Source organism: Blastococcus carthaginiensis (assembly GCF_030731085.1).
Lineage (GTDB): Bacteria > Actinomycetota > Actinomycetes > Mycobacteriales > Geodermatophilaceae > Blastococcus > Blastococcus carthaginiensis.
In genome coordinates this window covers 1-113799 of sequence record NZ_JASNFN010000023.1, presented here as the reverse complement: position 1 = coordinate 113799, position 113799 = coordinate 1, and the positions used below count along the sequence as shown (strand labels likewise).

General features: G+C 74.3%; 107 protein-coding genes, 1 tRNA gene and 1 pseudogene (1 of these 109 only partly in view). 54 read left to right on the top strand and 55 right to left on the bottom strand.

Annotated features, from left to right (window positions below; genetic code table 11):
- From QOZ88_RS17265 to QOZ88_RS17165, 21 genes and pseudogenes are all read left to right on the top strand, one after another.
- Positions 1 to 64: pseudogene (locus tag QOZ88_RS17265) on the top strand (hypothetical protein) (its annotated part extends 365 nt beyond the left edge of the window); the annotation flags it as partial.
- Between the two features lie 182 nt (positions 65 to 246).
- Positions 247 to 1125 carry an O-fucosyltransferase family protein gene (locus QOZ88_RS17260; RefSeq protein WP_306000949.1) on the top strand — a complete coding sequence of 293 codons (879 nt, stop codon included), beginning with the start codon at positions 247 to 249 and terminating at the stop codon, positions 1123 to 1125.
- Positions 1122 to 3203 (top strand): glycosyltransferase, encoded by a 2082-nt coding sequence (locus QOZ88_RS17255; RefSeq protein WP_306000948.1) that lies wholly within the window; start codon positions 1122 to 1124, stop codon positions 3201 to 3203. The genes QOZ88_RS17260 and QOZ88_RS17255 overlap by 4 nt, the downstream gene beginning before the upstream one ends.
- The gene (locus QOZ88_RS17250; RefSeq protein ID WP_306000947.1) at positions 3200 to 4228 is read left to right on the top strand and encodes a glycosyltransferase family 2 protein; all 1029 of its coding nucleotides are present in this window, start codon (positions 3200 to 3202) and stop codon (positions 4226 to 4228) included. The genes QOZ88_RS17255 and QOZ88_RS17250 overlap by 4 nt, the downstream gene beginning before the upstream one ends.
- Positions 4225 to 5481: an acyltransferase family protein gene (locus QOZ88_RS17245; RefSeq protein WP_306000946.1), complete on the top strand. Its 1257-nt coding sequence runs from the start codon at positions 4225 to 4227 to the stop codon at positions 5479 to 5481. Before QOZ88_RS17250 ends, QOZ88_RS17245 begins: the two co-directional genes overlap by 4 nt.
- 1135 nt (positions 5482 to 6616) lie before the next feature.
- Entirely contained in the window at positions 6617 to 7696 is a 1080-nt protein-coding gene (locus QOZ88_RS17240) for a polysaccharide pyruvyl transferase family protein (RefSeq protein ID WP_306000945.1), read from the top strand.
- A 107-nt stretch (positions 7697 to 7803) separates the two neighbouring features.
- Positions 7804 to 9231: a lipopolysaccharide biosynthesis protein gene (locus QOZ88_RS17235; protein ID WP_306000944.1), complete on the top strand. Its 1428-nt coding sequence runs from the start codon at positions 7804 to 7806 to the stop codon at positions 9229 to 9231.
- A complete protein-coding gene (locus QOZ88_RS17230; protein WP_306000943.1) occupies positions 9228 to 10610 on the top strand; it encodes a hypothetical protein in 1383 nt (460 codons plus the stop codon). The genes QOZ88_RS17235 and QOZ88_RS17230 overlap by 4 nt, the downstream gene beginning before the upstream one ends.
- Complete coding sequence (locus QOZ88_RS17225; protein WP_306000942.1) at positions 10607 to 12118, top strand: polysaccharide biosynthesis tyrosine autokinase; 1512 nt, start codon at positions 10607 to 10609, stop codon at positions 12116 to 12118. The genes QOZ88_RS17230 and QOZ88_RS17225 overlap by 4 nt, the downstream gene beginning before the upstream one ends.
- A gap of 49 nt (positions 12119 to 12167) precedes the next feature.
- Positions 12168 to 12782 carry an arsenate reductase/protein-tyrosine-phosphatase family protein gene (locus QOZ88_RS17220; RefSeq protein ID WP_306000941.1) on the top strand — a complete coding sequence of 205 codons (615 nt, stop codon included), beginning with the start codon at positions 12168 to 12170 and terminating at the stop codon, positions 12780 to 12782.
- Positions 12783 to 12916: 134 nt separating this feature from the next.
- On the top strand, positions 12917 to 13375 hold the full coding sequence (locus tag QOZ88_RS17215) for an adenylyltransferase/cytidyltransferase family protein (RefSeq protein ID WP_306000940.1): 459 nt from the start codon (positions 12917 to 12919) through the stop codon (positions 13373 to 13375).
- Positions 13376 to 13479: 104 nt separating this feature from the next.
- The gene (gene mfd / locus QOZ88_RS17210) at positions 13480 to 17013 is read left to right on the top strand and encodes a transcription-repair coupling factor (protein WP_306000939.1); all 3534 of its coding nucleotides are present in this window, start codon (positions 13480 to 13482) and stop codon (positions 17011 to 17013) included.
- Positions 17014 to 17070: 57 nt separating this feature from the next.
- Positions 17071 to 18045, top strand: coding sequence for a SurA N-terminal domain-containing protein (locus tag QOZ88_RS17205; protein ID WP_306000951.1), 975 nt, complete (start codon positions 17071 to 17073; stop codon positions 18043 to 18045).
- Between the two features lie 31 nt (positions 18046 to 18076).
- On the top strand, positions 18077 to 19012 hold the full coding sequence (locus QOZ88_RS17200; RefSeq protein WP_306000938.1) for a MazG family protein: 936 nt from the start codon (positions 18077 to 18079) through the stop codon (positions 19010 to 19012).
- Positions 19013 to 19243: 231 nt separating this feature from the next.
- Entirely contained in the window at positions 19244 to 20434 is a 1191-nt protein-coding gene (locus QOZ88_RS17195; RefSeq protein ID WP_306000937.1) for a mechanosensitive ion channel family protein, read from the top strand.
- A 61-nt stretch (positions 20435 to 20495) separates the two neighbouring features.
- Positions 20496 to 21773 carry a phosphopyruvate hydratase gene (gene eno / locus QOZ88_RS17190; protein WP_091930755.1) on the top strand — a complete coding sequence of 426 codons (1278 nt, stop codon included), beginning with the start codon at positions 20496 to 20498 and terminating at the stop codon, positions 21771 to 21773.
- A gap of 9 nt (positions 21774 to 21782) precedes the next feature.
- Positions 21783 to 22385, top strand: a complete 603-nt coding sequence (locus QOZ88_RS17185; RefSeq protein ID WP_306000936.1) for a septum formation initiator family protein — start codon at positions 21783 to 21785, stop codon at positions 22383 to 22385.
- Between the two features lies 1 nt (position 22386).
- Positions 22387 to 22947 (top strand): DUF501 domain-containing protein, encoded by a 561-nt coding sequence (locus QOZ88_RS17180; protein WP_306000935.1) that lies wholly within the window; start codon positions 22387 to 22389, stop codon positions 22945 to 22947.
- A complete protein-coding gene (locus tag QOZ88_RS17175) occupies positions 22944 to 23894 on the top strand; it encodes a Ppx/GppA phosphatase family protein (RefSeq protein ID WP_306000934.1) in 951 nt (316 codons plus the stop codon). The genes QOZ88_RS17180 and QOZ88_RS17175 overlap by 4 nt, the downstream gene beginning before the upstream one ends.
- Before the next feature lie 104 nt (positions 23895 to 23998).
- The gene (locus QOZ88_RS17170; RefSeq protein ID WP_306000933.1) at positions 23999 to 24712 is read left to right on the top strand and encodes a uracil-DNA glycosylase; all 714 of its coding nucleotides are present in this window, start codon (positions 23999 to 24001) and stop codon (positions 24710 to 24712) included.
- Positions 24713 to 24754: 42 nt separating this feature from the next.
- Positions 24755 to 24828: transfer RNA gene (locus QOZ88_RS17165), tRNA-Leu, on the top strand.
- A gap of 10 nt (positions 24829 to 24838) precedes the next feature.
- Here QOZ88_RS17165 and QOZ88_RS17160 read toward each other — a convergent pair.
- Positions 24839 to 26074, bottom strand: coding sequence for a MalY/PatB family protein (locus tag QOZ88_RS17160; protein ID WP_306000932.1), 1236 nt, complete (start codon positions 26072 to 26074; stop codon positions 24839 to 24841).
- A 290-nt stretch (positions 26075 to 26364) separates the two neighbouring features.
- On the opposite strand from QOZ88_RS17160, the gene QOZ88_RS17155 reads away from it, so the two are divergent.
- Complete coding sequence (locus QOZ88_RS17155) at positions 26365 to 27201, top strand: Bax inhibitor-1/YccA family protein (protein WP_091930751.1); 837 nt, start codon at positions 26365 to 26367, stop codon at positions 27199 to 27201.
- A 141-nt stretch (positions 27202 to 27342) separates the two neighbouring features.
- Here the strand turns inward: QOZ88_RS17155 and QOZ88_RS17150 are convergent, their stop codons facing one another.
- Both QOZ88_RS17150 and QOZ88_RS17145 read right to left on the bottom strand, forming a co-directional pair.
- Positions 27343 to 28563 (bottom strand): acetyl-CoA C-acetyltransferase, encoded by a 1221-nt coding sequence (locus tag QOZ88_RS17150; RefSeq protein WP_306000931.1) that lies wholly within the window; start codon positions 28561 to 28563, stop codon positions 27343 to 27345.
- Positions 28564 to 28685: 122 nt separating this feature from the next.
- A complete protein-coding gene (locus tag QOZ88_RS17145; protein WP_306000930.1) occupies positions 28686 to 29726 on the bottom strand; it encodes an SGNH/GDSL hydrolase family protein in 1041 nt (346 codons plus the stop codon).
- Positions 29727 to 29821: 95 nt separating this feature from the next.
- Here QOZ88_RS17145 and QOZ88_RS17140 point away from each other — a divergent pair, with 95 nt between their 5' ends.
- Positions 29822 to 31147 carry a DUF2252 domain-containing protein gene (locus tag QOZ88_RS17140; protein WP_306000929.1) on the top strand — a complete coding sequence of 442 codons (1326 nt, stop codon included), beginning with the start codon at positions 29822 to 29824 and terminating at the stop codon, positions 31145 to 31147.
- Positions 31148 to 31263: 116 nt separating this feature from the next.
- Here the strand turns inward: QOZ88_RS17140 and QOZ88_RS17135 are convergent, their stop codons facing one another.
- Complete coding sequence (locus QOZ88_RS17135) at positions 31264 to 33249, bottom strand: VWA domain-containing protein (protein ID WP_306000928.1); 1986 nt, start codon at positions 33247 to 33249, stop codon at positions 31264 to 31266.
- Between the two features lies 1 nt (position 33250).
- A complete protein-coding gene (locus tag QOZ88_RS17130; RefSeq protein ID WP_306000927.1) occupies positions 33251 to 34717 on the bottom strand; it encodes a sigma 54-interacting transcriptional regulator in 1467 nt (488 codons plus the stop codon).
- A gap of 248 nt (positions 34718 to 34965) precedes the next feature.
- On the opposite strand from QOZ88_RS17130, the gene ilvA reads away from it, so the two are divergent.
- From ilvA to QOZ88_RS17110, 4 genes are all read left to right on the top strand, one after another.
- Complete coding sequence (gene ilvA, locus QOZ88_RS17125; protein ID WP_306000926.1) at positions 34966 to 36180, top strand: threonine ammonia-lyase; 1215 nt, start codon at positions 34966 to 34968, stop codon at positions 36178 to 36180.
- 147 nt (positions 36181 to 36327) lie between these two features.
- A complete protein-coding gene (locus QOZ88_RS17120) occupies positions 36328 to 37326 on the top strand; it encodes an ATP-binding cassette domain-containing protein (RefSeq protein ID WP_091930745.1) in 999 nt (332 codons plus the stop codon).
- Positions 37323 to 38129, top strand: a complete 807-nt coding sequence (locus QOZ88_RS17115; protein WP_091930744.1) for an ABC transporter permease — start codon at positions 37323 to 37325, stop codon at positions 38127 to 38129. Before QOZ88_RS17120 ends, QOZ88_RS17115 begins: the two co-directional genes overlap by 4 nt.
- 212 nt (positions 38130 to 38341) lie before the next feature.
- Positions 38342 to 40396 carry a M3 family metallopeptidase gene (locus tag QOZ88_RS17110; protein ID WP_306000925.1) on the top strand — a complete coding sequence of 685 codons (2055 nt, stop codon included), beginning with the start codon at positions 38342 to 38344 and terminating at the stop codon, positions 40394 to 40396.
- A 123-nt stretch (positions 40397 to 40519) separates the two neighbouring features.
- On the opposite strand, the gene QOZ88_RS17105 is transcribed toward QOZ88_RS17110, so the two are convergent.
- Both QOZ88_RS17105 and greA read right to left on the bottom strand, forming a co-directional pair.
- Positions 40520 to 40852 carry an RNHCP domain-containing protein gene (locus QOZ88_RS17105; protein WP_170852315.1) on the bottom strand — a complete coding sequence of 111 codons (333 nt, stop codon included), beginning with the start codon at positions 40850 to 40852 and terminating at the stop codon, positions 40520 to 40522.
- An 8-nt stretch (positions 40853 to 40860) separates the two neighbouring features.
- Positions 40861 to 41364, bottom strand: coding sequence for a transcription elongation factor GreA (gene greA / locus QOZ88_RS17100; protein WP_091930742.1), 504 nt, complete (start codon positions 41362 to 41364; stop codon positions 40861 to 40863).
- Between the two features lie 246 nt (positions 41365 to 41610).
- On the opposite strand from greA, the gene mca reads away from it, so the two are divergent.
- Genes mca through QOZ88_RS17085 form a run of 3 tightly spaced genes read left to right on the top strand, consistent with a single transcriptional unit; the run spans position 41611 to position 43681 of the window.
- Positions 41611 to 42498, top strand: a complete 888-nt coding sequence (mca, locus tag QOZ88_RS17095) for a mycothiol conjugate amidase Mca (RefSeq protein ID WP_306000924.1) — start codon at positions 41611 to 41613, stop codon at positions 42496 to 42498.
- Complete coding sequence (locus QOZ88_RS17090) at positions 42495 to 42815, top strand: hypothetical protein (RefSeq protein WP_306000923.1); 321 nt, start codon at positions 42495 to 42497, stop codon at positions 42813 to 42815. The genes mca and QOZ88_RS17090 overlap by 4 nt, the downstream gene beginning before the upstream one ends.
- A 53-nt stretch (positions 42816 to 42868) precedes the next feature.
- A complete protein-coding gene (locus QOZ88_RS17085; protein ID WP_306000922.1) occupies positions 42869 to 43681 on the top strand; it encodes a discoidin domain-containing protein in 813 nt (270 codons plus the stop codon).
- Between the two features lie 64 nt (positions 43682 to 43745).
- Here QOZ88_RS17085 and katG read toward each other — a convergent pair whose 3' ends face one another.
- Together katG and QOZ88_RS17075 are read right to left on the bottom strand one after the other, a co-directional pair.
- Positions 43746 to 45965 (bottom strand): catalase/peroxidase HPI, encoded by a 2220-nt coding sequence (gene katG, locus QOZ88_RS17080; RefSeq protein ID WP_306000921.1) that lies wholly within the window; start codon positions 45963 to 45965, stop codon positions 43746 to 43748.
- A gap of 39 nt (positions 45966 to 46004) precedes the next feature.
- Positions 46005 to 46427: a Fur family transcriptional regulator gene (locus QOZ88_RS17075; RefSeq protein WP_091930738.1), complete on the bottom strand. Its 423-nt coding sequence runs from the start codon at positions 46425 to 46427 to the stop codon at positions 46005 to 46007.
- A gap of 273 nt (positions 46428 to 46700) precedes the next feature.
- Here QOZ88_RS17075 and QOZ88_RS17070 point away from each other — a divergent pair, with 273 nt between their 5' ends.
- Together QOZ88_RS17070 and QOZ88_RS17065 are read left to right on the top strand one after the other, a co-directional pair.
- Complete coding sequence (locus QOZ88_RS17070) at positions 46701 to 47195, top strand: hypothetical protein (RefSeq protein WP_306000920.1); 495 nt, start codon at positions 46701 to 46703, stop codon at positions 47193 to 47195.
- A gap of 79 nt (positions 47196 to 47274) precedes the next feature.
- A complete protein-coding gene (locus tag QOZ88_RS17065) occupies positions 47275 to 48528 on the top strand; it encodes a geranylgeranyl reductase family protein (protein ID WP_306000919.1) in 1254 nt (417 codons plus the stop codon).
- Positions 48529 to 48726: 198 nt separating this feature from the next.
- Here the strand turns inward: QOZ88_RS17065 and trhA are convergent, their stop codons facing one another.
- The gene (gene trhA, locus QOZ88_RS17060; protein ID WP_306000918.1) at positions 48727 to 49539 is read right to left on the bottom strand and encodes a PAQR family membrane homeostasis protein TrhA; all 813 of its coding nucleotides are present in this window, start codon (positions 49537 to 49539) and stop codon (positions 48727 to 48729) included.
- A gap of 128 nt (positions 49540 to 49667) precedes the next feature.
- On the opposite strand from trhA, the gene QOZ88_RS17055 reads away from it, so the two are divergent.
- The 6 genes from QOZ88_RS17055 to QOZ88_RS17030 all read left to right on the top strand — a co-directional run bounded on the left by QOZ88_RS17055 (position 49668) and on the right by QOZ88_RS17030 (position 55565).
- Entirely contained in the window at positions 49668 to 50447 is a 780-nt protein-coding gene (locus QOZ88_RS17055; RefSeq protein WP_306000917.1) for an isoprenyl transferase, read from the top strand.
- A gap of 23 nt (positions 50448 to 50470) precedes the next feature.
- Positions 50471 to 51688, top strand: coding sequence for a DUF885 domain-containing protein (locus tag QOZ88_RS17050; protein WP_306000916.1), 1218 nt, complete (start codon positions 50471 to 50473; stop codon positions 51686 to 51688).
- 3 nt (positions 51689 to 51691) lie between these two features.
- Complete coding sequence (locus QOZ88_RS17045) at positions 51692 to 52135, top strand: hypothetical protein (protein WP_306000915.1); 444 nt, start codon at positions 51692 to 51694, stop codon at positions 52133 to 52135.
- A gap of 68 nt (positions 52136 to 52203) precedes the next feature.
- On the top strand, positions 52204 to 53193 hold the full coding sequence (locus QOZ88_RS17040) for an ATP-binding cassette domain-containing protein (protein ID WP_306000914.1): 990 nt from the start codon (positions 52204 to 52206) through the stop codon (positions 53191 to 53193).
- Entirely contained in the window at positions 53190 to 53948 is a 759-nt protein-coding gene (locus QOZ88_RS17035; protein WP_306000913.1) for an ABC transporter permease, read from the top strand. Before QOZ88_RS17040 ends, QOZ88_RS17035 begins: the two co-directional genes overlap by 4 nt.
- Before the next feature lie 321 nt (positions 53949 to 54269).
- Positions 54270 to 55565, top strand: a complete 1296-nt coding sequence (locus QOZ88_RS17030; protein WP_306000912.1) for a PhoH family protein — start codon at positions 54270 to 54272, stop codon at positions 55563 to 55565.
- Between the two features lie 86 nt (positions 55566 to 55651).
- Here QOZ88_RS17030 and QOZ88_RS17025 read toward each other — a convergent pair whose 3' ends face one another.
- From QOZ88_RS17025 to QOZ88_RS16865, 33 genes are all read right to left on the bottom strand, one after another.
- The gene (locus QOZ88_RS17025) at positions 55652 to 55897 is read right to left on the bottom strand and encodes a hypothetical protein (protein WP_091930730.1); all 246 of its coding nucleotides are present in this window, start codon (positions 55895 to 55897) and stop codon (positions 55652 to 55654) included.
- Positions 55894 to 59034: a hypothetical protein gene (locus QOZ88_RS17020; protein WP_306000911.1), complete on the bottom strand. Its 3141-nt coding sequence runs from the start codon at positions 59032 to 59034 to the stop codon at positions 55894 to 55896. The genes QOZ88_RS17025 and QOZ88_RS17020 overlap by 4 nt, the downstream gene beginning before the upstream one ends.
- On the bottom strand, positions 59015 to 61060 hold the full coding sequence (gene flhA / locus QOZ88_RS17015; protein ID WP_306000910.1) for a flagellar biosynthesis protein FlhA: 2046 nt from the start codon (positions 61058 to 61060) through the stop codon (positions 59015 to 59017). Before flhA ends, QOZ88_RS17020 begins: the two co-directional genes overlap by 20 nt.
- A 285-nt stretch (positions 61061 to 61345) precedes the next feature.
- Positions 61346 to 62494: an EscU/YscU/HrcU family type III secretion system export apparatus switch protein gene (locus QOZ88_RS17010; protein WP_306000909.1), complete on the bottom strand. Its 1149-nt coding sequence runs from the start codon at positions 62492 to 62494 to the stop codon at positions 61346 to 61348.
- Between the two features lie 11 nt (positions 62495 to 62505).
- Complete coding sequence (gene fliR / locus QOZ88_RS17005) at positions 62506 to 63270, bottom strand: flagellar biosynthetic protein FliR (protein ID WP_306000908.1); 765 nt, start codon at positions 63268 to 63270, stop codon at positions 62506 to 62508.
- A gap of 4 nt (positions 63271 to 63274) precedes the next feature.
- Positions 63275 to 63550 (bottom strand): flagellar biosynthesis protein FliQ, encoded by a 276-nt coding sequence (fliQ, locus tag QOZ88_RS17000; RefSeq protein WP_306000907.1) that lies wholly within the window; start codon positions 63548 to 63550, stop codon positions 63275 to 63277.
- A gap of 70 nt (positions 63551 to 63620) precedes the next feature.
- Complete coding sequence (gene fliP, locus QOZ88_RS16995; RefSeq protein ID WP_306000906.1) at positions 63621 to 64454, bottom strand: flagellar type III secretion system pore protein FliP; 834 nt, start codon at positions 64452 to 64454, stop codon at positions 63621 to 63623.
- A complete protein-coding gene (locus QOZ88_RS16990) occupies positions 64451 to 64891 on the bottom strand; it encodes a FliO/MopB family protein (RefSeq protein ID WP_306000905.1) in 441 nt (146 codons plus the stop codon). Before QOZ88_RS16990 ends, fliP begins: the two co-directional genes overlap by 4 nt.
- Positions 64888 to 65628, bottom strand: coding sequence for a flagellar motor switch protein FliN (fliN, locus tag QOZ88_RS16985; protein ID WP_091930723.1), 741 nt, complete (start codon positions 65626 to 65628; stop codon positions 64888 to 64890). The genes QOZ88_RS16990 and fliN overlap by 4 nt, the downstream gene beginning before the upstream one ends.
- Positions 65625 to 66647 (bottom strand): flagellar motor switch protein FliM, encoded by a 1023-nt coding sequence (locus QOZ88_RS16980; protein WP_306000904.1) that lies wholly within the window; start codon positions 66645 to 66647, stop codon positions 65625 to 65627. The genes fliN and QOZ88_RS16980 overlap by 4 nt, the downstream gene beginning before the upstream one ends.
- A gap of 275 nt (positions 66648 to 66922) precedes the next feature.
- Positions 66923 to 67393 (bottom strand): flagellar basal body-associated FliL family protein, encoded by a 471-nt coding sequence (locus tag QOZ88_RS16975; RefSeq protein WP_306000903.1) that lies wholly within the window; start codon positions 67391 to 67393, stop codon positions 66923 to 66925.
- Positions 67390 to 68295 carry a flagellar motor protein MotB gene (locus tag QOZ88_RS16970; RefSeq protein WP_306000902.1) on the bottom strand — a complete coding sequence of 302 codons (906 nt, stop codon included), beginning with the start codon at positions 68293 to 68295 and terminating at the stop codon, positions 67390 to 67392. The genes QOZ88_RS16975 and QOZ88_RS16970 overlap by 4 nt, the downstream gene beginning before the upstream one ends.
- Positions 68292 to 69062 (bottom strand): motility protein A, encoded by a 771-nt coding sequence (locus tag QOZ88_RS16965; RefSeq protein ID WP_306000901.1) that lies wholly within the window; start codon positions 69060 to 69062, stop codon positions 68292 to 68294. Before QOZ88_RS16965 ends, QOZ88_RS16970 begins: the two co-directional genes overlap by 4 nt.
- A gap of 3 nt (positions 69063 to 69065) precedes the next feature.
- Complete coding sequence (locus QOZ88_RS16960; protein ID WP_091930718.1) at positions 69066 to 69347, bottom strand: flagellar FlbD family protein; 282 nt, start codon at positions 69345 to 69347, stop codon at positions 69066 to 69068.
- 334 nt (positions 69348 to 69681) lie between these two features.
- On the bottom strand, positions 69682 to 70911 hold the full coding sequence (locus QOZ88_RS16955; RefSeq protein ID WP_306000900.1) for a flagellar hook protein FlgE: 1230 nt from the start codon (positions 70909 to 70911) through the stop codon (positions 69682 to 69684).
- 67 nt (positions 70912 to 70978) lie between these two features.
- Positions 70979 to 71401, bottom strand: a complete 423-nt coding sequence (locus tag QOZ88_RS16950) for a flagellar hook assembly protein FlgD (protein WP_306000899.1) — start codon at positions 71399 to 71401, stop codon at positions 70979 to 70981.
- A 15-nt stretch (positions 71402 to 71416) separates the two neighbouring features.
- Positions 71417 to 72823 (bottom strand): flagellar hook-length control protein FliK, encoded by a 1407-nt coding sequence (locus tag QOZ88_RS16945; protein ID WP_306000898.1) that lies wholly within the window; start codon positions 72821 to 72823, stop codon positions 71417 to 71419.
- A 73-nt stretch (positions 72824 to 72896) separates the two neighbouring features.
- Positions 72897 to 73850, bottom strand: a complete 954-nt coding sequence (locus QOZ88_RS16940) for a transglycosylase SLT domain-containing protein (RefSeq protein ID WP_306000897.1) — start codon at positions 73848 to 73850, stop codon at positions 72897 to 72899.
- Positions 73838 to 74296 carry a flagellar FliJ family protein gene (locus QOZ88_RS16935; protein ID WP_306000896.1) on the bottom strand — a complete coding sequence of 153 codons (459 nt, stop codon included), beginning with the start codon at positions 74294 to 74296 and terminating at the stop codon, positions 73838 to 73840. The genes QOZ88_RS16940 and QOZ88_RS16935 overlap by 13 nt, the downstream gene beginning before the upstream one ends.
- Entirely contained in the window at positions 74293 to 75603 is a 1311-nt protein-coding gene (locus QOZ88_RS16930) for a FliI/YscN family ATPase (RefSeq protein WP_306000895.1), read from the bottom strand. Before QOZ88_RS16930 ends, QOZ88_RS16935 begins: the two co-directional genes overlap by 4 nt.
- Positions 75600 to 76475, bottom strand: a complete 876-nt coding sequence (locus QOZ88_RS16925; protein ID WP_306000894.1) for a FliH/SctL family protein — start codon at positions 76473 to 76475, stop codon at positions 75600 to 75602. Before QOZ88_RS16925 ends, QOZ88_RS16930 begins: the two co-directional genes overlap by 4 nt.
- A complete protein-coding gene (fliG, locus tag QOZ88_RS16920; RefSeq protein ID WP_306000893.1) occupies positions 76459 to 77508 on the bottom strand; it encodes a flagellar motor switch protein FliG in 1050 nt (349 codons plus the stop codon). Before fliG ends, QOZ88_RS16925 begins: the two co-directional genes overlap by 17 nt.
- Entirely contained in the window at positions 77505 to 79097 is a 1593-nt protein-coding gene (fliF, locus tag QOZ88_RS16915) for a flagellar basal-body MS-ring/collar protein FliF (protein ID WP_306000892.1), read from the bottom strand. Before fliF ends, fliG begins: the two co-directional genes overlap by 4 nt.
- Complete coding sequence (locus QOZ88_RS16910; protein WP_306000891.1) at positions 79097 to 79411, bottom strand: flagellar hook-basal body complex protein FliE; 315 nt, start codon at positions 79409 to 79411, stop codon at positions 79097 to 79099. The genes fliF and QOZ88_RS16910 overlap by 1 nt, the downstream gene beginning before the upstream one ends.
- On the bottom strand, positions 79411 to 79815 hold the full coding sequence (gene flgC, locus QOZ88_RS16905; protein ID WP_306000890.1) for a flagellar basal body rod protein FlgC: 405 nt from the start codon (positions 79813 to 79815) through the stop codon (positions 79411 to 79413). The genes QOZ88_RS16910 and flgC overlap by 1 nt, the downstream gene beginning before the upstream one ends.
- 3 nt (positions 79816 to 79818) lie before the next feature.
- The gene (locus QOZ88_RS16900) at positions 79819 to 80166 is read right to left on the bottom strand and encodes a flagellar basal body rod protein FlgB (RefSeq protein WP_306000889.1); all 348 of its coding nucleotides are present in this window, start codon (positions 80164 to 80166) and stop codon (positions 79819 to 79821) included.
- Positions 80167 to 80517: 351 nt separating this feature from the next.
- A complete protein-coding gene (locus tag QOZ88_RS16895) occupies positions 80518 to 80844 on the bottom strand; it encodes a hypothetical protein (protein WP_306000888.1) in 327 nt (108 codons plus the stop codon).
- Complete coding sequence (gene fliS, locus QOZ88_RS16890; protein ID WP_306000887.1) at positions 80841 to 81227, bottom strand: flagellar export chaperone FliS; 387 nt, start codon at positions 81225 to 81227, stop codon at positions 80841 to 80843. The genes QOZ88_RS16895 and fliS overlap by 4 nt, the downstream gene beginning before the upstream one ends.
- Before the next feature lie 91 nt (positions 81228 to 81318).
- Positions 81319 to 82650 (bottom strand): flagellar filament capping protein FliD, encoded by a 1332-nt coding sequence (gene fliD, locus QOZ88_RS16885; RefSeq protein WP_306000886.1) that lies wholly within the window; start codon positions 82648 to 82650, stop codon positions 81319 to 81321.
- Positions 82651 to 82767: 117 nt separating this feature from the next.
- On the bottom strand, positions 82768 to 84045 hold the full coding sequence (locus QOZ88_RS16880; RefSeq protein ID WP_306000885.1) for a flagellin N-terminal helical domain-containing protein: 1278 nt from the start codon (positions 84043 to 84045) through the stop codon (positions 82768 to 82770).
- 158 nt (positions 84046 to 84203) lie between these two features.
- Positions 84204 to 85277 (bottom strand): glycosyltransferase family protein, encoded by a 1074-nt coding sequence (locus QOZ88_RS16875; RefSeq protein ID WP_306000884.1) that lies wholly within the window; start codon positions 85275 to 85277, stop codon positions 84204 to 84206.
- 65 nt (positions 85278 to 85342) lie between these two features.
- Entirely contained in the window at positions 85343 to 86134 is a 792-nt protein-coding gene (locus QOZ88_RS16870; RefSeq protein ID WP_306000883.1) for a class I SAM-dependent methyltransferase, read from the bottom strand.
- A 91-nt stretch (positions 86135 to 86225) separates the two neighbouring features.
- A complete protein-coding gene (locus QOZ88_RS16865; protein WP_306000882.1) occupies positions 86226 to 87122 on the bottom strand; it encodes a sigma-70 family RNA polymerase sigma factor in 897 nt (298 codons plus the stop codon).
- Positions 87123 to 87382: 260 nt separating this feature from the next.
- On the opposite strand from QOZ88_RS16865, the gene QOZ88_RS16860 reads away from it, so the two are divergent.
- The 9 genes from QOZ88_RS16860 (at position 87383) to QOZ88_RS16820 (ending at position 94396) form a co-directional block, all read left to right on the top strand.
- The gene (locus QOZ88_RS16860; protein ID WP_306000881.1) at positions 87383 to 87868 is read left to right on the top strand and encodes a flagellar protein FlgN; all 486 of its coding nucleotides are present in this window, start codon (positions 87383 to 87385) and stop codon (positions 87866 to 87868) included.
- Complete coding sequence (gene flgK / locus QOZ88_RS16855; RefSeq protein WP_306000880.1) at positions 87865 to 89262, top strand: flagellar hook-associated protein FlgK; 1398 nt, start codon at positions 87865 to 87867, stop codon at positions 89260 to 89262. Before QOZ88_RS16860 ends, flgK begins: the two co-directional genes overlap by 4 nt.
- A gap of 5 nt (positions 89263 to 89267) precedes the next feature.
- Positions 89268 to 90158, top strand: a complete 891-nt coding sequence (gene flgL / locus QOZ88_RS16850; RefSeq protein WP_306000879.1) for a flagellar hook-associated protein FlgL — start codon at positions 89268 to 89270, stop codon at positions 90156 to 90158.
- Positions 90158 to 90598 carry a flagellar assembly protein FliW gene (gene fliW / locus QOZ88_RS16845; RefSeq protein ID WP_306000878.1) on the top strand — a complete coding sequence of 147 codons (441 nt, stop codon included), beginning with the start codon at positions 90158 to 90160 and terminating at the stop codon, positions 90596 to 90598. Before flgL ends, fliW begins: the two co-directional genes overlap by 1 nt.
- A 92-nt stretch (positions 90599 to 90690) precedes the next feature.
- A complete protein-coding gene (gene csrA / locus QOZ88_RS16840) occupies positions 90691 to 90990 on the top strand; it encodes a carbon storage regulator CsrA (RefSeq protein WP_091930697.1) in 300 nt (99 codons plus the stop codon).
- 205 nt (positions 90991 to 91195) lie between these two features.
- Complete coding sequence (locus QOZ88_RS16835; RefSeq protein WP_306000877.1) at positions 91196 to 91702, top strand: hypothetical protein; 507 nt, start codon at positions 91196 to 91198, stop codon at positions 91700 to 91702.
- A gap of 71 nt (positions 91703 to 91773) precedes the next feature.
- On the top strand, positions 91774 to 92877 hold the full coding sequence (locus tag QOZ88_RS16830) for a sigma-70 family RNA polymerase sigma factor (RefSeq protein ID WP_091930695.1): 1104 nt from the start codon (positions 91774 to 91776) through the stop codon (positions 92875 to 92877).
- Positions 92878 to 93281: 404 nt separating this feature from the next.
- Positions 93282 to 93629, top strand: coding sequence for a hypothetical protein (locus QOZ88_RS16825; protein ID WP_091930798.1), 348 nt, complete (start codon positions 93282 to 93284; stop codon positions 93627 to 93629).
- Entirely contained in the window at positions 93626 to 94396 is a 771-nt protein-coding gene (locus QOZ88_RS16820; protein ID WP_306000876.1) for a hypothetical protein, read from the top strand. The genes QOZ88_RS16825 and QOZ88_RS16820 overlap by 4 nt, the downstream gene beginning before the upstream one ends.
- 22 nt (positions 94397 to 94418) lie before the next feature.
- Here QOZ88_RS16820 and QOZ88_RS16815 read toward each other — a convergent pair whose 3' ends face one another.
- The 4 genes from QOZ88_RS16815 to QOZ88_RS16800 all read right to left on the bottom strand — a co-directional run bounded on the left by QOZ88_RS16815 (position 94419) and on the right by QOZ88_RS16800 (position 99855).
- Positions 94419 to 96548, bottom strand: a complete 2130-nt coding sequence (locus QOZ88_RS16815; RefSeq protein ID WP_306000875.1) for a D-alanyl-D-alanine carboxypeptidase family protein — start codon at positions 96546 to 96548, stop codon at positions 94419 to 94421.
- Between the two features lie 185 nt (positions 96549 to 96733).
- Positions 96734 to 96925 carry a hypothetical protein gene (locus tag QOZ88_RS16810; protein WP_091930692.1) on the bottom strand — a complete coding sequence of 64 codons (192 nt, stop codon included), beginning with the start codon at positions 96923 to 96925 and terminating at the stop codon, positions 96734 to 96736.
- A gap of 124 nt (positions 96926 to 97049) precedes the next feature.
- On the bottom strand, positions 97050 to 98339 hold the full coding sequence (locus QOZ88_RS16805; protein WP_306000874.1) for a citrate synthase: 1290 nt from the start codon (positions 98337 to 98339) through the stop codon (positions 97050 to 97052).
- A gap of 100 nt (positions 98340 to 98439) precedes the next feature.
- Positions 98440 to 99855, bottom strand: a complete 1416-nt coding sequence (locus tag QOZ88_RS16800; RefSeq protein WP_306000873.1) for a class II fumarate hydratase — start codon at positions 99853 to 99855, stop codon at positions 98440 to 98442.
- A gap of 172 nt (positions 99856 to 100027) precedes the next feature.
- Between QOZ88_RS16800 and QOZ88_RS16795 the strand changes: the two genes are divergently transcribed.
- On the top strand, positions 100028 to 100684 hold the full coding sequence (locus QOZ88_RS16795) for a hypothetical protein (protein WP_306000872.1): 657 nt from the start codon (positions 100028 to 100030) through the stop codon (positions 100682 to 100684).
- A gap of 57 nt (positions 100685 to 100741) precedes the next feature.
- Positions 100742 to 101365: a DUF1707 SHOCT-like domain-containing protein gene (locus QOZ88_RS16790; RefSeq protein WP_306000871.1), complete on the top strand. Its 624-nt coding sequence runs from the start codon at positions 100742 to 100744 to the stop codon at positions 101363 to 101365.
- Positions 101366 to 101535: 170 nt separating this feature from the next.
- On the opposite strand, the gene glpX is transcribed toward QOZ88_RS16790, so the two are convergent.
- Positions 101536 to 102585, bottom strand: coding sequence for a class II fructose-bisphosphatase (gene glpX, locus QOZ88_RS16785; protein ID WP_306000870.1), 1050 nt, complete (start codon positions 102583 to 102585; stop codon positions 101536 to 101538).
- Positions 102586 to 102685: 100 nt separating this feature from the next.
- Here glpX and QOZ88_RS16780 point away from each other — a divergent pair, with 100 nt between their 5' ends.
- Together QOZ88_RS16780 and QOZ88_RS16775 are read left to right on the top strand one after the other, a co-directional pair.
- A complete protein-coding gene (locus QOZ88_RS16780) occupies positions 102686 to 103309 on the top strand; it encodes a DUF4245 domain-containing protein (protein ID WP_306000869.1) in 624 nt (207 codons plus the stop codon).
- A 115-nt stretch (positions 103310 to 103424) separates the two neighbouring features.
- A complete protein-coding gene (locus QOZ88_RS16775; protein WP_306000868.1) occupies positions 103425 to 103712 on the top strand; it encodes a hypothetical protein in 288 nt (95 codons plus the stop codon).
- 29 nt (positions 103713 to 103741) lie between these two features.
- On the opposite strand, the gene QOZ88_RS16770 is transcribed toward QOZ88_RS16775, so the two are convergent.
- From QOZ88_RS16770 to QOZ88_RS16760, 3 genes are all read right to left on the bottom strand, one after another.
- Entirely contained in the window at positions 103742 to 103960 is a 219-nt protein-coding gene (locus QOZ88_RS16770) for an exodeoxyribonuclease VII small subunit (RefSeq protein ID WP_236827932.1), read from the bottom strand.
- Positions 103957 to 105219: an exodeoxyribonuclease VII large subunit gene (xseA, locus tag QOZ88_RS16765; protein ID WP_306000867.1), complete on the bottom strand. Its 1263-nt coding sequence runs from the start codon at positions 105217 to 105219 to the stop codon at positions 103957 to 103959. The genes QOZ88_RS16770 and xseA overlap by 4 nt, the downstream gene beginning before the upstream one ends.
- Before the next feature lie 62 nt (positions 105220 to 105281).
- Entirely contained in the window at positions 105282 to 106532 is a 1251-nt protein-coding gene (locus QOZ88_RS16760) for a lipid droplet-associated protein (protein WP_306000866.1), read from the bottom strand.
- Between the two features lie 146 nt (positions 106533 to 106678).
- Between QOZ88_RS16760 and QOZ88_RS16755 the strand changes: the two genes are divergently transcribed.
- Entirely contained in the window at positions 106679 to 107650 is a 972-nt protein-coding gene (locus tag QOZ88_RS16755) for a 4-hydroxy-3-methylbut-2-enyl diphosphate reductase (protein WP_306000865.1), read from the top strand.
- 84 nt (positions 107651 to 107734) lie between these two features.
- On the opposite strand, the gene QOZ88_RS16750 is transcribed toward QOZ88_RS16755, so the two are convergent.
- From QOZ88_RS16750 to QOZ88_RS16735, 4 genes are all read right to left on the bottom strand, one after another.
- Positions 107735 to 108409, bottom strand: coding sequence for a DUF6542 domain-containing protein (locus QOZ88_RS16750; RefSeq protein WP_306000864.1), 675 nt, complete (start codon positions 108407 to 108409; stop codon positions 107735 to 107737).
- Positions 108410 to 108597: 188 nt separating this feature from the next.
- Complete coding sequence (locus QOZ88_RS16745; protein ID WP_306000863.1) at positions 108598 to 109680, bottom strand: DNA recombination protein RmuC; 1083 nt, start codon at positions 109678 to 109680, stop codon at positions 108598 to 108600.
- Between the two features lie 109 nt (positions 109681 to 109789).
- The gene (locus tag QOZ88_RS16740) at positions 109790 to 110323 is read right to left on the bottom strand and encodes a methylated-DNA--[protein]-cysteine S-methyltransferase (protein ID WP_306000862.1); all 534 of its coding nucleotides are present in this window, start codon (positions 110321 to 110323) and stop codon (positions 109790 to 109792) included.
- On the bottom strand, positions 110323 to 111804 hold the full coding sequence (locus QOZ88_RS16735; protein ID WP_306000861.1) for a DNA-3-methyladenine glycosylase 2 family protein: 1482 nt from the start codon (positions 111802 to 111804) through the stop codon (positions 110323 to 110325). The genes QOZ88_RS16740 and QOZ88_RS16735 overlap by 1 nt, the downstream gene beginning before the upstream one ends.
- A 141-nt stretch (positions 111805 to 111945) precedes the next feature.
- Between QOZ88_RS16735 and QOZ88_RS16730 the strand changes: the two genes are divergently transcribed.
- Complete coding sequence (locus tag QOZ88_RS16730) at positions 111946 to 112860, top strand: ABC transporter ATP-binding protein (RefSeq protein ID WP_306000860.1); 915 nt, start codon at positions 111946 to 111948, stop codon at positions 112858 to 112860.
- Entirely contained in the window at positions 112857 to 113690 is an 834-nt protein-coding gene (locus QOZ88_RS16725; RefSeq protein ID WP_306000859.1) for an ABC transporter permease, read from the top strand. The genes QOZ88_RS16730 and QOZ88_RS16725 overlap by 4 nt, the downstream gene beginning before the upstream one ends.
- Positions 113691 to 113799: the final 109 nt, after the last annotated feature.

Sequence of the window (113799 nt, the reverse complement as noted above, 5' to 3'; positions counted from 1 at the left end):
CCAGGTCATCGTCGCCGACGAGCTGCACGTGACCCCGGCCATCGCACGCGTCCCGGCGGGCTGACCCGAGGGCCAGGGGTGGGCCACCAGCGCCGACCCCTGGCCGGACACCTCTCTCCCGCATCCTCCGTAGTCACCCACTCCGGGGGATGTGCGGCGTCCTGAGCCGGGCTGAGATGACAGGACACGCTCGGCGCGCGTGCCTTCCGGCTCCGCGTGCCGCCGCACGACGATCGAGAGAGTGGCATGTCCTCCACAGCCAGTCGCGGTGCCGTCATCGCCTACAACGGGTACGACTCCGGCCTCGGCAACCGGGTGAGGGTCGTGCTCGGCGCGCAGAGCCTCGCAGAGCTGGAGGGGCGGTCGTTCGCCTACGTCTGGCCGACCGGGAAGCTGTTCGGCCCGCGCTTCTCCGACCTCTGGGACTTCCCGGGGCGAACCGTGCCCCGCGCCGTGTCGCGCTTGCTGGCGCATCGCTACCCCTACGTCGACGCCTCGCTGGACTGGTTGGACGACGGCAAGCGCCGGGAGCGCCTCTGGCAGATCCGGACGGGCTCGGAGATCCAGCTCCCGCCGCAGGCCCGGCCGTGGGCGGAGGCCTACCGCGACCTGGTCCCGGTCGACGCGATCGCCGAGGCGGTGACCCGCTTCTCCGCCGACGAGCTCGGTGGTGAGCCCTACGTCGGGGTGATGATCCGGGCCCACGCGGTGTCGCACGCGGCGACCAGGGCCACCTCGCCGGTGGAGTGGTTCGAGGGCCGGATGCGCCGGATGGTCGAGCAGCGGCCGGGCACCCGCTTCTTCGTCTCCTGTGACGTCCCCGAGGTGCAGGAGCGGATCTGCCGCACGATCCCGGGCTGCACCGGCCAGCTGGACAAGGGTGCCTACAACTCCGTCGAGGGGGTGCGGTCGGCAGTGGCCGACGTCTACCTGCTGGCGGGGGCCGGGTATCTCCTCGGCCCGCACTTCTCCAGCTTCCTGCACCTCGCCCAGCACCTGGCCGACGACCGGATCCCGGTCGAGACCGCGGTCAAGGACGAGCCTCCGGTGGTCGACCCGGCCGCTCTGGGCGTGGTCGAGGACCCGTTGCGGCCGTCCGTCCGGCGAGCGGTCCCGATCCCGTGAGCCGGCCGGGGGCGTCGGAGGGGGCCATCGGTGTCGTCGTGGTCAACTTCGGCTCCCACCGGCTCCTCGCGCAGAACCTGCCCGGCGCCACGGGGCTCGGCCCGGACGTCCGCGTCGTGGTGGTCGACAACCACTCCACCGACCAGGAACGCGAGGCGGTCCGAACCCTCGCGGCCGCGCGTGGCTGGGAGCTGGTCGGCCTGCCGGACAACCGCGGCTTCGGTGCGGCGACCAACGTGGGGATCGCGCGCGCCCAGGAGCTGGGCTGCGTCACCTACCTCTGCCTCAACCCCGATGCCCGCGCCACCCCGGCGGTGATCGCCGAGTTGCGGGCGCACAGTCTGCGCCAGCCGCTGACCGTGATCAGCCCGCTGATCACCTCCTCGACCGGCGAGGTGGTCTTCAGCGGGTCGACGCTGTCGCTGCGGGACGGCCGCGTCCGCGGGGCCCGTTCGCCGCGCCCGCCGCTGCCGGATCCCGAGCCGTGGCTGACCGGGGCCTGCCTGGTGATCCACGCCCAACTGTGGGCCCGGCTGGGCGGCTTCGACGAGACGTACTTCCTCTACTGGGAGGACGTCGACCTCAGCCACCGGGCGCTGGCGGCCGGCGGCCACCTGGAGGTCCGCGAGGACCTGCAGGTCGTGCACGACGAGGGTGGCACGCACGGCGCGGAGCGGGCCCACGGGAAATCCGCCCTCTACTACCGCTACAACTGCCGCAACCGGCTGACCTTCGCCGCCCGGAACCTGTCCCGCCCCGACCTGCTGCGGTGGCTCGTGGCGACGCCCCGGGTCAGCTGGGAGATCCTGCTGCGCGGCGGTCGCCGGCAGCTGGTCGAGTCCCCACGGCCTGCGTGGGCCGCGCTGCGCGGCTCGATCGAGGGCGCGCTGCTCGGGCTCGCCGCCCTGGTCCGGCCGGTTCGTCGCCGGCCGGCCGGCGAGCCCCGGCGGGTGCTGCTCGCCCACCCGGGGTCGGAGCTCTACGGCTCCGACCGGGTGTTCCTGGAGTCGGTGGCGGCGCTCGTCGCGGACGACCAGGTGGTCGTGGCGCTGCCCGGGCCCGGTCCGTTGGCCGACGCGTTGCAGAAGGTCGGTGCCCAGGTCGTCACCTGCCGCATGCCCGTGATCCGCAAGAGCGCGCTGCGCCCGGTCGGCGCCCTCCGGCTGCTCGTCGATGCGGTCGCCGGCCTGCTCCCGGCGGTGCGGCTGCTGCGCACCGCGGGCCGCGACGGCGTCTACGTCAGCACCCTGACCATCCCGTTGTGGATCGTGCTGGCCTGGCTGTCCGGACGGCGGGTGGTCTGCCACGTGCACGAGGCGGAGCGCGGCGCGCCCGCGCTGGTCCGCCGACTGCTCGCCCTGCCGGTCTCCTGGGCCTCGGCCGTGGTGGTCAACAGCCGGTTCAGCCTGGAGGTGCTCGCCGAATCGGCGCCGGGGATCGAGAGCCGGGCCACCGTGGTCCACAACGGGATCCCCTCCCCGGCGACGGTGCCGCCGCCCCGGACGGAGCTGACCGGTGGCGTGCGGCTGTTGTTCATCGGGCGGTTGTCGGCGCGGAAGGGCCCGCAGGTGGCCGTCGCCGCGCTGGCCGAGCTCCGGTCGCGCGGGGTGCCGGCCTGCCTGGACCTGCTGGGCGGGGTGTTCCCGGGCTATGAGTGGTTCGAGGCCGAGCTGCGCGAGGCGGTGGCCGCCGCCGGGCTGGACGGACAGGTCGCATTCCGGGGTTTCGAGGCCGACGTCTGGCCCGTCCTCGCCGCGGCCGACGTCGTCCTGGTCCCGTCGGTGGTGGACGAGCCGTTCGGCAACACCGCGGTCGAGGCGGTCCTGGCCGCCAGGCCCCTCGTGGTCAGCGACAGCAGTGGGCTCCGGGAGGCGGCCGCGGGGTACGCCTCGGCCCGCGCGGTGCCACCCGGCCACGCGACCGCCTGGGCCGACGCGGTCGCGGGGCTGGTGGCCGACTGGCCGACCGTGGGCAGGCTGGCGGTCGAGGACGCGCAGCGCGCCCGGGCCCGGCACGCACCGGAGACCTACCGGGCGGAGATGGCCGGTCTGCTGCGTCGCACCTGGGAGTCCCGGTGACTCCGGCTGGGACGACGATGCCGGCCGTCACCGTCACCGTCGCCGTCCTGACGTTCCGGCGGCCGGAGACCCTCGCGGCGCTGCTCCCCGTGCTGGTGGCGCAGGCGGCCGAGGTCGTCGGATACGGGGGTGCCCGCGTGCTCGTGGTGGACAACGACCCGACGGGCACCGGGCGCACCACCGTCGAGGACGCCACCCGAGCGTCCGCACCGGGCGTCCACGTCACCTACGTCCACGAGCCGACACCGGGGATCGCCGCAGGCCGGAACCGGGCGCTGGCGGAGTCCCACGGCAGTGAGTTCCTGGTCTTCATCGACGACGACGAGGTGCCGCACCCCGGCTGGCTGCGGCACCTGCTGGCCACCCAGCGCGATTCCGGGGCGGCAGCGGTGGCCGGCACGGTCACCTCCACCTTCCCGGCCCCCCTGCCGACCTGGATCGCCGCGGGCGGCTTCTTCGACCGACGCCGGCTGCCCACCGGCACTCCGATCGACGTCGCGGCGACCAACAACCTGCTGCTGCACCTGCCCCGTGTCCGGGCGGCCAGGCTCCGGTTCGACCCTGCGTTCGGGCTCAGTGGCGGAGAGGACACCCTGTTCACCCGGCAACTCGCAGCGGCGCAGGGCGCACTGGTGTGGTGTGCGGAGGCCGTTGTCACCGACGTCGTGCCGCCGGAGCGGGCTCGCCCGGCGTGGGTGCTGCGGCGGGCCTTCAGTTCGGGCAACTCGGTCAGCCGGGTCGACCTGAGACTGGCCGGCGGCCGCCGCGACCGGCTCCTCGCCCGTGGGCGGGGGTGGGCCGCGGGCGGCGCTCGGGTGCTCGGTGGCGCGGCGCGCTGGCTGCTCGGGGTGCTCACCGCCGACGTCCGGCACCGCGCCCGCGGTGCGCGCAGCGCCGCCCGTGGTGCCGGCATGCTGGCCGGGACGGTCGGCCTGGTCTACCAGGAGTACGGCGCGCCCCCTCGCCGGGGCGGCGCAGGGAGTCCAGGGCGCCGTCGCCGGCGCGGAGGGGCGCGCGCCGCATGAGCATCGACCGACGCGCACCTCTCCTGCTGGACCTCCTCCGCCGACGGAACAGCCTGAACGCCCTGCGGCTGTTGCTGGCGGTCACGGTGATCATCGCGCACGCCTGGCCGATCGGCGGCTTCGGCGACGTACCCCGGCTGGGACAGGTGCCGCTGGGCACGCTGGCGGTCGCCGGCTTCTTCGCCCTGTCCGGCTGGCTCATCACGCAGAGCCGTCTCTCGTCCGAGCTGCCCGGCTTCGCCTGGCGGCGATTCCTGCGGATCTACCCCGGCTACCTGGGGTCGCTGCTCGTCGTCGCGTTCGTGGCAGCGCCGATCGGCAGCGCGCTGGGTGCCGGTCCCTACCGCCTCGGCGACGGGATGCACCACGTGCTGGCCAACCTGACCCTGCAGGTCCAGGACTACGCCGTGGGCGCGACGCCGCAGGCGGTGCCGTACCCGGGCGCGTGGAACGGGTCGCTGTGGACGCTGTACTACGAGGGGATCTGCTACGTCGCCGTCGGCCTGCTCGTCACCGTCGTGGGGCGTCGGTGGACCCGCTCGGCGGTGGTCGCGGCGTGGATCACGCTGACGGCGCTGGCGGTCGGGCAGTGGGAGTTCGGACTGCGGGTCCGGTTCGACGTGGACACCTTCCTGACGCTGGCGCCGTGGTTCTTCGCCGGCGCAGTGCTGGCGGTGTTCCGCGACCGGTTGATCGCACACGGGGGTCTGGCAGCGGCGAGCGGCGGCACCGTCGTCCTCGTCCTGGCCCTCGGCCTCCCCCCAGCTGCGGCGGCCCTGCCGCTGGCCTATGCGCTGCTCTGGCTCGGGGCGGTGCTGCCGCTGCACGCCGTGGGGAAGCGCAACGACATCTCCTACGGGATGTACGTCTACGCGTTCCCGGTGCAGCAGCTGCTGGTGCTGCTCGGGGCCCACGAGGCCGGCGTCGTCCCCTACATCGTGCTCAGCACGGTCGCCACGGTGCCGTTGGCGCTGCTGAGCTGGCTGGTCGTCGAGCACCCTGCACAGCGGCTGCGCGGCGCGGCCGACCGTTTCCCGCTGGTCCGGTCGGGTGCCTCGGTCCGGCGCCGGCCGCCCCTTCCCACCGGGCCACCGGCCCGCACCGCCGAGCCCCCGGCTGCGGCAGCGCCGGGGGGGGGGGGGGGGGGGGGGGGGGGGGCGGCCCCCCCCCCCCCCCCCCCCCGCGCCGGGCCCGCCCGGCGGGGGCCCGCCCGGGGGGGCCCCCCCCCGACCAGGTCCACCGCACGGCGGTAGGCGGCCAGGTGTGCCCGGCCGGCGACTTCCCAGTCGCGGGCGGACAGGTCCGGCGGCGGGACGTCGCCGCGTGCCCGTACCCCGCGCAGGGCACCGACCAGGTCCGCGGACCCGAGTTCGCCGTCATAGGTCCAGACCCAGCCCGGGCCCACCTCCTCGGCGAGTGCGCGGGTGACGTCGTTGGCCGGCACGAGCACGGGCCGGGCGAGGGACAGGGCCGTCAGCGCGCCGCCGGAGTTGTGCATCTCCCGGTAGGGGAGCACCACGAGCTCGGCCGCGGTCACCTCGGCCACCAGGTCGGCGTCCGCGAGGAACTCCAGCCGCAGGTGCACCCGCGGGTCGACGGTAGCGGTGCGGTGGAGGGCGTCGGCCAGTTCGTCGCTGGAGGGCCGGCCGGCGATGTACAGCGAGAGGCCCCCCTCGATGCGGTCGTCCGGGGTCGCCACGACGACCTCGGCCAGCCGCTCGACACCCTTGTACCGCCGGACCAGCCCGAAGAAGGTGATCCGCCCGGGGACCGTCTCGGCTCGGGGGAAGCCGTCGAACCAGTCGCGGTAGTGGCCGTGCACGATCAGCTCGGCGGCCCGGCCGGGGGCGACCTCGGTGCTCTCGTTGAGCCGGATCCGCAGCGTGGTCAGCCGCTCGGCGAGCCGCAACAGGGCCACCTCGCGCCGGGAGATGCCCTGCGGCAGCTCCAGGTTGTGCACGGTTCGCACCAGCGGCGTGCGGGTCAGCCACACCCGGGCCAGCAGCAGCAGGAACAGCACCTGACGGACCAGCGCTTTCAGCGGACTGTGCCCGGCCACCAGGATCTCGGGCCAGTGCACGTGGAAGACGTCGTAGCGGCGCAGCAGCGCCCGACGCCAGCTGAAGGTGTGCAGTTCGACGTCCTCGAGCGCGGCCAGGCTGCGTCCCAGCATGACGATGTAGGGGTTCGTCGTGGGCCGTGGCGTGGGGAAGGACTGGAGGACGACGAAGGGCCGCCTCGCCCGGGGAACGCTCACGGACCTCCCGTCACCCCCCGGGGTTAGGCCGGGGGCCTCGTCCTACCTGGTACGGCTGCGGCGACCGCAGGATGAGGACCAGATCCTGCCGGACCGCCGGTGCAGGTACCGACCGCCACCCGGGAGTGTGCATGCGCGTCCTGGTCCTCTGGGCCGACGATACGTCGCCCAACCTGGGTGTCCGGGCACTGGCAGAGGGCACCGCCGGCCTGGTCCGCTCGGTCTGGCCGGACGCCGTCGTGGAGTTCCAGAACTACGGCTCGCGGACGGCGCCGGCCCGGGTCGGTTCGCCGCGGGTCCTGCTGGACGACTGGGTCACCCGCCGGCACGGGCTGCGCGGCTGGGCGCGGTCCTTCGACCTCGTCGTCGACACCCGCTCGGGTGACAGCTTCGCCGAGATCTACGGCCTGGACCGCCTCGTCGCGATGAGCGCCCTCGGTGAGTTCGTGCACCGGTCCGGCGTGCCGCTGGTGCTCGGTCCGCAGACCATCGGGCCCTTCCGGACCCGACGCGGCGAGCTGATCGCCCGGCGCAGCATGCGCACCGCGGCGCAGGTCATGACCCGCGACGGAAGCAGCGCCGACTGCGCCGAGGAGCTGGGCCGGCGGGTGGACGTCCGCACGACCGACGTCGTCTTCGCCCTGCCCACGCCGCCGCGCACCGGTGGCCGCGACGTCGTCCTCAACGTCTCGGGGCTGCTCTGGAACGGCAGCCCGCACGTCGACCCCCGGGCGTACCGGGCCGTGGTCCGCGAGCTGTACGCGGGGCTGCAGGCCCGTGACCGGAGGGTCACGCTCCTCGCCCACGTGCTGGACGGGCCGTCCCCCGACAACGACATCGCCGCCGTCCGGGCGTTCGCCGCGGAGGTGGGTGGCGACGTCGAGGTGGTCGTGCCCGGCTCCCTCGCCGAGGTGCGCGGCGTGGTCGCCGGCGCGGACCTCGTGCTCGGCTCCCGCATGCACGCCTGCCTGAACGCGCTCTCCGTGGGCACCCCCGCGATCCCGCTGAGCTACTCGCGCAAGTTCGAGCCGTTGCTGGCCGACCTCGGCTGGACCGCGCAGGTGGACCTGCGATCGAGCGCCACGCCGGCGCAGGACGCGCTGGCCCTCCTCGACCGGGCGCCCGCGCTGGCCCCTCAGGTCTGCGACCTGCGGGCCCGGGCCGCCGCGATGCTGGAGCCGGCCGCCGCCGCCCTGCGCGCGCTGCGGTGACCGGGACCCTGGGTCCCGCCGGTCCGCAGGCCCTGCCGGAGCCGGTCGACCCGGGCTCGGCGCCGGCGGGTCGGAGCCTGGGTGGCCGCGGGGCGCGGGGAGCCGCCGTGACCGTGGCGGGGCAGGGCGTCAAGATCCTGGTGCAGGTCCTGTCCGTCGTGCTGCTCTCCCGGATCCTGACCCCTGGGGACTACGGGCTGATCGCCATGGTGACCGCGGTGATCGGGGTGGCGGACATCTTCCGCGATCTCGGCCTGTCGACCGCAGCCGTGCAGGCCCGCACCCTGAGCGAGCGCCAGCGGGGGAACCTGTTCTGGATCAACACGGCGCTCGGTCTGGGTCTCGCCGTGGCCGCGTTCTGCCTCGCCCCGGTCCTCGCCGCCCTGTACGGGCGGCCCGAGCTGGTGGGCATCGGGCAGGTCCTCGCGCTCACCTTCCTGCTCAACGGCCTGGCCACGCAGTACCGGGCGGACCTCACGCGTCGGTTGCTGTTCGGCCGGCTCGCGGTCGCGGACGTCGTCGCGGCCGTCAGCGGCCTCGCCCTCGCGCTCGGGGTGGCCCTGGCCGGTGCCGGCTACTGGGCCCTGGTCGTCCAGCAGCTCGGTCAGTACGGCGTGATGCTGGCCCTGGTCGTGGCGGGCGGCCGATGGCGCCCCCGCCTGCCGTCGCGGCGTGCGGAGATGGGCGGGCTCCTCCGTTTCGGCTGGCACATGGTCGGTACGCAGGTGATCGGCTACGTGGCCAACAACGCCGACTCCGTGGTCATCGGTGCCCGGTTCGGCGCGGGTCCCCTCGGTCTCTACAACCGGGCGTTCCAGCTGCTGATGACCCCGCTGACGCAGGTGCGTGCGCCGATCACCCAGGTGGCGCTGCCGGTGCTCGCCGCGGTGCAGGACGAAGCGCGGCGGCTCACCCGCTACGTCGGGCAGGGGCAGCTGGCGCTGGGGTACACGCTCGTCGCCGGCCTCGGCCTGGTGGCGGGCACCGCTCCGCAGCTGGTGTCGGTGCTGCTCGGGGACGCCTGGCAGGAGGCCGCGCCCCTGCTGGCGCTGCTGGCGGTCGCCGGGGCGGTGCAGACCCTCGGCCTCGCGAACTACTGGGTGTACGTGGCGTGCGGCCTGACCGGAGCGCTGCTCCGGTACTCGCTCATCCAGGCCGCGGTGAAGATCGTCTGCGTCCTGGCCGGCAGTTCCTGGGGCGTCGTGGGCGTCGCGGCCGGCTACGCGCTCGCGCCGCTGCTCACCTGGCCGCTGTCCTTCTGGTGGCTCTCCCGGTCGACGTCGCTGCCGATGCGTCCCCTGGTCGGCAGCGCCGCGCGCGTGCTGGGCGTCTTCGTCGCGGTTTCGGTCGTCTCCCGGTCGGCCGCCGCCGCGGCGCCGTGGTCCTCGCCCTGGGCCGGGCTGGCGGCCGGGGTGGCCGCCGGCGCGCTCGCCGTCGCGCTGCTGTACGCCGTCCTCGCGCCCGTGCGCCGGGACGTGCGCGCGGTGGCCCGGCTCGGCCGGCAGGCGCTCAGCCGTGTGCCGGCGGCCGCATGAGCGGCATCCTCCCCGCCCTGAGCGGCCCGACCGCCGACCGGCTGCTGCTGGCGGCGCTGGCCCTCGCGGTGGCCGGGTTGCTGCTCGTGATCAGCCGGCGGCAGCCGATCCTGCTCGCCGCCGGCTACCTCGGCGTGATGTGCTTCGTGCCCATCTGGAGCGGGATCGCGGTCGGGGTGTACTTCCAGCCGCAGGTCCTCATGGGCCTGCTGGTGCTCGCGGTCGCCGTTCCCCGGATCCGCCGGCTCGGCGGCCGGCTCGCCGCCGTCGACCTGCTGGTCGTGCTCCTCGTGGTCGGCTGCCTGGCGCCGCTCGCGGTCGGGACGGCGACGCTGTCCAGCGTGGTCGTGGCCGCGGTGCAGTACCTGGGTGCGTACCTCGTGGGTCGCCTGCTGCCCTCGCTGGTCGGGTGGGACCGGTTGCTGCGCCTCGTGCTCGTGGTGTTCTCGTTGCTCGCCGTCGCCACGCTCGCCGAGAACCTGACCGGTACCAACCCTTTCCTGTCGTTCCCCGGTTCACCCGGTCTGCGCGCGCTGTGGGACGGGATCCAGATCCGGGGCGGGGTGGCCCGCGCCGAGGGCGCCTTCGGTCACTCCATCGCCCTGGGCGCGAGCCTGGCCCTGGCCCTCCCCCTGGTCCTGGCCGCCCCCGTACGGGCGTGGGTGCGGGTGACCGCCGCCGCGGTGATGCTCGGCGCGGTGGTCGTGACCTACAGCCGCATCGGCCTGGTCACCGCCGTGCTCGGGGTGGCGCTCTCGGTGCTGATGGCGCGGGAGCTGACCGTCCGGCTGCGGGTCCTCCTGGTGGGGGCCGGTGCAGCGGTCCTCGCGGTCACCGCGCCGTTGCTGAGCCGGGTGTTCCTCGCGGCCGGGGACGAGGCCACGAACAGCGCCGCCTACCGGGCCGACCTGCTCGCCCTCGTGGGCGAGATCGATGCCCTGGGCTTCTCGTCGTCCTTCTCCCGCGGCCCCGATGGTTCGGTGCGCTTCGACTCCTTCGGCTCGATCGACAGCGCCCTCATCCTGCACGGGCTGACCTACGGCTGGATGCCGCTGCTGGTCGTCCTCGTCCTCCTGGGCGCCGCGGTGGTCGCCGTCGCGCTCCGCCGGGCGGCGGCGCCCACCATCGCGATCGCCGCCCAGGTCCCGGCGCTGGCCACGGTCGCCCTGATCACGCAGTACGCGACCCTGGTGTGGTTCGTCGGGGGGCTGGCCGTGTGGGCCCAGCTGGCCCGTCCGCCGCGCCCCGCGGAGGAGCCGGGGGACGGGTGGCCGGGGGTCCCCACAACGGATGATGTCCCCTCTGACCAGCGGGTTGGCCGGATACCCTCGTCACTTCGAAGGCCACTCGATACCCGGGTGGCAGGGGGGCGAGTGTGAATCTGCGCGCGTATCTGGACGTCCTGGTCCGGCGGTGGCTGACGCTGGTCGTCGTCGGAGCACTGTCCCTCGGGGGCAGCGTGGCGCTGAGCCTCGGCGCCACCCCCGTCTACACGGCCTCCGCCAGCCTGTTCTTCTCCCTGCAGTCGGGCAGCAGCGCCAACGAGCTCGCCCAGGGGTCGACCTTCACTCAGAACCAGATGGCCTCCTACGCGACGCTGGCCACCACGGCCACCGTGCTGTACCCGGTCATCGAGGAGCTGGGCCTGCGGACCGAGCCCCGGGACCTCGCGCGGCAGGTGCGCGTGACCACGCCGAACGAGACGGTGGTCCTGGAGATCCAGGTGACGAGCACGTCGGCCGTGCAGGCGGCCGCCATCGCCAACTCGGTAGCGGAGAACCTGACCGAGGCGGTGGGCGACCTCGCGCCGGTGGACACGCGCGGCAACGCGACGGTCCGGAGCTCGGTGGTCGCCCCGGCCGTGGAGCCCGAGCACCAGACCTCGCCCAACACCCGGCTCAACCTGGTCGTCGGCGCGTTCCTCGGGCTCGTCCTGGGCCTGCTCACCGCGCTGGCGCGGGAAGCGCTGGACACCCGGGTGCGGTCGGCGGACGACGTCCGCGCGCTGACCGAGGCGCCGGTGCTGACCCGGCTCCCGCTCGATCCTGCATCCGCCGACGGGCTCGTGGTGGACCGGCTGCCGCGCAGCCCGCAGGCCGAGCTGTACCGCCAGTTGCGCACGGCGACCAACTTCCTGCGGATCGGTGGCCGGCCCCTGATGCTGACGGTGACCTCCGCCATGCCGGGTGAGGGGAAGTCCACCGTCGCGATGAACCTGGCGCTCGCGCTGAGCGAGACCAGCGACCGCGTGCTGCTCGTGGACGCCGACCTGCGCCGCCCGGCCGTCGCGGACCGGCTGGGCATCGAGGGGGCGGCCGGTCTCTCCACCGTCCTCGTGGGCCGGGCGAGGTTCGACGACGTCGTCCAGGAGTGGGGCGCTCCGGGTCTGGCCGTGCTCACTGCCGGTGAGGTGCCGCCCAACCCGGCGGAGCTGCTCTCCTCGCCGGGCATGGCGGAGCTCGTGGCCCGCGTCCGGGAGCGCTACGACGTGGTGATCTGGGACAGCCCGCCGGTCCTGCCGGTCACGGACGCCCAGGTCCTGTCGGCGTACACCGACGGCGTGCTCCTCGTGGCGTCCGGCCGCCGGCTGCGGCGTGCCCAGCTGGCCGCTGCGCTCGAGGGCCTGCGCCGGGTGGACGCCCGGCTGATCGGCGTGGTGCTCACCATGCTCCGCGAGGGCATCGGCGACGCGATCTACGGCTACGGGCCGTACGCCCAGCCCGAGGCGGCGGGCGGACGGTTCCGCCTGGTGGCGCGGCTGCGTGCGGCCGCCGCGGCCGGTCTGCCGGCCGCGCGGTCGGCCGAGGGCCGGCCGGCGGGCCCGGCCGCGGAGGTGCTCCCTCCTGCCGGAGATCGCGCACCGGTGGTCGCCGGGGAGCGCCGCTGACCCCCCGGCGGCGTCGCCCGCTCGTCCTCGCCGTCGATCCGGTCGTGCGGTGACCCACGTCCTCGCCGTCTGCACGGGCAACATCTGCCGGTCGCCGGCCACCGAGCGGTTGCTCGCTGCGCGTCTCGGAGCGAGATCGGGCATCACGATCGCCAGTGCGGGAACCCACGCGCTCGAGGGCCGGCCGGTCGACCCACCCGTCGCCGAGCTGCTCCGTGCGGCCGGGGCGGACCCCGGGTCCTTCGGTGCCCGGCAGCTGACGGCCGCGCAGATCCGGACCGCGGACCTGGTGCTCGTCATGACGCGCCGGCACCGTTCCGCCGTCGCGGCCCTGGAGCCTTCGGCGGTGCGGCGCACCTTCCTGCTGCTGGAGCTGGCCGAGCTGGCCCGCGCGGTCGCGGACGCGGGGTGGCCGGCGCAGCACGGGGAGGAGACGGCGGCGCGGCTCGCCGCGCTACCCGGGCTCGTACCCGTCCACCGCGGGCGCGTCGGGCTGCCGGACCGGCTCGAGGTGGAGGACCCGCACCGCCGGTCGATCACCGTCCACGCGCGTGCGGTCGCCGGCATCGCCGCGGCTGTCGACCAGTTGGTGCTCGCCCTCCGCCGACCCGGTGGGTGGGCGCAGGTCTCTCCCGATCGGGTGATCCCACCCCCCAGGACCTGACGCTCGGTGACCGGGGCGACGTAGCGTCACGGTGTACCACCCGTCGACCAGCCGGTTCACCGGCCCGCTGGTCACTGCGGGTGAGGATGGGTGGGGGCTTCCTGCCGCGTCGTCTCCCGGACCGGAGGTGTCCCGTGACCGTGATCGGCTATGCGCCGGGTGCCTACGACCTGTTCCACGTCGGGCACCTCAACATCCTCAAGCACGCGGCACAGCACTGCGACCGGCTGATCGCGGGCGTGGTGTCCGACGAGATGCTGGTGCTGAGCAAGGGGCGCGCGCCGGTGATCCCGCTGGCCGAGCGGATGGAGATCGTGCGCAGCCTGCGGTTCGTCGACGCGGTGCACGCCGAGGCCGTCCCCGAGAAGATCGACACCTGGCGAGAGGTCGGGTTCGACGTCCTGTTCAAGGGCGACGACTGGCGGGGCACCCCCAAGGGCGAGAAGCTCGAGCGCGACTTCGCCGAGGTCGGCGTCCGGGTGCACTACTTCCCGTACACCATGCACACCTCGAGCACGCTGCTGCGCAAGGCGCTGGCCGCCATCGACGCGCAGGAGCCGATGGGCCGCGTGATCCGCGCCCGCACCTCCTGATCCGGCCGGGAGCGGCTGTCGGCCTCGCCGATTAACCTGGGTCCGGGCCCCGTGCCGCACTCGGCGGCAGCGGTGCGGCCCCGTATCCCAGGAGAGAGAACAGCGTGACTCTGCGCGGCGTGCTCGACGTCGTCCTCACCGACCCCGGGATGGCCCGCGTGGTCGCCGCCGCCGGGAACGCCGAACTGGCCGTCACCGCACCGCCGCCGGCGCAGCCGCTGGTGGCTGCGGCGCTCGCCGCGCGTGGCGGCGCAGGAGTTCCCGTCCTCCTGGTCACGGCCGGCGAGCGGGACGCCGACGCGGCGGCGGACCTGCTCCGCTGCTTCCTGCCCGACCGCCGGGTGGAGACCTTCCCCGCCTGGGAGACGCTGCCGCACGAGCGGCTCAGCCCCCGGGCGGACACCGTCGGCCGGCGGCTCGCCATCCTGCGCGACCTCACCCACCCGGGCGCCAACGGCGCGATCGACGTGCTGGTCGCGCCGGTCCGGAGCGTCCTGCAGCCGCTGGCGCCGGGGCTGGGTGACCTGGTGCCCGTGGAGCTGAAGCCCGGGGATTCCGCCGAGCTGGACGACATCGCCCAGTCGCTCTCCGACGCCGCCTACACCCGCGTCGAGCTGGTCGAGAAGCGGGGTGAGTTCGCCGTCCGCGGCGGGCTGCTCGACGTCTTCCCGCCGACCGAGCCGCACCCGGTGCGCGTGGAGTTCTGGGGCGACGAGGTCGACGAGCTCCGCTACTTCTCCGCTGCCGACCAGCGCTCGCTGGACGAGCGGCCCGAGCGGCTGTGGGCGCCGCCCTGCCGCGAGCTGCTGCTCACCGAGGAGGTGCGGGCCCGCGCCGCGGCGCTCGCCGTGGAGCACCCGGGCCTGCTGGAGATCCTCGGCAAGCTGGCCGAGGGCATCGCCGTCGAGGGCATGGAATCGCTGACCCCGGTGCTCGTACCCGGGCAGCTGCAGCTGCTCACCGAGCTGCTGCCGGCCGGCACGCACGTGCTGGTCTGCGACCCCGAGCGGGTGCGCAGCCGCGCCGCGGACCTGGTGCGCACCGCGGAGGAGTTCCTCGCCGCGTCGTGGGCGACCGCCGCGGAGGCGGGGGAAGCCCCGCTCGACCTCGGGGCGTCGTCGTTCCGCGACCTCGCCGACATCGAGGCCGCGACCCGCGGCCGCGGCCTGCCCTGGTGGACCACCGGGGCGTTCACCCTGCAGGCCGAGGACGACGAGAGCCAGGTGACCCTCGACGCCACGTCCGTCGAACGGTTCCACGGCGACCAGGGCGCCGCCGTCGAGCGCATGCGGGGATGGCACCGCGACGGGTGGCGGGTCGTCGTCACCTTCGCCGGTCCCGGCCCCGCCCAGCGGGCCGCCGACCAGCTCACCGAGGCCGAGCTCGGCGTCCGGCTGGTGCCCGACGTCGCCACCGCCCCCGACGCCGGGCTGACCCACGTCACCCAGGGCAACCTCGAGGCGGGGTTCGCCTTCCCGGGCGTCGGGCTGGCGCTGGTCACCGAGCACGACCTGACCGGCCAGCGCGGCACGACGATGCGCGACGCGGTGAAGATGCCCGCCCGCCGGCGCAACGCCGTCGACCTGGTGCAGCTGCAGCCGGGCGACCTGGTGGTGCACGAGCAGCACGGTGTGGGGCGCTACATCGAGATGATCAGCCGCACCGTCAACGGCGGGCAGCGCGACTACCTGATCGTCGAGTACGCGCCGTCGCGGCGGAACCAGCCGCCGGACCGGCTGTTCGTGCCCACCGACGCCCTCGACCAGCTCACCCGGTACGTCGGCGGGGAGTCGCCGGCGCTGTCGAAGCTGGGCGGCGCCGACTGGCAGAAGACCAAGAGCCAGGCCCGCAAGGCGGTCAAGCAGATCGCCGGTGAGCTGATCCGGCTGTACTCGGCGCGGATGGCCACCCAGGGCCACGCCTTCGGGCCCGACACCGTCTGGCAGCGCGAGCTGGAGGACGCCTTCCCGTTCCAGGAGACGCCGGACCAGCTCGCCGCGATCGACGAGGTCAAGGCCGACATGCAGCAGACGGTGCCGATGGACCGGATCATCTGCGGCGACGTCGGCTACGGGAAGACCGAGATCGCGATCCGGGCCGCGTTCAAGGCGGTGCAGGACGGCAAGCAGGTCGCCGTCCTGGTGCCGACGACGCTGCTGGCCAACCAGCACTTCAAGACCTTCTCCGAGCGGTTCGCCCAGTTCCCGGTGACGGTGCGGGTGCTCTCGCGGTTCCAGTCCGACGCCGAGAGCCGGCAGATCCTGGCCGAGCTGGCCGACGGGAAGATCGACGTGCTGGTCGGCACCCACCGGCTGCTGCAGCCGACGACGCGGTGGAAGGACCTCGGCCTGGTCATCGTCGACGAGGAGCAGCGCTTCGGCGTCGAGCACAAGGAGTACCTGAAGACGATGCGGACGGCGGTCGACGTCCTCTCGATGTCGGCCACCCCGATCCCGCGCACCCTGGAGATGAGCCTCACCGGCATCCGCGAGATGTCGACGATCCTCACCCCGCCCGAGGAGCGGCACCCGGTGCTGACCTACGTGGGCGCGTGGAACGACAAGCAGATGGCGGCGGCGATCCGCCGCGAGCTGCTGCGCGACGGCCAGGTGTTCGTCATCCACAACCGGGTGCAGTCGATCGACAAGGCCGCGGCGAAGATCCGCCACCTGGTGCCCGAGGCACGCATCGCCGTCGGGCACGGCCAGATGAAGGAGCACGAGCTCGAGCGGATCATGGTCGGCTTCTGGGAGAAGGAGTACGACGTCCTGGTCGCGACGACGATCGTCGAGTCCGGCCTGGACATCCCGAACGCCAACACCCTCATCGTCGACCGCGCCGACACCTTCGGCCTCTCGCAGCTGCACCAGATCCGGGGCCGGGTCGGCCGTGGGCGGGAGCGGGCCTACGCGTACTTCACCTACGACCCGACGCGCACGCTCACCGAGACCTCGGTCGACCGGCTGACCACCATCGCCAACAACACCGACCTCGGCGCCGGCATGGCGGTGGCGATGAAGGACCTGGAGATCCGCGGCTCGGGCAACCTGCTCGGCGGCGAGCAGTCCGGGCACATCGCCGGCGTCGGCTTCGACCTGTACGTGCGGCTGGTCGGCGAGGCCGTGGCCGACTACCGGGCGCAGGTGACCGGCGAGGAGGCGCCCGCCGAGCCGGTGGAGGTGCGGGTGGACCTGCCGGTGGACGCGCACCTGCCGCACGACTACGTGCCCGGCGAGCGGCTGCGCATGGAGGCCTACCGCAAGGTCGCCTCCATCCAGGACGAGGAGCAGGCGCAGGCGGTCCTCGACGAGCTCACCGACCGCTACGGGGCCGCGCCCGCGCCGGTGCTCAACCTGCTCGCCGTCGCCCGGTTCCGGGTGGCGATGCGGGCGCTGGGCATCACCGAGGTGTCGCTGCAGGGCCGCACCATCCGGGTCGGCCCGGTCGACCTGCCGGAGTCCAAGCAGATGCGCCTGGCCCGGCTGGCCGACGGCGCCTCCTACAAGGCGGCCGTGCGGACCATCTCGCTCAAGCTGCCGGTCGGCCCCGACCGGCGCACCCCGCTGCGGGACGTCGCCCTGCTGGAGAACCTGCACGCGGTGCTGCGCGCCGTCCTGGAGCAGCCCGTCGCCGCGTAGCCCGACCGGGGCGGCCTGCGGTGCAGGTCACATCCGGTGTGGCAGTCTCGCCGCGTGATGCAGCACCGGACCGCTCGTGCCAGCACCGCCGCGCTCCTGGCCGTCCTCGCCCTGGCCGGGTGCCGGTCCGCGCCGGACGTCGCCGCCTACGTGGGTGACGAGCGGATCACCGTCGACGAGCTGCAGGCGCAGGTCGACGACCGGCTCGCGGACGCCGGGATCGCCGCCGCCGTCGAGGGGCGCGAGGAGGACCTCACCGCCCAGGTGCTCGGCCTGCTCGTCGAGGCCGAGGTGCACGAGGCGGCTGCGCAGCGCTACGACGTGCAGGTCACCGACGCCGAGGTGACCCGCCGGATCGAGGAGCTGCTGGGTGCGGACGACCCCGAGGCGGTGTACGGCCGGCTCGCCCAGCAGGGCATCGCCCCGGCCGACATCCGCGAGAGCGTGCGCCAGCAGCTGGTGCGCCAGGAGATCGCCACCGCCGAGGGCGGGGCGGAGCCGCTGGACGAGGCCGCGCTGCGGGCCCGGTACGAGGAGGTCCGCGAGGAGCTGGGCCAGGTCGAGTACGGCTATGTCACCGTGCCCGACCAGGCCACGGCCGACGCGGTGGTCGTGGAGCTCGCGGCCGACCCCGCGAGCTATCCCGCGGTGGCCGCGCGGTTCCCCGGCCAGTTCACGCTGCCCGAGCTCGACCGGCGGGCACCCGGCGAGCTGCCGAGCGCGCTGGCCGGTCCGCTCGCCGCCGCGGCGCCGGGGACGGCGGTCGCGGTGCCGGTGCCCCAGGCCGGCGGGATCGTCGTCGCCTTCCGCGCCGGGACGGCCTACCCCTCGTTCGAGGAGCTCCGGCCGCGGCTGGTCGAGGAGGCCGGCGAACAGGTGGAGGCGGCGGCCCAGCCGCTGCTCGAGGAGGTGCGGGCCGGCCTCGACGTCACGGTCAACCCGCGCTACGGCGTGTACGAGGACGGGCGGCTGCTGCCGGCCCGCGTCGGCGTCGTCGACATCCTCGGGGACGAGACCACCCCCGCCGAGTAGCCGCCGGCGCCGGCTCCCGGAGACTGGGCGGGTGCCCGTCGCCCTCGTCGTCACCGTCGACCCCCGGCTCCCCGCGCTCCTGGGCGCGGACGGCTGGACGGCGGTGACCGGACCCCGGATGGTCGTCGCGCTGCCGGGCGCCGGGGCGGAGGCGGCGATGCTGCGGGCCGCCGGCGTCGCGGCCGAGGAGCTGCCCGGCGCCGCGGCCGCGACCGCCCGCGAGGACGACGTCGTCTGCCTGGCGTCGCCGGACGAGGCGGCCGCGTTCCCCGGGGTGCCGGCGGTGGTCGGTGCGCCGGCGCCGCCCGGTGCGCGGCTGCTCGACGTCGTCGCGGTCATGGACCGGCTGCGCTCGCCCGGCGGGTGCCCCTGGGACGCCGAGCAGACCCACGCCTCGCTGCGCGGCTACCTGCTGGAGGAGGCGCACGAGGCCTACGACGCGATCGTCGACGACGACCCGGTCGCGATGCGCGAGGAGCTGGGCGACGTCCTGCTCCAGGTGGTGTTCCACGCCCGCGTCGCCGCCGAGGCGGGGGACGGGCGGCGCTTCGACGTCGACGACGTCGCCGGCGACCTGGTGGACAAGCTGGTGCGCCGCCACCCGCACGTCTTCGGGGATGCCGGGCCGCGTGACGTCGCGCAGGTCGAGGCGGGCTGGGAGGAGATCAAGAAGGCGGAGAAGCAGCGCCGCTCGCCCACCGAGGGGGTCTCCCGCTCGCAGCCCGCCGCCTCGTGGGGCGCGGCCCTGGTGCGCCGCGCCGGGCGGGCCGGGCTGCCCACCCCCGAGCCGGCCGAGCTGGCCGACGCGAGCCCCGAGGCGCTCGGCGAGCGGCTGCTGGCCGTCGTCGCCGCCGCCGAGGCGCGGGGGTGGGACGTGGAGGACGCCCTCCGGGAGGCGGTGCGCCGCTACGCCGGTGAGCTGGACGCCGCCGCCGCGGACCGCCCCGACCGGGGGACCTCCGCCTGACGGACGGCGCTCCGGCTGGCTAGCGTGGGCATCCCGCTCCACCTGCGCTGATCCCCGAGAGGAGCCGGTCCGCTGCCCGCCACGCTGTCCGCCCCCGCGACCGACCCGGTCGGCCCCGACGAGGCCGTCGAAGGCGTCTCCGGGCTGATCCCGTCGGAGCCCTGGCAGGTCGCCCTCGTCCTCGCCGGCGCGGCCCTGGCGGCCTGGCTGCTCGGCGTCCTCATCGGCGTCGTGGTCCGCCGCGTGGGCCGCGGCTCGCCAGTGACCGCCGACCTCTCCCGCCGGGGCCGCACCCCGCTGCGCGCGCTGCTGGTGCTGGTGGCGCTGACCGTCGTGCTGGAGGCCGCCGACGACCTGGGGGACTGGACGGAGGTCGTCGTCCACGTGCTGGCCCCGGCGGTGATCGCGACCATCGGCTGGCTGGTCGCGGTGGCCGTCTTCGTCGCGGCCGACGCCTGGCTGGCCCGGTACGACGTCGACGTCGCAGACAACCGGCACGCCCGGCGGGTGCGCACCCAGATCTCGCTGCTGCGCCGGCTGGCCGTCGTCCTCGTCGCCGTGCTCACCCTCGCCGCGATGCTGCTGACCTTCCCCGGTGCCCGCGCCGCCGGCGCCAGCATCCTGGCCAGCGCCGGCGTCATCTCCATCGTCGCCGGCCTGGCCGCGCAGACCTCGCTGGCCAACGTCTTCGCCGGCCTGCAGCTGGCGTTCACCGACGCCATCCGGGTCGACGACGTGGTCGTCGTGGAGGAGGAGTGGGGGCGGATCGAGGAGATCACCCTCACCTACGTCGTCGTGCACCTCTGGGACGACCGGCGCCTGGTGCTGCCCTCGACCTACTTCACCACCACGCCGTTCGAGAACTGGACCCGCAAGGAGTCCGCCGTCCTCGGCGCGATCGAACTCGACGTCGACTGGACGACGCCGTTCGACCGCATGCGCGAGGAGCTCGACCGGCTGGTCGCCGGGGACGAGAACTGGGACGAGCGGGTCAAGGTCCTGCAGGTCACCGACGCCGTCGGTTCGCTCGTGCGGGTGCGGGTGCTGGTCAGCGCCCAGGACGCGGGGACGCTGTGGGACCTGCGCTGCGCCGTCCGGGAAGGGCTGGTCGGCTGGCTGCAGCGGGAGGCGCCGCACGCCCTGCCCCGGGTCCGCAACGAGGGGGCGCCCGGCTACGAGACCGCCGGTCGGCGCGGGCCGCGCCCCGCTCCCGACCCGCGCACCGCACCCCGCCCGGCCCGGCCGGCCGACCGGGGGCCGGCCACCAACGAGGGGCTGTTCACCGGCAGCCTCGAGGCGCGCCGGCGCTCGCAGGCGTTCACCGGGCCGAGCGAGGAGGACCGGGCCGAGCGCGCCCGCAACGACCGGGCGGCCGCCGACGGGGGGACCGCGGAGCAGAAGCCTGCCCCGCCCGCGCCCTGATCCGGGCGGGCTCGGCCGGGTGAGCGCCGCACCGGCCGTTCCGGCTGGTTAGGCTGCCCCCGTGCCGAGCATCGATGCCGTAGGCGCGCGGGAGATCCTGGACTCGCGCGGAAACCCCACCGTGGAGGTCGAGGTCGCCCTCGACGACGGGACGATCGCCCGGGCCGCGGTGCCCAGCGGCGCCTCCACGGGAGCCTTCGAAGCGGTCGAGCTGCGGGACGGCGGTGACCGCTACGGCGGCAAGGGCGTCACCAAGGCCGTCGACGGCGTCCTCGACGTCATCGGCCCCGAGCTGGTCGGCTACGAGGCCAGCGAGCAGCGGCTGGTCGACCAGCGCCTGCTCGACCTCGACGGCACCCCGGACAAGTCGCGCCTGGGCGCCAACGCGATCCTCGGCGTGAGCCTCGCCGTCGCGCGGGCCGCCGCGGACTCCACCGGCCTGCCGCTGTTCCGCTACGTCGGCGGCCCGTCGGCGCACCTGCTGCCCGTGCCGATGATGAACATCCTCAACGGCGGCGCCCACGCCGACAGCAACGTCGACGTGCAGGAGTTCATGATCGCCCCCATCGGGGCGGCCACCTTCGCCGAGGCGCTGGCCATGGGCACCGAGACCTACCACGCGCTCAAGGCGGTGCTGAAGGGCCGCGGCCTCTCCACCGGCCTGGGCGACGAGGGCGGCTTCGCGCCCGATCTGCCGAGCAACCGCGACGCGCTGGACCTCATCGCCGAGGCCGTCGACAAGGCCGGCTACACCGTCGGCACCGACATCGCCTTCGCGCTCGACGTCGCCGCCACCGAGTTCCACACCGACGGGGGCTACGACTTCGAAGGTCAGAGCCGCTCGGCGGAGTACCTGATCGACTACTACCGGGGCCTGGTCGACGCCTACCCGGTCGTCTCCATCGAGGACCCGCTCGACGAGGAGGACTGGGACGGCTGGATCGCGCTGACCGCCGCGCTCGGCGACCGCGTGCAGCTCGTCGGCGACGACCTGTTCGTCACCAACCCCACCCGCCTGGCCGACGGCATCGCGCGCGGGGCCGCCAACGCCCTGCTGGTCAAGGTGAACCAGATCGGCACGCTCACCGAGACCCTCGACGCGGTCAACCTGGCACACCGCAGCGGCTACCGCTGCATGATGAGCCACCGCTCGGGCGAGACCGAGGACACCACGATCGCCGACCTCGCCGTCGCCACCGACTGCGGGCAGATCAAGACCGGTGCCCCGGCGCGCAGCGAGCGCGTGGCCAAGTACAACCAGCTGCTGCGCATCGAGGAGGAGCTCGACGACGCCGCCCGCTACGCCGGCGCCTCGGCCTTCCCGCGGCTGAACGGCTGAGCGGGGGCGATGAGCAGCGTCCGCGGCCGGCGGGGCGGGAGCGACGGGCGGCGCGCGACCGGCCGGGTGCCGCGCGTGCACCACTCGCGGCCGGTCCGCACCGGGCTGCGCTCGGGGGCGCCCAGCCGGCCCGCGCAGCGGCGGCCCAACCGCCGCCCGGAACGCCGTCCGTCCACCGCGGCCGGGCCGCGGCGCCGCCCGTTGTTCACCGGCCGCGCCGTGGTGCTCGTCGGCCTCCTGCTGCTGCTCGCGCTCACCCTGGCCGGGCCGATCCGGCAGTACCTGGCCGGCCAGGCCGAGCTCGCCCGGCTCGCCGCCGAGGGCCGGCAGCTCGACGAGCGGGTCACCGCGCTGCAGGGCCAGCTGGAGCTGCAGTCCGACCCCGTCTACGCCCAGCGGCAGGCGCGGGAGCGGTTGTCCTACGTGCTGCCCGGTGACCGGCTCGTGCTCGTCGTCGACGGCGAGGCCGTCGAGGGCGACGCCGGCACGTTCGCGGCGGCGGCAGCGGCCGCGGACCCGGGGCCGCTGCCCTGGTACGAGGGGCTGATGCGGTCGGTGGCCGAGGCCGACGGCGGCGACGGCGCGCAGGACGACGAGGAGACGGCGGAGTGAGATGAAGGACCCCGCTGCCCCGCAGACCTCGCACGCTCGGCCCGGGCCCCTGCAGCCGGGCCGTTCCAGCCCCGTCAGCGAGGAGGACCGGGAGGTCGTCGCCCGGCAGCTCGGCCGCCCGCCCCGGGCGCTGGTCGGCGTCGCGCACCGGTGCCCCTGCGGCCAGCCGGACGTCGTCGAGACCTCGCCGCGGCTGGAGGACGGCACCCCGTTCCCGACCCTGTACTACCTGACCTGCCCGCGGGCCTCGGCTGCCGCGAGCCGGCTGGAGTCCACGGGCCGGATGCGGGACTGGCAGGAGGAGCTCGGCACCGACCCCGAGCTCGCGGCCGGCTACCGGGCCGCGCACGAGGCCTACCTCGCCGCGCGCGACGCGAAGGACGTGCTGCCCACCCGCGCGACCGCCGGCGGCATGCCCGACCGGGTCAAGTGCCTGCACGCGCTCGCGGGCCACGCGCTGGCCGCCGGCCCCGGCGTCAACCCGATCGGTGACCGTGCCGTCGCCGGAATGGGGGAGTGGTGGGCGAAGGGGCCCTGCGCCCTGACCGGGGACGACGCGTGACGCGGGTGGCCGCCATCGACTGCGGCACGAACTCCATCCGGCTGCTCGTGGCCGACGTCCCGCCGCAGGGCGGGCACACCGACCTGCGGCGGCGGATGGAGGTCGTGCGGCTCGGTCAGGGGGTCGACGCCACCGGCCGGCTGGCGCAGGAGGCGATCGAGCGCACCCGCGTGGTGCTCGCCGAGTACGCCGCGCAGGCCCGCGAGCTGGGTGCCACCGACGTCCGGATGGTCGCCACCAGCGCCACCCGGGACGCGGCCAACCGCGCCGACTTCGAGGACATGGTGCGCAGCACCCTCGGCCGCACGGCCGACGTCGTGACCGGCCGGGAGGAGGCGGAGCTCTCCTTCCTGGGCGCGACCGGTTCGGTCGCGGACGCGGCCGCCGCCCACGGGCTGGACCCGGCGCCCGCCCCCTGGCTGGTCGTCGACATCGGCGGCGGCTCCACCGAGTTCGTGCTCGGGGACGGCGACGGCGTGACCGCGGCCCGCTCGGTCGACATCGGCTGCGTGCGGCTCACCGAGCGGCACCTGCACGACGACCCGCCCACCGCCGAGCAGGTCGCGCGTACCGAGCGCGACATCCGCGCCGCGCTGGCCCAGGTGACCGCCGACGTGCCGGTGGGCAAGGCGGCGAGCCTGGTCGGGCTGGCCGGGTCGGTGACCACCGTGGCGGCGCTCGCGCTGGGGTTGCCGGCCTACGACTCGGTGGCGATCCACGGCTCGCGCATCGCGGTGGCCGACGTCCGGCGGGTGTCGGCGGACCTGCTCGCCGCGACGCGGGAGCGCCGCGCCGCCGAGCCGGTCATGCACCCGGGCCGGGTCGACGTGATCGGCGCCGGGGCGCTGATCCTGCGCGTGCTCATGGACGAGTTCGGGCTGGCCGAGGTCACCGTCAGCGAGCACGACATCCTCGACGGCATCGCCCTGCGCCTGGCGCGCCCTTAGGGGCATAGGAAGCTTTACGTGTGGTTTTCGCGCCCAGGACGCATGTATAGCTTCCTGTGCCCCTAGATGCCGGCGGGTTCCCCGTCACCCGCACGCCCCCGGGCGTGGTGCGCGGCGCCCGGGGAGCCCGCGAGCTGCCCGTGCTCGACGAGCGCATCTCCGGCTGCTACGCCTGCCCGCGGCTGGTGGCGTGGCGGGAGGAGGTGGCCCGCGTCAAGCGCGCGTCGTTCCGCGACGAGGAGTACTGGGGCCGGCCGGTGCCGGGGCTCGGCCCGGCCGACGCGCGGATCGCCGTCGTCGGCCTCGCCCCCGCCGCGCACGGAGGCAACCGCACCGGCCGGGTGTTCACCGGCGACCGCAGCGGCGACTGGATCTTCGCCGCGCTGTGGCGCGCGGGCCTGGCCAACCAGCCGACGTCGACGCACGTCGGCGACGGGCTGGAGCTCACCGACGTGCGGGTGGCCGCGTCCGTGCGGTGCGCCCCGCCGGCCAACGCCCCCACGCCCGAGGAGCGGGACACCTGCTCGCCCTGGCTGGCCCGCGAGCTGGAGCTGCTGCCGCGGCTGCGGGTGGTCGTGGTGCTGGGCGGCTTCGGCTGGACGGCGCTGTGGCCGGTGCTCGCCGCCGCGGGGTACGCGCTGCCCCGCCCGCGGCCGGTGTTCGGGCACGGCGTCGAGGTGCCGCTGACCGGCCCCCGCGGCCCGCTGACCCTGCTGGGCAGCTACCACGTCAGCCAGCAGAACACCTTCACCGGCAAGCTCACGGAGCCGATGCTGGACGCCGTCCTGGCCCGGGCGACCGAGCTGGCAGCCGGCTGATCGCGGGCCGCGGTGGCCCCGGCCCGCTACCGTGCCTCCCGCGCCCCCGTAGCCCAACTGGCAGAGGCAGGCCCCTTAAAAGGGTCCCAGTGTCGGTTCGAACCCGACCGGGGGCACGACGCCGGCCTACCCGGTCCGGGCCGCGACCGCCCGGCCCATGCGCGTCAGCGCCTCGGTCAGCACGGCGGGCGAGGTGGCGAGGTTGATGCGCACGTGCCCGGCGCCCCCGGTGCCGAAGACGTGGCCCGAGCTCAGGGCCACCCGCGCGTGGTCGAGGAAGAACCGGGCCGGCCCGTCGAGGTCGCTCACGACGGCGAGGCCGCTGCTGGGCGCTTCCGGCGGGAGGCCCAGCGGGCGGCAGTCCAGCCAGCCCAGGTAGGTCCCCTCCGGTGCGCGCAGCGCCGCCGTCGGCAGGTGCTCGGCCACGAGTTGCTGCAGCAGCCGCCGGTTCTCGTCCAGGGCGGCGAGCAGGGCGTCCAGCCAGCCGCCCCCGTCGCGGAAGGCCGCGGTGTGCGCGAGGACGCCGAGGTGGCTGGGCCCGTGGCCGACCTCCTCGGGCAGGCGGGCCAGGTCCCCGGCCGCCTCCGGCCCGGCGACCACCACGGCCGCCTTGAGGCCGGCGAGGTTCCACGCCTTCGACGCCGACACCAGCGCGAAGCCGTCGTCCGCCACGCTCAGGTAGGGCACGAAGCGGGCGCCGGGCAGGACGAGCGGTGCGTGGATCTCGTCGGAGACGACCCGCACGCCGTGCCGCCGGGCGAGCGCGGAGACGGCGTCGAGCTCCGCGCGGGTGTGCACGGCGCCGGTGGGGTTGTGCGGGTTGCAGAGCAGGAAGGCCGGATGGGCACAACGGGCGCGGGCCCCGGCGAAGGCGGCCTCCAGCGCCTGCAGGTCCAGGCGGCCGGACGCGTCCAGCGGCGCTTCCGCCACCGCGCGGTCCGCGTGCTCGAGGAAGGCGTAGAAGGGCGCGTACACCGGCGGGGTCACCACCACGATGTCGCCGGGGCCGGTGAGGAGGCGGAGCACCTCCACGATGCCGGTCATCACGTCGGGCACGAGCGCCGTGCGGGCCGGGTCGACGCCGGTCCAGCCCCACCGGTCGGCCGCGAAGGCGGCCACCGCCTCCGGGTACTCCTGACCCGCGGGGTAGCCGGTATCGCCCGTCTCGATCGCGCGGTGCAGCACCTCCCGGACGGCGGGTGCCAGCAGGACGTCCATCTCCGCCACCCACAGCGGCAGCACGTCGGGCGGGTAGGTGCGCCACTTGGTGCTCGTCCTGCGGCGCAGCTCGTCCAGGGTCACCTGCAGGAAGGGGTTGGGCGGCCGCCCCTCGACGGCGGGGCCGGGTGCGTCGGCGGTCATGGGGAGGCTCCGATCGGGGGCGGTCGGCCGGCCGGTGCTGCTGGGAAGCGGTCGGCCGCGGCCAGGACAGCATCGGGCAGGCCCCGCGCGGTCCGCTCGGCGAGCGCTCATCGCCGGCGCGGGAGACGGCGCGGGTGGCTCCCCGGCGACAACGGATCCGACCCGCACCCACGGGGGTGATCCGGATTGCCGCCGGCTGTGGAACGCTGTGGGCGTGTCGGGCGTTGACCTGACCGAGTGGAGTGCGCGATCAGGCTCCACGACCGACGAGTCACCTCGAGGAGATGACGATGGCCAGTAGGAACCCGGCGTTCAGCCGTGGGTTCGGCAACGCGGGCCCCGGCCAGCAGTACGCCGGTTGGGGCAACCAGTCCCAGTACGGGGCCCCGCAGTACGGCGCCCCCGCGCCCCAGCAGGACCCGTATGCCGCGCCGTCCCCGTACGGGACGAGCGAGGCCACCCGCTACATGACGATGGACGACGTCGTCCAGAAGACGGGTCTGTCCTTCCTTGTCACCGTCGCCTCCGCGGCGGTCACCTGGGCGCTCCTGCCCCAGGAGCTGGCGTGGGGCCTGGCCCTGCCGTCTGTCCTGGTCGCCTTCGTCCTCGGCCTGGTGATCGCGTTCAAGCAGATCGCCAACCCGGTCGCGACTCTCGCCTACGGCGGCCTCTACGGCGTCGCGCTGGGCGCGATCAGCGAGGCGTTCAACGACCTCTACCCGGGCATCGTGATGCAGGCGGTGATCGGCACCTTCGGTGTCTTCGCCGGCATGCTCGTGATCTACAAGACCGGTGCCATCCGGGTCACCCCCAAGCTCACCCGCTGGGTGGTCGGTGCGCTCATCGGTGCGCTGGTGCTGCTGGTCACCAACTGGATCGTCGGCATCTTCACCACCGGTGACCCGCTGGGCCTTCGGTCGGGCGGTGCAGTCGCGATCGGCTTCAGCCTGCTGATGATCGGCATCGCGGCGTTCATGCTGCTGCTCGACTTCGACATGGCCGACGAGGCCATCCGTCGCGGCGCCCCGGCGAAGTTCGCCTGGTACGTCGCCTTCGGCCTGCTCGTCACGGTCGTCTGGCTGTACATCGAGATCCTGCGGCTGCTCTCCTACTTCCAGGACGAGTGAACCACACCGGCACCGCATGACAGCGGCCCCGTCCCCGTCAGGGGGCCGGGCCGCTGCCGTGCGCGCCGGTGGTGGCACCAGGGACGACGACGGCCCGGCCCCGCGAGGGGGCCGGGCCGTCGCGGCGTCCGGAGGGCTACGTCAGGAGAGGCGCTCCAGGACCATCGCCATGCCCATGCCGCCACCGACGCACATGGTCTCCAGGCCGAACGTCTTGTCCTTGGTCTGGAGACCGTTGATCAGCGTGCCGGTGATGCGGGCGCCGGTGCTGCCGAAGGGGTGCCCGACGGCGATGGCGCCACCGTGCACGTTCAGCTTCTCGATCGGGATGTCGAGGTCCCGGTAGCTCGGGATGACCTGCGCGGCGAAGGCCTCGTTGATCTCGACCAGGTCGATGTCGTCGATCGTCATGCCGGCCCGCTTCAGGGCCAGGCGCGAGGCGTCGACCGGGCCGTAGCCCATGATCTCCGGCGAGAGGCCGGTGACCGCGGTGGAGACCACGCGGGCCAGCGGGGTGAGGCCGAGCTCGCGGGCCTTGGTGTCGCTCATGACCACCACGGCCGAGGCGCCGTCGTTGAGCGGGCAGGCGTTGCCGGCGGTGACCCGGCCGTCGGGGCGGAACACCGGCTTGAGGCCGGAGATGCCCTCGAGCGTGGTGCCCGGCCGCGGGCCGTCGTCCGTGGAGACCACGGTGCCGTCGGGGAGGGTGATCGGGGTGATCTCCCGGTCCCAGAAGCCGTTGTTGATGGACTCCTCGGCGAGGTTCTGGCTGCGGACGGCGAACTCGTCCATCTCCTGGCGGGTGACGCTCTTGAGCAGCGCCAGGTTCTCCGCCGTCTGACCCATGGCGATGTAGACGTCGGGAACGTCCCCGTTCTCGCGCGGGTCGGTCCAGGAGTCGGCGCCGCTCTCGGCGGTCTTGGCGACGCGGGCCTCGGCGTCGGCGAACACCGGGTTGTGCGAGTCGGGCAGCGAGTCGCTGTTGCCCTTCACGAACCGGGAGACGGTCTCCACACCGGCGGAGATGAAGACGTCGCCCTCGCCGGCCTTGATGGCGTGCAGGGCCATGCGGGTGGTCTGCAGCGAGGACGAGCAGTAGCGGGTGATGGTCGTGCCGGGCAGGTGGTCCATGCCCAGCAGCACGCTGACGACGCGGCCCATGTTGTGGCCCTGCTCCCCGCCGGGGAGCCCGCAGCCGAGCATCAGGTCGTCGATGTCGCGCGGGTCGAGGGCGGGCACCTTGTCGAGCGCGGCCCGGATGACCGCGGCGGCGAGGTCGTCGGGCCGCATGTCCTTGAGCGACCCCTTGAACGCGCGCCCGATCGGCGAGCGCGCGGTCGAGACGATGACGGCTTCTGGCATGGTTCCTCCACGGTGAGGTGGGTCCGGGCGCAGCTCGCCGGACGTCGGTCACCTCGGAAACTACCCCCGCGCCGCGACCGGGTGGCCGGCCGCAGGTCAGGAGGACGCCGGTGTGGCCGGGGTCACCCCGAGCGGCCGGCGAGCGGGCTGCCCGACTCGTCGCCGACGTGCTCGGCCTCCTCGGGGGTGGGCATCTCCGTCGGCCGGCGACGGCGCAGCAGCGCCCAGGGGCCCCACGGGCCGGTCTCCGAGCCGGCCACCTCGGCCGGCTGGACCTCGGTCCCGGGACGGTTGACGGCGCGGGCCGCCGCGCGGGCCACCGGGCGGGCGGTGTCGCGGCGCAGCGTGCGCAGCCCGCGGTCGGCCGCGGCCGGCCAGACGCCGAGGGCGTCGGCGACCGAGGGGAGCAGCACCGCCGCCGCGGCGGCGTAGCCGGCGGCGCTCGGGTGGAACTCGTCGACGCTGAACATGGCCGAGTCGGAGGCGAACGCCGGGCCGAGCAGCGAGCCGAGGGACACCGTGCGCCCCCCGGCCTCGACGACGGCGATCGTCTGCGCCGCGGCCATCTGCCGGCTCCAGCGCCGGGCCAGCGTGCGCAGCGGCTGGGCGATCGGGCGGATGGTGCCGAGGTCCGGGCAGGTGCCGACGACGACCTCGCAGCCGGCCGCGGTGAGCCGGCGGACGGCGTCGGTGAGGTGGCCGACCGAGACCGACGTCGCCGTGCGGGCGGTGACGTCGTTGGCGCCGATCATGATGACCGCGACCGTGGGCCGCTCGGCCAGCGCGCGGTCGACCTGCTCCTCGAGGTCGGCGGCGCGGGCGCCGGACCGGGCCAGGCGCACCAGCCGGACCGGGCGCTCGGCGAGCTCGGCCAGCCCGGCGGCGACGAGCACGCCCGGGGTCTCGGCGGCGCGATGCGCGCCCAGCCCGACGGCGCTCGAGTCGCCCAGGACGGTCAGCACGATGGGCGTGCCGCCGCCCCGGCCGTAGACGCCGTCGCCCGACGGCGGGTCCTGCTTGGTCGAGCGGGCCTCCACCCTGCGGCGGGCCGACCGCGCCTCCTCGCGGAGGAGGGCGACCAGGGCGGCTCCGGCGAGACCGACCCCGCCGCCGCCGTAGGCGGCACCGGTGGCCAGTCGTCGGGCCGTGTCCGTGCGGATCATGGTCCCTCCGTCCCTGGTCGGTGCCTGCGTCGTCGGGGCACCACCGACGTTATCGGCCCCCTACGGTGCAACCTGTGCCCCCATCCCTCCCTGGTGTGACCCCGTTCCCGGACCCCGACGAGCGGACGCGACAGATCGTCGACGTCCTGGTCGAGGCCTTCGGCGACCTCATGGACGCCGACGCCCTGGCCTTCCGCACGAAGTTCCGCAAGATGGCCGCCGACCCGTTCGCCTTCTACCGGGGCAGTGCCCCCCTGTTCTACGCGGACATGGCGACGACCGAGGACCGCTGGTGCGACGAGCAGACGTCCCGGGTGTGGATCCACGGTGATCTGCACGCCGAGAACTTCGGCACCTACATGGACGCCAACGGCCGCATCGTCTTTGACGTCAACGACTTCGACGAGGCCTACCTCGGGCACGTCAGCTGGGACCTGCGCCGCTTCGTCGCCAGCTTCGCCCTCATGGCTTGGCGCAAGGCCCTCTCCGACGAGGTGATCAGCGAGCTGCTCGCCGTCTACCTGCACGCCTGGCTCGACCAGGTGGCGGCCTTCACCCGCTCGGACGCCGACCGCGAGTACGCGCTGCTGGCCGGCAACACCCACGGCGCGGTGCACGACCTGATCCGCCGGACGGCCGGCCGCACCCGGCTGGGCCTGCTGCAGCGGATGACCGTGGTGGAGGACGACGAGCGCCGCTTCGCCGAGTCCCCGCGCAACCGCCGGCTGGACGACGCCGAGCACGCGGAGGTGCTCGCGGCGCTGGAGCGGTACAAGTCGACGCTGCCGCCCCGGCCGTGGCGGCGGGAGGTCGCCTACGACGTCAAGGACCTCATCGGCACGGGTGGCTTCGGCATCGGCAGCGCCGGGCTGCCGGCCTACAACGTGCTGCTCGAGGGCTACGACCAGGCCCTGGAGAATGACGTCGTCCTGTCGGTGAAGCAGGGCAACGTGCCGGCCCCGAGCCGCGTCGTCACCGATCCGGGGATCCGCGCGTACTTCGAGCACGAGGGTCACCGGACGGCGGTGAGCCGGCGCGCGCTGCAGTCGCACGCCTCCCAGTTCCTGGGTCACACCGAGATCCGCGGCACCGGCTTCGTCGTCGCCGAGCTCTCGCCCTACGAGCTCGACCTCGAGTGGGAGGACCTCACCGAGCCCGCCGACATCCGGCCGGTGCTGGAGCAGCTCGGGCGGGCGACGGCGAAGCTGCACTGCGTGGGCGACGCCGACAGCGACCACACCCTCGTCCCGTTCCAGACCGAGGATGCGATCACCGCGATGATCGCCGGCCGCGACGAGGAGTTCGTCGCCGACCTGGTCGCGTTCGCGCACGACTACGCGCACCGGACGCAGGAGGACCACCGGCTCTTCGTCAACGCCTTCCGGGCGGGGCGAATCCCGGGGATCAGCTCGAGCGGCTGACGCGACGGAGCCTGGGCCCCCGGGGGCATAGGAAGCTATGCATGCGTCTGCGCGGCCGAAAGCGCATGGATAGCTTCCTATGCCTGCGCGTCGACCGGCCGGCACGAGGGCCGGGCTCAGCGGGCGCGCCGGCCCCGTCGGGTGCGCAGGTAGTCGGCGACGACGTACTCGCCCAGCCGGTCGGCGTCGGGTTCGAACACCCGGCCGCCGGCCCGCTGGGTGAGGTCGTGCACGAAGTGCACCAGCCCCGGGTCGGGGTCGAGGGCGAAGACGTTCACCGTGGCCCCGGACCGGGCGACGCGCTCCACCTCGGCGACGGTGCGGGCGATGGTCTCCGGCATCGGCGGCCAGCAGAAGAACGGCGTCCCGTCGTCCTCCAGGTGGGCGGTCGGCTCGCCGTCGGTGACCACCAGGACCACCGGCTCGGCGTCCCGGTGCCGGGCGAGGAACCGCCGCGCCAGCATCAGCCCGTGCTGCAGGTTGGTGCCCTGCAGGGTGTCCACGGAGAGCTCGGCGAGGGTCTCGGGCCGGAGCACCTGCGCGGTGGAGGAGAAGCCGATGATCTCGATGGCGTCCTGCGGGAACCGGGTGGTCACCAGCGAGTGCAGCGCCATCGCCGTCGACTTCGCCGCGCCCCACGTGCCGCGCAGCGCCATCGAGTAGGAGAGGTCGACCAGCAGGGCGACCGCGGCGCCGGTGCGCCGCTCGGTCTCCACCACCTCGAAGTCCTCGACGGCGATCCGCACCCGGCGGTCCGACCCCTCCCGCGGCTCGCCGGCCGTCCGCAGGACGGCGTTCTTCACCGTCCGGACGACGTCGAGCGGCTGTTCGTCGCCGAACCGCCACTCCCGGGAGCCGCCGGTGAGCTCCCCGGCCGCACCGGCGTCGGCGACGTCGTGCTCGCCGCGGCCGGTGGCGTCGAGCTTCGCGAACACCCGGCGCAGCGCGGTGGCGCCCAGCCGGCGGACCGCCTTGGGGGAGAGCTCCAGCGTGCCGCCGGAGCGGTTGAGGTAGCCCTGCCGCTCCAGCTCGCGCTCCAGCTGCCGCAGCGCGGCCAGGTCATCGGCGGCCGAGCGGCCCAGCGCCCGCTCCAGCAGCTCCTCGTCGACGTCGGCCAGCGACGCCCCGGCGTACCCCTGCGACAGCTGGTTGGACAGCGCCTCGAGGTCGGCCAGCTCGGCGACGGCGGTGGTGGCGTCGCCCATGCCGAGGGACTGCTCGCCGTCGGGCACCTGGCCGCGCTGGCCCCACGGCAGGTCGGGGCGGGCCTGGCGCAGCGCGTCGGAGAGGTGGGCCATCTCGCTGGCCAGCCCCATGTCCTCCATCGTCTGAGCCATGAGGCCGGCCAGCTCGGCCCGCTGCTCGGGGGAGAGGCCGGCCATCATCCGCTGCTGCGCCGCGGCCCGGCGGGCCAGCGAGTCGATGAGCTCCTCGACCGTCTCCGGGTTGTCCGGGAAGAACTGGCCGTGCTTGTCCATGAAGTCGGCGAACTGCTGGTCGGTGTCCTCCCCGCGGTTGTGCGCGTCGACCAGCCGGGAGAGGTCGGCGACCATGTCCTTGACCGCCTGCATGTCCTCGGGGGAGGCGTTCTCCAGCGCCTGCTTCATCGACGCGAAGGAGCTGTCGAGCACCTCGCGGCGCAGCAGATCCTGGATCTGCTCGTAGGCCTGCCGGCCCTCCTCCGAGCGCCAGTCGTAGTCCTTGAGCGCCCGGACGGCGCCGGCGGCGTCCTCGGGCAGGGCGTCGAGCTCGGCCTCCTTGAGCCGGGCCATGTCGTCCGGGTCGGGGAACAGCTCCCGCCGCTCGGCCTGCACGGCGCGGTCGAGGAGCTCGCGCACCTCCTGCAGCGTGCCGTCCATCCGACCGGCCGTTCGCGCCTGGCGCAGCCGGTCGCGCACCTGCCGGCGCAGCTCGTCCAGGCCGCGGCGGCCCTGGGTGCCCCGCCGCAGCAGCTCGCGCAGCGCCTCCCGGACCCCGCTGCCGTCGAGCACCGAGTCGCCGATCTCGTCCACGGCGTCGCCGAGGTCGTAGGGCGGGGCCAGCGGGTCGGGGCCGCCCCGCCAGGCGCCGTACCGGTAGCCGCGCGGGCGGCGCGTGCTCACCTCAGGCCCCGTACACGGTGCGGCCGCCGTCGGTGTCCTTCGCCAGCCGGCGGGTCAGGTGCAGGCCCTCCAGGGCGAACTCCACCGCGGCCGCCGCCTGCTCGGCGGACTGGTCGCCCTCGGGCACGCCGAGCCGGCCCAGCAGCTCGGCGAGCCGGGGCACGGTGCCCAGCTGCCCCAGCAGCGCCGGGGCCGGGACGAGATCGCCGGACTCGACGGTCTCCCCGCCGGTGAAGTGCTCCTGCAGCCCGGTGAGGTCCAGGCCCGCGCACCGGGCGCGGAAGGTCTGCGCGGTGGCCTGGCGCAGCAGGTGCTCGAGGATCTCCAGCTCCCGGTCGTCGTCGGGGTCGGAGCCCGCGTCGGCGAACTCGACCTTCCCGCGGCTGGCCGGGACGACGCTCGGCAGGTCCACCACCCGTGCGACCGGGCGGGTCTCCCCGGCCACCGCGGCGCGGCGGACGGCGGAGGCGGCGACGGTCTCCAGCCCGGCGATGGCGAACCGCGCGCTGACGCCGGAGCGCTGGTCGACGTGGCTGGACTCGCGCACCAGCCGGGTGAACCGGGCGACGATCTCGACCAGGTGCGCCGGCACGACGGGGGCGTCCAGCGACTCCTGCCCGCCCGGTGCGCCGAGCCCGCTGGTGCGCGCCTCCTGCTCCAGCAGCCGGATCTCGTCGGCGAGCTCGATCGGGTAGTGGGTGCGCACCTCGGCGCCGAAGCGGTCCTTCAGCGGGGTGATGATCCGGCCGCGGTTGGTGTAGTCCTCGGGGTTCGCGCTGGCGACCAGCAGCAGGTCCAGCGGCAGCCGGACGCGGTAGCCGCGAATCTGGATGTCGCGCTCCTCGAGCACGTTCAGCAACGCGACCTGGATGCGCTCGGCGAGGTCGGGCAGCTCGTTGACGCTGAAGATGCCCCGGTTGGTGCGCGGCACGAGGCCGTAGTGCACGGTCTCGGGGTCGCCCAGGGTGCGGCCCTCGGCCACCTTGATCGGGTCGACGTCGCCGATGAGGTCGCCGACGCTGGTGTCCGGCGTCGCGAGCTTCTCGCCGAACCGCTCGCTGCGGTGCAGCCAGCCGACCGGGGTGGCGTCGCCGTGCTCGGCGATCTGCCGGTGGGCCCAGACGCTGATCGGGGCCAGCGGGTGCTCGTTGAGCTCGCTGCCGACCAGCACCGGGGTCCACTCGTCGAGCAGGCCGACCAGCGTGCGGATCAGCCGGGTCTTGCCCTGGCCGCGCTCGCCGAGCAGGACCAGATCGTGGCCGGCGATGAGGGCGCGCTCGACCTCGGGCAGGACGGTGTCCTCGAAGCCGACCATGCCGGGCAGGGTGGGTTCGCCGGCGGCCAGGCGGGCGAGCAGGTTGGCGCGGATCTCGGCCTTGACCGGGCGTGCGGTGGCGCCGGTCGCGCGGAGTTCGCCGAGGGTCGTGGGTGCGGGGGCGGGGGTTGCCGGTGCGGGCGTGTCCGTCACCTCAGCCACGGTACGACGACTCTGCTGTCTGTCGTCCTCCGGACGACACCGCGGCCAGTTTCCGTCCCCCCGCCGCGCGGAGCCGTTCCGTCGCGTCTGCGCGGACCCCTCCGGGGTCCCCTCGCCGTGACACCGCGGCCAGTTTCCGTCCCCCCGCCGCGCGGAGCCGTTCCGTCGCGCCTGCGCGGACCCCTCCGGGGTCCCCTCGCCGTGACCCTGCCGAGTCCTCCTCCTGCCATGATCCACGCATGTCGGTTCCCCTGGTCACCGGTGCCGACGTCGCCGCGGCGGCGGAGCTGCTCGCCGGCGTCGTCCGCCGCACCCCGCTGGAGCACTCCCGGGGGCTGGCCGACCGGGTCGGCGGGCCGGTCTGGCTCAAGTGCGAGAACCTCCAGCGCACCGGCTCGTTCAAGATCCGCGGCGCCTACACCCGGATCGCGCGGCTGACCGACGAGGAGCGGGCCCGCGGTGTCGTCGCCGCCAGCGCCGGCAACCACGCCCAGGGCGTCGCGCTGGCCGCCCGGCTGCTCGGTGCCGAGGCGACGGTCTACATGCCCGAGAGCGCGCCGCTGCCCAAGGTGGCCGCGACCCAGGCCTACGGGGCGCGCGTCGAGATGTTCGGGGAGTCGCTGGCCGAGCCGCTGCTCGCCGCGGCCGAGCACGCCGAGCGCACCGGGGCGGTGTTCATCCACCCGTTCGACCACCCCGACGTGATCGCCGGGCAGGGCACCGTCGGGCTGGAGGTGCTCGAGCAGTGCCCCGACGTCGCGACGGTGCTGGTCTGCGCCGGGGGTGGGGGCCTGGTCTCCGGCGTCGCCGCCGCGGTCAGGGAACGCCGTCCCGACGTCCGGGTGGTCGCCGTGCAGGCCGAGCAGGCCGCCGCGCTCCCCGGGTCGCTGGCCGCCGGCCGGCCGGTCGCGCTCGAGAGCATGTCGACGATGGCCGACGGGATCGCCGTCCCCCGTCCCACCGACCTGACCCTCGCCCACGTGCAGGGGCTGGTCGACGAGGTCCGCACGGTGAGCGAGGAGGACCTCTCCCGGGCTCTGCTGTTCTGCCTGGAGCGCGCCAAGCTTGTCGTCGAGCCGGCGGGGGTGGCCGCGGTCGCCGCCGTCCTGGCCGACCCGCGTGCGTTCGAGCCACCCCTGGTCGCCGTCGTCTCCGGCGGCAACATCGACCCGGTGCTGCTGCTCAAGGTGGTGCAGCACGGCATGGCCGCGGCCGGCCGGTACCTCTCGCTGCGGCTGCGCATCCCCGACCGCCCGGGCTCGCTGGCCGCCCTGCTCGCCGAGCTGGCCGGGGTCGGGGCGAACGTGCTGGAGGTCGAGCACGAGCGGACATCGACGCGGCTGGGCATCGGCGAGGTGGAGGTCTTCGTGGTCTTCGAGACGCGGGGACCGACGCACGCCGGCGAGGTGATCGGGGCGATGCGCGACGCCGGCTACGCGGTCACCTCGGAGTAGCTTCCGGACCGACCGATGAGTCGGGCCCCGCCCGGCGGTCCTAGGTCCTGTCCCGCACCTCGCGGGGCCGGGACGGAGGACGCGCGCGTGTACGCGACGGAGAAGAGCGGCGGGGAACTGTCGGGGGGCGGGCCTAGCGTCGGGGGCATGACCGACGCGATCGTGGTCGAGGGGCTGGTCAAGCGCTTCGGCGCCACCACCGCGCTCGACGGTGTGGACCTGACGGTGGCCGAGGGCTCGGTGCTCGGGCTGCTCGGCCCGAACGGCGCGGGCAAGACGACGGTGGTGCGCATCCTGACCACGCTGCTCGAGGCAGACGCGGGCCGGGTGGAGGTGGTGGGCCTCGACGTGTCGCGCGAGGCCGACCGGGTGCGGGCGGCGATCGGGCTCACCGGCCAGTACGCCGCTGTCGACGAGTACCTCACCGGGTTCGAGAACCTGGAGATGGTCGGCCGGCTGTACCGGCTGGGCCGGGCCGAGGCGCGCCGCCGGGCCGGTGAGCTGCTCGAGCGCTTCGACCTCTCCGGGGCGGCCGACCGGCCGGCGAAGACCTACTCCGGCGGGATGCGCCGCCGGCTGGACATCGCGGCCTCGCTGATCGCCCGGCCGCGGGTGCTCTTCCTCGACGAGCCGACGACGGGGCTGGACCCGCGCAGCCGGCTGTCGATGTGGGAGTTCATCGCCGACCTCGCCGACGGCGGCACGACGATCCTGCTCACCACCCAGTACCTGGAGGAGGCCGACCGGCTCGCCGACCGGATGGTGGTCATCGACCGGGGCCGGGTCATCGCCCGGGGTACCGCCGACGAGCTCAAGGCGCAGGTCGGCGGTCAGCGGCTGGAGTTCACCGTCACCGACGCCGCCGTGCTGCCCGGCATGGTCGAACGGCTGCGCCCCCTCGCGGTGGAGGACCCGGTCGTCGACGTGCAGGCCCGGCGGCTGTCGCTGCCGGTGAGTGGCGGTGCGGAGGTCCTCGCCGAGGCGCTGCGCCGGCTGGACGGCGCGACGGCGGAGATCTTCGACGTCGGGCTGCGCCGCCCCGATCTGGACGACGTCTTCCTCGCGCTCACCGGCCGCGTGGCCGAGGAGGTCGCCACCGAAGACGACCCGACGGCCGAGCCGGCCATCACCGGAGGTGCCCGATGAGCAGCATGGCTGCGACGCTGTCCGACAGCGTCGTCATCACCAAGCGCAATCTGATCAAGGTCAAGCGGGTGCCCGACCTGATCGTCTTCGCGACCCTGTCGCCGATCATGTTCGTGCTGCTGTTCCGCTACGTCTTCGGCGGCGCCATCCAGCTGCCGCCGGGCACGAGCTACGGGGAGTTCCTGCTCCCCGGGATCTTCGCCCAGACGATCGTGCTCGGGAGCACGACCACCGGGGCAAGCCTGGCCGAGGACCTGCAGAAGGGGCTCATCGACCGGTTCCGGTCGCTGCCGATGTCCCGGTCCGCCGTGCTGATCGGCCGCACGGTCGCCGATGCCGGGCTGAACATCATCTCGATCACGGTGATGGCGCTGACCGGGCTGGTGGTCGGCTGGCGGATCAACTCGTCGGTGGGCGAGGCGGTGCTCGGCTTCGTCGTGCTGCTGCTGTTCGCCTACGCGATCTCCTGGTTGATGGCGATGGTCGGACTCCTCGTCCGCACCCCGGAGGTGGTCAACAACGCCAGCTTCATCGTGATCTTCCCGCTGACGTTCGTGGCCAACACCTTCGTCCCGCTGGAGACCTTCCCCTCGGTGCTGCGCACCTTCGCGGAGTGGAACCCGGTGTCGGCGGTCGTCCAGTCCGCGCGCAACCTGTTCGGCAACACCTCGCCGCTCGCACCGACGCCGGACGCCTGGTCGCTGCAGAACCCGGTGCTGTACACGCTGATCTGGGTGGTGCTGATCCTCGCGGTCTTCGTGCCGCTGTCGGTGCGCGCCTACCGGCGCGCCGCCGGCCGCTGAGAGACGCCGGCCGCCCCGACGTGCAGCTGCCCGGTCGCGCCGAGTGGGGCCCGGAGGGCTTCGCGCAGGCGCGACGGATCAGCTCCGCGCAGGTCGGGGACGGCAGGTGGCCGCGGTGCGATCCAAAGGATGGCGGTGTGACGACGGTGCGATCCGGAGGGTCGCGGTGTGACGACGGTGCGATCCGGAGGATCGCGATGTAATGGGCGGCGATGAGCACCCCCGAGCAACTCTCCGCCGACAACCCGCTGGCCACCCCGTCCGAGCTGCCGTTCCGGCTGCCCCCGTTCGCCGGCATCACGCTCGAGCACTGCCGGGAGGCGCTGCTGGCGGGGATGGCCGAGCAGCGCCGGGAGGTCGCGGCGCTGCTGGCCTCGGACGAGGAGCCGACCTTCGAGAACACGCTCGTGGCCCTGGAGCGGTCGGGCGCGCTGCTCGACCGCGCCTGGTCGGTGTTCGGCAACCTGTCGTCGTCGGTCGCCACGCCCCGGCTGCGGGAGATCGAGCGGGAGATCGCCCCGCTCGCCGCGGCCCACGACGACGCCCTCCGGCTCGACCCGGCGCTGTTCGCACGCATCGACGCCGTGCACGCCGCGCGGGAGTCCGCCGGGCTGGACGCGGAGTCGGTCCGGCTGGTGGAGCGGTACCACCTCGACTTCGTGCTCGCCGGTGCCCGGCTCGACGACGCCGGGCGCACCCGGCTCGGCGAGCTCAACCAGCAGCTCTCCGAGCTGTCGACGACGTTCGGGCAGAACCTGCAGCTGGCCACCGAGGCCGCGGCAGTGCGGGTGGCCGACGCCGCGGAGCTCGACGGGCTGGGCGACGAGGAGGTCGCCGCCGCGGCGCGTGCCGCCGCCGACCGCGGCCTCGAGGGATACCTGCTCACGCTCGTGCTGCCCACCGGCCAGCCCGTGCTGACCAGGCTGCGCGACCGGGAGCTGCGGCGCCGGGTGTTCGAGGCGTCGGTGGGCCGGGCGTCGGCGGGGGAGCGCGACAACCGGCCGGTCGCCGAGCGCATCGCCCGGCTGCGGGCCGAACGGGCCCGGCTGCTGGGCTTCGACACCCACGCCGACCTCGTGCTCGCCGACTCGACCGCGCGCACCACCGCCGCGGTCGACGAGATGCTCCGCTCGATGGTGCCGGCCTCGGTGGCCAACGCCGAGGCGGAGGCCGACGTGTTGCGCGAGCTGGCCGCCCGCGACGGCGTCGAGCTGGCGGCGTGGGACTGGGCGTACTACAGCGAACGCGTGCGCGCGGAGCGGTACGCCGTCGACACCACCGCGCTGCGGTCGTGGTTCGAGCTGGACCGGGTGCTGGTCGACGGTGTCTTCCGGGCGGCCGAGCTGCTGTACGGGTTCCGGTTCACCCCGCGGGCCGACCTCGCCGGCTACCACCCCGACGTCCGGGTCTGGGAGGTCACCGACGCCGACGGCGCCGAGATCGGGCTGTACCTGGGTGACTTCTTCGCCCGGGAGGGCAAGCGCGGCGGGGCGTGGATGAGCTCGTTCGTGCGCCAGTCCCGGCTGCTGGGCACCCGCCCGGTCGTCGTCAACAACCTCAACGTGACCCGGGCGCCGGCCGGCCGGCCCACGCTGCTGACCCTGGACGAGGTGAACACGCTCTTCCACGAGTTCGGCCATGCGCTGCACGGGCTGAGCTCGGCGGTCACCTACCCGCGCTTCGCGGGCACCGCCGTGCCGCGGGACTTCGTGGAATTCCCCAGCCAGGTGAACGAGATGTGGGCGCTCTGGCCTGAGGTGCTCGCGCACTACGCCCGCCACGTCGACACCGGGGAGCCGCTGCCGGCCTCGGTGGTGGGCTCGATCGACGCCGCCCGGCTGTGGGGCGAGGGTTTCGCGACCCTGGAGTACCTGGCCGCCACGCTGCTCGACCAGGCCTGGCACCGCCTCACCCCCGACACCGAGGTGGGCGACCCGGTGGAGTTCGAGCGGGCGGCCCTCGCCGGGGCCGGTGTCGCCTCGGACCTGGTGCCGCCGCGCTACCGGACGACCTACTTCCAGCACGTCTTCGCCGGCGGCTACTCGGCCGGCTACTACTCCTACATCTGGTCGGAGGTGCTCGACGCCGACACCGTGGAGTGGTTCAAGGAGAACGGCGGCCTGCGCCGGGAGAACGGGGACGCCTTCCGGCAGCGGCTGCTCGCCGTTGGCGGTTCGGTCGACCCGCTGGACGCCTTCCGCGCCGTCCGCGGCCGGGACGCCGACCCGGGGCCGCTGCTCCGGAGGCGTGGCCTCGCGCAGTCGTGACCGGCTCCGGGATCAGGTGACCTGATCGTGGCGCGTCCTCCCTCATGGTGGGCGGTGAGGGACGACGCGCTGCGGTGAGGGTGGACGGCTCCTGGCAGTGGCGCGATCCGGAGGATCGCAGTGTCACAGCCAGGGCAGCGAGAGGACCAGGTCCAGGTCGTCGGGGGCCTCGCCGTCGCGCACCAGCCGGTTGGGCTGGCGGTGGCCGCACGCCGTGCAGCGGTGAACCACCTGCCAGCCCTTGCCCGACTTCTCCACCAGCCCGACCGGCTCCATGGGCTGCCGGCACCCGCTGGCCCGGTCACCGGGCAGGTCGTCGACGTGCAGCGACCACAGGCAGTACGGGCAGTGGTTGCGGTAGTGCCCGTCAGTGTTGGCCGGCACCGGCGCGGTGCAGTGCACGCACGCGAAGCCGGTGTTCTCCGCCCGCCGGGAGCGGGCGCGTGGCGCGCTCACCGGGACGCTCAGGGGACGAACGGCTCGACCGCGACCACCTCGACGGTCATGTCCTTGCCGTTCGGGGCCTGGTAGGTCACCGAGGTGCCGGGGGCGGCGCCCATGATCGCCGAGCCGAGCGCCGACTCGGGGGAGTAGACGGTGAGCTCCGTGGTGCCCGCGATCTCCCGCGACCCGAGCAGGAACTTCTCGGTGTCGTCGTCGCCGGCGAACCTGATCGTGATGACCGTGCCCAGGGCGGCGTCCGTGGCGGTCTTCGGGGCGTCACCCACGCGGGCCTTGCGGAGCAGGTCGGTGAGCTGGCGGATCCGGCCCTCCTGCTTGCCCTGCTCCTCCTTGGCGGCGTGGTAGCCGCCGTTCTCCTTGAGGTCGCCCTCCTCGCGGCGGGCGTTGATCTCGGCGGACATGGCCGGGCGGTTCGCCACCAGCTGGTCGAGCTCGGCCTTCAGCCGGTCGTGGGCCTCCTGGGTCAGCCAGATGCCCTGTTCCTGCTCGTCAGTGGGGGTGGACACGTGGGTACTCCTGAAAACTCGGGAGGCCGCCCCCGTGTGGGAGCGGCCGCTGGTCGAACGGCCAAGCTAACACCGCGGCGCGGGCCGGTGCACCGCTGCGGCGGTCGTCGCTGGTTGCGGAACCGTAGCGCACCGCTGGGTGACGGAGGACACGTTCCGCCCGTACGGGTGGCTGACCTGCGAGTCGTCGCCCACACCCGGGTGGGGGTCCGCCACCACCGCCGCCCGGCGAGGGACACTGTGCGCGTGACCGATCCCGACCAGTTGCGCCTGCTCGCCGTGCACGCTCATCCGGACGACGAGTCGAGCAAGGGCGCCGCCACGATGGCGAAGTACGTCGCCGAGGGTGTCCGCGTCCTGGTGGCCACCGCCACCGGGGGCGAGCGCGGCTCGGTGCTCAACCCGGCGATGGACCGGCCCGAGGTGTGGGAGCGGCTCCCGCAGATCCGGGTCGAGGAGATGGCGCGGGCCCGCGAGATCCTCGGGGTCGAGCAGGAGTTCCTGGGCTTCGTCGACTCCGGCCTGCCCGAGGGCGACCCGATGCCCCCGCTGCCCGAGGGCTGCTTCGCCCTGCTGCCGGTCGAGGAGGCCGCAGCGCCGCTGGTCGCGCTCATCCGGCGGTTCAGGCCGCAGGTGATGACCACCTACGACGAGCGCGGCGGCTACCCGCACCCCGACCACATCAAGACCCACGAGATCTCGGTGCACGCGTTCGAGGCGGCCGGCGATCCCGACCGGTACCCCGAGCTCGGTGAGCCCTGGCAGGTGAGCAAGCTCTACTACCACATGAGCTTCACGCTGCCGCGCACGAAGGCGCTGCACGAGGCGATCCTGGCCACCGGCTCGGAGTCCCCGTACGCCGAGTGGCTGGCCAAATGGGACCCGGCGCACGACATCTCCCACCGGGTCACCACCCGCGTCCCGTGCGGCGAGTACTTCCCGGTGCGCGATGCTGCGCTGATCGCGCACGCCACCCAGATCGATCCGCTGGGCCGCTGGTTCGCCTGCCCGGTGGAGACCCAGCAGCAGGTGTGGCCCACCGAGGACTACGAGTTGGCCCGCTCGCTGGTCGACACGCCCACCCCGGAGGACGACCTGTTCACCGGCATCCGCAGCGAGGTGACCGCCCGATGACCCCCACGACCCTGATGGTGCTCTCCGTCGCCCAGCAGCAGGCCCCCCAGGACGTCGGCAAGTCCGGCCCGTTCGGGCTGCTGCTGCTCGTGCTGCTGCTCCTCGCCACCGCCCTGCTGGTGAAGTCGATGAGCGGCCACCTGAAGCGGCTGCCGCGCAGCTTCGACGCGGCCGACCGGGAGCCCCGGGTCGTCGTCCCGGACTCGCCGGCCGGCCTGGAGGAGCGCCGCGAGCCCGGTCAGGAGCTCCTCGACACGCTGCGCCGGGCGCCGCTGGCCATCGAGGCCCCTCGGGGCGACGAGGGCGACCGGGGCTGACCCCGGTGCCGGCGCGGCGGAACGCGCGCCCCGGTCGCGCCGTTGACCCGGGCGTGACCTCCGTCGTCCGCCGGCTCCTGCCCGTGCCCCTCGCCGTCGTCGTCCTGGCCGGGTGCGGTGGTGCCGAGCCGGCCTCCACCGGGTCCGCGGTGCTCCCCGCCGAGCAGGTGTTCGCCGAGGCGCCGGTCGTGGTGCCCGATCCGTCGGGGACGTCGGCGACGCTGCAGGTCACCACGGAGGTCGACATGGCCTGCGCGGTGGTGTTCGGGCGCGAGGAGTCCCTCGGCGACGGGATCGCCACGGATGCCGACATGGGCGGTGGCGCGCACGCCGAGCACCAGGCGGTCATGCGCGGGCTCGAGCCCGGCACCGAGTACTTCTACCGGGTCCAGGGCTCCGGCGCCGACGGCCGCCTCTACCGCAGCGAGCTGATGACCTTCCGGACGCCGGACGCGGAGGTCGCCGAGGTTCCGGGGGAGAACGCCGCGCTCGGCGCGGAGGTCGTCGACGTCAGCTCCGAGTTCTCCGACGCCTTCGCCGCGGGCAACGCCGTGGACGGCGACCTGGGCACCGAGTGGTCCAGCGACGGCGACGGCGACGACGCGTCGATCACCCTGGACCTCGGGCGGGCCGTCGACGTGGTGGGGCTGACCCTGCGCAGCCGCTCGATGAGCGACGGCACGTCGGTCGTCGAGACGTTCACCGTCACCGTCGACGACGGGCAGACCTACGGGCCCTTCGAGGCGGGCGCGGCCGTCGTCGTCAACGAGGCCGACTTCACCGGGCGCGTGCTGCGGTTCGACGCGGAGACCACCACCGGTGGCAACACCGGTGCGGCCGAGATCGAGGTCTACGAGGCTTCCTGACCCCGGACGCGCGGACGCCCCGGCCCGCGCGTGGCGGACCGGGGCGTCGTGGCGAGGGTGCTGCTTACCGCAGGTCGAAGCGGTCCAGCTCCATGACCTTGACCCAGGCGGCGACGAAGTCGCGCACGAACAGCTCCTGGGCGTCATCGGCCGAGTAGACCTCGACGATGCCGCGCAGGATCGCGTTCGAGTTGAACACCAGGTCGGCCGCGGTGGCCGTGCGCACGACGGTGCCGTCGGCGTCCAGCCCCTCGTAGACGCCGTCGGTGTCGACCGAGGTGCGCCACTGGATGCCCAGGTCGAGCAGGTTGCGGAAGAAGTCCTGCGAGAGGACGCCCGGGCGGTCGGTGAAGACGCCGTGCTGCACGCCCCCGGTGGTGGCGCCGAGCACCCGCAGACCGCCGACCAGCAGGGTCATCTCCTTGGCCGTGAGCTCGAGCATGTAGGCCCGGTCGACCAGCAGGGTCTCCGGCTCGAGCTTGCTGCCCGGGGAGATCCAGTTGCGGAAGCCGTCGGCCCGCGGCTCGAGCCAGCGGAAGTTGTCGACGTCGGTCTGCTCCTGCGAGGCGTCGGCGCGGCCCGGGTGGAACGGGACGGTGACCTGCACGCCGGCGTCCGCCGCCGCCTTCTCCACGGCCGCGCTGCCACCGAGCACGATGAGGTCCGCGAGCGAGACCCGCTTGCCGGTCTCGGACTCGAACGACTGCTTGACCTGCTCCAGGACCGGCAGCACGTCCTGGACGCCCGCGTTGACCGCCCAGCCGATCTGCGGCTCGAGGCGCAGCCGGGCGCCGTTGGCGCCGCCGCGCTTGTCGGTGCCGCGGTAGGAGGCGGCCGCGGACCAGGCGGTGTGCACCAGCTGGGACACGGTCAGGCCGGAGGCGAGCAGGCGCTGCTTGAGGTCGGCGACCTCGGCCTCGCCGACCAGCTCGTGGTCGACCGCGGGCACCGGGTCCTGCCAGATCAGGTCCTCGGCGGGGACGTCCGGGCCCAGGTAGCGGCTCTTCGGGCCCATGTCGCGGTGCAGTAGCTTGAACCAGGCGCGGGCGTACGCGTCGGCGAAGTACTCGGGGTCGTCGTAGAACCGCTGGGAGATCTCGCGGAAGCCCGGGTCCTTGATGAGGGCGAGGTCGGTGGTCGCCATCATCGGCGGGTTCTTCTTGCCCTCGATGTGGGCGTCGGGCACGAGCTCCTGCGCCTCGGGGTTCGAGGGCTTCCACTGCTTGGCGCCGGCGGGGCTCTCGGTGAGCTCCCACTCGTAGCTGAACAGCATCTCGAAGTAGGTGTTGTCCCAGGTGGTCGGCGTCGGCGTCCAGGCGCCCTCGAGACCGCTGGTGATGGTGTCGGCGCCCTTGCCGGTGCCGTGCTGGCTGATCCAGCCCAGGCCGTTGCCGTGCACCGGGCAGCCCTCGGGCTCCGGGCCGACGAGCTCGGGGTTGCCGGCGCCGTGGGTCTTGCCGAAGGTGTGGCCGCCGGCGATGAGGGCGACGGTCTCCTCGTCGGTCATGCCCATGCGGCTGAAGGTGACGCGGATGTCGTGGGCGGAGGCGACCGGGTCGGGCTGGCCCTTGGGGCCTTCCGGGTTGACGTAGATCAGGCCCATGGTGACGGCGGCGAGGTGGCCCTCGTCGAGGTCGAGCGGCGCGTTGTCGGCGTAGCGCTCGTCGCCGAGCCAGGTGTCCTCCGGGCCCCAGAAGACCTCCTGGGGCTGCCAGGTGTCCTCGCGGCCGAAGGCGAAACCGAAGGTCTTCAGGCCCATGTCGTCGTGCGCGACGTTTCCGGCGAGCACGAGCAGGTCGGCCCAGGAGAGCTTGCGGCCGTACTTCTGCTTGATCGGCAGCAGCAGGCGGCGGGCCTTGTCCAGGTTCGCGTTGTCCGGCCAGCTGTTCAGCGGGGCGAAGCGCTGGGCGCCCTCGCCGCCGCCGCCGCGACCGTCGGCGATGCGGTAGGTGCCGGCGGCGTGCCACGACATCCGGATGAACAGCGGGCCGTAGTGGCCCCAGTCGGCCGGCCACCAGTCCTGCGAGGTGCGCATCACCTCGGCGACGTCGCGCTTGACCGCCTCGACGTCGAGCGTCGCGAACTCGGCCTGGTAGTCGAAGTCCGCACCCAGCGGGTCGGAGTCCTTCGAGGGCTTGTTGAGCACCGACAGGTCGACCTGGTTGGGCCACCAGTCCCGGTTGCTCTGGGGACGGCGGTTCGTGACCTGCGTCGGCGACGGGATCGCCGGGTTCTCGCTCTCGCTCGTGCTGTCGGTGACGACCTTGTTGGTCTCGTCCTTCACGGGATGTGCCTTCCTGGAGGTGGGCGGAACGGGGTCGGGTCAGGCGGTGGCGCAGGCGGGGCAGCGGCCCCAGAAGACGACCTCGGCCTCGTCGACGACGAAGCCGGCGTCGTGGGACGGGGTGAGGCACGGAGCGGCGCCGACCGAGCAGTCGACGTCGACGATCGCGCCGCAGTCGCGGCAGACCAGGTGGTGGTGGTTGTCGCCCACGCGGGCCTCGTACCGGGCCACCGATCCCTGCGGCTGGATCCGCCGCACGAGGCCGCTGTCGGTGAGGACGCGCAGGACGTCGTAGACCGCCTGGTGCGAGACCGCGCCCAGCCGGTCGCGGGCGGCGGCGATCAGGGCGTCGGTGTCGAGGTGCGGGTGCGCGTGGACGGCGTCCAGCACCGCCAGCCGCGGGCGGGTGACGCGCAGGCCCACGGCGCGCAGCTCGCGGCCGAGTTCCACGGAGTCGGGCACGGGGTCATCCTGACGGCTTTTCTGGATCAGATCCAGTCTTTCCCGGGAAGACGTGCCGAGCGGCACACCCGGCGTGCGCCGCTCGTCCGCTCTGGGCGCAGCGGCGACCCTCGCCGAGGAACGTGAGTGGGATTACGCTGCAACGGTGTAATCACGGCACGCCGGGAGGTCGCCATGCACGGACACCGTTTCGCCGACGCACCCCTGGGTCCGGGCTTCGGCCGGGGCCGTGGCCGCGGGCCACGGGGGCGGGGTCAGGACGTCCCACCGCCGGTGGACCGCACGGAGGTCGCCGGCTGGTTCGCCGGCCGGCTGCCCGACGACTGGTTCACCGGCCCCGTCGAGCTCACCGTCGACCGCGACGAGATCACCGTCGTCGGCACCCTGGCGGAGCCGGCGGCGGGTGAGGGCGACGCCGCCGCCGCCCGCGCCGGCCGGATCGAGCGGTTCCGGGAGGAGACCCGGGGCCGCCGGATGGCGATCGCCGACGCCGCGCAGGAGCGCTATGGCCGCTCGGTGGCGTGGGGTGCGGCCTGCGGGGACACCCGTCAGCTGTTCACCCACGCGTCCGTGCCGGTCATGACCCGCCTGCGGCAGCCCGAGCGGCTGGTGCTCGACACGCTGGTCGACGCCGGGGTCGCCCGGTCGCGGTCGGAGGCGCTGGTCTGGGCGGTGCGCCTGGTGGGCCGGCACGCCGACGACTGGCTCACCGAGCTGCGCGAGGCCATGGCCTCGGTCGAGGAGGTCCGCGGCAGGGGGCCGCAGTAGGGAGGCCGCTCCACGCCCGGCGCGGTCCCTCCGAGGGCGCCCGCTCGGGCCGGTCGCCGGCTCGGGGACACTGGGCGGCGTGCCCGCCGCCGCCCGCCCTGCAACCACCGACGTCCTCGTGGTGGGCGCGGGCCCGGCCGGGTCCGCGGCCGCCGCGTGGGCGGCCCGGGCCGGTTCCGACGTCGTGCTCGCCGACGCCGCCGTCTTCCCGCGGGACAAGACCTGCGGTGACGGGCTGACCCCGCGGGCCGTCGCCGAGCTGGACCATCTGGGCCTGGGGGAGTGGGCGCGGTCGAAGGCCCGCAACCGCGGCCTGCGCGCCGCCGGTTTCGGCCGGGAGTGGCAGCTGCCGTGGCCCGGTGGGGGGGCGTTCCCCGACCACGGCAGCGCCGTGCCGCGGACCGAGCTGGACGCCCGCATCCGGCAGGTCGCGGTCGACGCGGGGGCGATCCCGGTCGACGGCGCCCGCGCCGTGGACGTCGAGCGCGACGGCGACCGCGTGCGGGCGGTGGTGTTCGAGGACGCCGACGGCGCGACGACGACGATCGGCTGCCGGCGGCTGGTCGTGGCCGACGGCGTCCGCTCGCCGCTGGGCCGGCTGCTGGGCCGGGAGTGGCACCGCGACACCGCGTACGGGGTGGCGGCGCGCAGCTACGTGCGCTCGGCGCGCAGCGACGACGAGTGGATCAGCTCGCACCTGGAGCTGCGCGGCACCGAGGGGGAGCTGCTGTCGGGCTACGGCTGGGTGTTCCCCCTGGGCCGGGAGGCGGGCGAGGTCAACCTGGGCGTGGGCACGCTGGCGACGGCGCGCCGGCCCGCCGGGGTGCAGCTCAAGGCGCTGCTGGAGTTCTACGCCGAGACGCGGCGCGCGGAATGGCAGCTGGAGGGTCCGGTCCGGGACGTGACCTCGGCGCTGCTGCCCATGGGCGGGGCGGTGTCCGGCGTGGCCGGCCGCAACTGGGCGCTCGTCGGCGACGCGGCCGGCTGCGTGAACCCGCTCAACGGCGAGGGGATCGACTACGGTCTGGAGACCGGCCGGATGCTCGCCGGGCTGCTCGCCGAGGACGACTGGACGGCGGCGTGGCCGGCGACCCTGGGGCGGCACTACGGCGAGGCTTTCTCCGTCGCGCGGCGCCTGGCGGGGCTGCTCACCGTGCCGCGGTTCCTGCCCCTGGCGGGTCCGGTCGGAATGCGCTCGCGCCCGCTGATGACGGTGGCGCTTCGGGTCATGGGCAACCTCGTCTCCGACGAGGACCGCGACCTCGTGGCGAGGCTGTGGCGCATCGCGGGCAGGGCATCCGTGCGGATGGACGACAGGAAGCCCTTCTCCTGACCACGGGCGGCGCAGCCGGTCCGGGCGAGTGGGGTCCCGGAGGGTCCCCCGAGGACGGACGTGACGCAGGACGAAGAGGGAACCCGCGGCGCCAGCCGCGGTCCGGCCGAGCGGGGTCCCGTAGGGATCCCCGAGGCCGGACGGGAAGGGCTCAGCGCAGCAGGGGAACGCGAGTTGGCCGCGGTGTCTGACCGGAGGTCAGACGAAAGGAGAGCTGTACACCGCGAAGTACACCGCGATGTAGTGGCAGATCGCCGCGACGACGGTCATCGCGTGGAAGACCTCGTGGTAGCCGAAGGTGCCCGGCCACGGGTTGGGCTTCTTGATGCCGTAGGCGACCCCGCCCAGGGTGTACAGCACGCCGCCGACGGCCAGCAGCACCAGCGAGGCGACCCCGGCGATGTGCAGGATGTCGGTGAGCACGAAGACCGCGACCCAGCCCAGCCCGATGTACAGCGGTACACCCACCCAGCGGGGCGCCGTCGGCCAGGTCATCTTCAGCGTCACGCCGGCCAGCGCCCCGGCCCACACCCCGCCGAGCACCCAGAAGCCGACGGGCTGGTCGACGGCGAGCAGCGCGAACGGCGTGTAGGTGCCGGCGATGAACAGGAAGATCATCGAGTGGTCGAGCCGCTTCATGATCTTCCAGCCGCGCGGTGACCAGCGCCGCCGGTGGTAGAGGGCGCTGATGCCGAAGAGCCCGCAGATGGTGAGGCAGTAGACCGCGACCGACCACCCGGCGCGGGCGCCCTGGACGGAGGCCAGCGGGACGAGCACCGCGCCGGCCACGATCGCGCCGAAGAAGGAGAACAGGTGGATCCAGCCCCGCGCCCGCGGGCGGGTGTCGGGGTGCTCCCAGTCGTCGTCGTCGAAGTGGCCGGCGTCCCAGGTCTGCTCGACCCGTTCGCCCTCGGCGACGACGGTCGCCACCGCCTGTGCGGCGGGAGCCTCGAGCTCCGAGCCGTCGGCCTCCACCCGGACTGCCGCGCGATCGGCGGGGGGGACGCTCATGCTCCGAGGTTACGGAGGGTCCGCTGTGCCGTCATCCGGTGCGGGTTGTGAGCTTGCTGCCAGCGCGCCGGCGCCACGGGCCGCCGCGCTCCCGGCCGGCGGGCGGCCGGGGGCCTAGGGTGACCGGCGTGGGGGTGCGTCGGCGGATCCGTGACGCGCTCATCCAGGTGTACGAGCGGCGGCTGGCGCGGGCGCTGGTCGGCGCGGACGTGCCGCGGCACGTGGGCGTGATCATGGACGGCAACCGGCGGTGGGCGCGCGCCATCGGGCTGGAGGACGTCGCGCACGGGCACCGCCGGGGCGCGGCGAAGATCGCCGACCTGCTCGGCTGGTGCGACGACGCGGGGGTGCAGGTGGTCACCCTGTTCATGCTCTCCACCGACAACCTGCGCCGGCCCGCACCCGAGCTCGACGCCCTGCTCGCGATCATCCAGGACGTCGCCGTCGACCTGTCGCGGCCAGGGCGGCGCTGGCGCATCCGCAGCATGGGGGCCCGCGAGGTGCTGCCGGCGCGCACCGTCGCCGTCCTCGAGCAGGCCGAGCGCGACACCTGCGACCGGCCGGGGGCGACGGTCAACCTGGCGGTCGGCTACGGCGGGCGGCGGGAGATCGCCGACGCCGTCCGCTCGCTGCTCAGCGAGCACGCCACCCGCGGCACCTCGCTGGAGGAACTGGTGGAGGTGCTCGACGTCGAGCACATCGCCGAGCACCTCTACACCCGCGGTCAGCCCGATCCGGACCTGGTCATCCGCACCAGCGGGGAGCAGCGCATGTCGGGCTTCCTGCTGTGGCAGACGGCGAACGCCGAGTTCCACTTCACCGACGTCTACTGGCCGGACTTCCGCCGCGTCGACTTCCTGCGCGCGCTGCGCGACTACTCGGCCCGGCACCGCCGCTTCGGCGGGTGACGGCGGCTGCGAGACTGGCCGCCATGACCGCGGGAGCCCTCGACGTCGCCCTGGAGTACGTGCGGCTCGGGCTGCGCTTCGACCGCGTGGAGGCCGGCTTCGTCGACGCCTACACCGGGAACCCGCGCATCCGGGCGCAGGTCCTGGACGAGCCCGCGCCGACCCCCCGGCAGCTGCGGGACCGCGCCCGGGAGCTGCTGCGCGAGCTGGACGCCGCCGGGCTGCCCGGGGACCGCGCCGCCTTCCTGCACGGCCAGCTCACCGGTCTGGAGTGCAGCGCGCGGAAGTTGAGCGGCGAGCCGGTCGGCTTCGTCGAGGAGGTTCGGGCCTACTTCCAGGTCGACGTCGAGCTGGGGGACGAGGCCACCTACGCCGCCGCGCACGCGGAGCTGGACCGCCTGCTGCCCGGCGACGGCACCCTGGCCGACCGGTACGCCGCCCACCGGCGCCGCGAGGAGTGCCCGCCGGACCGGCTCGAGCCCGCGGTGCAGGCCCTGTCGAGCGCCCTGCGCGACCGGGTGCGCGGGCAGTACGGGCTCCCCGACGTCGAGACCGTCCGCTACGAGGTGGTCACCGACAAGCCGTGGTCGGGCTTCAACTACTACGAGGGCGGCTACCGGTCGCGGGTCGCGATCAACGCCGACCTGCCGCACCGGCTCTCCCAGCTCGCGCACCTGGTGGCCCACGAGTCCTACCCCGGGCACCACACCGAGCACTGCCGCAAGGAGCAGGGGCTCGTCGCGCGATCCGGCCACCTCGAGCACACCGTGTTCCTGGTGAACACGCCCGAGTGCCTCATGGCCGAGGGGCTGGCCGACCTCGGCGTCCCGGCGGCGATCGGCGAGGGCTGGGGGGCCTGGTCGGAGGAGATCCTCGGCGACCTCGGCCTGCGGTTCGACGGTGCGCTGGCCGAGCGGATCGCCGTCGTTGCCGCGCCGCTCAACCGGGTCCGGCAGGACGCCGCGGTGCTGCTGCACGACCGGGGCGCCGACGCCGACGAGGTGGCGGCGTACCTGCAGCGCTGGGCGCTGGTGAGCCCGGAGCGCGCGCGGCAGCAGATCCGTTTCCTCACCGATCCGCTGTGGCGGGCCTACATCTCCACCTACGTCGAGGGGTACGACCTCCTCACCCGCTGGCTCGACGCGCGGCCGGCGGAGCAGCCGGTCGCCGGCCGATTCGCCCGCCTGCTCGACGAGCCGCTGACCCCGCAGCGGATCGCCGCCGAGATCCCGGCCGCCTGACCCGTGGCCGCCCGTTCCCCGGCCCGGGCCCGGTTCCTCGGACTGTGGACCGCGGGCTGGCTCGCCCTGCTCCTCGGGCTCGCGGTGGTCCGGTTCGGCGACCCCGCGGTGCAGTGGCCGGTCCTGCTGGTCCCGGTCCTGTGGGCGCTGGTCGCGCTGCGCCCCCGCCGTGCGGCGCGGGCCGGCCGGGTGGAGCGGCGCCGGGTGGCGGACGACGCGTGGCCGGACGAGGAGCGGGCGGACCACGGCTGGGCGGAGGACCCGTGGGCCGACGACCGGTGGGGCGACGACCGGTGGGGCGACGACCGGTGGGACGACGGGTGGTCCGCCGACGACGGCCGCTCGGAGGAGGAGCCGCACCGGTGGCCGCCGCCGGGGGAGCGGACCGACACCGTCGAGCGCCCGGCGGTGCGCCGGCGTTCCGACGGGAGCGACGGCCGCTGGTGACCGGCGGGCGCTGACGCCGTCGGCGAAACCGGTGGAAGCTGTCGGTGGACGGGTGGATGCTGTCGCGCGTGATCCACGCCCGCGGCCTCGCCCGCACCTTCCGGAAGCGGAAGCAGGAGGTCCACGCCGTCGTCGGGGTCGACCTCGACGTCGCCCCCGGTGAGATCGTCGGCTTTCTCGGCCCGAACGGAGCCGGGAAGACGACGACCCTGCGCATGCTCACGACGCTGCTCGAGCCCACCGCCGGGACGGCCACCGTCGCCGGCTGCGACCTGCGGACCGACCCGGTGGGCGTGCGCCGCCGCATCGGCTACGTCTCGCAGAGCGGCTCCACGGCCCCGGAGGCGCGGGCGGGCGAGGAGGTGGTCGACCACGCCCGGCTCTACGGGATGAGCACCGCCGAGGCCACCGAGCGCGGCCGGCAGCTGTTCGCCGAGCTCGACCTGGACGGGCTCTGGGAGCGCCAGCCCAAGGCGATGTCGGGGGGCCAGCGCCGCCGGCTGGACATCGCGGTGGGCCTCATCCACGTGCCGGAGCTGGTCTTCCTCGACGAACCGACGACCGGCCTGGACCCGCAGGCGCGGGCGAACCTGTGGGAGCACATCCGCGGGCTGCGCGAGGGCCGCGGGACGACGGTCTTCCTCACCACCCACTACCTCGACGAGGCCGACGCCCTCTGCGACCGGATCATGGTCATCGACCACGGCGCCATCGTCGCCGAGGGCACCCCCGACCAGCTGAAGTCGCAGGTGGGCGGCGACGTGCTCACAGTGACGGCGGAGCGGCCGGACCAGCTCGGCGAGGTGGCCCGCCTGGTCGAGGCGCTGCCGGGCGCCGAGCCGCCGCAGCTGCTCGCCGACCGGGTCGTGGGCCGGGTGCCGCACGGCGGCCGCGCGCTGGTGGAGCTGGTGCGCGCGCTGGACGCCGCCGACGTCGCCGTCAGCGGCATCGAGAGCCGCCGGCCCAGCCTGGACGACGTCTTCCTCGGCCTGACCGGCCGGTCGCTGCGCGAGTCCGGGGCCGCGCCGGCGGAGGCCGAGGCGGTGGCCGCGCGATGAGGACCCTGCTGCGCGACACCGGCACCGTCTTCGCCCGGGCGATGCGCATGTCGCTGCGCAACCCCGCCTGGCTGGTGATCAGCCTGATGCAGCCGATCCTCTACATCATGCTGTTCGGGCCGCTGCTCGAGCCGCTGGCGCAGCAGCTCGGTCCGGGTGACGCCTACCAGATCTTCGTGCCCGGCATCCTGGTGCAGCTGGGCATGTTCGGCGCGCTGTTCGTCGGCTTCGGGCTCATCGCCGAGTGGCGGGCCGGGGTCATCGAGAGCCAGCGGGTCACCCCGGCCAGCCGGACGGCCCTGCTGCTGGGACGGGTGCTCCGCGACGTCGTCGTGCTGCTCACGCAGGGTGTTCTCCTCGTGCTGGTCGCGATCCCGCTCGGGTTGCGCGCCCCGGTGGCCGGCGTCGCCCTCACCCTGGTCGTCGTGGCGCTGCTGGGGGCAGCGCTCGCCGCGGTGTCCTACGCCCTCGCGCTGACGCTCAAGAGCGAAGACGCGTTCGCGCCGCTGCTGAACGCGGTGGTGTTCCCCGTCGTGCTGCTCTCGGGCATCCTGCTGCCGATGACGCTGGCCCCGGGCTGGCTGCAGACCCTCAGCGACGTGAACCCCTTCAAGCACATCGTCGAGGCGGCGCGCGACTTCTTCGTCGGCGGCTACGGCACCGCGACCGCCTGGTGGGGTGTCGCCCTCACCGTGCTGCTGGCGGTGCTCGGCTGGCTCTTCGGCGTGCGCCGGTTCCGCCGCGAGTCCAGCTGAGCGAGGACCCCGTGTCCCCCGGCACCCGCACGCTCGCGTCGGGTCCCTGCACGGGGCCGCACCGGTGGTGCGGTTGGTGCGGTTGAGCCATCCGGGTGACACCGCCCCCTCCTTGTGGGGTGTACGTCACGCGGATGTCACCCCCCCGGCCTAGCGTCCGCAGTGGACGGCGAGCTGCCCTCGACGTCCACGGGAGGCCCGGTTGGTGCGACAGCGCTCGTCGTCCAGGGGGGCCGGTACCCGGCTCCTGTGCCGGGGCCCGGTCACCTTCGAGCCGGGGCGCGCGCTGTCCGCAGCGTGGTGCCCCACGGGAGTCGACTCGTGAACACTCGCCGCACGTTCGTCCTCGACACCTCGGTCCTGCTCTCCGACCCGGGAGCGCTGCTGCGCTTCGGCGACGCCGACGTGGTGCTGCCGCTCGTCGTCATCGGGGAGCTGGAGGACAAGCGGAACCACCCCGAGCTGGGCTGGTTCGCCCGTCAGACGCTGCGCATCCTCGACGACCTCCGGGTCACCCACGGCCGGCTCGACGCGCCGGTCCCGGTCGGGGAGGGCGGCGGCACGCTGCACGTCGAGCTCAACCACAGCGACCCCTCCGTGCTGCCGGCCGGATTCCGCAACGACAGCAACGACAGCCGGATCATGGTGGTCGCGCTGAACCTGCGCGCCGAGGGGCGGGACGTCTGCCTGGTGACCAAGGACGTCCCGCTGCGGGTCAAGGCCGCGGCCGTCGGGCTGGAGACCGACGAGTACCGGGTGCTGGACGCCGTGGACGCAGGCTGGACGGGGATGACCGAGCTCTCCCTCGAGGACGCCGAGATCGACGAGCTGTACGAGGCCGGCGAGACCTTCCTGCCGGCCGCCGCCGAGCTGCCCACCCACACCGGCCTGGTCCTGCTCTCCTCCCGCGGTTCGGCCCTGGGCCGGGTCCTGCCGGACAAGCGGGTGCGCCTGGTGCGGGGCGACCGCGAGGCCTTCGGGCTGCACGGGCGCTCGGCCGAGCAGCGGGTCGCGCTGGACCTGCTGCTGGACCCCGAGATCGGCATCGTCTCCCTCGGCGGCCGCGCCGGCACCGGCAAGTCGGCGCTGGCGCTGTGCGCGGGGCTCGAGTCGGTGATGGAGCGGCGGGCGCACAAGAAGGTGGTCATCTTCCGGCCGCTGTACGCCGTCGGCGGGCAGGAGCTCGGGTACCTGCCGGGCAGCGAGGGCGAGAAGATGTCGCCCTGGGCGCAGGCGGTCTACGACACCCTCGGCGCGCTGGTGTCCAAGGAGGTGCTCGAGGAGATCGCCGCCCGCGACCTCATCGAGGTGCTCCCGCTGACCCACATCCGCGGGCGCTCGCTGCACGACTCGTTCGTGATCGTCGACGAGGCGCAGTCGCTGGAGCGCGGCGTGCTGCTCACCGTGCTCTCCCGGCTGGGCAGCAACTCCCGCGTGGTGCTCACCCACGACGTCGCCCAGCGCGACAACCTGCGGGTCGGCCGGCACGACGGCGTCACCGCGGTCATCGAGAAGCTCAAGGGTCACGTGCTGTTCGCGCACGTGACGCTCACCCGGTCCGAGCGCTCGCCGATCGCCGCGCTGGTCACCGAGATGCTCGAGGACCTGCCGCTGTGACCTGAGCCGTGCGCCGCTCCGGCGGTGCTCCTCCCGCTGTCCCGGTCGTCCAGGGCCGGGACGGCGGGAGGTCGCTCGGGAGCGGGTCAGCCGGGTTCGGGTCCTTCCGCGGGCGTGGGCCGGGCCGCGGGCCGGCGCCGGCGCTTGGGTGCGGGCTTCGGCGGGGCCGCGACGGCACGCACCAGCGCGACCACGACCCAGCCGGCGAGCAGGCACCACGGCAGCCGGCTCACCATCTCCTCCGTCGAGAAGTCACCGCGCAGCCCGAGCGCGAGTACGGGCACGGCCAGCACGAACCCGACGAGGAGGACGTCCCAGCGGAACGGGCTCATGCCTGCGGGCTGTCCAGGCGCTCGCAGAGCAGCGAGGCCCAGCGGTGCGGGGTCGCGCGGACGCCGTCGAGGAGGGCCACGGGCACGGTCAGCCGCTGCAGCACCGCGGCCGGGTCGGCGCTCAGGTCGGTGTCCTGGACGACGAGGGCGTCGACGCGGGCGAGGCCCTCGAGCCAGAGCTCGAGGTCCTCGGGCTTGCGGGTCGCCTCCACGACGGCCCACACCGCGACCGGCGACCAGATCGTCAGCATCTGCGACATCCAGTAGACGTCGCTGCGCAGCGGGGCGTCGACGGCGACGATGGTCAGCGTGCCCGCGTCGGCGGCCTCCTGGCGGCGGTCGATGGCGGCGTCGATCGTGGTCATCCGGCTGCCCTTGGGGGCGAGGCCGGCGAGATCGCCGCGCGTCGCCCACTGCACGCGGTCGGGGTCCAGCCGCAGCGAGGCGGCCAGCGCCCGAGCGGCGCGGAGCGTCTCGACACCCGGACCCACCACGAACAGCACCTCGCCGGCGCCGGTGGGCAGCCGTGGCGCCTCGGGCAGCCGCTCGGTCAGCGCCCTGGTGAGCGCCGCATAGGTGCCGTCGGCCTCGATCCGGTCGACGACGTCCTCGCCGAGCAGCTCACGGGGCACACCGAGTTCGGTCAGCCGGGCGACGACCTCCCGCGGGGTGGCAGGAGTCGCGCCGGTCCGGGATGCCGACGGGACGTCGGTGGAGGGCTCGGCGGCGTCGTCCTCGAGCTCGGGCATGTCGGGGTGGTCGCCACCGGCCATGAGGGGGGCCACCGGCAGACGCGTGACGGTCGCCAGGGTGCGGGTCGCCGGTGCGGCGGCAGGGGCCACCGGCCCGGCGACGGGCGCGAGCGGCGCGGCCGGGGCGCTCTCCTCCTGCGGGGTCTCGGGGGCGGCGTCCGCACGCGGGCCGGCGGCGGCCGACCGTGATGGCGGGACCGCCGGGCGCCCCGACGACGGGGGCACGGGCGGCAGCCCCCGACCCCGCGCACCGGACAGCGGCGGCAGCAGGGAGACCCGCGGCATGACGGTGGTGGCGTCCAGCGACATGCTGAGCGGCGCGGGATCGCTCGCGGTCCGGGCCAGCAGCGGAGCGGCCTCGACCACGTCGGCGGCGGCGACGCCCGCCTCCTCGACAGCGGCCTGCTCGACCGCGATCTCCTCGACGGCGGCCTGCTCGACCGCGATCTCCTCGAGGGCCTGCTCGACCGGGGCGTCCTCGATCGGGGTGTCCGCCATCGGGGCGTCCTCGACGACCGGCTGCGCGGCGACGGTCTCCGCGGCCACGGCCTCCTCGACCTCCACGGCCACGGACTGCTCGAGGGCGGTCTGCAAGACGACCGGCTGGTCGGCGCCGGTCTCCGCGGCCACGGCGTCCTCGACCACGGATTCCTCGGCGACGGGTGCTCCGGCCGGGGGCTCCTCCGCCACGGGCTCGTCCGCTGCGGGTGCCGCGGCCAGGGGCTCCTCGGCCGGGGCCGCGACGTCGGCGACCGGCGCCGGAGCCGCGAGCAGCACGTCGGCCCAGATGGGGGCGTCGTCGGCGGCCGGGGGAGCGGGCATCGGCTCGCCCCACAGCGTGCTGCCACCGGCGGAGCCACCCCATCCGAAGTCGGCGGGGACCGGCGCGGGCCCGGCCGGGGCGTCGAACAGCGGGAACGACGTGCCGACGACCGGTTCGACGACCGGCTCGACGACCGGCTCCGGCGTCACCGGTACCGGCGCGAGCACCGGGGCGTGCGCACCGGCGGGAGCGAAGAGCAGTCCCGGGTCGGCGACCACGTCGGCCGGGCGGGCCTCCTCGCTCACTGCCTCGTCGAACACGGCGGCGGGGAGGGCGGCGCCGTCGGGCACCAGGGCCGGGGGCGCCGGCTCGTCGGGCAGCACCTCGGTACGGGGGGCCGGCTCGTCGAACACCGCGACGGGCAGGCCCGGCTCGTCGAGCACACCGACGGGCAGGCCCGGCTCGTCCAGGACCGGGACGGGCAGACCCGGCTCGTCGATCACCGCGAGAGGGAGGACCGGCTCGGCCAGCGCCGCGCGCGGGGAGTCCCCGGCCAGCATCTTGCGCAGGATGCCGGCGAGCGCCTCGTCGGAGTGCCCCTGGGCTAGGGCGTCACGCAGCGCCTCGGCGATCTCCTCCTGCCGCGCGGACGGTGCCGGGGCGGCGGGCTCCTGCGGGGGAGCCGCCCACCGGGGCAGCTCCTCGGCGCCGGCCGTGGACGTGGAGGGCGGCGCGGTGGCCAGTTCTCTCACCGTGGTCTCCTCCTGCACGGTCTGCGACCGCATCGACGGATCTGCTGAACGGATGGCTGCGGCCAGGGACGGCCGGGCTGCAGGCGCGGGCGCGACCGCGAAGGGGTCGCGAGCCGGTGCTGCCGGCACGGGCTCCGGCGGCTGGGCCAGCGCCTGGTCGACGGCCTGGCGCACGTCACGGTCCCCGGAGACCATGCGCGCCAGCGCCGCCGTGAAGGGCGAGGGTGCGGCGCCGGCATCCGGCTGCTCCGCCGGCGGGGCCGGGGCAGCGGTGGGCTGGCGGCGCGGGGTGGCCGTGGGCTCCCGGGTCGCCTTCGGGAACGTGGCGCGGGGAGCCGCGGACCGTCCGTAGCCGGTCGAGGGCGCGGCCGTGGCGGGGGAGCCGCCGGTCGCGGTGGGGGCGCCGCCGCCCAGCAGGCCGGCCAGCTCGTCGATCCGCTCGTCGTCCCTGGCCGGGCGCGCCACCGGCGCGGGCGACCAGGACGCCGCGGTCGCGCCGGTCCGCGGGGTGGCCGGCCGGGCAGCCGATTCGGCCGGGGTCGGGCGAGCGGCCTCCGCGGCCCAGGCGGCAGCGCCGTTGCGGGCGGGTGCGCTCGCGCGGGCGCGCGCAGGGGCGGCCGCGGCCAGCGGGGAGTCGTACGCGGCGACGGGGGTGGCCTGGGCGGGGCCGGTCGACGGCGACGGGACCCCGGGACGCGCGAACTGGTCGGGCGCCACCTCGGCGATGTAGCGCTCGGTGGCGAAGAAGCCCAGCACGCCGCCCGAGCGGACCCGGCGCACCCCGACGACCCGGGCGTGCGGCCCGAACTGCTCGCGCGCGGCCGCGATCGCGTCGTCGCGCGAGGCGGCCTCAACGGATCGCAACGGCACCGCTCACCACTCCCAGCGACTCGATCTGGGCCGTCCGGGACACCTCCGCGTAGGAGATGACCGGCAGCCGGGGCAGGATCTGGCGCATCAGCCGCGCGAGCGCCGCACGGACCTGGGGCGAGCAGACGAGGACGGGGGACAGGCCCTGCCGCTCGGCGTCCTCGAGCATGCCGCTGCAGCCGTGCACGAGAGCATCCACGGCGCCGGCGTCGAGGGCCAGGACGGCACCCATCTCGGTCTGGCGGACCGACTCGAGCAGGCGCTGCTCGAACCCCGGCTCCAGCGTGAACACGTGCAGGCGCTCGTCCGGCGTGACGTAGGGCTGGCTGATCGCCGAGCCCAGCGCCGTCCGGGCCGCCTCGACGAGTCCGTCGAGTTCGGTCGAGTGCTTGGCACGCACAGAGAGTGCCTCGAAGATGCGGACCAGGTCCCGGATCGACACACCCTCGGCGAGCAACGCGTGCAACACGCGTTGCACCTCTCCCAGGGTGAGCAGCGCGGGCGTCAGCTCCTCGACGACGACGGGGTGGGAGCGGCGCACCATCTCCACGAGCAGGCGGACGTCCTCGCGCCCGAGCAGGTCCGCGGCGTTCTGCCGGACGACCTCGGCCAGGTGCGTGGTGATGACCGACGAGCGGTCGACCACGGTGGCCCCCGCCATCTCGGCGGCCCGCTGCAGCTCCGCGGGCACCCACTTGGCGGCGAGCCCGAACACCGGCTCGCGGGTGGGCTTGCCGGGCAGGCCGTCGAGCGCGTCGCCGATGGCCAGGACGGTGCCGGCGGGAGAGCTGCCCTTGGCGACCGGCACGCCGTTGAGCCAGATGACGTACTGCGAGGAGGGCAGGTCGAGGTTGTCGCGGGTGCGCACCAGCGGGATGACCAACCCGGTCTCCATGGCGACCTTCCGCCGCAGGGCCTTGACCCGGTCCAGCAGGTCGCCGCCGCGGGCGGTGTCGACCAGGTCGACCAGGTCGAACGCCACCTCGAGCTCGAGCGGGTCGACGCGCATCTTCTCCGCGATCGCCTCGGGCGAGTCGGGGGCCGGTTCCAGCTCGGCGGCGGCCGCGGCGGCCTCGGCCTCCTCGTCGACCTCCTCCGGCTCCGTCATCCGGCTGGCCATGACGAGGAAGGCCACGCCGACGAGCAGGAAGGGCAGCTTGGGCAGGCCGGGGATGAGGCACAGCGCGAGGGCGGCGCCGCCGGCGATGCGGACCGGCTGGCGGAAGCGACCGAGCTGGGCGATCAGGTCGGTGCCCATGTCGCCCTCGGTGGCCGAGCGGGTCACGATGATGCCGGTCGCCGTGGACATCAGCAGCGCCGGGATCATCGAGACGAGCCCGTCGCCGACGGTGAGCAGCGAGTAGGTGCTCACCGCTTCGGCCGGCGCCATCCCGCGCTGCATCATGCCGATGGCGAAGCCACCGATGAGGTTCACCAGGGTGACGACGATGCCGGCGATGGCGTCGCCTTTCACGAACTTCGAGGCGCCGTCCATCGAACCGTAGAAGTCGGCCTCGGCGGTGACCTCGTGCCGCCGCTTGCGGGCCTGCGCCTCGTTGATCAGCCCGGCGTTGAGGTCGGCGTCGATCGCCATCTGCTTGCCGGGCATGGCGTCGAGGGTGAAGCGGGCGCCGACCTCGGCCACGCGCCCGGCGCCGTTGGTGATCACCACGAACTGCACGATGGTGAGGATGAGGAAGATGACCAGGCCGACGATCAGCGAGCCGCCGATCACGATGTGACCGAAGGCCTCGATCACCTTGCCGGCGTAGCCATCGGTGAGCACCAGCCGCGTCGAGGAGACGTTGAGGGCGAGGCGGAAGAGCGTCGCGATGAGCAGGAGCGAGGGGAAGACCGCGAAGTCCAGCGGCTTCCTGATCTGCATCGCGACCAGCAGCACCAGCAGGGAGATCGCCAGGTTCAGCCCGATGAGCATGTCCATCATCCCGGCGGGCAGCGGCACCACCAGCATGAGGACGATGGCGACGACGCCGATCGGGACGGCGGCCTTGCCCAGGCCTTTCACTCGCCCGCTCCGGGCTCGCACGAGGGACGCTGGCTCACCCCTCCCTCATCGGCAGGCCGACGCGCACCCGGTACCGCGCCGGGAACGCCTGTCCTGGCTCACCGTCGCGGGGGGGGGGGGGGGGGGGGCGCGGGGGGGGGCGCCGCCCCCGCCCCGAGGCCGCAGGAAAGACCCACCGGGCCCGGCCCCGGCACCGCCGGCCCGGCCCCCCCGGGCGGGGTCCTGGCTCACGGTCGACGGTGAGCCAGGACCCGGAACGACCAGGTGACCTGATCATCAACGCACTCAGGCGGCGACGGGGGGACGGCGGCGACCGGCCTTGGGCAGGTCCGTGACATCGGGCGCCTCGAACCCGGGCCGGTGGAAGCCGCCCCGCACGCCCCGCGACCCCAGGTGCATGACGAAGGCCAGCACGCGGGCGACGGCGGTGAACAGCTGCGGCGGCACCTCCTGACCGAGCTCGCAGGAGGCGTGCAGGGCGCGGGCGAGCGGGATGTCCTGCACCAGCGGCACCCGCGCCTCGGTGGCCCGCTGGCGCAGCTTCGTCGCGACCTCGCCGGCGCCCTTCGCCACCACGCGCGGCGCCCCCTGGGCGGCGTCGTACTTCAGCGCGACGGCGACGTGGGTGGGGTTCACCAGCAGGACGTCGGCGTCGGCCACTTCGGCCATCATCCGGTTCCGCGACATCGCCATCTGCACGCCGCGGCGGTGCGCCTTCATGTACGGGTCGCCCTCGGCCTGCTTGTGCTCCTGCTGGATCTCGTACTTGCTCATCTTGAGCTCCTTCATCATCTTCTTCCGCACGACGACGTAGTCGGCGACGGCGATGATGAGGCCGGTGACCGCGACGACGCGGAACATCAGCACGGCCGAGTCGGTGAAGGTGGCCGCGACGGCCGACAGCGGCAGGGAGCCCGCGGAGGAGACCAGCGCCTGGGCCCGCTCGCTGGTGACGATCACGACGGTGCCGAGGGCCGCCGTCTTGATCAGCGCCTTCGACATCTCCCACAGGCCCTGGGTGCCGAACATGCGCTTCATGCCCGGCAGGGGGTTGAACTTCTTCAGCTTGGGCTGCAGCGGCTTGGACGTCGGGTGCACCCCGCCCTGGGCCGCGGAGGAGGCCACGCCGACGAGCATGAGCGCGATCGCGGTCGGCAGCAGCGTCGTCAGGAAGGCGATCAGCGCCTTGCCGAGCAGCGCGGTGACCGTGGTGACCTGCGGGTCGTCCGCCACCGTCCCGACGTGCACGAACAGCTGCTGCACCGCGTCGAACGCAGTGCCCACCAGCATCGGCAGCAGGAAGCTCGCCGCCGCCACGCCCAGCCACGTCCCCAGCTCCTGGGTCCGCGGGATCTGCCCGTCCTTGCGCGCCTTCTTCAGGCGCTGGGGAGTGGGCGCCTCGGTCTTCTCACCACCCGGTCCGTCCTTGGCCATGCGTCACCCCCTCAGCCGCCGCGCAGCGAGGTCATGGCGCGGGCGCCGTGCTCGAGCAGCTGGTCGAGGGCGGGGGGCAGCAGGGGGAAGGTGAGCCCCAGCATCGCCAGGGTGAGCATGATCTTCACCGGGAAGCCGAGGGCGAAGACGTTGAGCGCGGGGGCGGCCCGGCTCAGCAGGGCCAGCGCCACGTCGGCGAGCAGCAGCACCGCCACCATCGGCCCGGCGATCTGCAGCGCGGCCAGGAACATCATGGAGAAGGCGGTGATGAGCACCGCCGCGATCTGGTCGGTGGGCACGTCGCCGCCCACGGGCAGCCCGTCGTAGGAGGTGGCGAAGCCCTTGACCATCAGCAGGTGCCCGCCGCTGGTGAACAGCAGCGTGGTGGCCAGCAGGTAGTGCAGCTTGCCCAGGGAGCTGTTCTGGGTCATCGCCATCGGGTCGTAGCCCGGCTGCAGCGAGAAGCCGCCGGCGAGGTCGAGGACGTCCCCGGCCATCTGCACCGCCGTGAAGAGCACCTGGACGACGAAGCCCAGCGCCGCGCCGATGACGACCTCGGTGACGGCGGTGACCAGCAGGAAACCCGCCGTCGGCTCGGGCAGCGTGGGCGCGATCTGGGTGGACAGCAGTACCGCGAGGGCCAGGGCGAGGGCGCCTTTCACCGCGCCGGGGATCACCCGCGAGTTGAACGGCGGGGCGAGCAGGACGAAGCCGGCGGCCCGCGCCGTGCCGAGGAGCAGGGCCGCGAGCGTGACCGCCGGGACCGAGAGGTCCATGCGGTCAGGTCCGGTCGAGCAGTGCCGGGAGCTTGTCGAAGAGGGTGTGCGTGAAGCTGACCAGCTCGGAGAGCACCCAGTTCCCGGTCACCAGCAGGGCGATCGCGACGGCGATCATCTTCGGGACGAAGGAGAGCGTGGCTTCCTGGATCTGGGTGGCCGCCTGGAACAGCGAGATCAGGAAGCCGACCAGGAGCGCGGTCAGCAGGATGGGGGCGGCGACCTTGGCGGCGACCATCATGGTCTGCGCGGCGATCTCGGTGACGTCGGCGTCGCTCATGGCTCGACTCCGTCCTCGTTCCGCTCCTCGCTCGTTCCTCGCTCGGGCGTCGTCTTCGCGTCGCTCATCGCTACCCCGCCCCTCCGTAGGAACCCACCAGCGCGGTGGTGATCAGCGCCCAGCCGTCGACGACGACGAAGAGCAGCAGCTTGAAGGGCAGCGACACGATGGTCGGCGGGACCATCATCATGCCGAGCGCCATGAGCGCGGCGCTGACGAGCATGTCGAGCACCAGGAACGGGATGAAGATGACCAGCCCGATGATGAAGGCGCTCTTGAGCTCGGAGAGCACGAACGCCGGGATCAACGTGGTCATGCTGACCTGCGTCGCGTCGGCCGGGGCCTCCTCGTCGGAGAGCCCGATCATCAGCTTCAGCTCGTCCTCGCGGGTGTTGTCGAGGAGGAACTCGCGCAGCGGCACGACACCGGCGTCGTAGGCCTGCGACACCGACATCGCCCCGTCCATGTAGGGCTGGACGGCGAGCTCGTTGATGTCGGAGAACACCGGGCCCATCACGAAGAGCGTGAGGAACAGGGCGATGCCGGTGAGCACCTGGTTCGGCGGCGACGTCGCCATGCCGAGCGCGTTCCGGGTCAGGCCGAGCACCACGATGATCTTGGTGAACGAGGTGGCCAGCAGGAGCACCGACGGGGCGACCGAGAGCACCGTGATCGCGAGGATCAGCGTGATGGAGCTGCTGGGGGAGCCGTTCCCGATGGAGATGTCCACGGCCCCGCCGACCTCGGGGGCCGTCGGTGCCGTCGGCGCGGTGGGGGCCGTCGGGGCGGCCGCCGCCGCGCCGGCGAGGACGACCGCCGCCACGGCGGCGACCAGCAGCGCAAGCAGGACGACGAGCGCGCGGCCCCACGTCCGGTGGGTGAGCGGGCGCACTGCGGCGGTCATGACCGGCGGACCGTGCGCTCGCGGAGCTCGTCGACCAGCGTGCCCCAGCCGTTCCGGTCCAGGACCGAGCCGGCGAGCACGCCGTCGGACGCGGGCCGGGCGGCCGGCACCGCCGCCGCGGGCGCGTCGTCGGCCGGCTCACCGGTGGGCCGCAGCCGGGCGGGGCCGCCGCGCTCGGCCAGCGCGGCCTCGACCGCCTCGCCGTCGACCTCCGCGAGCAGGGTGACCTGCTCCTCGGTGGAGCCGATGACCAGGACGACGTCGGCGATGCGGACGACGTTGACCGTGCTGGTGCGGCCCAGGCGCTGGCGGGCGACGACCTGGATGAGGCCGTTGCCCTGACCCAGGCCCTTCTTCTTCGCCAGCCGGGCGGCGAACCAGAGCACGCCGCCGATGAGGGCGAGGGACAGGAAGAGCCGGATGATCATCCACGTCATGAGGCCGCGGCTCCCAGCTCGGCGGCGTCGGTGACGATCTCGCTGATCCGCAGCCCGAAGTCCTCGTCGACGACGACGACCTCGCCGCGCGCGATGAGCGTGCCGTTGACCAGCAGGTCGGCGGGGGCGCTGGCGGCGCGGTCGAGCTCGACGACCTCGCCCGGGTGCAGCGACAGCAGCTCCTGCACCGTCATGCGGGTGCGCCCGATCTCGACGGTGACCTCCATGGCCACGTGCCGCAGGAGCTCGAGGCTGCCCCGCTGCTCGCGGGCCGCCGGCAGGGTCACCTGCAGCGCGAGCGTGGCCTGGTGCTCGCCGTCGCCCATGAGCGGGACGGCGACGAACATCCCCTTGTCGCGCAGCCCGTCGAGGGCGGCGACCGGCTCCTCGGTGCGCTCGGAGGCGACCCGCACCCGGCCGAGCGCGGCCGCGGCCGCCTCCAGCGCCGGCCGCAGCGCGGCGGAGACGTCCATCTGCCCGACGGGGGAGTTCTGCAGCGCGTCGACGACGTCGCCGGAGACGATCAGCACGACGTCGCCGGAGACCTCGCCGGACAGCCCGGCGGTGACCGCGAGCGCGGCCGCCGGGGGCAGGGGGACGGTGTCCGGGTCGCTGACCGGCGCGCCGGCGCTCAGCGCCGAGGTCGAGGGGACCAGGGCGGCGGCCGCCCGGGCGGCCGCGGCGACGACCGCCGTGACGGTCTGGGAGTCCTGCGAGTCGGTGCGGGGCGCGGTCATGCGGAGTCCTTCGCGGCGTGCGGGGCGTGCGGGGTGGGGACGATCGAGGCGGCCAGTCGGCGCCGGTGGTTGCTGGCGATCGCGTAGGCGAACGTCACGTCGTTGGTCGTGACCTCCAGCGGGCTGTCCCGCGGGTGGCGGAGCAGCAGCACGTCGTCGACGGCGAGGGAGAGCAGGTCGGAGGAGGAGACGGTGAGCGGGGCGAACCGGACGCTCACGTCCACCGGCACCAGGTTCAGCCGGTCGATCAGCGCCTCGCGGGCGCGCTGGCGCTTGCGCAGCGCGGACTCCGAGAGCTGCGGGGAGGCGGCGTTGTTCAGGGCCTGCGCGAACGAGGAGAACGGCAGCACGACCGTGGCCTCGCCCTCGCGGTCGCCGACGGACATCGTGAAGCTGGCGACCATCACGGTGTCCGAGCCGGCGGCGGCCTGGGCGAGCTGCGGGTTGTACTCCCGCCCGACGAGCACCGGCTGGATATCGGCCACGGAGGCCAGCGACACCGCGAACTCGTCGAGCAGCCGGTCCAGCAGGTGGTTGGTGATGGTGGTCTCCATCGCCGTCATCGGCCGGTTGGGCTGGGCGGCGGCCCCGGAGCCGCCGAGCATGTGATCGACCATCGCCATGGCGATGTCGAGGGGGAAGGCCAGCAGCCCCTTCCCGGCCAGCGGCTCCAGCGTGAAGGTGGAGATGAAGCTGGGGTTGGGCAGCGTCCCGACGTAGTCGTCGTAGGAGAACTGCTCGATGCCGCCGAGCTCCATGCGGGCGCCGGCGCGCAGGAAGGTCGTGAGGATCGTCGTCGCCTGCCGGGCGAAGCCCTCCTGGGCGATCTGCATGACCCGCACGTGCTCGCGGGAGAGCTTCGTCGGCCGGCGGAAGTCGTAGGTGCGCGGCGCCCCACGGCGGCTGCGGTTGCTCGTGGCCGTGGCGGCGGGCGCCGGGACGGCGGGGGCCGTGGCGGCGGGGGCCGGAGCCGGGGCCGGCGCGGCGGCCGGGGCCGGTCCGGTCTCGGGGGTGGTCACGCAACCCCTCATCGGCGGGGACCGGGAGCACCCTGACCGGGCGGCGAGGGCTCCCCGTGCCGGCCGGGGGGCGTGTGACGGGTGGTGCGGGTGGAGTGCAGCGGGGGGGGGGGGCGGGGGGGGGGGGTGGGTGTGCCGGGGGGGGCCCCGCCGGGCCCGGCGGCCACCCCCGCGTGGTCGGAGCGTCAGGCCGGCGGGCGAGCGTGTGCGCTGAGTGGGGGTTCCAGGGGCGAAAACCCCTACTGAGCGCAGGCGCTCGCCGGACTCGTGCGCCGCTACTGGGTCACGTACTCCGTGTAGTAGATGCCCATGACCATGGGGATGTCGTGGTCGGTGTACGCCTCGATGATCTTCTGCTCCAGGGACTCCTTCAGCGCGTCCCGGGCGTTGGTCACGTCGGCCGGGTTCGCCTGCGAGAACGTGGAGATGATCGCGTCGTAGGCCTTGGCGCCGTCGACGCCGCCACCGCCGTGGCCCCCGCCGGCCGCCTCGACCGTGTACTCCAGGGTGATGCCGATCTTCAGGTAGCCACCACCGGCGAGGTTCACCGCGATGGGCTCCAGCGCGGTGTAGCCGCCGTGCTCGGGCGCCGCGGCCTCCGCTTCCCCCGTTCCGGCGAAGAGGAAGAAGTAGGCGGCGCCGGCCCCGGCGAGCAGCACGACGGCCAGCATCAGGAAGAGCTTCTTCCCGCCCTTGCCCTCGGTCTCCTCGCCGTCGGCGGGGGCGTTCTTGTCCTTCTTGCTCATTCGGTCACTCCTCGGTGGGCGGCGTCGAGGCCGGGCAGGAGGGCGTTGGCCTCCGCCGACGCGGTGGACAGGACGACGACGTCGACCCGTCGGTTGACGGTGAGGGCGGTGGGGTCGGACTCGGGCACCAGCGGCCGGGTCGACGAGTAGCCGGTGGCCGACAGCCGCGGCTGCGGGACACCGTCCGCGGCCAGGTACCGGACGACCGTGGTCGCGCGGGTGGCCGAGAGCTCCCAGTTCGACGGCCACGGGCCGCCGACGGTGACGGGGAGGTGGTTGGCGTGCCCCTCGACCCCGAGCTGGTTGGGCAGCCGGCCGAGGGTGGGGGCGATCGCGCTGAGGATCGCCCGCCCCTCCGGCCGGAGGACGGCCTGCTCGGCGTCGAAGAGCACCTGGTCGGCCACGATGTGCACCACCAGGCCCCGCTCGTCGATCTCGTAGCGGGCCGCGCCGGCGTACCCGGCGGCGGCCAGCGCCGCCTCGATCGCGTCGCGGGCGGCGGCCAGCTCGTCGTAGGCGGCCTTCGCCTCGGCGGCGAGGCGCTCGGCCCGGTCGGCCGCGGCCTGCGCAGCCGCCTTGTCGACCTCGGCCTGCTGGACGGTCGGGTCCGAGGGGATCGCCGAGGCGATGTCCACCGCGCCCGGGAGACCGTCGAGGACCGAGCCCTCCGGCGTGGAGGCCGGCTGCACGTTGATCGGCGTGCCGAGGGTCTGGGAGAGGCCCTTGGCCAGCGCGGCGAACTTGGCCTGGTCGACCTGGCTCATCGCGTAGAGCACCACGAACAGGACCAGGAGCAGGGTCATCATGTCCGCGTAGGACACCAGCCACCGCTCGTGGTTCTCGTGCTCCTCCTCCTCGTGCTTCTTGGCCCGGCGGCGACCGCCGTGGCCGGAGGCGCTCACGCGGCCTCCTTGGCGACCTCACTGGGCGGGATCAGCGAGTTGAGCTTCAGCCGGACCGCCCGCGGGCTGGTGCCGGCCTGGATCTCGGCGATGCCCTCGACCAGCAGCTCCATCTGCGCGGCCTGCAGCTCGCTGACCCGCATGATCTTCGCGCCCATGGGGAGAAACCAGAAGTTCGCGGCCATGACGCCCCACAGGGTGGCGACGAAGGCCGCGGCGATCATCGGTCCCAGGGCCTCGGGGTTGCTGAGGTTCCCCATCACGTTCATCAGGCCGACGATGCAGCCGACGATGCCGATGGTCGGCGCGTAGCCGCCCATCGTCGTCATGAACTTGGCGGCGGTCTTGTCCTCGGCCTTCTTCGCCGAGATCTCGCTCTCGAGGACGGCGCGGAGCTCCTCGGGGTCGGTGCCGTCGATGCCCATCTGCAGGCCGCGCTTGAGGAACGGGTCCTCGATCGCCTTGACCTGCGCCTCCAGGGCGAGCAGGCCCTCCTTGCGGGCTTTCTCGGCGAGGCTGACCAGCGTCTGGATCTGCTGGGTCGGCGGCGGCACCTTGGCCGGCATCACGGCCATCTTGAACCAGGCCGGCATCTTCTTGAGGTCGTCCATCGTCTGGCCGGACATCGCCGCGCCGAAAGTGGCGACGATGACCAGGATGATCGCCGGGATGAAGATCAGGGACGCCGGGTCGGCGCCCTCCATGATCATGAAGACCAGGAGGGCGGCCATCGAGATGACGAACCCGATGAGGGTGGCCGGATCCACGGGTCAGCGTTCCTCTCGGGTCGGGAAGGGCACGACCGACGAGTCGCCGACCTGCTGCTCGGGGACGTGCGGGCGGTAGGCGCCCCGGTCCATCTCGTAGGAGAGGGCGAGGATCCCGGCGCGGTACTCGCGGATCTCCTGCAGCACCTCGGCCACGCTCTCGCGCACCACGTACTTCGTGCCGTCCACCAGGAAGGCGACCGTGTCGGGGTGGCCCTCGACCTTCTCGATCAGGTCGGGGTTGAGCGCGAACTCGTCGCCGTTCAGGCGCGTCACTCGGATCACGGGGCGGTCCTCTTGCTCGGTGGGGGTCGGTGGGGCGTGAACACGGTCCGGGCGGGAACGGCAGTTCTGTCATCGGCCCCGGACGGGGCCTCCTTGAGCCGAAGGTGCTGGCGGGGGGCGTGTGACGGACGGCCCGGGGCCCCCCCCGGGGGGCCCGGGCGCCGCGGCAGGGCACGCCCAGCCCGCACGACACCCCCCCCGCCCTTGTGGGGGGGGGGGGGGGGGGTGCCGGGCCGCCCCGCCCCCCCGGGGGGGCCCCCCCCCCGCCGGTGACGTGCCGGAACGGCCTCTCCTCAGGCCCCGGCGCCGGGCGCGGGAGCGGAGAGGCCCTTCATCAGCGCTTGAGGTTCACCAGGTCCTGGAGGATCTCGTCGGACGCCGTGATCACCCGGCTGTTGGCCTGGAAGCCGCGCTGGGCGACGATCAGCCCGGTGAACTCCTCGCTGAGGTCAACGTTCGACATCTCCAGCGCGCCGGAGCTGAGCTCCCCGCGGCCGCCCTGCCCGGCCAGGCCGATCATCGCGACGCCGGAGTTGTCGCCCACGCGGAAGGAGGAGTTGCCGGCCTTCTCCAGGCCGCTGGGGTTGTTGAACGAGGCCATGGCGAGCTGCCCCAGGGGCTGGCGCAGCCCGTTGGAGTAGACGCCGGTGATCGTGCCGTCGTTGCTGAGGGTGAACGACTGCAGCGACCCCAGGGCGTAGCCGTCGGGCTTCGGGGCGGCGAGGGTGTTGGCGCCACCGAATTGGGTGAGCCCGGCCAGGCTCATGGTCACCGTGTTGGTCCAGCTGGGGTAGCCGACCGGCGTGAACGGCGCGAGCTCGTAGTCCGGCGCGGCCGGCGTGGTCAGGTTGCCCGCCGCGTCGAACGCGATCGGCGTGGCAGCCATCAGCGTCGTGCCGTCGGAGTGGACGACGCTGACCTCCCAGTTGTTGTCGCTGAGCTTCTCGATGTTGTAGGCGACCTTCTGCAGCACGCCCTGGCTGTCGTACATGTCCGCGCCGACCTGGAAGGTGGTGCCGGCGGCGACGTCGGAGGGCAGGTTGCCCACGATGCTGCCGGCCGTGGTGGGCGTCGGGTTCACGATCTGCCCGTAGGGGACGACCAGGGCCTCGACGGGGCCGTTGGCGTTGACCACACCGTTCTGGGCCACCCAGCCCTGCAGGATCGAGCCGTCGGGGGTGACCAGCTTGCCGCTGGCGTCGAAGTCGAACGAGCCGGCCCGGGTGAACAGCTGCTGCCCGCCCGCGCCCTCGACGACGAAGAAGCCGTCGCCCTCGATCATGAAGTCGGTCGACCGCCCGGTGGACTGCGCCGCACCGTTGGTCCAGTTGGTGGTGATCCCGGCGAGCTTCACGCCGAGACCGATCTGCGCCGGGTTCGTGCCACCCCGGTCGGCCGCCGGCTGACCGCCGGCGCGCACGACCTGGGAGAGGGTGTCCTGGAAGACGGTGGCGCTGCTCTTGAAGCCGACGGTGTTGACGTTGGCGATGTTGTTGCCGGTGACGTCCATCTTGGTCTGGTGGGCACGCAGACCGGAGATGGCGGAGAACATGGAGCGGAGCATCGGGGGTCTCCTCCGGGTGGGGGCTCGGGCTGGGGGAGCGCGGGTCGGCGCGGTGGTCTGGGGGGCGTCAGCGGGTGCCGACGTCGGTGATCCGGCCCACGGGCACGGAGACGCCACCGATCGTGGCCTCGGCCTCGGCCTTGTCGGTGGCCAGGCGGACGGAGGTGACGACGCCGGCCTTCGAGGCGCCGGTCGAGTCGGTGTAGGTGACGGTCTGGCCGACCATCGCCCCCGCGCTGCTCGAGCGCTGCAGGGCCAGCATCGAGGCGTTCTGCTTGGCGATCTCCTCGAGCTTCTCGACCTGGCTGAAGGTGGCGGTCTGCGCCATCAGCTGGTTGGTGTCGGCCGGGTTGCCGGGGTCCTGGTACTTCATCTGGGCGACCAGCAGCTTGAGGAAGGTGTCCTTCCCCATCTGGTCACCGCGGTCGACGGAGCTCGTCGCGGAGTACGTCGCGGTCGTCCCGGTGGCACCGCTCACTGCGTCCGGCATGTGGGCTCCTCGCTCTCAGACGCGCACGTCCACGCCGGACGACGTGGATCGGTTCTGCGGGGCAGCGCGCCCCTCTCCGCTATCGGCAGGGCGACCACCCGGTCGTGACCACCCACCGGCCGGCTCCTGCGGGCCGCCGCGGCTCCCGGTGTCCTGCCGGGCCTGCTGCTCGGCGGCGTGCCGGGACAGCCAGGAACCACCGGCATCGGCGTCCACCTCGACCCGCGACGGGCTGAGACCGGCGGCCTCGAGGTCGCGCCGCAGCTCGGGCAGGGCGTCCAGCAGGGCGGCGCGGCCGAGCTCGTGGGCGCCGCGCAGCGTCAGGTCGAGCACGCCCTCGGCGACGGTGACCTGCAGCTGCACCGGGCCGAGGTTCTCGGGGGTGAGGACCAGCGTCATCGTGTGCGAGCCGGTACCGGCGCCGCTGAGCACCGCCACCTGGCGGGAGACCTGGCCGGAGACCGGCAGGGCGGCACCGTCGCCGGTGGCGGGGGCGGTCGCCGGTGCGGCGGCCGCGACGGGTGCGGGGGCGGTGGCTCCGGGAACCGCGGGGAGGCCCTCGGCACCCGCGGCCGGAGCGGGGACCACGGCGGAGGTCGGCTCCCCTCCGGCGCCGGGGTCACCCGCACCGGGCTGCTGCCCGGCCGCCGGTGCGGGAGCTCCGGCGACCGGCGGCCCGGAGGTGGCGGCCGTGGTGGTCGCAGTGGCGGCAGCGCCGGCGGACGGCGCCTGGGTCGGGGGCTCCCCGGCCGGTCGCAACGCCGCTGGAGTGCCGGCGACGACGGCGAGCCCCGGTGCCCCGGCGTGCTCGGCGGCCCGCCCGCGCGCCGCGCCGTCGCCGACGACGGCGGTGGCCTCCACGGCCCGGGCCGACGCGGTGGCCGGCAGGTCGGGACCGGCCCGGCCGGTGCCCGGGGTACCGGGCACCGGTGCACCGACCATGACCGGGACGACGGCACCGGCCACGGGAGCGGCACCGGCCACGGGAGCGGCGCCGGCCGGGGTGCCGGGCACCGTCAGGGCCTGCGCGGCGGCGGCCACGGCCGTCCCCGGGACCGTGGCGGTCGCGGTGCCTGCGGGGCCCACGGCGACCGCGGGGGCGGTCGGGCCGGCCGCGTCGCCGGCCGGCTGCGCGGCGGCGCCACCACGCAGCAGTGCCCACAGGGTGGCGGCCACGCCCGCCGCGGTGGTGTCCACGGCCGGTGCGGCGACCGGCTCCTCGGGGGCGGCGGGCTCCTCGCCCGGGGCCTCGCCGGAGGTCTGCCGGCCGCCGGCCTCGCCGCCGGCGTCGCGCACCCCGCCGCTCAGCGCGCCGTCCAGGGCCGAGGCGAAGGGAGCCGCGCTCTCGCCGGACGCGCCCGCGGCAGGTGCGGCGGATGCGGCACGCGCAGCCGGGACGGCGGTGGTCACGGGAGCGGTCACGACGCCTCCTCGCCGGCGCGCGCCGGTCCCGTCACCCACGGGGCTGTGTCTCCCGCCGACCTCGCGAGCTCGGTCATCTGTAGGCCTCCGCCTTGCTCATCACGGACCGGACGTAGTTCTGGGTCTCCGGGTAGGGCGGGATGCCGCCGTAGCGGCTCACCGTCCCCGGCCCGGCGTTGTAGGCAGCCAGCGCCAGCTCGGTCGAGCCGAACTGCCGGGTCAGGGAGCCGAGGTAGCGGGCCGCGCCGTCGACGGCCGAGGACGGGTCGAACGCATTGACGCCGAGCCCCTTCGCCGTCGCCGGCATGAACTGCATGAGGCCCTGGGCGCCCGCCGGGGAGACGGCCGCGGTGTCGAAGCCGGACTCCTGCTGGGCGACCGCGGCCAGCAGGGAGGCGTCGACGCCGTGCCGGCCGGCCGCGCGCTGGAACAGGTCCGCATAGGGCACCCCGGCCAGCGTTCCCGCGGCCGCCGGGGCGGCAGCGGGGACGGCGGCCTCGGGCAGCACCCGGCGGATCACCGTGGGGTTGCCGACCGCCTGGATCTTCACCGTCTCGCCGGCCTGCGGCGCGGCGATCATCTGGCCGTTGCCGAGGTAGATGCCGACGTGGTCGATGCCCGCGCGGGACGAGGAGTTGTCGAAGAAGACCAGGTCGCCGGGGCGCGCGGAGGCGAGCGAGGGGACCGCCTTGCCGGCGGTCGCCTGCTGGGACGACGTGCGCGGCAGCTCGATGCCCAGGTTGCCGAACACGAGCTTGGTGAAGCCGGAGCAGTCCAGGCCCTTGCGGGGGTCGGTGCCGCCCCACAGGTAGGGGACACCGAGGTACTTCTGCGCCTCGGTCACCACCGCGCCCTCGGACGCGGTGGCGGCCCCGGTGGCCACGGTGCCGACCGCCGAGCTGCCGGTGAGCCCGGCGGCACCGGCGGCGGCGGCCCACGCCGAGGAGGCCGAGGCTGTTGCGACGGACGGCTGGAACCGGGCCTGGATCTCGGCGATCCGGGACTGCACCGCGCTCAGCCCGTCCATGCCGTCCCCGTGTCGTCGGTACCCGTGCCGCGGGAGGCGCGGCCGGTGACCAGGTCGTCGGTGGCCCGCTCCTCGGCGGCGTCGGCGGCGTGCTGCTGGGCCAGCCGGTGCCGCTCGGCCAGCCGTTCGAGGCCCTTGGTCCGGCGCGCGGCGGCGGTCCACTCCGCGCGCACGGCCTCGGCCTGCTCGGCCTGCGCCGTGGCCAGCGCGCGGGCGTCGGCGGCGTCGGTGGCCGCCGTCCGGAGCAGCACCATGGCCGCCACGAAGGAGCCGGCCGGCAGCGACGGCGGGAGCACCGCGCCGGCCAGCGCCGCCTCCTGCTCGGTGGCCCGACGGGCGGCCTCGCCGGCGGCCTTCGCGGCCGCGGCGGCCGCGGCCGCCGCGGCCCGCTCCTCGCTCCGGCGCAGCTCCAGGACCGGCTGCAGCCGGAAGGCGGCGCGCTTCACGCGGCCCTCACGATGCGCTGCAGCCAGGCCCACGCCTCGGGGGCCGATGTCGACTCACCGAGCGGCTGCTGCAGGAACGCGTCGATCTGCGGGGCCAGCTGGCGGGCGCGGTCCACCAGCGGGTCGCTGCCGGCCTGGTAGGCGCCGATCTCGATCAGCTCCCGGACGTCGCGGAGCGCGCCCATGAGCCGGCGGACCTCGCGTGCGTCGGTCATCTGCGCCGGGGGGACCACCGCGCCGGCGACGCGGGAGATCGACTCCAGCACGTCGATGGCGGGGAAGTGCCCGGTGGTGGCCAGCTTGCGGGTGAGCACGACGTGCCCGTCGAGGATCGAGCGGGCGGTGTCGGCGATCGGCTCGTTGTGGTCGTCGCCCTCGACGAGCACCGTGTAGAGGCCGGTGATCGAGCCCACGGCGCCGGTGCCGGCCTTCTCGAGCAGCTGCGGCATCATCGCGAAGACGCTCGGCGGGTAGCCGCGGGTGGCCGGCGGTTCGCCCGCGGAGAGGCCGACCTCGCGCTGCGCCATCGCGGTGCGGGTGATCGAGTCCATCAGCAGCAGGACGTCGCGGCCCTCGTCGCGGAAGGCCTCCGCGATGCGGGTCGCGACGAAGGCCGCCTTCAGGCGGACCAGCGGCGGCTCGTCGGAGGTGGCGACCACGACGACCGTGCGGGCCAGGCCCTCGGGGCCGAGGTTCTCCTCGATGAACTCGCGCACCTCGCGGCCGCGCTCGCCGATCAGGCCGATGACGCGGACGTCGGCGTCGGTGCCGCGGGTGATCTGGGCCAGCAGGCTGGACTTGCCGACGCCGGAGCCGGCGAAGATGCCCAGGCGCTGGCCCTTGCCGCAGGGGACGAGGGTGTCGAGCGCACGGACGCCGAAGGTGAGCGGCTCGGCGACGCGGGCGCGGGAGAGGGCGTGCGGCGTCGTCGTCGCCAGGTCGACCCACGACACGCGGCCGTCGAGCGCCGGGCCGCCGTCGACCGGGCGGCCGAGGCCGTCGAGGACGCGGCCGAGCAGCGCATCGCCGACCGGCACCTGCAGCGGCCGGCCGGTGGCCCGCACGGGTGCGCCGGCGTGCACGCCGGACAGGCCGCCCAGCGGCATGCAGGTGAGCCGGTCGCGGCCGACCGCGACCACCTCGGCGAGCAGCGGACGGCCGGTGGGGTCGACCTCGACCAGGTCGCCCACGGCCGCCGTCACGCCGTCGACGCTGAGCGTCAGGCCCATGGCGCCGGTGACGACGCCGGTCACCTGCGGGCGGGCGGCGGCGCGGGCGCGCTCGAGGACGGTCGGCGGGACGGTCATGCCCCCAGCACCGCCTGCACGCGCTGCAGCGCCGTGCCGAGCTGCGCGTCGATCCGCCGGGGGCCGGACTCGGCGACGGCGCCGGCCCGCTCCACCGACGGGTCGCCGACCACGCGGACGCTGTCGGGCAGGTCGGCGAGCGCCTCCTCGGGCACCTCGGCGAGGTCGTCGGGATGCAGCCGCACGACGGCGGGGGCGTCGGCGGGGCAGAAGGTGAGCGCCCGGCGCACGGCGTCCATGACCGGGTCCGTGGCCAGGGCGAGCTCGCGGCCGAGGAGGTCCTCGACGAGGGTCAGCGCGGTGCCGACGATCGAGTCGCGGATGTCGTCGGCGACCGGGCGGGCGCTCTCCTCCAGCTGCCGGACGGCGGCGCCGAGGGCGGCGGTCGCGGAGACCAGCCGGCGTTCCCAGCGGGCCTGCACCTCCGCCAGGCGCTCCTGGGCCTCGCGCTCGGCCTCGGCGACCACCGACTCCGCGGCCAGCAGGCCCTCGGCGTGACCGGCGGCGAAGCCCTCGGTGCATGCCTGGGCCCGCAGCCGGGCGAGCTCCTCGGCGTAGACGTCGCCGAGGCGGAAGGACGGCTTGCTCCCGGCGACCGGCTGGTCCTCGGCCCGGCGCACGGTCGTCCGCCGCTCGACCGGCGAGGGCCGGGGGGGCACGGCGGGGGAGCGGGGCGCCGGGGCGACCGCCACCGGCGCGGCGGGCGGGGAGATGCCGGCCGCGCGGGCAGCCGGGACGACGGCGGCAGGAGAGCCGGCGACGACGTGATCGGCCATCACCTCCCGGTAGGGGCGGGCCAGCGCGGCCGAGCCGCCGCGCAGGACCGCGCCCTCCCGTGGCGGCCGGTGGCCCTCCTCACGCAACGAAGTCATCGTCCCCACCGCGGTTGATGGTCAGCACACCCTGCTCCTCGAGGGTGCGGATGACCGCGACGACCTTGGCCTGGGCCTCCTCGACCGTGCGGGTGCGCACCGGGCCGAGCAGCTCGATCTCCTCGCTGAGGTTCTCGGCCGCGCGCTCGGAGAGGTTCCGCTTGATCTTGTCCTGCACGTCGGGCCGCACACCCTTGAGCGCGGTGGCCAGGTCGTTGGCCTCCACCTCGCGCAGCACTAGCTGCAGGGAGCGGTCGTCGATGGTGACGATGTCCTCGAAGACGAACATCTGCGAGCGGACCTGGTCGGCCAGCTCCGGGTCGGTGTTGTCCAGCCACTCGAGGATCGAGCGCTCGGTCGGCCGCGGGGAGCGGTTGATGATCTCGACGAGGGTCTCGACACCGCCCACGGTGGTCATGTCCTGGTGCGCCAGGATCGAGCCCATCCGGCGGCCCAGCTCCTCCTCGACCAGGCGCACCATCTCCGGCGAGGTGCGGTCCATCGTGGCGATGCGGTGGGCCACCTCGGCCTGCTGCTCGGGGGCGAACCCGGAGAGCACCTCGGCCGACTGCGCGGCCGTGAGGTGCGCCAGCACGAGCGCGATGACCTGCGGGTGCTCGTCCTTGAGGAAGGTGACGAGCTGGCGCACGTCGGCGTTCCGCAGCGAGGCGAACGGCACCTCGGTGTAGACGACGTTCAGCCGGGAGAGGATGCCCTCGGCCTTGTCCTGGCCCAGGCCCGCGGCGAGGATCTCGCGGGCGAACTCGACGCCACCGCGGCCGACGAACTGCTGCGCGGTCATCAGCCCGTGGAACTCGCGCATGACGCCGTCGACGTCGTCGAGCTCGACCGAGCCGAGCTTCATCAGCTCGCGGGTGAGCGCCTCGACCTCGCGGGGGCGCAGCTGGGCGAGCAGGACGCCGGCCTCCTCCTTGCTCATCTGGGCGAGGAAGACGGCGGCCTTGCGCAAGCCGGGCATCTCCGGCCGCGTAGGCACGGCGACGGCCCCCGGCTGGATGCTGGCGAGCGTCACGACTTGCTCTCGCTGAGCCAGCCGCGCAGCATGGCCGCGACCTCGTCGGGGCGTTCGCTGACCATCGTCGAGATCTCCCCCCGGACCTTCGCCCGCTCGACGGCTTCGAGCTCCAGGGCCGCGTTGTCGAGCTGGACCTCCTCGCGCGTGCTGGCCACCCGCAGCCGGTCGAGCTCGGCGAGCATCTCCTCGTCCAGCTCCAGCGGCTCGTAGTCCTCCTCCTCTTCGGCGCCGCGGCGTGAGCGCAGCCAGACGATGAGGACGACCAGCGCGATGCCGGCCGCGATGCCGCCGGTGCGGATCATCGACCACATCTGCGCGCTGGCCTCCGCCTCGCGCGCGGCCTCCATCGCCGCGGCGGCGTTCTCGGCCGCGGTGGCGTCGAAGGGGAGCGAGGCGACGGTGATGTCGTCACCGCGGGCCTCGTCGAGGCCGACGGCGGTGACCATGAGGTCGGTCATCTGCTGCTGGTTGAGGTTGCCGGCGACGGCCTGGTCCATGACGACCGAGACGGTGAGCCGGTTCAGCTCCCCGGGCGCGCCCTGCACGACCTCGGTGGTCTCCCCGACGGCGTTGTTCGACGTCGTCGACTCCTTGTTGTACGTGGACTCGCCGCCGCCGGCGTTCTCTGCGGCGTCGGGCATGTTCTCCGGACCGAGGATGCCGCCGACCGGGGCGCCGCCGCCTTCGTAGGTCTCGATGGTGTTCTGCTCCGAGATCGGCGGGACACCCTCGTCGAAGGTGTAGGTCTTCGAGGTGGTGCTCCGCTCGGAGAGGTCGACGTCGGCGCGCACGGAGACCACGGAGCGGCCGGGTCCCACGACCGAGTCCAGGATCTTCTGGGCGCTGGCCGACAGGCGGTTCTCGTACTCCTGCTCCACCTGCGACCGGGCGTCGCCGGCGGCCGCGGTCACGCCGGTGCCGGCGGCGGAGAGGACCTGGCCGGTCGCGTCGGCGACGGTGACCTGGTCGGGGTCCATGTCCTGGATGCTGGAGGAGACCAGGTTGGTGACCGCCTGGATCTGCTCGCCGGACAGCGCGGTGCCGGGGGCCAGGTCGAGCAGGACCGAGGCCGTCGGCGCGGCCTTGTCGCTCACGAAGACCTCGTCCTCGGGCAGCGCGACGTGCACCACGGCGGAGTTGACGCCGGCCAGCGACTCCAGCGTCTTCGCCAGCTCGCCCTCCAGGGCCCGCTGGTAGGTCACCTGCTGCTGGAACTCGCTGGTGGTGATGCCCTGCTGGTCCAGCAGCGCGTAGCCGGTGTCCTGACCGGCGGGCAGGCCCTGGCCGCTCATGGCCAGCCGCAGGTCGTACACCTTGTCCTTGGCGACCATGATCGTGCTGCCGCCGTCGGCCAGGTCGTAGGTCACGCCCTGGGCGTTGAGCTCCTCGACGATCGCCGAGGCGTCGCTCGCGGCGAGGTTGGAGAACAGCGGGGCCTGGGTCGGCGTGGTGATCCAGCTGTAGAAGAAGAACCCGCCGAGGGTCAGCCCGGCGAGCAGGAGGCCGATGACGACCTTCTGCCCGAGGCTGATCGTGTCGAACGAGGAGCGGGCACGCTCCAGCGTCCCGGCGAGTGCCGACTTCATCAGATCTGCATCCTCATGATCTCGTTGAAGGCCGCGACGGCCTGGTTCTTGATCGTCACGACCATCTCGGTCGCCACGCCGGACTCAGCGCTGGCGATCATGTAGTCGTGCACGTCCTTCAGGTCGCCGGTGGCGGCCTGCACGGCCAGCTCGGAGGTCACCGACTGCTTGGCCCGGAGCGCGTCGAAGGTGGAGGCGAGGACGGCGGCGAAGCCGTCGGCTCCCTCGGTCGCGGGCGTGCCGCGGGTGCTGCCGGCGACGCCGGTGACCGCGCCGACCCCGACCGGGGGGATGCCGCCGAGCGGGATCGTCATCAGCGCTTCCCGAGCTGCAGGGCGGCCTGGTAGGCGCTGGTCGCCCGCTCGACGACGGCGAGGTTCGCCTGGTAGCCGCGCTGGGCCATCATCATGTGGGTCATCTGGTCACCCAGGTCGATGTCCGGGTACTTCACGTAACCGCCCTCGTCGGCCAGCGGGTGGTCGGGCTGGTAGACCAGCCGGCCCTCCGGGTCGCCGAACTCGGCGCGGGCCACGCGCACGCCGCCCTCGCCGCTGCCGTAGTCCACCGCCTGGGCGACGACGAGCCGCGCCTGGAAGGCGTCCTCGTCGGTGCGCCGCACCGTGTTGATGTTGGCGATGTTGTCGGCGGTGGCGTCGAGCCACTTCCGGTGGGTCATGAGCCCGGACTGGGAGATGCTCAGGGCCTGGAACATGCTCATGGTCTACGAAGTCCTCAGGGCGGTGCGGAGCGAGTTGTACCTGCCGTCCAGGGCGTTGAGCGCCAGCTGGTAGCGCAGCCCGGTCTCGGTGGCGATGACGGTCTCCGCATCGAGGTTGACGTTGTTGCCGTTGGTGTTGGTCGGCTCCAGCGAGCGGACGGTCGTGCCGCCGGAGATGACCGGTGTGGCGCCGCTGCGGACGGCCCCGCGCAGCGACGTCTCGAAGTCGGTCCGCCCGGCGAGGAAGCCGGGGGTGTTGACGTTCGCGATGTTGTCGGCGGTGACGCGCTGCCGCTGCGCGAGCCCGGCGAGGGCCGCCTTCAAGACCGACGAGGTGGCGTCGGGGATCATCGGGCGCCTCGCCGGCGGGTGGAGCAGGACACGATCGACCTCCGGGTACGCGGAAGACACTCGCGAACGAGTGCTGGGCCGCCGATCCGTGGCGATGGTGGTGCTCTCCGTGCACATCCCTCATCGGCACGACCCGGTACCCGCGTGACCGCGCGCCTGGCACGGGAGGGTCGGAGGAGCCGGACGGGACGGCGGTGACGACTGTGACCACCGGCCCCGACCCGTCCCCTGCCGGAGCGTGCCCGTCCCCGGGCCGCGACGGAGGCCCCGGACCGTGTCGGAGCCCCGGACGCGACGGAGCCCCGCCCCCCGGGTGGGGGAGCGGGGCTCCGGATGTTCGGTGGGCCGGGGTCAGAGGGCCCGGTCGACGAACGAGGCGACGGGCCGGCTGGGGGCGTAGGACATGCGGGCGGCCAGGTCGCGCTGGCGCTGGGACTGGATGATCGCCTCGACCAGCGCTTCGGCGACGGCCAGCTGGTGCTGGAGCAGGTGGGCGGCGCGCTCGCGCAGGTCCGGCGGGACCGGGCCGAGCCCGGTCGGTGGCACCCAGTCCTGGGCCCGGCGGCCCCACTCGGCGCCGGTGGGGTCCATGCTGGCTTCGGCGGCGACCACCTCGCCCTCGAGATGGGTGAGGACGGTCGCCCAGTCCGCAGGCGGCCCGTCGCCGGCGGAGGTCATGCCGAGGCGGCGGCCAGGGTGGCGGCCGCCTGCCGCCAGGCGTCACGCAGTGGCTCGACCACCTGGCGGCACGAGGAGACCCGGTTGCGGTCGCCCTTGACGTTGGCCTGCACGAGCTCACCGATCAACCAGCTGTACAGCGCGGCGAGACGCGGCCCGCCGTCCCAGGCATCAACCTTCAGGCTGCTGTGGAGCTCGAAGACGATCTCCTGCGCGTGCTCCAGCTGCACGCGCGCCTCGTCCCGGTCGCTCGCGACGAGCGCGGTCTCCGCCCGCTCCAGGTCGAGAGCGAGGCGGTCGTACAGCATGACCAGCAACTGCTGCGGCGAGGCGGTGGCGACCGTGTCGCCCATGTATCGGGCACGCAGGGCGGCGGCACTCATGCGGAGGACTCCTCGATGGGGTGTGCGGGGACGGCGACGGGGAGGTCGCCGGCGGTGGGCCGGCGGGAGGCCGGCGCGACGTTCGACGGGCTTACGACGACCAGTTCGGTAGCGAGGCGAGCTGGGAGGACAACCAGCCGGACTGGTTCTGCATCGTGCCCAGGGCCGATTCCATGGCGGTGAACTGCCGGGTCAGCGTCTGCTGGCGCAGCTCGAGGCGGAGGTCCCAGTCCTCGATCCGCTTCTGCAGTTCGGTCGCCTGGGTGTCCTTGCCCTGGGCCAGTGCCACGAGGGAGCCGGTCGTGCTGTCGGTCGCGGACCTGGCGACGGCGAGCAGCCGCTGCGCGACACCTTCGACGGCGGTATCCCCCGTACCGGAGCCGTTGAGCAGCCGCTGGGTCTTGACGGGGTCGGCCGTGAACTGCGCGGTGAACGCTGCCGAGTCGAAGGCGATCTTCCCGTCGCGGGTGAGCTGCAGGCCGGCGACGGCGGCCGAGCCATCCCCTCCCACGGCGTAGGCGACGGCGTCGGCGATCTGCCCGGCCAGGGCGCGCAGTGAGCTGTCACCGCGCAGCACGGCGGTGCTACCGGCGCTGTTGTCGGAGTAGGTGTTGATGTTCGTGAGGGCGTTGTTGGCGGCGGTGACCAGCGACTGGATCGCGGAGGTCAGCGCGGCCGGGTCGCTGGCCACGGTCACGGTCGCCGTGTCGGCCACCTTGCTGACGGTGAAACTGGTGCCCGGCATGACGTCGGTGAAGGTGTTGCTGGTGGACGTGACCGCGTACTCGTACGGGCCGCCGGCGCCGACGGTGATCTTCGCGTCCGCTGCCTGCGTGAAGAGCGTGAAGGACGGACCCCCGGTGGCGGTGAACTCGCCGTCCGCTCCCGAGGTGCCCGAGGTGAGCTGCAGGCGGAAGCCGCTACCGGTGCTGACGGCGGTGGCGGTCACGCCGGCGCCCGCGGCGTTGATGGCGGTGACGGCCTGGTCCAGCGTCGCGTCGGCGGGGATCTCCACCGCCTTGGCCGGAGTGTCGCCGTCCGCGTCGGCGAGGGTGAGCGTCATCGCCGACGTCGAGGGCGTCCAGTCGGCGCTCGAGATGAGCACGTGCTTGGCGGCGAGGGCGTCGACGCGGAAGGTGACCTCGCCCGTGGCGGCTCCGGCGGTCGCGCTCGCCGACACCGACGTGGCGGAGCTGCTGGCCTTGACCGGCGCCCAGGTGGTGGCCTTGGTCAGGTTCTCGGCCGCCGTCTGCAGCGTGGTGAACACGCTGTTCACCGTGCGGTAGGCCGAGGCGTCGGCCTTGGTGTCGGTCAGCTTGGTCCTGAGCTGGTTCTGCGGTTGCCGCTCCAGCTGCATGAGCTGGGAGATCAGGGTGGTGGTGTCGAGCCCGGAGACCAGGCCGCTGATGCTCATGCCTGCCATGGGTGTCCTCCGGGGGGTCGTCCGCCGGTGGGCCGGCGGGGGAGTGGCGACGAGCAGTGAGGGGGGAGGCCGGGGCCTCCCCCCTCACCGGGTGGTGCTCAGTCGTGCTGGATCAGATCAGCCCAGCAGTCGCAGGATGCCCTGCGACGCCTGGTTGGCCTGGGACAGCATGGCGGTGCCGGCCTGGGTCAGGATCTGGGTCCGGGTGAAGTTGGTCATCTCCTGGGCCATGTCCGTGTCACGGATCCGCGACTCCGACGCCGTGGTGTTCTCCACCGCGACGTTGAGGTTGTTGATCGTGTGCTCGAACCGGTTCTGCTTGGCACCCAGGTCGGCGCGGATGCTCGACACCGTCTGGAGGGCGGCGTCGATGTCCTTGATGGCCTGGGTCGCCCCGGAGCCCGCGGTGAACACCGGCGTCGCCTTGGCGATGTCGGCAGCCGAGCCGCTGAGGGCACCGTCGGCGTCGGTGTAGCCGGCGACGCTGGCCGGCGTCGCGAACGTCAGCGCCGTAGCCGTCGCGGTGAACGGGTTGGCCGCCGTGGAGGCGAGCCCGAAGGCCGCCTTGGCGGCCGAGTTCAGCGCGGCCAGCGAGTTCGTGGCGAGATCGGTCGCGGTGGCACCGGTGACACCGGTGTAGTCGACGGTCGACAGGTCGAACGTCTTGCCACCGAAGCTGATCGTGCCGGTCAGCTTCTCGTACGCCGCAACGCTGCCGCTGGCACCGGAGAAGGTGTCGACAGTGGCCGAGCCTTCCTTGTTGATCGCGAGGGAAGCCGCGGCGCCGCTGGTGGCGGCGGTGGTCACGACGGTGCCGGCGGCGGTGCCGCTCGCAGCGTTCGTGTACAGGCCCACGCCGGTGACGTCGACGCCGTTGACCCCGAGGCCCGCGGCGTCCATGCCCTTGCCCGGCCCACCGATGGTGACGGAGATCGACTGGCCCGCGTCCGCGCCGACCTGGAACGTCCCGGAGTACGAGCCGTCGAGCAGCTTCGTGCCGTTGAAGTTCGTGGTCGACGAGATGCGGGACAGCTCCTCCTTGAGCTGGCCGACCTCCTTCTGGATGTTCGCCTTCGCGCTGTCGTTCAGGCTGCCCGCGTTGGACGCCTGGACCGACAGGTCACGCATGCGCTGCAGGATGGAGGTGCTGGTGCTCAGCGCGCCCTCGGCCGTCTGCACGACCGAGATGCCGTCCTGGGTGTTGCGGACGGCCTGCTTCATGCCGCCGATCTGCGAGCGGAGGCCCTCGGAGATGGCCAGGCCCGCGGCGTCGTCGGCGGCGCGGTTGATGCGGAAGCCGGAGGAGAGGCGCTCCAGCGACTTGCTCATCTGGTCGTTGGTCACCGACAGGTTGCGGTACGAGTTCAGTGCCGCGACGTTGGTGTTGACGCTCATGCCCATGGTGTTCCTCCGTGGAATCGGGGCTGATCTGGGGATCCCGCTGCATCCGTGCTGCGGGCCGTGCACTCATGTCTACGGCCGAGGACCCCGCGAGCTTGAGGCGAACCGCGCAGATTTTCCCGGCGACGTCACCCGCGGGGGCGGACCGCCGGTCAGGCGCCCTTGCGCCGGCTGCGCGCCCGGTTGTCCACGGCCTGCTGCCACGCGGCCACCCAGTGGGGAGCGGTGTGCTCGGTCAGGTGCCGGTCCAGGACGACGGTGCGGTCGCGGGCGGCCTGCTCCCGGCGCAGATCGGGATCCAGGATCGCCGTGGTCAGGGCTTTCGCCCAGTCCTTCGGGGCCTTGGCCCGGCGGCCGAGCCCCAGGCGCTCGTACTCCGCGCTGGGGGAGCGGACGCAGTAGACACCGCGCGCGGCGTACTCGAGGTTCTTCAGCCAGCTCTTGCAGGTGTTGAACCGGTCGATCCGCAGCGGCGCCACCCCGATGTCGAAGACCTCCCCGACCGCGGCGGTGTACCGGTCGACGTCCGGGATCCAGCGCAGCTCGGTCGGTTCCTCCGTCAGCCGCAGCCGCTCGCGGGCGTCCCACTTCTGGCCGAGGATCAGGAACCGGCTGCGGCCGCGGGTGTTGTCCAGGGCCTGCTGCAGGCCCGACCCCATCTCCTGCAGGTCGTAGGGGTGCCCCGCAACGGTGCCGGACCACCCGACGGTGACGACGTCCGGCGCCCGCTCGTAGGCCGGGGGCAGCTCGGCGATTCGGCGGGGGATCGCGTTGGGGACGACCACGCCGCCACCGCGCGGTGCGTACTCCTCGACGAGCGCCGGCGTCGTCGTCGTCACCAGGTCGGCCTCGCGGGCGCACTGCAGCGCCAGGCGGGCCATGCCCTTGCGGATGATGCTGTTGTACGCCGCATTCCCGAAGGGGACGGCGGAGAGCAGGTCGTCCATCTCCACGACGACCGCGACGCCCTTGGCCTGGAGGACACGGATGCACTGGAGCATCTCCACGGTCTTGGGCAGCTGGAGTACCACGACGTCGGCGCCCCGCGGGTCCACGTCGGTGACGACCGGATCGCCACCCCCGGGCCGGTTGTGCATCGTCGTCGTCAGGCCACGGGTGATGGTGATCTCGACGCCGAGGTCCGCCTCGCGCACCGCGCGCGCGGGCTCGGTCACCCGGTAGTAGTCCGGGCCGATGTGACCCGCGTTCATCATCAGGATCTTCATGGTCGGTCCTCCCGACTGTGGGTGTGGGTATGCGGCAGGAACCAGGCGGCCGCCGGCCGGCGGGCTCAGCGGGAGAAGGCGAGGGCGCGGGCGACCTGGTCGGCTCCCGGGGTGGTGCGGCGCAGCGACGCCCAGTCCTGGTCGGCCAGGGCGGTGGTCAGCGACCCGGCGGGCAGCTGCCCCTCCCGCTCCTGCACGAGCGTCTCCCACCAGCCGCAGTCGAGCAGGCGGCGCGGGTCGACCGCCTCGGTCCGCGAGAGCACCCGGTCCGGGATCTGCTGCGGGTCCCGGGCCCGCAGGAAGCGCTTCTCGAGGTTCGGGTAGTTCTCGACGAGCACCGACGAGCCGGCGTCGGGGAGGAGGACCATGACGGTGCCGGTGGGTTCGGTGTCGACCTCGAGGACGACCAGGTCCGGGCGCAGCCGGCGCAGGGCGGTCGTGACCTTGAAGACGTCGCCGGTCCACTCGTGGGTGTGCCGCTCACGGGCGGCCTCGGGGACGTTCCGCGGCAGCATGTCATCGATGACGATGACGCTCGTCTGGCTGGTGTAGCCCTCGACGTAGACGAAGTCGCGTAGCGCGTACTCGGCCCAGTGCATGCCGTCGATGAACGCGAAGTCCAGCGGCGTGCCGCCGAAGCGCTCGGTCGGGTTGTTGTCGCGGAAGTAGTCATCGCTGGTGGCGCGCACCAGCTGGACGTCGGTGTTCAGCTCCTCGGTGACCCGGAAGGCCGGATCGATCCCGATGCTCGGAACCCGCGACAGCGCCATGCTCATGCCGGTGTCGATGCCGATCTCCACGTAGTTCCTCGGCTTCAGCAGCGTGTGCAGCTCGGCCAGCATCTCGTGTCGGTTCATGCGGTGCCATCCTCGCGGGGTCTCGTGGGTCGGGCGGGGCACGCGGCGGAGTGCCGGCGCAGCGGGGGAGGGGCGTCCATCTGCCGTGGCATCAGGCCGGGCGCGCCGCACGCGACGGGTGGACCGGCCACGGGTCGCGCGCGGAGTGGAGCGGCGGTGCGCTGCGACCGGTCAGCCGTTCCAAGTAGTGGCGCTGCTGGTTCCGTGCGCGGATCCCGCCGGAGGCCGGCACCGGGGTGCCGTCCCAGATCTCGCCCATGGCGGCGTGCAGGAGGGTGAGCGCCCGCGCTCGCATCTGGGAGACGCGGGAGAGCGTCACACCAAGGTCTTCCGCGATGTCGGTCAGTGATTCATCACCGAAGAAATTGCGCTCGATGACCTCGTCCAGCCGGTCGGGCAGCGCGCGGATCGCCTCGTGCAGGTGTCGTGCCCGCTCACCCCGCAGCACCGCGCGCTCGGGGGACTCGCCGGTGTCGGGCAGGTCCAGGGTGCCGCCGTCGGGGCCGGATTCGGCGTCGATGCTCACCATGACCGCCCGGTGGACGTCGACCTGCAGGTGGTCGAGCTCGCTGCGGGCGATCCCCAGGCTCGTGGCCAGCTCCTCGCGCGTGGGCGGCCGGCCCAGGCTGATGGTCAGCGCGTCGGCGGCGGCGTCGGTCCGCCGGGCCGCGGCCCGCACCGACCGGCTCGCCCAGTCCCCGGAGCGCAGCTCGTCGAGGACCGCGCCCTGCAGCCGGGCCAGCGCGTACGTCGCGAACGAGGCGCCGGCCGAGGGGTCGAACCGGCGGGCCACCTCGACGAGCGCCACGTGCGCGCAGGAGAGGAGGTCCTCACGGCTCACGTGGCTCGGGAGGGAGATACGCGAGGCGACGGCGTTGACGGCGAAGGCGGCGAGCGGCAGGTGCTCGGTCACCAGGGCGTCGACCTCCTGCGGGGACCGCCCCTTGACCGGGTGGGGAATCCGGCCGTTCTGGGGGCGCTCGCGCAACGGCCGGTCATGCGCGGACCGCTCACGCAGGGATCGCTCGGTCGCGAGGGCACGGACTGGGGTCACGTCCGTATCTCTCGGCTGTCCCGGGGGAGGTCGGCACCACCCGTCGGCACAAATCCGCACGAACTTGAGCGCCAGTTGCGTGCTTCGGCTCAACCCCCTCCGAACGGGTGCCGATGGCAGCACCGACGGCGGTGGCCGGCCCTGCGGCCGGGGCGACCGCGAGCACGGGCGAGACGACGGAAGGCGGTGGACACGTGGACTACCAGCACCTGTCGACGTTGCTGTGGCGGGAGCAGGAACTCCTGGACCTGCTGCTCTTCAAGGCCGAGGAGAAGCAGTATCTGATCCTCACCGGCAAGACCCGCTGGCTGCAGCGCATCGCGCACGAGATCGAGGTGGTTCTGGACCAGCTGCGCACGCTGGAGGTCGAGCGCGCCGCGGCGACCGAGGCGCTGGCCCAGCGCCTGGGCATCGAGACCAACCCTTCGCTCCGGCAGGTGGCCGAGGTGGCCCCCGCCCCCTGGAACGACCTGTACGCCAAGCACCACGAGGCGCTGCTCGTGCTCGTCACCGAGCTGCGCAGCCTCTCCGACGCCAACCGCGAGCTGATCGAGGGCGGCCTCGCCGCGATCGGTGACGCCCTGCTGCAGGTGCGCACCCCGTCGGCCGGGACCTACGGCGCGAGCGGCCGGCACTCCGACGGCAGCCACCGCGCGGTCACCCTGGACGGAGCACTGTGAGCACCTTCTCCGGTCTGAACGCCGCCACGACAGCGCTCTGGGCGAACCGGCGCGGCCTCGACGTCACCGGTCAGAACATCGCCAACGTCAACACCGAGGGCTACTCCCGCCAGCGGGTCGACCTCCAGGCCATCGGTGGAAGCGCCGTGCCGGCGTTCTTCTCGACCGGCTCCGGCATCGGCCAGGGCGTCAACGCTGATGACGTCATGCGCATCCGGGACGTGTTCCTTGAGGGCCGCGGGCACACCGAGCACGCCAACCTCACTCAGCTGGTGGCCGAGACCGACTCCTACGAGCTGATCGAGCAGGCATTCCGGGAGCCGGGGAACACCGGCATCCAGAAGATGCTGTCGGAGGTGTGGAGCGGCTGGCAGGACGTCGCGAACAATCCTGACGACTCCGCCGCGCGCGGGCAGGTGCTCAAGCGCATGGAGACGCTGGCCGGCGGACTGCACTTCAGCCAGCAGCAGCTCGGCGGGCAGTGGGCGCAGACCCGCGAGAACCTCGCGGTCCTGGTCGACGACGTGAACGCCGCCGCCGAGAACATCGCCACCCTCAACGTGGCGATCCAGCGCGCCACGCAGAGCGGCCTGCCCGCCAACGACCTGGCCGACCAGCGCGACGTCCTGGCGATGCAGCTCGCCGACCAGGTGGGCGCCTCGGTGCGCCACGGCAAGGACGGCGTGCTCGACGTGAGCGTCGGCGGGATGAGCCTGGTTTCCGGTGGTTCGGCGACGAAGTTCGAGGTCGCGGGCACCATTGACCCGGACCAGACGGCTGGCGACCCGCTGCGGGTCGTCACGGCCGTCGGGGACTTCAACGTGCGCGTGGGAGGCACGGCCGGTGGTCAGCTCAACGCGCTGAACGCGATCGTCCCCAGCTACCGGGGTCAGCTCGACACGATCGCGTCGAGTCTGGCGACGGCCATGAACACCGCGCACGGCGAGGGGTACGACCTCACCGGCGCGACCGGGGGCGCGCTGTTCGGGACGGCGGACGGCAGCCCGATCACAGCAGCCAACATCACGGTGATGATCACGGACCCGGATCGCATCGCGGCCTCGGGCGTGGCGGGTGCGGGCAATCTCGACCGGGCGAACGCCGACCGGATCGCGCAACTGGCGCACACGGCCGGCATCGACGAGGGCTACCGCAAGATGATCGTCGAGCTCGGCGTCCAGTCGGCGGTATCCCAGCGCAACTTCGACATCCAGAGCAGCATCACCACCACGGTGGACGCCGCCCGCGAGTCGGTCGCCGGCGTCAACCTCGACGAGGAACTCACCAACATGCTCTCCTACCAGCAGGCGTACGCGGCCGCGGGTCGCATGGTCACCGCGATCGACGAGGCGCTCGACGTGCTGATCAACCGCACCGGGCTCGTGGGGCGCTGATCTCGATGCGGATCACCCAGCGCGCCGTCACGCTCACCAGCCTCCAGGGCCTCAACCGGAACCTGGAGTCCTTCAGCAAGCTGCAGGAGCAGCTCACCTCGGGGCGCGTGCTCAGCGCGCCGTCGGACTCGCCGACCGGGACGAACCGGGCCATGCAGACGCGGGGCGAGCAGGATGCGACCGCCCAGTACGCGCGCAACATCTCCGACGGTCAGGCGTGGCTGAACCAGACAGACTCGACCTTGCAGCGCATGCTGGAGGTCACCCGGAGGGTCCGCGATCTCACCGTGCAGGGCTCCAACACCGGCGCCATGTCGGACACCGCCCGCCAGGCTCTCGCCTCCGAGACCGCGGCACTGCGGGACAGCTTGCTGGGCCTGGCCAACACCACCGTCGCCGGCCGGCCGTTGTTCGGCGGGATCACCGCGGGACCGAAGGCCTACGACTCCGTGACCGGCGCGTACGTCGGGCAGGCCGGTCCCGGGGCGGAGGTGCTCCGCCGGGTGTCGAGCACGGACTCCGTGCGGGTGGACGTGAGCGGTCCGGAGGCGTTCGAGGCCGATGGGGTCGACCTCTTCTCACTGGTCGGCCGGATCACCTCCAACCTGACGGCTGACCCCGTAGGGCTCGTGCAGGACCTCGCCGACCTCGACCTCGTCATGAACAAGATGTCGTCCGCGCTCGCCGACGTGGGCGCCCGATCCTCCCGCATCGACGGCGAGGCGCAGATCAACATGGACCAGGGCATCGCCCTGCAGACGCGTCTGGGTGAGGTCGAGGACATCGACCTGCCGAACACGATCATGCGTCTGCAGATGCAGCAGGCCGGCTACGAGGCGGCGCTGTCGGCGACGGCCAAGGCGATCAGCCCGACGTTGATGGACTACCTGCGCTGATGACCACCCTCGCCGACCACCCCGCAGCGGCCTCGACGACGGCACCGGCTCCGCCCCCGGTCCAGGTGCTGTCGTTCGCCGAGCCGCTGCCGGGTTTCCCGCGGCACCGGGACTACGTCCTGGTCCCCGGGGACAGCGCCGGGCTGCTCTTCTGGCTCCAGGCGGTCGCCCCCGACGGGCCCCGGTTCCTCGCCGTGCCGGCGCGGGAGTTCTTCCCGGGGTACGCCCCCGTCCTGCCCGCCGCCGTGCGAGTGGAGCTCGGGCTCGCCGATCCGGCCGAGGCGCGGGTGTTCTGCCTGGTCACCGTGCCCGACGGCGACGTGGCCGAGGCGACGGCCAACCTGCGGGCCCCGGTGGTCGTCGCCCCCGCGACCTCCCGCGCCCGGCAGGTCGTCCTGAACGACGGCTCCCTTCCCCTTCGGCGGCGCCTGCGCCGATAACCTCACTGCGCCGCGTCGGGACGCGGCTTCGACGCCCGCCCCGGCGGGCGACGCCACGGACGGCCACCACACACACCCATGGAGGGGTACTCGTGCTCACACTCACCCGCAGCGTCGGCGAGACGATCCGCATCGGCGACGACATCGAGGTCCACGTCGTCGAGGTCCGGGGCGGCACCGTCCGCCTGGGCTTCAAGGCGCCTCGCGAGATCGCGATCCACCGCGAGGAGGTCTACCGGCAGATCGCCGAGGCCAACCTGCTGGCCGCCCAGGTCACCGCCGACACGCTCGGCGCCCTGGCGGCGTTCGCGCCCACCGCGGCGCCGGACGACGCAGGGACCGAGGCCGCGCCGGCCGGAGCGACCGCGGTGGAGGGCAGCACGTCCCGCTGAGCGGCAGATGTGCACGGTCGCCGGGGGGTCGACCTCGGCAGACCGTGCCAATCTGACGTGGCGACCGGCTGATCGGACTCCGACACAGGCAACTATTGCCGAAGCTTCCCCGTCACAACTGCGCTGGACACAGCGAGTTGTGTGCCGCGTCCGGAGCGTGCATGCGGCAGATTCCTCCTCACGCAAGTGACAGGGGGCGATCAAGATGGCACGTAACGCATTCACCGCTTCGGTGGCGGGGGACCAGGCCGGCGACCAGGAGTCCGTGGTGGTCCACGTGCAGCTGCGACCTCGCCGGGGCGCCACCCGCAAGTGCCTCGCGGCGCTCGCGGCGCTGGCCGCCGAGCACGAGGACGTCGTCGTCGCCGTCACCGGCCTGAGCAAGGACGACCGCGTCGTCCGGGTGACCGTCGGCGTGGACCTCGGCCCCCGTGCCGCCGTGGCCCGGTTCTCCCCGCAGGCGCAGGCGGCGTACGCCTTCGTGTCGGCGCTCTTCACCTCGCTGTACGACCACATGCCGGTCTACACGGCCGAGCCGAGCAGCGCCGAGCGCGCCGCCGCCACCGCTCTGCTGGAGCACGCCGCCGCCGGTGCCGCACGCGCCGACGGCCTGCCGGTGGAGGTGCTCGAGGCGCTGCCCGAGGCCTCGGTGCCGGTCCCGCTCGTCCCCTCGCCGCGCCGCCCCGGTCCGGGGGAGCGCATCCCGGCCTGACGGCCTCCCGTGCAGTGCGGAGTGCCGGCCGCCCCGACACCCCTTCTTCCCCGTAGCGCCCAGGAGTTCCGATGCCCGACCGCATCCCCGTCCCCAGCTCCACCTCCGCCGACGACCGGGCCCGTGCCCGCCAGCCCCTGGTCTTCGGGGGCATCCCCGAGGCCGACGGGTGGGCGCTGGCGCCCATCACCCCGCGCGACCGGGTGCACTTCCGCGTGGACCACGAACTGCCGCTCGACGAGTTCCGCCAGGCCCTGCCCGACGGCGTGACGGTCACCTACGACCAGGGGGACGGCCTCTACCGCGTGGACGGGGCCTGCGGCTCGGCCGCCGTGCTGGCCGACTGGGTGAAGGCCTGGTGCGCCGGCCGGGGGACCACGACCATCGGGCTGCGCGCGGAGACCGGCGTCCGCCGGCGCGCCCCGCGGGACCTGCCGCCGGCCTTCCTCGACGACCTGTGCCGCCACTACGGGCCGGTCAGCCTCAAGCGCCTGCAGCGGAACATGAGCACGATCCGCCTGCACCTGCCCGACCCCGACGACCTGGGGCAGCAGGTCTTCGAGTGGATCCTCAAGGCCGTCGCCCAGTACGACGAGACCAAGTCGGTCCCCTTCGGAGCCTTCCTCGCCACCCAGCTGTCCAAGTGGGTGCACGACCTCGGGCGCAACGCGCACGGGCGGACCGCCGCCGACACCGAGCACAAGCAGCAGAAGGCGATCGCCGCCTTCATGGCCGAGCACCAGCGGCGGCCCAGCGAGAAGGAGCTGGCCGCCTACATGGGCCAGAGCGTCGCCACCCTGCGCCGCAACTCCCAGACGGTGGCCACGCTCAACGGGCTGCGCAACCTCCAGTCGCTGGACGGCGCCCCCGAGGCCACCGAGATCCTGCTGCCGGACTCCTCCGAGGCGCCCGACGAGATCATGGGCGAGGCCGAGCAGACGCTGCTCTCGCACGCCTTGACCGCCGCGTGCGCGCCGGACCCGGAGGCGCGCCGCGACCAGCGGGCCGGCCAGCCCAACGTCCTCGGCTGGGCGACCTGGTACCTGACGACGTGGGGCGGGCGGACCAAGACGCAGCTCTCGACGGACCTCGGCACCTCGGTCCGGAACATGAACGTCTACGCCGACCGCGTCGAGAAGGCCCTGAAGGACCGGCTGGCCGAGCTCGCCGACTGAAAGAAGGACCCCCTTCTGCCCACCGCTCGCACGCTCGCGGCGGGTCCCTGAAGGGGGCCGTTCCAGCACGTCACCTGCTCGGCCCGGGCCCCTGCAGGGAGGCCGTTCCAGCACGTCGCCATGCTCGGGGTGAGCCACTGGACGAGGCCGGTGGATCCCGCGCTCCCGCACACCTCCGTGCGGGGCGCGGGATCTCGGCGTTGGGGCAGGTCGCCCGGACCGCCGGCGGTGACGCGCGGGACGGGACGGACGCCCCGGAGATCCGATACGGAAAAGGGCCTGTCACAGGGTCGAACGGGGCCTGAACCTGCCGATATCCACGACGTGACACCCCGCCCGAGGACCTGCCGCCCGGCCTGCCGGCCGTGGGCGCGGACCGGGGCGCGGTACCGGGGCGGTGCCCGGTGAGCGCGCTGCCCGCCGGCGACGCCGGCTCGCCGACGCTCGTCCCGCACTGGCTGGACGCCACCGCCCGCGAGCTGCTGGCCGCCTCGGTGCGCACCGCCCTCGCCGGCAGCTCGGTGCACCCGGTGGCCACGATCCACCTGCAGGACGTGCTGACCGAGCTGCACGTGGCCGCCGCCCGCGAGGCGGTGTGGCCGGCCTCAACCGCCCGGGTGCGCCTGGCCACGGGCTGGGACGAGGACGTCCTGCCCGTCCGGCTCAGCCCGGCCGAGCTCGCCGCGGTGCTGGGCCTGCCAGCGCTGCCCGCCCGGCTGCGCGGGCTCCTCGCGACCGGGGGCCGTTCGTGAGCCCTGGCCCCTTCGGCACCACCACCGCGCCCCGGGGGCTGCTGCAGCGGTTCCGCGCCGCCCCCGTGGACGTCGCCGACCTGCACGACGTGGCCGTGCAGTTGCTGCCGCGGCTGGCGTCGGCCCGGCTGCACCTGGGCCTGGTCCGGCGCCCGGGCGCGGGCACGGTGCTGCACGTCGAGGAGGACGAGCGGGTGCAGCGCGTGGCGCTGACCGACCTCGCCGACGACATGAGCCGGGCGGGTGTCCCGGGCACGGCCGCCGGCATCACCGCCGCCCTGCGCAGCTGGGTCGAGCGACGCCCGGTGACCGACGCGGCCGCCGCCGCATCGGGGATCGCCGTCCTGGACTGGGTGGACCGGTCGGAGACCGCGGTGGGTTGGTCCGTCGTCGTGGTCCGCGGTGATCTCGCGGTGGCCTGGGTGCCCTCGCCGGCGGCGCGCACGGCCGAGCTGCACCGGGTGCGCTCGGCGTCGACCGGCCGGGCGCACGAGGTGCCGCTGCAGGTGCGGGTGGAAGGGCCGCTGGCGCTCTTCTCGCACCGCACGGTCCCGGTGCTGGCCTCGGCGGCCCTGGTCGCCCCCGAGCTGATGCTCCAGCGGATCGCCACCACGGGCCTGGCGCTGCCGGACATGCACGTGGTCGTGACACCGCACCGCCCGGTGGCGTGCGCGGATCCCGGGGTCGCGCGACGGCTCGCGGGTCAGACGAGCGAGGCCAGCGTGACGCTGCCCTGGCGCTCCGTCGTCGACCTGCCCTGGCTCTGAGCGCCGGCCCGCTGCGGGCCGCTCAGGAGATGCGGCCGAACTCCCAGTGCCAGGGCTCGGGCTTCTCGCCGCCGGGCCGCGCCCAGTCGGGCTGCACCCAGCCGAAGCGGGCGGCGTTGGCCGTCATCCAGTTCCACTGGGGGGTGCGGGCCACGTGGACGCCGCCGCCGAGGTCGATCGCCAGGGCCCACCCGTGGTTGGAGGTGCCTGGCACGGCGGCCAGGGCCGGCTTGGCGACGGCGACCGCCACCTGCGCGCCGAAGGAGCGGTAGGAGTCGGTGATGCGCAGCGGCGTGCCGAACTCCGCCGTGTAGGCCGCATCCAGCTGCGCGTACGCGGCGGCCGCATCGCACCGCAGCGCGTGCCCGCCCACGCCCAGCCGGCACAGCGCCTCGGCGGGGATCCGGCCGTTGGACCAGCCGCCCCACTGCGGGTCCACCGGGCCCGGCTCCGGCAGCGGGGCGCCGCACGCGCCGGTCCCGCCGCCGGCGGGCAGTGCGGGGTTCGGCCCGGCCGGGCGCGGCAGGGTGACCCGCACCGCGGAGGACCCGGCCGGCATCGAGGTGACGGCCACCTGGAAGGAGGCGGCGGACGCGCCGACGACCTCCCCCTCGCCGAGGTAGATGCCGACGTCCTGCCCACCGGGGGCGAAGACCAGGTCGCCGATCTGCACGTCGCGCACCGGGACCGACGCACCGGACGCCCACTGGGCCCCGGGGGTGCCGGGCAGGGCGTACCCGGCCAGCAACCAGGAGGCCGCCGTGAAGCCGCCGCAGCCGTAGGTCTCGGGACCGGCGGTGCCGGCCACGAACGGCTTGCCGAGCTGGGAGAGGGCGTTGCTCACCGCCGCGACGGTCTCCGCCGCCGGCACCGTCACGGGCTCGCTGCCGATCACGGCCCACGCCACGCCCGGGACGGGCCGGCCGTCGGCGTCCAGCGCCGGGGACAGACCCGCGGGGAAGGCGGCGGGATCGGCCAGCGCGGCCGCCGGCGGCGGCGCGATGCCGGCCGCGGTGAGCCGGCCGAGGTGCTCCTGCCAGCGCCGCGTCGCGGCCTCGTTGCGCTGCTGCTGCGGGCCGGCCGCGGGGAGGGCGCCCAGGCCGGCGAGCCGGCCGGTGACCTCGGCGGGGAGGCCACCGGCCTCGGCGCGCACGGCGGCGAGGACCTCGGCGGCGCGCTGCTCGGCCGCGGCCAGGGCGGCGCGGGCGTCCGCGACGCGGCTGACGGCGGCCTGCAGACGGGTGGCGGTGCGCTCGGCGCGGATCACGTCGCCCTCCAGCGCGCGCCCGGCCCGGTCGGCCAGCGCCTGCCGGGCGAGGGACGTCGCGGTGCTGCGCGGCTGGTCGAGGTCGAGACCGAGCACCGGGTACCGGCTGGTCCCGTCGGCGCGGTAGAGCTGCGCCGCTCCGGCGCCGACGGTCCGCTGCCGGACGGCGAGCTCCGCGCGGGCCGCGTCCTCGGCGGCCTGCGCCTCCCCGAGCCGGGCGCGGCGCTGGTCCGCCTCGTCGGCCAGCTGCTGGTACAGGTCGGCCTGGTCCAGCAACGAGCTGCGCGCGGTGAGGGCGAGGGTGGTCGGGTCGAGGGCGGAACCACCACCGTCGGGAGCCTGCGCCGCGGGCAGCAGCACCGCGAGCGCGGCGGGGAGGAGCAGGGCGCTGGTCGCGACGACGCCGAGGCGCGTCGACCAGCGGGATCCGGTCCGCGGGGCGCGGCTGCGGCTGCGTCGCGACGGGGCGGGGGCCCGTCGGACGGCGGTCCGGCCGGCGGCCGGGCGGCCGCGGGTGGACGCCGACCCGGAGGGGCGCCGGCTCCCGGACCCGCCGGTGCGGGCGGCGACGGCCGCCCGGGCGGCGGCGAGCTGCTCGGGGGTGATCCCGGGACGGGCCGCAGCGGCCTGGCGCAGGGCCAGGGCCTCCCGCAGCGCTCGGGCCTCCGCCGGGGTCAGGGGCGGTCGGGCCGGTGAGCGCTTCGCACCGGCTGCGCCGGCGCGGCTCTCGGCCGGGCGTCCGGCCGGTGTGCGGCCGATCGAGGTCCGCCCGGCGGGGGTGCGGCCGGTCGAGGTCCGTCCGGCCGGCGTGCGGCCGGGAGTGCCCGACGTGGCGGAGGCGGTGCGGGGAGCATCCGCGCGCCCGGGTGTCCGCGATGCAGGCACTGCGTCCCCCGGGCGATCTCGTCGTGACGGATGGGGCTCCTGGGGCCACTGGGGTCAGGAGCTCTCCGCACATCCATCGACACGCCGGGGGAGGTGCTTGAAGGACGGGCTGGGAGGAGGTCACCCGTACGGGGTGGGGTGAACCTCGGGGGAGGAGCTGGGCGGGGGTGTGCCGGGCCGGTGGATCAGGGCGCCCACCAGGCGCCGTGCCGGTGTTCCAGGGGGATGCGCAGCTCGCCGCCGTCCTCGGTGGAGACGACGAACTCCAGCTTCGTGATGCGGACGGGCGGGCCCTCGCCGTCGGGCTCCAGCAGCCGGCCGGTCGCCAAGGGCATGGGCGGCAGGACGAGGAGGTCCTCGTCGGGGAGCTCGGCCATGCGCGGTCCTCTCGAGATGGTGGCGCACCCACCGTAGGGATCCCGGCCGGGGACGCAACGGGCCGGGTGACCCTGCGGGGTCACCCGGCCCGGCCACGCCCCGTCGCGAGGACGGGGTCCTCGCTCAGCGCTCGTCGACCGGGACGTAGTCCCGCGCGGTCTCGCCGGTGTAGATCTGCCGGGGGCGCCCGATCTTCGTGGACGGGTCGGCGATCATCTCGCGCCACTGCGCGATCCAGCCGGGCAGCCGGCCCAGGGCGAACAGCACGGTGAACATCCGCGTCGGGAAGCCCATCGCCTGGTAGATCAGCCCGGTGTAGAAGTCGACGTTCGGGTAGAGCTTGCGCTGGATGAAGAACTCGTCGTTGAGCGCGATCTCCTCCAGCTGGCGGGCCAGGTCGAGCAGCTCGTTGTTGCCGCCCAGCTTGTCCAGCACGGTGTCGGCCGTCGACTTCACGATGGCGGCGCGGGGGTCGTAGTTCTTGTACACCCGGTGCCCGAAGCCCATGAGCTTGACGCCGGGCTCCTTGCTCTTCACCCGCTCGACGAAGCGCGGGATGTCGCCGCCGTCGGCCCGGATGGACTCCAGCATCTCCAGCACCGACTGGTTGGCGCCGCCGTGCAGCGGGCCGAACAACGCGTTGATGCCGGCGGACACCGACGCGAACAGGTTGGCGTGCGAGGACCCGACCAGCCGCACCGTGGAGGTGGAGCAGTTCTGCTCGTGGTCGGCGTGCAGGACGAAGAGCATGTCCAGCGCCTTGGCGAGGTCCGGGTCGACGTCGTAGGGCTCCGCGGGGAACCCGAACGTCATGCGCAGGAAGTTCTCGACGATGCCCAGCGAGTTGTCCGGGTAGAGGAACGGCTGCCCCACCGACTTCTTGTACGCGTAGGCCGCGATCGTCGGCAGCTTCGCGATGAGGCGCAGCGTGGAGATCTCCACCTGCTCCTCGTCGAACGGGTCCAGCGAGTCCTGGTAGAAGGTCGACAGCGCGCTGACCGCCGAGGACAGCACCGGCATGGGGTGCGCGTCGCGCGGGAAGCCGTTGAAGAACTGCTTGAGGTCCTCGTGCAGCAGCGTGTGCCGCCGGATCCGCTGGTCGAACTCACCGAGCTGGTCGGCGGTGGGCAGCTCGCCGTAGATCAGCAGGTAGGTGACCTCGAGGAAGCTCGACCCCTCGGCCAGCTGCTCGATCGGGTACCCGCGGTAGCGCAGGATCCCGGCGTCACCGTCGATGTAGGTGATCGCCGAGGTGCAGGACGCGGTGTTGACGAAGCCGATGTCCAGGGCGACCTTGCCGGTCGTGGCCAGGAGCTTGCTCGTGTCGATGCCGTCGGACCCTTCGGTCCCGTGCTTGACGGCCAAGGGCAGTTCGCCACCGGGGTAGCGCAGGGTTACGTCAGTCTCGGTCATCGTGGACGACGCTAGACCCTCGGCCGCCGGATCGCGGCTCGACCCGTCGCGGAAGGCGGGAGCGGACACCGATCCGTGCCGCTCCCGCCCCACTCGGGGTTCACGGGTGGGTCATCGAGAGGACGTCGAGGGCCTCGTCGAGCTGCTGCTCGGTGAGCTTGCCCTGCTCGACGTAGCCCCGCTCCACCACGACCTGGCGGATCGTCTTCTGCTCGGCCAGCGACTGCTTGGCGACCTTGGCCGCCTCCTCGTAGCCGATGTACTTGTTCAGCGGCGTGACGATCGAGGGGGAGGACTCGGCGTACTCCCGGCACTGCTCGACGTTGGCGACGATCCCGTCGACGCAGCGGTCGGCCAGCAGCCGGCTGACGTTGGCCAGCAGCCGGATCGACTCCAGCACGTTGCGCGCCATCAGCGGCAGCGTCACGTTGAGCTCGAAGACACCGGTGGTACCTGCGTAGGTGACCGCGGCGTCGTTGCCGATGACCTGGGCGCCGACCTGGATCACCGCCTCCGGGATCACCGGGTTGACCTTGCCCGGCATGATCGAGCTGCCCGGCTGCAGGTCGGGCAGCTGGATCTCGCCCAGGCCGGTGCGCGGGCCCGAGCCCATCCACCGCAGGTCGTTGGCGATCTTGACCAGGCCGACGGCGATGGTCTTCAGCTGGCCCGAGCCCTCGACCAGCGCGTCGCGGGAGCTCTGCGCCTCGAAGTGGTCGCGGGCCTCGGACAGTGGCAGGTCGAGCTCGGCGGCCAGCTTCTCGATGATCGCGGCGGCGAAGCCGGGCGGGGTGTTGATGCCGGTGCCGACCGCCGTGCCGCCCAGGGGCAGCTCGCCGATGCGGGGGAGGGAGGCCTCCAGCCGCTCCACGCCGTAGCGGACGGCGGCGGCGTACCCGCCGAACTCCTGCCCCAGGGTGACGGGGGTGGCGTCCATCAGGTGGGTGCGGCCGCTCTTCACGACCTCCGCGAACTCCTCGGCCTTGCGGGAGAGCGAGGCCTCCAGGTGGCGCAGCGCCGGGATCAGCGTGACCACGATGGCGCGGGTCGCGGCGATGTGGATCGCCGACGGGAAGACGTCGTTGGACGACTGCGAGGCGTTGACGTGGTCGTTGGGGTGCACCGGCGAGCCGAGGGACTCGGTGGCCAGGGTGGCGATGACCTCGTTGGTGTTCATGTTGCTCGACGTGCCCGAGCCGGTCTGGAAGACGTCGATCGGGAAGTGGTCGTCCCAATCGCCCGCGGCCACGGAGGCGGCGGCGGTGCCGATGGCGTCGGCGATCCCGCGGTCGAGCACCCCGAGGTCGGCGTTGACCGAGGCGGCCGCGCCCTTGATCGCGGCGAGGGCGCCGATCAGCTCCCGCTCGATGGGGGTGCCGGAGATGGGGAAGTTCTCGACGGCGCGCTGGGTCTGCGCGCGCCACTTGGCCCAGGAGGGGACGCGGACCTCCCCCATGGAGTCGTGCTCGGTGCGGAAGTCCCCGCCGTCCTGCGCTGCGCCGTTCTGCTGGGCCACGCTGTGCTCCCGGTGGTGTGGATGGTGACAGTGCTCCGCACGGGACCCTAGACACCCGTGGGGGAGGCTGCCGGTCCCGCCCTCGCCCGGGGCCGCCGAGGAGGGGCATGCGCGCCGGAGGTGGGCGCGCGAGCCACGGTGCCGAGCCGGCACGAGCCCCGAGGAGGGCCCCATGCCCCAGCCCCTGCCGCCGGAGACCGGACCGTCCGCCCCGCCGCAGCAGGGCGACCCCGGCTGGCCGCCGCCCACCGCGGGTTGGCCGGGGCAGGGCGCCCAGCCGGCGCCGGACTGGGCCGGGGGGACCTCGTGGCAGCCCGCCGCGCCGCCGCCGGTGCCCGCGCCCGCTGCTCCGGTGCCCCGCGGCCGCTGGGTGCTCGCCGGCGCCGCCCTGGGCGGGCTGGTGGTGGGAACCGCAGTCACCGCCCTGCTGCTGGGGGTCGCCGTCGTGGGCGGCGCCGAGGACATCGGCCGCGCCGTGGCGGCCGAGCTCGGCCCCGCGCTGACCGACGGCATCCGCGAGGGGATGGTCGAGGGCACCCAGGCGCAGATGGAGGACGCCATGGACGCGTACGGCGAGGAGGGCGGCGCCGGCTGGTACGGCGGGGCGCCGGGCGGGGCCGTCGAGCAGTTCCCGCCGGTGGAGCCCGCGGACCTCGGGCCCGACGAGACCCTCGACGCCTACGCGGACAACTGCTTCGGCGGAGAGCTGCAGGCCTGCGACGACCTGATGTACGAGTCGCCGCCGCTGTCGGCCTACGAGGAGTACGCCAGCACCTGCGGGGGCCGGGTCAAGGCCTACGCGGTCATGGCCTGCACCGAGCTCGGCTGAGCATGCGGCGCGCGTCCGGGAGGGGCCCGGACGTGGCGACTCGGTAGCGTCCGGGACGTGAGCGACGACCCCGACGTCCCCGTCCTGCGCGCCTCGGACGCCGAACGCGAGGCAGTGGTCGCCCGGTTGCAGGCGGCCGTGGGGGAGGGCCGGTTGGACCTCGACGAGTTCGCCCGGCGGGCCGAGAATGCCTATGCGGCCGTCTCGCGGGCCGAGCTCGACGTGCTGGTCGCCGACCTCCCCGGCAACGCCCCGCCGCCTGTCGAGATCGTCGGGCAGCGGACGCCGGAGGAGGTCACCAGCGTCTTCGGCGACGTCGTCCTGGCCGCTGCCGCGACGCCCCCCCGGCGTGCCGGCACGGTGTTCGGCGACGTCCGGGTCGACCTGCGCGGCCTGCGCACCGGCGAGGAGCGGCTCGACCTGCACGTGAGCACCGTCTTCGGCGACGTCGACGTCATCGTCGCCGAGGGCGTGCAGGCCGAGCTGCTGGGCCGGACCGTGTTCGGCGACCGCAAGGTCGAGCTGGCCCCTGTGCCGCGGCTCGCGGGCACACCCCTGGTCGTGGTGCACGGCCGGACGGTGTTCGGGAACCTGCGGCTGCGCAGCCTGGCCCCCGGGGAGTCGCCCAGCCGCTGGCGGGCGCTGATGGACAAGCTGGCCCAGGGCCGGCAACTGCCGTGATATCGCCGTCCTCCGGACGGCACCGCGGCCAGGTGCCGTCCCCCGGTAGCGGTGAGCCGCTGCGTCACGCCTGCGCGGAACCCTCCGGGCCCCACTCGGCGTGACCCGGCCACGGGCAGCGCGGCCAGGTGCCGTCGCGGCCGCGGTGCGATCCGGAGGATCGCGATGTCTCAGTCCCGGTCGAAGGGGACCGCGGAGTAGGCGCGCAGCTTCTCCAGCGAGTGCAGGCTGTCGATCGAGCGGATGGTGCCCGACCGGGAGCGCATGACCAGCGACTGCGTGGTGCACCCGCCGGCGCTGTAGCGCACGCCGCGCAGCAGCTCGCCGTCGGTGATGCCGGTGGCCACGAAGAAGACGTCGCCGCGCACCAGGTCGTCGATGTGCAGCACCCGGTCCAGGTCGTGCCCGGCGTCGAGGGCCTTCTGCCGCTCCTCGTCGTCCTTGGGCCACAGCCGGCCCTGCAGCGCCCCGCCCATGCACTTGAGCGCGCAGGCGGTGATGATGCCCTCCGGCGTGCCACCGATGCCGAGCAGCAGGTCGACGCCGGTGCCCTCGCGGGCGGCGGCGATCGCGCCGGCCACGTCGCCGTCGGTGATGAACTTGATGCGGGCGCCGGCCTCGCGGACCTCCTGGACCAGCTGCTCGTGGCGGGGCCGGTCGAGGATGCAGACGGTGACGTCGCCGACGGAGCTCTTCTTGGCCTTGGCGATCCGGCGGATGTTCTCGGCCACGGGCGCGGTGATGTCGACGACGTCGGCCGCCGCCGGTCCGGTGGCCAGCTTCTCCATGTAGAAGACGGCCGAGGGGTCGTACATGGCGCCCCGCTCGGCGACGGCCATGACGGCGATGGCGTTGGGCATGCCCTTGGCCATCAGGGTGGTGCCGTCGATCGGGTCGACCGCGACGTCGCACTCCGGGCCGTTGCCGTCGCCCACCTGCTCGCCGTTGTAGAGCATGGGCGCCTCGTCCTTCTCGCCCTCGCCGATGACCACGATGCCCTGCATGCTCACCGTGCCGATGAGCGCCCGCATGGCGTCGACCGCCGCGCCGTCGCCACCGTTCTTGTCACCGCGGCCCACCCAGCGCCCGGCGGCCATGGCGGCCGCCTCCGTGACCCGCACCAGCTCGAGGGCCAGGTTGCGGTCGGGGGCCGGGCGGTCGGCGCTGAACGGGTGGCCGGCCGTGGCGGGCAGCGGGGCGTCGGGAAGGGGCAGCGACACAGGACCTCCGGGAGTTGGACCCCGGCCCGCCCACCCGGGAGCGCTCGGGACGGGGCCATGGGCGGCGAGGTGGGGAGAGCTCGCCTGCGATCCTAGGGGCATGACCGGATCCGGCCCGTCGAGCCAGCGTCCCCCGCACCCCGACGACGCAGCCGCCGGGGCCGAGGTCCTGCCGCCCCCGGTGTCCGCCGCCGAGCGCGCCAACCGGCTGAGCGCGGCGAACATGCTCCGTTCACTGCTGCCCCTGGTCGTCATCTGCCTGCTGGTGGTGGGGTGGCAGGCCTTCCGCAACAACCCCGACGACCCGGTCCGGGAGATCGACCCGACGAGCACGCTGCGGCTCGCCGAGGCGCGGGCGGTCTACCCGCTGCTGATCCCCGCGCTGGACGAGGGGTACCGCCCCACCAGCGTGCGCACCGACGCCGGCACGAATCCCGAGGGGTCGCCGGTCACGGTGCAGCTCGGCTACGTCACACCGGCGGGCAACTACGCCGGCTACGTGGTCACCGACGACGCCGACGCCGAGGCTCTCGACGTGCTCGACGGCGCCGCGGAGGAGGGCGCGGTCGAGATCGACGGGGAGGAGTGGACCCGGTCGACGACGCAGCGCGGCGAGACCGCGCTCACGCGGGTCGCCGACGGCGTCACCCTGGTCGTCACCGGCTCGGCCGGGGACGACGAGCTGCGCGAGGTGGCCGAGGCCGTGGAGCCGTTCGCGGGCTGAGCCGCGACGAGGTCACGACATGGGAACACCCGGTGCGTCCGCGCGGCGGTGGCCGTCCTCCGGCGGCAGTCTGGCGGTGACGCCCGTGGAACCCACCGCAGCGAGGAGAACCCGGATGCCTGCACGCGAGGACTGCCCCGGCAGCGACCACCGGCCCCCGGCCGACGGAGGCGCGTGCGACTGCGGGATGGTGACCCGGATCCCGGTGGGCGTCCCGGCCGCCGAGCCGGTGGACGTGCGCGCGGTGCTGGCGCGCTGCCTCGACGAGGGAGCCGGCAGTGCGGAGGCCAGCGTGGCCCCCGGTGCGCCGGCGGTGGAGCAGCGGGTGGACCGGGTGCTGGCGGCCCTGGCCGACGCCGGCTTCACGGTGACGCAGGAAAGCCGCCTCAGCCGGCCCGCCTGAGCCACCACCGGGCACCGTCGCCGGGCGGCTCAGCCCTCCTCGGCGGGGGCGGCGGCCGCGAGGCGCTCGCGGGCCCGGTCGAGCCAGTGCTGGCACACCCCGGCCAGCTCCTCGCCGCGCTCCCAGAGCGTCAGCGACTCCTCCAGCGTGAGGCCGCCGGCCTCGAGCCGCCGCACGACGTCGGCCAGCTCCTCCCGGGCCTGCTCGTAGGTCGTCGTCGGCTCGGGGGTGCGCTCGTCGGCGCTCATGCGGGGTCCTCCTGGAGGGTGGTGACGACGGGGCCCGGATCGGGTGCGGTGCTCCGGTCGACGCGGACGGGCAGCCGGCCGCCGGCGACCCGCACGCGCAGGACCTCGCCGTCGCCGACCTCGGCGGGGTCGCGCACCAGGGCGCCGTCCACCCGCTGCACGACGGCGTAGCCGCGCTCCAGCGTCGCCGCGGGGGAGAGCGCCGCCACCCGGGCCCGGGCGTGCTCGAGGTCGCGCTCGGCGCCCTCGACGCGGTGGGTGAGCGTCCGGCGCGCGCGGGTGCGCAGGCCGAGGACGTCGTCCTCCCGGCCGTGCAGCAGCCGGTCGGGGGAGGCGAGCACCGGGCGGGTGCGGACCGACTCCAGCCAGCGCACCTGCTGCTCCAGCCGGGTGGCGACCAGGTGCCGGGCGCGGGCGCGCAGCCCGTCGACCAGCCGGCGCTGCTCGCCGATCTCCGGGACGATCCGGTGCGCGGCGTCGGTCGGGGTGGCGGCCCGGACGTCCGCGGCGTGGTCGACGAGGGTCGTGTCGGTCTCGTGCCCGACGGCGGTGACCACCGGGGTGCGGCAGCCGGCGACGGCGCGGACCAGCCCCTCGTCGGAGAAGGGCAGCAGGTCCTCCACCGATCCGCCGCCGCGGGCGACGACGATGACCTCCACCGCGGGGTCGGCGTCCAGCTTCCGCAGCCCCTCGATGACGTTGCCCGCCGCCTGCGGCCCCTGCACGACGCAGTGGTGCACCGCGAAGCGAACGGCAGGCCAGCGCCGGCGCGCGGTGACGAGGACGTCCCGCTCGGCCGCGCTGTCCCGGCCGGTGATCAACCCCACGACACCGGGCGCGAAGGGCAGCGGCCGCTTCCGCGCGGTGTCGAACAGGCCCTCGGCGGCGAGCAGCCGGCGGATCCGCTCGATGCGGGCGAGCAGCTCCCCGAGCCCGACGGCGCGGATCTCGGTGGCCCGCAGCGAGAAGGACCCGCGGGCGACGTAGTAGTCGGGGCGGGCCCGCACGATCACCCGGGCGCCCTCGGTGAGCTCCAGGCCGGGGCGCTCGGCGACGTCGCGGTGGCAGGTGACCGGGACCGACAGGTCGGCCGCGGGATCGCGCAGGGTGAGGAAGACGGTGGCCGCGCCGCCGCGCCGCGACAGCTGGGCAACCTGGCCCTCGACCCAGACCTCACCCAGCCGGCCGATCCAGTCGGCCACCTTGCGGGCCACCGTGCGGACCGGCCACGGCGACTCGGGGGACGACGGCGCGGTCATGCCCCGAGGGTGTCAGACGGCACCGACACCGCCCCGACGCCCCCGGACCGGCCGGGCCCCCCTCAGGTGCCGCGCGGGGCCAGCGGGCTGGACTCGACCGCCTGCTCCTCGAGCTTCTCCAGCCGGTTGCGCAGCATCCGGAGGTAGGGGTCGCGCGCCCGGGTGGCCTGCTCGTAGGCCAGCAGGTCGGATACCGTCGCGAGCTGGTAGCCGCGCAGGCGACCGCGCAGCTGGGCGATGGAGAAGCTGTCGTAGCCCTCGACCGGTGCGGCGCCGGCGGCCTGCGCGCCGGACACCTCGCTGCCACCCTGCGGGTCGTCGGTCGGCGCCGCGGAGGTCTCCCCGACGGCGTCGACGGCCGCCCCCTCGGCGATCGCGGCGTCGGTCTCGTCGGTGTCGGGGCCACCCACGTCGGTGCGCACGCCGGTGGCCGCGGCGACCGGGCTGCCGCCCTCGTCGACGGCGACGTCCGGGCCGGCGTTCGTGCCTGTCGCGGCGGTCGCCGTGCCGTCGGTGGCCGCGACGGTCTCGTCGGTGCCGGCACCGCCCTGAGGCTCCTCGACGGCGGCGATGCCCTCGTCGGTGACCGCCGCCTCGACGGTCGCCACCTCGCCGTCCGGGGTGAGCACGTCGACGCTCTCGCCGCCGTCGGGCTGCTCGGCCGCGGCCGCCGGCGGGGGCTCGGACTCCAGGAGCGCCCGCTCCAGGGCGCCGGCGTCCTCGGTGACCACTGCGTCGTCGGCGGCCGTCGTCCCGGCGGGGCCCTGGTCGAGCGGATCGGTCTCGGCCACCTCGGGGACGACCTCGTCGATCGCCAGTTCCTCGAGCACCTCCTCGGTGCCCGGCGCCTCCACCGGCTCGTCGGCGAGGACATCCTCGGCGCGGTCGGCGCCGTCGGCGAGGTCCTCGGCGCCGTCGGCCAGGTCCTCGACCAGATCGCGGCTGAGGTCGTCGACGGCGGCCACCACCGCGTCGGCGGCGGGGTCGTCGGGGAGGTCGGCCACCTCCTCGTCGGTGAGGCCGCCGGCGCGGTCGAAGGCGGAGCCGCGGAAGCCCGTGGCCGGTTCGACGTCCTCGTCGTCGAACGTCGCCAGCCCCGGTTCCGCGTCACCGCGCAGCCCGACGAGCAGCTCGTCGCCGCGGGCGACCAGCCCGGCGTAGGTCTGCTGCACCTTCATCGCGTGCTGCATCGCCACACCGATGGCGCGCACCGGCAGGCCGGGCAGGGTCTCGGGCAGCTTGCGCGCCTCGTCGAGCACGGTCGCCGCCAGACCGGCAGCGGCGCGGACAACCTCGGGGATCTCACGGGCCATGCCGCACAGCGTGCCCCAGAACGTCCCGCCCGACACCCCCGACCAGGGACGATGCGCCCGGGGGAGGGATGTGCCTGGTCACATCCACGCGGTGCGACCCCCGCGCGCGCCCGCCCGGCTGCCGGCACCCGCCTACCATGGAGCCCATGGCTGAACAGCGCGGACGTGTCCTGCTGGCCGATCCCCGGGGGTACTGCGCCGGCGTGGACCGGGCGGTGGTCGCCGTCGAGCGGGCGCTGGAGATCCACGGTGCCCCGGTGTACGTCCGCAAGCAGATCGTCCACAACAAGCACGTCGTCGCCACGCTGGAGCGGCGCGGGGCGATCTTCGTGGAGGAGACCGACGAGGTGCCCGAGGGCTCGGTCGTCGTGTTCAGCGCGCACGGGGTGAGCCCGGTGGTGCACGAGGAGGCCGCCGCCCGGCAGCTGCGCACCATCGACGCCACCTGCCCGCTGGTCACGAAGGTGCACCAGGAGGCCAAGCGCTTCGCCCGCGACGACTACGACATCCTGCTGATCGGCCACCGCGGCCACGAGGAGGTCGAGGGCACCTCCGGTGAGGCCCCCGACCGCATCCAGCTCGTCGACGGGCCCGACGACGTCGCGAACGTGCAGGTGCGCGACCCGGAGAAGGTCGTGTGGCTCTCCCAGACCACGCTGTCGGTGGACGAGACGCTGGCGACGGTCGACCAGCTGAAGAACCGGTTCCCGGGCCTGCAGTCACCGCCGAGCGACGACATCTGCTACGCCACCCAGAACCGCCAGCAGGCGGTCAAGCAGATGGCGGGCGAGTGCGACCTGGTGCTGGTCGTGGGCTCCACCAACTCGTCGAACTCCGTCCGGCTGGTCGAGGTGGCGCTGGAGGCCGGGGCCCGCGACTCGCACCTGGTCGACTTCGCCTCCGAGATCGACGAGGCCTGGCTGGAGGGCGTCGGCACCGTCGGCGTCACCAGCGGTGCGTCGGTGCCGGAGATCCTGGTCAGCGAGGTGCTGGACTGGCTCGCCGCCCGCGGCTACCCCGACGTGGAGACGGTGAAGGCCGCCGAGGAGCGGCTGGTCTTCGCGCTGCCGCACGAACTGCGCCGCGCCGAGAAGGCGAAGCAGAGCACCGGCGACTGACCCACCCACGACGAAGCCCCGGTCCGCGGATCTGCGCGGACCGGGGCTTCGTCGTGGCGCGGGGCTTCGTCGTGGTGCGGGAGCTCAGCGCCGGCTGACCAGCCGGACGACGGCGAGCACGGCGGCGATGGCGGTCGCGACGGCCATGGTCGGGAACCCGCGGACCAGCAGGGTGGCCATCGTGGGCAGGTTGAGCGTCGCCGACGGCGCGAGGACGATGTTCACGACCGCGACCAGGGTGAACACCAGCGGCGGGGCGACGACGACGGTGAGCAGGTCCCGGCGCCGCACCAGCAGGGTGGCCGCCGAGGTGCCCGCCGCCAGGGCCACCAGCGTGATCATGCCGAGGCCGATGCCGAAGAAGGAGTCGACGGCGCCGCCGGCGAGGGTCAGCAGGAAGACGCCCAGGACGGCGAGGGAGCCGCGCAGTCGGCTGCCCTGCGTCGCCGCCGGCGACGCGGTGCGCGACCGGGCACGCTCCTGCGCGGGCCGGCCGGCGGTCGGCCGCGGCGGGCCGGGCTCGCGCCGGCGGGGGCCGGACGGCTCGGGCCGGTCGAACCGGTCGTCGGCGTAGTCGCGCCCGGCGGCGCGCAGGCGCTCACCGGCGCGACCGGGTACCGGGGGTCGTGCGGCGCGCGCGGGGCGGGCCGGGCGGCCCGGGCGCTCGCTGCCGGCCGGCGGGCGGGGTGCGCGTGCGGGGTACGGCCGCTCGGGGCGTCCGCCGCCCTGCCATGCGCCCGCCGTGCTCGCCGTGGCCATGGCGCACCTCCGTCCCGCTCCGCTGGACGACCCGACTGGCCGACCGACGCAGCCACGGTAGCGACCCGAGCTGGCACTTCGTGGGAGGACGTCGTCGCGTCGCAGGCAACCGGTGGGGACCCAGCAACGCAGGGTGATGGCTGTGGCGCGCGGGGTGGACGAGTCCGTCCGGCCGGGCGTGCGCGGCGTCAGCCGGAGGTGCCGTCGCGCTCCTCCGCAGGTGCCGGGCCGAGGTGCCCGAGATCGCCGGAGGGCCGCAGCGCCCGGATCGTCGCCTCGACCGGCGCGGGCTCCGGCACGGGTGATTCGGCGACCCCCAGGTCGTCGAACCGCCGCGCGGCGGTCAGCACCGAGCGCTCGTACGAGCCGACCGTCTCGTTGTAGCGGGTCAGCGTGGTGGAGAGCGCCGAGCCCAGGCGGGTCAGGTGCCCGGAGAGCGTGCTGAGGCGGGCGTGCAGCCGCCGGCCGACCTCGAGCACCTGGTCGGCGTCGCGGGCCAGCCGCTCCTGCCGCCACGAGTAGGCGACCGTGCGCAGCAGCGCCAGCAGGGTGCTCGGCGTCGCCAGCACGACGTCCCGCGCGAAGCCGTACTCCAGCAGCCCGGGCTCGGCCTCCAGCGCCGTCGTCAGGAACCCGTCGGAGGGCACGAAGAGGACGGTGAAGGGGGCGGCCGGGCGGAACGCGGTCGGGTACCGGCGGGCGGCCAGCTGGTCGACGTGGGTGCGCAGCTGGCGGGCGTGGGCGGCGACCCGCTGGGCGCGGACGTCGCGGTCCTCGGCCTGCACCGCCTCGATGTACCCGGTGAACGGCACCTTGGCGTCGACCACCACCTGCCGGCCGTCGGCGAGGGTGACCACGAGGTCGGGACGGACGCCGGCGCCCTCGTCGCTGGTGCCGCCGGGCTGCTCGACGAAGTCGCAGTGCTCGAGCAGGCCGGCGACCTCCACCACGCGCCGCAGCTGCACCTCGCCCCAGCGCCCGCGGACGTGCGGGGTGCGCAGCGCGGTGACCAGCGCGGCCGTCTCGTGCTTCAGCTGCGCCGAGGCCTGGCCCACGGTGCCCATCTGCTCCCGCAGCTCCCCGTGGGCGGTGGCGCGGGCCCGCTCCATGCCGGCCAGCAGCCGGTGCAGGTGGTCCAGCGACTCGTGCACCGGCTCGAGCCCCGCCTCCTCCGGGCGGCGCCGGGCGAGCAGGGTGACGATGCCCAGTGCGATGGCGGCGCCGAGCAGCGCACCGAGGAGGAGCCCGAGGAAGAGGGAAGCGGCGTCCATGGGCGAGACCCTGCCGGAGGGGTCCGACAAATCCGGGGAGGTGCTGGAACGGCCGCCCTCCAGGGGCCCGCGCCGAGCGTGCGAGGCGTGGGGGGAGGGTGGTCCTTCCTCAGCCGACGGGCACGCCGGGGTGCGCCGCCTCGTGGTCGAGCAGCCAGCGCTTGACCGGCGTCCCCCAGCGGAACCCGCCCAGGCCGCCGCCGGAGCCCAGGACCCGGTGGCAGGGCACGAACAGGGCCGCCGCGTTGCGGGCGCAGGCGTTGGCCGCCGCGCGCACCGCGGCCGGTCGCCCGCAGCGGGCGGCGAAGGCCGCGTAGGTGTCCGGCCGCCCGGCCGGCACGGTACGCAGCACGTCCCAGGCCTCCTGCAGGAAGGGGCCGGAGCGCTGCCGGACGGCGACGCCGTCGATCGCGCTCACGCCACCGGCGTGGAACTCCTCGACCACGTCGAGCACCGGGAGGCCGGGGGAGGGCGTGCTGCGGGCGGGGCGCAGGGTGGGGTGCACGATCGCGAGGAGATCGGCCACGTCGGCGGTCCACCCGCTGGCGAGCACGACGTCCCGGCCGTCGGGGTCGGTCTCGACGACGACGGTGAACGGGCCGGGCGGGGTGGTGACGGTGGCGTGGCGGGCTGGTGCGGTCATCAGGCGCTCCTCGGGAGGGCGGGGGTGCGGGTGAACAGCGACGGCGCGGCAAGCGCCCACAGGTGCATCACGGCGTAGGACCGCCACGGCCGCCAGCGGGTCGCGGCCTCGGCATCGGAGCTGCCGAGCGAGGCCAGCGACCGGCGCAGCGCCAGGTCGCCGGGGAGCCAGACGTCGGGGTCGCCCATGCCGCGCAGCGCGACGAGGGCCGCCGTCCAGGGGCCGATGCCGGGGACGGCGAGCAGCGCGCGGCCGGCCTCCTCCCGGTCGGCGCCCGGGTCGAGGGCGATGTCGCCCCGGTCGAGCGTCGCGGCGAGGGCGGTCACCGTGCGGCGGCGCGTCCCGGTGAGCCCCACGGCGCCGAGGTCGGCGCCGGCGAGCGCGGCCGGGCCGGGGAAGGCGTGGGTGAGCGAGCCGACCGGTTCGGCCAGCGGCGTGCCGGCGGCCAGCAGCCGCGCGGTGAGCGTGCGCGCACCCGCCACCGACACCTGCTGCCCCAGCACGGCGCGGACCGCCAGCTCCGCCGCGTCGGGTGAGGCCGGCACCCGGCGCCCGGGGGCGGCGGCGACGAGGGGGGCCAGCGCGGCGTCGGCGCCCAGGACGTCGTCGACCGCGGCCGGGTCGGCGTCCAGGTCGAGCATCCGGCGGCACCGGGTGACCGCGGCGCCGAGGTCGCGCAGCTCGGTCAGCCGCAGCTGCGCGGTCACCGCGGCGGCGCCGTCGGCCGACGGGGAGAGCCGCACCACCGCCGGGCCGTGCGGCAGGTCGAGCACTCGGGAGAACGTGGTCCCGTCCCACTCCTCGAGCCCGGGGACGGCGTGCGCGCCCAGGAAGAGCAGCACCTCGTCGGCGGCGTACGGCGCCCGCGCGGCGAGCCGCAGCGTCAGCCAGCCGGGCTGCCCGGCGGGGGTGCCACGGCGGGCACGGCGCAGCTCGGTGGGCGTGGTGGCGAAGACCTCGCGCACCGTGTCGTTGAACTGCCGCACGCTGGCGAACCCGGCGGCGAAGGCGATGTCGGTCACCGGCAGGCCGGTGGTCTCCAGCAGCACCCGGGCGGTCTGGGCGCGACGGGCGCGGGCCAGGGCGAGCGCCCCGACGCCGAGCTCCCCCACGAGCAGCCGGTGCAGCTGCCGCTCGGAGTACCCGAGCCGGCTGGCGAGGCCGGGAACCCCGGACCGCTCGATCTCGCCGTCGGCGATCAGCCGCATGGCCCGGGCGACGACGTCGGCCCGCACGTCCCACTCCGGCGACCCAGGGACCGCGTCGGGGCGGCAGCGTCGGCAGGCGCGGTAGCCGGCGCCCTGCGCGGCGGCCGCCGTGGAGAAGAAGGAGACGTTGCGGACCAGGGGCGTGCGGGCCGGGCACGAGGGACGGCAGTAGATGCCGGTGGTGCGCACCGCCGTGACGAACCAGCCGTCGAAGCGCGCGTCCCGGCCGGCGACGGCGCGGTAGCAGCGTTCGTGGTCCAGGAGCTCGCTCACGGCACCGAGCATGCCAGTGCACGCCGACCGTTCCCGGCGGTTTTCGGACACGGCCGTGGCGGCCGGTGTCCACCGGTCGGTGGACGCCGCACCAGCGCATCGGCGGTCCCGGCGCACGCACCGGGGCGACAGGCTCCGTGCATGACGACGACGGAGGTGGCGCCGCTCCCGCTGGGGACCGGCGTGGACGAGGCGGCCCTGACCGTGCGCGGTCTGGGCAAGAGCTACGACGGCCGGGCGGTGCTCGACGGGCTGGACCTCGACGTGCGGCGCGGTGAGTGCTTCGCGCTGCTCGGGCCCAACGGCGCGGGCAAGACGACGACGATCGAGATCCTCGAGGGGGTCCGCCGCCGCGACGCGGGCGAGGTCCGGGTGCTGGGGGAGGACCCCGCCCGGGGGCGGCGGGAGTGGCGGGCCCGCATGGGCGTCGTCAGCCAGGGGGAGCCGGCGGGCCAGGCGCTCTCGGTGCGCGAGGCGCTGGACCACTTCGCCCGCTACCACGCCCTGCCGCGCCCGACCGACGAGCTGCTCGCCGCCACCGGGCTCGAGGCCAAGGCCGGCACGCGGGTGTCGGCGCTGTCGGGTGGGCAGCGGCGGCGGCTCGCCGTGGCCCTCGGCGTCCAGGGCCGGCCGGAGCTGGTCTTCCTCGACGAGCCGACGACCGGCATGGACCCGGTCGCGCGGCGGCAGTTCTGGGAGCTGGTCCGCGGCCTGCGGGCCGACGGCACCACGGTGCTCCTGACCACGCACTACCTCGACGAGGCGGCCGAGCTCGCCGACCGCGTGGGGGTGATCGCCGAGGGACGGCTGGTGGATGTCGCCCCGCCGGCGGAGCTGGGGGCCGACCTGCGCCGGCGCGCCACCGTCAGCTGGCTTGAGGGCGGGGCCCGCCGACAGGTGGTCACCGAGCGCCCGGCCGACGTGCTGCGCGACCTGCTGGCCACCACCACCCGGGGTGAGCTCCCCGGTCTCACCGTCACCCGGCCCGGCCTGGAGGACGTCTACCTCCAGCTCGTCGGCGCCGTCCCCGCGACCGCTGGAGGAGACCCCGCATGACCGCCGTCCTCACCCCGCCGACCACGCGCCCCGCCCCGCCGTCCGCGCTCTCCATAGCCCGGGCGCGCGTCGGCCTGGAGCTGCGGCTGTTCTTCCGCGAGCGCCAGCAGGTGGTGTTCTCGTTCGCCTACCCGGTCGTGATGATGGTGATCTTCGGGGCGGTGCTCGGCGGCGACGTGCTGCCCGGCGACGTGCCGTTCCCGCAGTACTTCCTGGCCGGCATCGCGGCCACCGGCATCATGCTGACCAGCTTCCAGGCGGTCGGCACCGCCATCGCGGCCGAGCGTGAGACGGGTCAGCTGGAACGGCTGCAGCTGCTGGGCACGCCGCCGGTCGCCTACTTCGGCGGCAAGGCCGGTCAGGTGCTGGTCACCACGGCCGCGCAGCTGGCGCTGCTGCTTCCGGTGGCCCGGTACGGCTACGACGTGCCGATGCCGGTGGACCTGGCACACTGGCTCGCCTTCGCGTGGGTCGCGGGGCTCGGCGCCCTGGCCGGCACGGTGCTGGGCATCGCGGTGTCGGCCATGCGGGGCAGCGCGCAGTCGGTGACCACGAGCGTCTCGGCCGTCGCGATCGTGCTGCAGTTCTTCTCCGGCGTCTTCTTCGCCTTCGCCGAGCTGCCGGGCTGGATGCAGCAGGTGGCCGCGCTCTTCCCGCTGAAGTGGATGACCCAGGGGATGCGCTCGGCGTTCCTGCCCGACCAGGCGGCGGTCGCCGAGGCCGCAGGCAGCTGGGAGCACGGCCGGATCGCCCTGGTGCTGGCCGCGTGGGTGATCATCGGTGCCGTGGTGTGCGTGCGCACGTTCCGCTGGCGCCGGGCAGAGGGGTGACCGACCGCCCGACCCGGGCCGCCGTCGTCCCTCCCGACGAGGAGGACGACGGCGGCCCCCCCCGGTCCCGACCCGGGCTGGGGCGGACCCTCCGCGGGCGGCCCGGGGG

Bases quoted from the DNA above. Each gene is read 5' to 3' on its own strand.
- QOZ88_RS16830 (WP_091930695.1), top strand. From the start codon at position 91,774: ATGCCCGACCGCATCCCCGTCCCCAGCTCCACCTCCGCCGACGACCGG.
- QOZ88_RS17160 (WP_306000932.1), bottom strand. From the start codon at position 26,074: ATGACCGCCGACGCACCCGGCCCCGCCGTCGAGGGGCGGCCGCCCAAC.
- QOZ88_RS16940 (WP_306000897.1), bottom strand. From the start codon at position 73,850: ATGGACGGGCTGAGCGCGGTGCAGTCCCGGATCGCCGAGATCCAGGCC.
- QOZ88_RS16770 (WP_236827932.1), bottom strand. From the start codon at position 103,960: ATGAGCGCCGACGAGCGCACCCCCGAGCCGACGACGACCTACGAGCAG.
- QOZ88_RS16760 (WP_306000866.1), bottom strand. From the start codon at position 106,532: ATGGCCCGTGAGATCCCCGAGGTTGTCCGCGCCGCTGCCGGTCTGGCG.
- QOZ88_RS16925 (WP_306000894.1), bottom strand. From the start codon at position 76,475: ATGACTTCGTTGCGTGAGGAGGGCCACCGGCCGCCACGGGAGGGCGCG.
- QOZ88_RS16810 (WP_091930692.1), bottom strand. From the start codon at position 96,925: ATGGCCGAGCTCCCCGACGAGGACCTCCTCGTCCTGCCGCCCATGCCC.
- QOZ88_RS17155 (WP_091930751.1), top strand. From the start codon at position 26,365: ATGGCCAGTAGGAACCCGGCGTTCAGCCGTGGGTTCGGCAACGCGGGC.
- QOZ88_RS16910 (WP_306000891.1), bottom strand. From the start codon at position 79,411: ATGACGATCCCGCTCGGCGGCATCCCCCCGGTCGGGGTCGGCGCGGTC.
- QOZ88_RS17115 (WP_091930744.1), top strand. From the start codon at position 37,323: ATGAGCAGCATGGCTGCGACGCTGTCCGACAGCGTCGTCATCACCAAG.
- QOZ88_RS17150 (WP_306000931.1), bottom strand. From the start codon at position 28,563: ATGCCAGAAGCCGTCATCGTCTCGACCGCGCGCTCGCCGATCGGGCGC.
- QOZ88_RS17240 (WP_306000945.1), top strand. From the start codon at position 6,617: ATGCGCGTCCTGGTCCTCTGGGCCGACGATACGTCGCCCAACCTGGGT.
- QOZ88_RS16950 (WP_306000899.1), bottom strand. From the start codon at position 71,401: ATGCCGGACGCAGTGAGCGGTGCCACCGGGACGACCGCGACGTACTCC.
- ilvA (WP_306000926.1), top strand. From the start codon at position 34,966: ATGTCGGTTCCCCTGGTCACCGGTGCCGACGTCGCCGCGGCGGCGGAG.
- QOZ88_RS17205 (WP_306000951.1), top strand. From the start codon at position 17,071: ATGCAGCACCGGACCGCTCGTGCCAGCACCGCCGCGCTCCTGGCCGTC.
- fliQ (WP_306000907.1), bottom strand. From the start codon at position 63,550: ATGAGCGACGCCGACGTCACCGAGATCGCCGCGCAGACCATGATGGTC.
- QOZ88_RS17145 (WP_306000930.1), bottom strand. From the start codon at position 29,726: ATGATCCGCACGGACACGGCCCGACGACTGGCCACCGGTGCCGCCTAC.
- QOZ88_RS16870 (WP_306000883.1), bottom strand. From the start codon at position 86,134: ATGAACCGACACGAGATGCTGGCCGAGCTGCACACGCTGCTGAAGCCG.
- QOZ88_RS16725 (WP_306000859.1), top strand. From the start codon at position 112,857: ATGACCGCCGTCCTCACCCCGCCGACCACGCGCCCCGCCCCGCCGTCC.
- QOZ88_RS16750 (WP_306000864.1), bottom strand. From the start codon at position 108,409: ATGGCCACGGCGAGCACGGCGGGCGCATGGCAGGGCGGCGGACGCCCC.
- fliD (WP_306000886.1), bottom strand. From the start codon at position 82,650: ATGGCAGGCATGAGCATCAGCGGCCTGGTCTCCGGGCTCGACACCACC.
- QOZ88_RS16745 (WP_306000863.1), bottom strand. From the start codon at position 109,680: ATGGACGCCGCTTCCCTCTTCCTCGGGCTCCTCCTCGGTGCGCTGCTC.
- trhA (WP_306000918.1), bottom strand. From the start codon at position 49,539: ATGAGCGTCCCCCCCGCCGATCGCGCGGCAGTCCGGGTGGAGGCCGAC.
- QOZ88_RS16755 (WP_306000865.1), top strand. From the start codon at position 106,679: ATGGCTGAACAGCGCGGACGTGTCCTGCTGGCCGATCCCCGGGGGTAC.
- QOZ88_RS17010 (WP_306000909.1), bottom strand. From the start codon at position 62,494: ATGGCCAAGGACGGACCGGGTGGTGAGAAGACCGAGGCGCCCACTCCC.
- QOZ88_RS17035 (WP_306000913.1), top strand. From the start codon at position 53,190: ATGAGGACCCTGCTGCGCGACACCGGCACCGTCTTCGCCCGGGCGATG.
- fliN (WP_091930723.1), bottom strand. From the start codon at position 65,628: ATGACCGCGCCCCGCACCGACTCGCAGGACTCCCAGACCGTCACGGCG.
- QOZ88_RS17090 (WP_306000923.1), top strand. From the start codon at position 42,495: ATGACCCCCACGACCCTGATGGTGCTCTCCGTCGCCCAGCAGCAGGCC.
- QOZ88_RS17025 (WP_091930730.1), bottom strand. From the start codon at position 55,897: ATGAGCCCGTTCCGCTGGGACGTCCTCCTCGTCGGGTTCGTGCTGGCC.
- QOZ88_RS16730 (WP_306000860.1), top strand. From the start codon at position 111,946: ATGACGACGACGGAGGTGGCGCCGCTCCCGCTGGGGACCGGCGTGGAC.
- QOZ88_RS16835 (WP_306000877.1), top strand. From the start codon at position 91,196: ATGGCACGTAACGCATTCACCGCTTCGGTGGCGGGGGACCAGGCCGGC.
- QOZ88_RS16895 (WP_306000888.1), bottom strand. From the start codon at position 80,844: ATGACCTCCGCCGGCGACGGGCCGCCTGCGGACTGGGCGACCGTCCTC.
- QOZ88_RS17110 (WP_306000925.1), top strand. From the start codon at position 38,342: ATGAGCACCCCCGAGCAACTCTCCGCCGACAACCCGCTGGCCACCCCG.
- QOZ88_RS16805 (WP_306000874.1), bottom strand. From the start codon at position 98,339: ATGACCGAGACTGACGTAACCCTGCGCTACCCCGGTGGCGAACTGCCC.
- QOZ88_RS17120 (WP_091930745.1), top strand. From the start codon at position 36,328: ATGACCGACGCGATCGTGGTCGAGGGGCTGGTCAAGCGCTTCGGCGCC.
- QOZ88_RS16795 (WP_306000872.1), top strand. From the start codon at position 100,028: ATGCCCCAGCCCCTGCCGCCGGAGACCGGACCGTCCGCCCCGCCGCAG.
- fliP (WP_306000906.1), bottom strand. From the start codon at position 64,454: ATGACCGCCGCAGTGCGCCCGCTCACCCACCGGACGTGGGGCCGCGCG.
- QOZ88_RS17050 (WP_306000916.1), top strand. From the start codon at position 50,471: ATGACCGCGGGAGCCCTCGACGTCGCCCTGGAGTACGTGCGGCTCGGG.
- QOZ88_RS16975 (WP_306000903.1), bottom strand. From the start codon at position 67,393: ATGAGCAAGAAGGACAAGAACGCCCCCGCCGACGGCGAGGAGACCGAG.
- QOZ88_RS17260 (WP_306000949.1), top strand. From the start codon at position 247: ATGTCCTCCACAGCCAGTCGCGGTGCCGTCATCGCCTACAACGGGTAC.
- QOZ88_RS17245 (WP_306000946.1), top strand. From the start codon at position 4,225: ATGAGCATCGACCGACGCGCACCTCTCCTGCTGGACCTCCTCCGCCGA.
- QOZ88_RS17180 (WP_306000935.1), top strand. From the start codon at position 22,387: ATGAAGGACCCCGCTGCCCCGCAGACCTCGCACGCTCGGCCCGGGCCC.
- flgC (WP_306000890.1), bottom strand. From the start codon at position 79,815: ATGAGCATGTTCCAGGCCCTGAGCATCTCCCAGTCCGGGCTCATGACC.
- QOZ88_RS16780 (WP_306000869.1), top strand. From the start codon at position 102,686: ATGACCGGATCCGGCCCGTCGAGCCAGCGTCCCCCGCACCCCGACGAC.
- QOZ88_RS16875 (WP_306000884.1), bottom strand. From the start codon at position 85,277: ATGAAGATCCTGATGATGAACGCGGGTCACATCGGCCCGGACTACTAC.
- QOZ88_RS16900 (WP_306000889.1), bottom strand. From the start codon at position 80,166: ATGATCCCCGACGCCACCTCGTCGGTCTTGAAGGCGGCCCTCGCCGGG.
- fliW (WP_306000878.1), top strand. From the start codon at position 90,158: ATGACCACCCTCGCCGACCACCCCGCAGCGGCCTCGACGACGGCACCG.
- QOZ88_RS17230 (WP_306000943.1), top strand. From the start codon at position 9,228: ATGAGCGGCATCCTCCCCGCCCTGAGCGGCCCGACCGCCGACCGGCTG.
- QOZ88_RS16775 (WP_306000868.1), top strand. From the start codon at position 103,425: ATGCCTGCACGCGAGGACTGCCCCGGCAGCGACCACCGGCCCCCGGCC.
- fliR (WP_306000908.1), bottom strand. From the start codon at position 63,270: ATGGACCTCTCGGTCCCGGCGGTCACGCTCGCGGCCCTGCTCCTCGGC.
- fliF (WP_306000892.1), bottom strand. From the start codon at position 79,097: ATGAAGTCGGCACTCGCCGGGACGCTGGAGCGTGCCCGCTCCTCGTTC.
- QOZ88_RS16955 (WP_306000900.1), bottom strand. From the start codon at position 70,911: ATGCTCCGCTCCATGTTCTCCGCCATCTCCGGTCTGCGTGCCCACCAG.
- QOZ88_RS17185 (WP_306000936.1), top strand. From the start codon at position 21,783: ATGAGCAGCGTCCGCGGCCGGCGGGGCGGGAGCGACGGGCGGCGCGCG.
- xseA (WP_306000867.1), bottom strand. From the start codon at position 105,219: ATGACCGCGCCGTCGTCCCCCGAGTCGCCGTGGCCGGTCCGCACGGTG.
- fliS (WP_306000887.1), bottom strand. From the start codon at position 81,227: ATGAGTGCCGCCGCCCTGCGTGCCCGATACATGGGCGACACGGTCGCC.
- flgL (WP_306000879.1), top strand. From the start codon at position 89,268: ATGCGGATCACCCAGCGCGCCGTCACGCTCACCAGCCTCCAGGGCCTC.
- QOZ88_RS16880 (WP_306000885.1), bottom strand. From the start codon at position 84,045: ATGAGCGTCAACACCAACGTCGCGGCACTGAACTCGTACCGCAACCTG.
- QOZ88_RS16740 (WP_306000862.1), bottom strand. From the start codon at position 110,323: ATGACCGCACCAGCCCGCCACGCCACCGTCACCACCCCGCCCGGCCCG.
- QOZ88_RS16990 (WP_306000905.1), bottom strand. From the start codon at position 64,891: ATGACGTGGATGATCATCCGGCTCTTCCTGTCCCTCGCCCTCATCGGC.
- QOZ88_RS16930 (WP_306000895.1), bottom strand. From the start codon at position 75,603: ATGACCGTCCCGCCGACCGTCCTCGAGCGCGCCCGCGCCGCCGCCCGC.